This window comes from Kibdelosporangium aridum (genome assembly GCF_900176515.1).
In the GTDB taxonomy this organism is placed as follows: Bacteria; Actinomycetota; Actinomycetes; order Mycobacteriales; family Pseudonocardiaceae; genus Kibdelosporangium; species Kibdelosporangium aridum.
The window spans coordinates 573516-688858 of sequence record NZ_FWXV01000003.1; the positions used below are offsets into that span (position 1 = coordinate 573516).

Consider the following 115343-nt stretch of genomic DNA (forward strand, 5'->3'; position numbering starts at 1 on the left):
CCGTCCAGCAACGGCTCCTGCTTGTTGAGCGTCTCGGACAGCGTGCCCAGCAACCCGATGTCCTGTTTCAGCGGTGGCCTGGCTTGCTGAAGCAGACCCGCCGTGGTGTCGGTGAGCGAACCGAGCGCCGAGATCGCCTCGCCGATCGGCTGCCGGTCGCCGGACAGCCCGGACACGAGTTGCTGCAGGCTCAGGATGAGATCCGAGACCTGGTCGGTTCGGCCGTTCACCGTGGTCAGAACGGTGTTGAGGTTGTCGACAAGCTCGCCGATCACCTTGTCCCGGCCAGCGATCGTGGACGTCAACGTCGCGGTGTGCCGGAGGATCCCGTCGACCGTGCCCCCTTCACCCTGCAGTACCTGGACGATCTCGAACGCGAGCTTGTTGACGTCCTCCGGGCTCAACGCCTGGAACAGCGGCCGGAAACCGTTGAACAGCACGGTCAGGTTCAGCGCCGGTTTCGTGCGGTCGACCGGGATCGTCCCGCCCGGTGCCAGCAGTTCGGCGCTTCCCGTGCCCATTCCCAACGAAAGGTAACGCTGCCCGACCAGGTTGCGGTATTTGACGGTCGCGGTCGCCGAAGCGGGCAGCCTGCGCCCCGCGTCGATGTCGAACAGGACCTCGGCGTACTTGTCCTCGACGACCGAGAGCGCCTCGACCGTGCCCACCTTCACGCCGAGAATACGTACGTCGTCGCCGATCTTCAGGCCGGACGCGTCCACGAACCTGGCCCGATAGCTGGACGTGTCGCCGAAGTTGCTGTTCGCGATGGTCGCGCCGAGCAGTGCCGTCAGCGTGACCGTGATGACGGCGAATACGACCATTTTGATGATCGGACCGGTGACACTCCTCATTCGACAGTCACCTCCGCCCCGCGATACACCGGCGCCACCAGGAAACTGGTCCACGTCGGCACTTCCTCCGGCCGCAGGCCCAGCTTCGGCGCCAGCAGCACGGACACCAAGTCCAGTTCCTGCTTGGTGTTCTCGACACCCGCGGCTTGCGGCGACGTGGAGCCTGGGATGATCGACGTCGCGCCGGTGTTCTTCGGCGGCGGCGGTTTCACCGAACCGTCCTTGATCGGACCGCCCGGCGGGTACTGCGGGAACACCGCGGGCAGCTTGACCTGCTCGTAGCAGCGAGGTCCGCGCTTGTCGTCGAACCGCGGAGTGTCCACACCGGGCAGATACTTGCCACGGTTTCCGGTGAATTCCAACGTCACCCGCATCATGTTCGGGTGCGCCTGGCCCTTGCCGAAGGCTGCTTCGGCGGCCGGGACACGGTCGGCGATCTGCTCGAGCATGCACGGGTACTCGGGTGCGTACTTGGCCAGCACGTCCAGCGTCGGCTTCGACGTGACCACCAGGTTGATCAGGTTGTTCTTGTTGACCTGGATGAAGTTCCCGAGGTCGATCGAGGCGTTGGTCAAGGACCCGAACAGGTGCTGCAGGTTCGCCTGCTCCGCCACGATCGTCTTGGTCGTGGTAGTCAGGTCCGACAACGCCTGCAGCAGATCCGGCGCGGCCTGGTTCGCGGTCTCGGAGACCGAAGCAAGCAGTTGGATGTCCGCGGCCAGGTCGGGCAATGCCGGGTTGATCTGCTTGAGGTAGTCGTTCAGCTGCACCAGTGTCTCGCCGAGCTGCTCACCGCGGCCTTGCAACGCGGTGGAGATCGAGTTCAGCGTCATCGCCAGTTTCTCCGGCTGCACGGCTTGCAGGACCGGCATCACGTTGTTCAGCACGCGTTCCAGCTCGATCGCCGAGGAGCTGCGGTCCTGCGGGATGACCGATCCTTCGGTCAGGCGCTTGGTCTCCGGCTGGGGAGGAACCTGCAGCGCCACGTATCGCTCACCGAACAAGGTCTTGGGCAACAACCGGGCGGACACGTTGGCCGGGATCACGTCGACTTTGTCCGGCTGCAACGCCAGATCCAGCACGGCGTGGTCACCCATCGCCCGGATCGACCGCACCTCACCGACGATCATCCCGCGGACCTTGACGTCCGCGCCCTCGCGCATCTGGTTGCCGATCGTGTCGGTCTGCAGGCTGACCATCACCACTGGCGTGAACACCTTGCGGTACCCGGCGATCGTGACCACCAGGAACAGCGCGATGACCACAAGGAACGCCAGTCCCAGCAAGTGGTACTTCACCCGTGTCAATGGATTTTGGCTGATCATCCGGCTATCCGTACGGTCGTCGTGGAACCCCAGATCGCCAGGCTGAGGAAGAAGTCCAAGATGGACAGCATCACGATCGCCGCCCGCACCGCGCGGCCGACGGCCACGCCGACGCCCGCCGGCCCGCCGGTCGCGGTGTAGCCGTAGTAACAGTGGGTCAGGATCACGACCACGCTGAACACGATCACCTTGAGGAACGACCAGAGCACGTCCTCCGGCGGCAGGAACAGGTGGAAGTAGTGGTCGTACGTGCCCGCTGACTGGCCGTAGAAATAGACCGTGACAGCACGGGAAGCCAGATAGGACGAAAGCAGACCGACGGCGTACAACGGGATCACAGCCGCGATTCCCGCAAGGACCCGTGTTGTGACGAGATACGGCATGCTTGGGACAGCCATCGTCTCCAGGGCGTCGATCTCCTCGGAGATCCGCATCGCGCCGAGCTGCGCGGTGAAACCACAGCCGACCGTTGCTGAGAGCGCGAGCCCGGCGGAAAGCGGTGCGACCTCACGGGTGTTGAAGTACGCCGAGAGGAACCCGGTCAGTGCACCGGTCCCCAGCTGGTTGAGCGACGAATAGCCTTGCAGGCCCACGATCGTGCCGGTGAACATCGTCATCCCGATCATCACGCCGAGCGTGCCGCCGATGACCGCCAGCGCGCCGGTGCCGAAGCTGACCTCGGTCAGCAGGCGCATGACCTCCCTGGAATAGCGCCGGATCGTCCGCGGAGCCCACGCCAAAGCCCTGACGTAGAAGGACAACTGCTTGCCGAGGTGTTCAAGGCCGTTGAAGGGCCGCGCCGCGAGGTCCAGGATCGCACCCCGGGGCTCCTGCTCGCGTGGCTCCACTGCCGTCATCACAAGCCCTTCGACGGCACGATCCGCAGGTATATCCCGGTCAGCACGACGTTGATCAGGAACAGCAGCAGGAACGTGATCACCACGGCCTGGTTGACCGCGTCACCGACGCCTTTCGGCCCGGCCGCGGGGTTGAGCCCCCGGTAGGCCGCCACGACCCCGGCGACGAAACCGTACAGCAGCGCTTTGATCTCGCTGATCCACAGGTCCGGCAGTTGCGCGAGGGCGTTGAAGCTCGCCAGGTACGCGCCGGGCGTGCCGCCTTGCATGATCACGTTAAAGAAGTAGCCGCCCATCGTGCCGACCACGCTGACCAGGCCGTTGAGCAGAACGGCCACCACCATCGCAGCCAGCACTCTCGGCACGATGAGCCGCTGGATCGGCGACACGCCGAGCACTTCCATCGCGTCGATCTCTTCACGGATCTTGCGCGCGCCGATGTCCGCGCACACGGCCGATCCGCCCGCACCGGCCACCAGAAGCGCTGTGATCAGCGGACTCGCTTGCTGAACGATCGCCAGTGCGCTGGCGGCACCGGTGAACGACTGCGCGCCGATCTGTTGGGTCAGCGAACCGAGCTGCAGCGCGATCACCGCGCCGAACGGGATCGCGACCAGCGCCGTCGGCAGAATCGTGACGCTGGCGAAGAACCAGCACTGCTGGATGAACTCGCGGAACTGGAACGGGCGTTTCGGGATGGCCCGCAGCACTTCCCAAGCGAGCGTCGAGATCCGCCCCACCTGGCGCAGCGCGGCCACGCCAGGGGTTTTGGACCTCTTCGTGGTGGGATTCATAGGACGTTCAAAGTAGAGAGTGCGTGGCCGTCGCGCCACCGTCGGCCACGAATTCCGCTCCAGTGGAGTACGAACTTTCGTCGCTGGCCAGGAAAACCTGCAGGTTGGCGATTTCCTCCGGTTGTCCGCACCGGCGCAACGCTACTCGCTTGCCGACCCGTTTCATGTCCACTTCCGCGCCACCGGCCGCGTCACGGACCATCTGGGTGTCGATCACGCCCGGGTGAATCGAGTTTACTCGTATATTCAGGTGACCGAGTTCCATCGCGGCCGCCTTCGTCATCCCGCGCACGGCGAACTTGCTGGCGGTGTAGGCCATGAGGAACGCCATGCCGCCGAGGCCTTCCACGGACGAGACGTTGATGATCGAGCCACCCTTGGCCTCGGTCAGCGCCGGGATGGCCGCGCGCATGCCGAGGAACGTGCCGACCTGGTTGACCCTGATCACCCGTTCGTACTCGGCCAGTGTGGTGTCGACAATGGACTTCACGTGCACGATACCGGCGTTGTTCACCAGCACGTTCAACGCGCCGAACTCGGTCAGCGTCCGCTCGACAGCCGCTGTCCAGTCCTCTTCGGACGTGACGTCGAGGTGCTGGTACACGGCGGCCGCGCCGAGTTCGGCGGCGAGTTCCTTGCCCTGTTCGTCAAGGATGTCCGCGATGGTGACCTTCGCACCCTCCTCGACGAACCGCCGTGCCGCCGCCGCACCCTGTCCTCGTGCGGCCCCGGTGATCAGTGCGACCTTCCCGTCGAGGCGTGCCATCACATCATCTCCTCGGTCAGCGGCATCATCACGGACTTCAACTCCGTGTACGCCTCGTAAGCGGACCGCCCGCCCTCCCGGCCGATCCCGGATTGCCGATATCCGCCGAACGGCAGATGTGGCTCGACTTGGAAGCCGTTGATCCCGATAGAGCCTGCCCGCAACCGCTTGGCCACACGGAACGCCTGGCGGACGTCCTTCGTGTACACACCCGCGCCGAGGCCGTACTCGGTGTCGTTGGCCAGCCGGATCGCCTCGTCCTCATCGGAGAACGGCACGACAGCCAGCACTGGGCCGAAGATCTCTTCCTGCGCGATGGTCATCTTGTTGTCGACGTCCGCGAAGATCGCGGGTGCGACGAAGTTGCCGTTGCTGTAGTCGCCGTCGAGCCGGTTTCCACCTTGGACGAGTCGCGCGCCTTCCTCTAGTCCTTTTTGGATGTACCCGAGGACGCGGCCGAGTTGGCGCTCGTTGATCAACGGGCTGGCGAGCACACTCGGCTCGAACGGGTCGCCGTAGGACATGTACCCGGCGACACCTTGTGCCACAGTGATGAACTCGTCGTACACGTCACGGTGAACAAGCGCTCGGCTCTGCGCGATGCACGCCTGGCCGGACAGGCCCATGGTGACCATGCCCATCGCGGTCGCCGCGGCGAGGGCGACTTCGGCCTCCGGGAAGACAATCGCGGGGCTCTTGCCACCGAGTTCCATCGACACACGCTTCAGCGTGCCTGCCGAGGCCTCGACGATCCGCTTGCCGACCGCCCGGCTCCCGGTGAAACTGATCTTGTCCACGAGCGGGTGCGTGATCAGGGCTTCGCCGGTCGGGTCGCCGGGCCCGGTCACGACGTTCACCACCCCCTCGGGCAGCCCCGCTTCTTCGAGCAGTTCGACCATCCGCAACACGGAGAAGCTCGCGTACTCGGAAGGCTTGAGCACGACCGTGCAGCCGGCGGCCAGCGCCGGGCCGAGCTTCTGGGCGAAGAGCAGGAAGGGCGCGTTCCACGGCAGGATCGCGGCCACCACACCGATCGGTTCGCGGAAGGTCACCGCGAGTTTGTCGCCACCCTGATAACCGGGGAAGGTCTCACCGCCCGCCTTGTCGATCCAGCCCGCGTGGTGGTCGAAGACGTCCGCGGCCACGCCGACGCTGGCCGCGTAGATGTTGCCGAACGTCTTGGGCACGCCGTTGTCCAAGGCCAGCCGGGAAAGCAGGTCGTCATTGTGCTCACGCAGCAGAGCGCTGAACTTGTGCAGCACGCGGACCCGTGCACTGACCGTGGCACGCGGCCACGGGCCCTCGTCGAAGGCCTGCCTGGCGGCTTGCACCGCGGCGTCGACATCCTCGGCGGTGGCGATCGGGAACGAACCGATCTCCTCGTGGGTCGCCGGGTGCTTGTGAGTCCATGTCGCGCCGTCGCCGCTGGCCCGCCACTGTCCGCCGATCAGCAGCAGGCCGTCCTTGAGACCCACGTCGTCACGGTGGCCGAGCATGCTCAGCGTCATGGCTCTCCTTCTAGGACATTGTTGACTCAAGACGTGTTGAATCAAAAGCGGACATCGTTACAGCCTCATCGTTTCCATGCAGGCGAACGTCTTCTTCGGGTCGCGTTGCCCGAAGGTCGTGGTGAGCTCGTCGAAGCTGGTGAAGGTCTGCTCGACGACCGGCGCGCCCATCAGCGCGACCTTCCCGCCGTGCACCACGAACAGCTGACCGTTGATCTTGTCGGCCTCCGGCGATGCCAAGTAGGCCACGAACTTGCCGACGTGATCGGGTGACAGGGGGTCGTCGCCGTCGGGTGCCTCGCCGAAGACGTCGGCGGTCATGGAGGTCCGGGCGCGCGGGCAGATCGCGTTCGCCCGGACTCCGTACTTCGCCAGTGACCGGGCACTGGTCAAAGTCAACGCGGTGATCCCGCCCTTGGCCGCGGCGTAGTTCGGCTGACCGCCCGACCCCATCAGGAACGCCTCGGACGAAGTGTTCACGATCCGCGCGTACACCGGCCCACCGGACTGCTTGGACTCTTCGCGCCAGTACGCGGCAGCGTTGCGGGACAGCAGGAAATGCCCGCGCAGGTGGACCTTGACGACAAGGTCCCACTCCTCGTCGGACATGCTGAACAGCATCCGGTCCCTGAGCACACCCGCGTTGTTGACCAGGATGTGCAGGCCACCGAACCGTTCGATCGCCGTACCGGTCAACGCGTCCGCAGTGTCCCTTTCGGACACATCGCCCTGGACGAACGCCGCCTTGCCGCCGTGCTCCTCAATCTCCGCGAGCACGTCGGATTCGGCGAGATCACCGAGCACCACGTCGGCGCCCGCCTTGGCCAGCGCGACCGCCTCAGCGCGGCCGAGACCGGCGGCGGCACCGGTGACTACCGCGACTTTCCCTTCCAACGGCCTGGCCTTCACGGCTCACTCCTCGTCGAGCACGGCTGCGTCGCAGCTCACACTAGAATAGGTTCACAGAGGTGACAAGGCCATCGACCAGGCGAATCGCGATACGATCAGTAACAGGTTCTACATGGAATGCCGGTCGCGTTCACCCTGTTAACGAAAATCCGGCCACAAAGGTGACGGCCCACTGTCGATGACTCCCTTCCTCATTCGACGTTCTGACATATGCACCGACCACCAGCAAGGAGCAATGTCATGGGCAAGGTTGTCGCAGGCGCGAGCATGTCGTTGGACGGATACGTCGCCGGGCCGGACCAGACCGGGTTCGACCACCTCTTCACCTGGTACAACAACGGCGACGTGGAGATGCCAGTCGGTGGCGAGGGAACACGGCTTGACCTGAAGATGTCCGCGGTCAGCGCCAAGCTGTTCGCCGACATGATCGCCTCGACAGGCGCCCTGGTCGTCGGCCGGTTCCTGTACGACCAGACCAACGCGTGGAACGGGCAACACCCGATGCAGTGCCCGGTCGTCGTGCTCACCCACAACCCACCGGAGCAGCACTCGGAGCACTTCGTCTTCGTCACCGAGGGGATCGAAGCCGCGGTCGCCAAAGCGAAGGAGCTCGCGGGCGGCAAGGACGTCGGCCTCAACAGCGGCACCATCACCCGGCAAGCCCTGCAAGCTGGGCTCGTCGACGAGATCGAAGTGGATCTCGTTCCAGTCATCCTCGGCGGCGGGACACCGTTCTTCGGCGAGGTGACGAACGCGCCCGTCAAGCTGACCGGACCCGTGTCAGTCCGGGAAGGTATCGATGTCACCCACCTCCGCTACTTGGTCACGAAGGCCTAGCCGGTCTATGGTGAAACTAGAACGCGTTTCACTCCTGGAGGTCTTCTGGTGCGGATCACGTACACGCCCGAGCAGGAGGAACTGCGCCGTGAGCTGCGTGAGTACTTCTCGGCGCTGATGACGCCCGACCGCAGGCAGGCGCTGGCGGCCGAGGGAGGCGAATACGGCGACGGGGCCGCGTACAAGGAAGTCGTCCGGCAGATGGGCCAGGACGGCTGGCTGGCGCTGGGCTGGCCGTCGGAGTACGGCGGCCAGGACCGTTCCCCGATGGATCAGCTGATCTTCAACGATGAAGCGGCCATCGCGGGCGCGCCAGTGCCGTTCCTGACCATCAACACCGTCGGCCCCACGATCATGCGCTTCGGCACGCCCGAGCAGAAGGCTGCTTACCTGCCGGGGATCTCAGGCGGCGAGACGCACTTCTCGATCGGATACTCCGAACCGGAGGCGGGCACCGATCTGGCCTCGTTGCGGACACGCGCGGTCCGTGACGGGGACGACTACGTGATCAACGGCCAGAAGATGTGGACCAGTCTGATCCAGTACGCCGACTACGTGTGGCTGGCGTGCCGGACCGATCCGGAGGCGCCCAAGCACAAGGGCCTGTCGATGATCATCGTGCCGACCGGCTCGCCGGGCTTCTCGTGGACGCCCGTGCACACCGTGTCCGGCGTGATGACCAGCGCGACGTACTACCAGGATGTGCGCGTGCCGGTGACCAACCTGGTCGGCACGGAGAACCAGGGCTGGCCACTGATCACCAACCAGCTCAATCACGAACGAGTCGCCCTGACCTCGTCGGCGCCGGTCCGCAACGCGTTGCGGGACGTCATCGAGTGGGCGCAGAACACGAAGCTGCCCGACGGCAGGCGGGTGATCGACCAGGAATGGGTGCAGCTGCACCTCGCCCGGGTGCACGCCAAAGCCGAGTTCCTCAAGCTGATGAACTGGCGCATCGCCTGGGGCGTCGAGCATTCGCCCAAACCCGCGGACGCGTCGGCCACCAAGATCTTCGGCACCGAGTTCGCCACCGAGGCGTACCGGCTGCTGATGGAGGTTCTCGGGACCAACGCCTATGTGCGCACCGGCTCGCGCGGCGAACTGCTCGGCGGGCGCATCGAGCGACTGCACCGAAGCGCGCTGATCCTGACGTTCGGCGGCGGCACCAACGAGGTGCAACGCGACATCATCGCGGGTGTCGGCCTGAAACTGCCGCTGGCCAAACGCTGAAAGGGCATCTCTTCGATGGACTTCTCGTTCTCCGAGGCGCAGGTCGAACTCGCCGGGCTGACCCGTTCGATCATGGCTGACCTGACCGACTCGCGGCTGCGTGCGGCCGAGTCCGGCGACGACAGGTTCGACGCCGAGTTGTGGGATGCGTTGGCTCGCGCCGGGATCCTGTCGGTGACCGACTTCGGCTTGCTCGAGCACTGCAGTGTCCTGATCGAACTCGGCCGTGCGGTCGCGCCTGTCCCCTATCTGACGTCCATTGTGGCCGCCTCGGCGCTGGCCAAGTTCGGCTCATTGGAGGCACCGGACGCCATCCACACGGCGGCTTTGGCGGACGACGAGGTGTTCGCCTCGCCCACAGCGGACGGATGGAGTTTGTCCGGGACCAAGTCCTGTGTCCCTGCCGGAGCCATCACGTCGCTGATTCTCGTCCCTGCCTCGACTCCCGACGGCGTGAAGGTCTTTGTTGTCAAACCGTCCGAAGTAGCCATCACGCGGCAGCGGATCGTCGACAACGACAGCGAAGCCTTGCTTGAATTCGCTGACGTATCGCTGGATGCGTCTCGTGTGCTCGGTGGAGCCGAAGTGCTCGACTGGCTGCTCACCAGGATGACAGTCGGATTGTGCGCACTACAGCTCGGCGTGACGGAACGTGCACTGGAACTGACCGCGGAGCACGCGCGTACCCGGGTGCAGTTCGAGCGTCCAATCGGGTCGTTCCAAGCTGTTGCTCAGCGCTTGGCGGACGCCTATGTGGACGTCGAAGCGATCCGGTTGACGTTGTGGCAAGCGGCTTGGCGCGTCAGCGAAGGACTTCCGGCCGAGACCGAGGTCGCCAGCGCGAAGTTCTGGGCAGCCGACGCCGGTCACCGGGTCGTCCACACCGCGGTGCATGTGCACGGCGGTATGGGCATCGACACAGATCACCCGTTGCACCGGTATTTCGTTGCTGCCAAACGAAACGAGTTCACGCTCGGCGGCGCCACCGCGCAGCTGCGGAAAATCGGCGCCGCGCTCGCGTCAACCCCGGTTTGACCGCAGGTAGTCGCTGGTGGCCGAACCGAGGGCCATGATCAGACCGATCAACGGCATGATCGCGAAGATCACCGGAACCACCGCGAAAGCGGCTTTGATGTCCTGTACGAACTCAGGGAGGATCGCGTCGCTCGTGTCGATCGCGAGGATGCTGACCAGGTAGTAGGCGCTGATCGCCAGCTCGACCACGGCACCGGCGATGTACAGCACGCGGGACGTGCCGGACAGCAACTGCACCGAACCGAAGATCAGCAGAAGCAGGCCGAGGAGCTGGGCGACCGCGAGCCCCCACGCCATCGCCGCGCCGGAGTCCTGGAACGACGCCGAACTGAACAGGCCGAAGAAGACGATGCCGGTCGTGATCAGGGTGAGACCGGCCTGGATGAACCCGAGCACGGCGGCACCGGTGACCGATCCCGGCCGGACGTTCAGCGGCTGGCCGTAACCCATACCGTAGCCACCGGGTCCAGGCGGGTACCCCGGCTGCTGGTACATCGGCTGCCCGCCGGGCGGTGTCTGTGGGTAGCCGTACTGTTGCTGTGCCGGATACTGGGACGGATTGGGCGGCGGGCCGAATCCCGGGACTGGTGACTGGTTTGCCGGATACGGTTGCTGACCGTACTCATTGGACATGCGGACTCCTCGGGGCACCGGGGTGACGTCGCCGAGTATGTCGCCGGGTCACGCGAATTCGTGACGTTTTAGCGCAGATTGGCCCCGTTGGCGGCCAAACGGCCGCCGAACGTGCCCTTCTGGGCAGCTCACCGCCCTGGCGGCAGCCAGCGGCCGGTCGCCGGGACGAGCGCGAACACCACTCCGATCACCGGTCCCATCAGCATCACGGTCACCCATCCCGCCGATTCGGGCAAGACCAGGTATGTGCTCACCAAGACCAATTCGATGACCACGGCGGCGACATAGACCCAGCGTGTGATGCCGACGAACAGCAGCAACGAACCGATCGCCAGAAGCAGCGAACACGGCAGCAGGACCAGCGTGCCCAGCGCGCCGAACAGCTGGATACACGCCCAGCAGCAGCCGAACATGACGGCCGCGAGCACCGAGCCGGGCCTGGAGTAGTGGTCGACCATCAATCCCCCTCGGCTGACCACTATCGCATGAAGTACCACCGGCTGTCCGGCCTCGTGAGCAGGATGAAACCAATCAGCGGCAAGACAATCGCCCCAAGCCCGGCGCTGACGCCTGACCGGTAGAAGGCGATCGCGCACACAGCGACGACGATCTTGGTCGGACGTCCCATGCCGTCCACGATGGACTGCTCATCAGGAGCTTCGGCTTGGTTGCCCGGAAGTACGCCCGAACAGCATGGCGACCGGGATGAGCCCGAGCGGGAACCCGGACGGCTCCATCAGCAGCGAGCAGACGAGCACCCACGCGCCAAGGATCCACGGAACGAACCCGGGAACCGGTATCCCCTGCTTCGCCAACCAGCCCACAAGAAGACCCAGGATCAGTACGGGAACCGCGAAGCTGCCGACGCTCGCCCAGAACAGCCCTTCGACTTCCGGGATCGGCGTCAATCCCTTGAACCACAACACGCCACCGAGCCACTCCGGAATCGCGTCGAGCGAAGCCACCCCGAAGCCCACCAGATGCACCACGGCAATGATCACCATCAGCCGGCCAGCCCATAACGTCCGTCTAGAAACGGAACTCACAGTTTCGATACTCATAGTTCCGTATGATGGCCCGATGCGGACTTCGACACAAGCGGGCGGACGCCCCAGAGAAAGTCGCGTCGATCACGCCATCCAGACCACGGTCCGCGAACTGCTCGCCGAGGTCGGCTACGCCAACCTGACAATGGACCTGGTCGCGGCCAGAGCAGGGATCGGTAAAGCAGCGATCTACCGGCGGCACTCATCCAAAGCCGAAATGGTCTTCTCAGCTGTGGTGCACGGCATGGACCTGCAACCCGTCGCAGACACCGGCTCGCTGCGCACAGACCTGCGCGATACCGTTATCGACGTTCTCGGGCGGGTGGCCGAACCCAGCGTGCGTGCCGGAACGCCGACATTCCTCGCCGAACTCGCCGTCAACAAGGAGATGTCAGCTCGGTTCCAGTCGACGTTGGTGGCACGGGAAACCGCGTGCGTCGAGACAGTGCTCGATCGGGCGGTCGCTCGCGGCGAAATAAGCCACAAACCCGACCCTGCCGTCGTGCATGCCACGATCTTGGGCACAGTCACCGCATGGCTGCACATGCTCCAGCGGGACGACTATGCCGACCTTCCCGACCAGCTCGCCGACATCCTGACCAACGGGCTCACAGGTTCTTGAGCCGCGCCAGCGTTTCCTCGGTCTCCCGCAGCAAAGTCTCCATCACTTCCGCCACCGGGCGGACTTGCGACATCCGGCCGACGATCTGGCCGACGGGCATCGAGACCACGGCCGGGTCGTTGGCGTGCTGAATTCGGTTGTGTGCCTCCGCGACCAACAAGTTCTGCAGCGGCATCGGCAACGGGTCGGGCGCGTCTTCCTCCGCCCACGCGTCCGTCCACTTCGTCTTCAGCAGCCGGGCCGGTTTGCCGGTGTAGATCCGGGTTCGGACGGTGTCACTGGAACTGGCGCCCAGCAACGCCTCCTGCATCGCGGACTCGCCGAGGGACTCGGTGTACTCCGCTGTGGTCAGCCAGTACGAGCCCATCCACACGCCGTCCGCGCCCAGCGCCAACGCCGCGGCGACCTGCCGGCCGGTGCCGATTCCGCCTGCCGCGAGCACTGGAACGTCAACGGCGTCAACGATCTCCGGTACGAGCACCATCGTGGCGATCTCGCCTGTGTGCCCACCGGCCTCGTAGCCCTGCGCCACAACGATGTCGACGCCGTTGGCCACGTGGCTACGGGCGTGCTCGGCCTTGCCTGCCAACGCGGCCACCAGAACACCATGGTCGTGTGCACGTTCAATCACGTCCACAGGCGGTGACCCGAGTGCGTTGGCGATCAGTTTGACCGGGTGTTCCAGCGCAACGTCCACATGCGACCGGGCCACGGAGTGCAGCCAGCCAAGCACTCCGGCACGTCCCTCACCCGCGAGTGGCGGGACGCCGAGGCGTTGCAACGTCCGTTCGACGAAGTCCTTGTGCCCCGGCGGGATCATCTTGTCCAGGTCGAGCGCCGCGCCCTCGGTCGGGATCTTCGCGGGCATCACCACGTCGACGCCGTAGGGCTTGCCGTCGGTGTTCTCGTCCATCCAGTCGAGGACCTTGGCGAGCTCGGCTGCGTCGTTGAACCGGACGCAGCCGAGAACCCCGAGTCCGCCCGCCCGGCTGATCGCGGCGGCCACATGCTCGGATGGCGTGAAGCCGACGATCGGATACTCGATCCCCAGCGTGTCACACAGTGAAGTTCGCACTATTTCACCGCTACCGTCGTGTGTTCGGTGGCTTCATTCTCGTTCGCGTACGCGATGGCCCACCGGTAGTCCGGCTTTCCACTCGGCGATCGCTTGATCTCGTCGACGATCCACAGGCTGCGTGGCACCTTGTAGCCTGCGATGTCATTGCGAGCGTGGGCGTCCAGTTCGGACAGTGTCGGCTTCTTGCCTGGACGAGGTTGTACGACAGCCGCTACGCGTTGGCCGAACCGTTCGTCCGGGACGCCGATCACCAGTGCGTCGAACACGTCCGGGTGCGACTTCAAGGCGCCTTCCACCTCTTCGGGGAAGACCTTCTCGCCACCGGTGTTCACACACATGTTGCCGCGGCCAAGCAGCGTGACTGTGCCGTCTTCCTCGACCCGCGCGAAGTCGCCCGGTACAACGTAACGCTTTCCGTTGACCTCGGTGAACAGCGCCTTGGTCTTGGCTTCGTCCTTGTAGTACCCCAACGGGATGTTCCCGCCGCGCGCGAGCCTGCCCACGACGCCGGGCGGCACAGGCTTGTTGTCGTCGTCGATCACGGTGTTGTCCGCGTCGATCTTGACGCGCGGCCCGCCGCGGTGGTCGGCTCCCTTTTGGACGATGCTCAGTCCGGAGAACCCCGCCTCCGACGAGCCGATCGAGTCGGTGATCACCACGTTGGGCAACGTGGCCAGATACTGTTCCTTGACCGACGGCGAGAACAACGCCGCCGTGCTGGCGATCGCGACCACCGAGGACGTGTCGTACTCGCGCTCTTGCAGCGCTTCGATCATCGGCCGCGCCATCGCGTCACCGGTGATCAGGATGACCTGTGCCTTGTGCTGCTCGATCGTCCGCCAGACCTCGTGCGGGTCGAACTGAGGGATGAGAACGACTGTGCCACCGGAGAACAGGCTCTGGAACGTCGCCCACTGGGTAGCACCGTGGATCATCGGCGGAATGGGGAACCGGACCAGGCTGAACTGCAGACCGGTGTTGGCCTGTTGCCATTCGTCCTCGATCTTGGCGCCGGTCATGAAGTCGATGCCACCGCCGAGGACACGCCACACGTCCTCGTGCCGCCACACCACACCTTTGGGATTTCCCGTGGTGCCACCGGTGTAGAGGATGTATGTGTCGTCAGCGCTGCGCGGCTCGAAGTCCCGCTCAGGACTGCCCTGACTGAGGGCCTCTTCGTACTCGCAACCGGAGTAGTCCAGGCCTGAGTCATCATCAACAACAATAACGTGTTCCAGTTTGTTGGTTCTTGCCATCGCGACCTTGTCGGCGTAACACCGCTCGTGCACCAGTGCCACCAGGTCCGCGTCCTCGAAGATGTAGCGCAGTTCGCTTGCCACGTAGCGGTAGTTGACGTTCACCGCCACGGCCCGCAGTTTGTACGCGGCCAGCATGGTCTCGACCGCTTGAATGGAGTTTCGCGAGTACACACCCACGTGTGAACCCTTGCCGACGCCCTGCGCGGCCAGGTAGTGCGCGAGCCGGTTGACGCGGTGCTCCAACTGGGAGTAGGTGACCCGGCGTTCGCCGCAGATCGCGGCGATCCGCTCGGGCACGACATCAACGGCGTGCTCGACGAGATCGGCGATGTTGAACGTCACCGACCCAAAGTAGAACATGTTACTGTTCTGAACAATCCCCCGTTCCGTGCAGGAAGGAACTCGATGGACTGCCTGGTTGAGCAGCAGGGGCACGTACTCGTCGTGACCATGAACCGCCCGGAGGCACGCAACGCGTTGTCCGCGGAGATGATGGCGATCATGCGCTCGGCCTGGGACCAGGTGGACAACGATGAATCGATTCGGGCGTGCGTCCTGACCGGTGCGGGTGGGGCGTTCTGCGCGGGCGCGGACCTGAAGGCGATGACGTCGAGCCATCCCGGCGACACCGCGTCCGACTGGGATCTCTCGGTGATCGAGCCGTTGCTGAAAGGCCGCCGGCTGACCAAGCCGTTGATCGCGGCTGTGGAAGGCCCGGCGATCGCGGGCGGAACCGAGATCCTGCAAGCAACGGACATCCGCGTAGCCGGGGAGAGCGCCCGTTTCGGCGTCTCCGAACCGCGCTGGGGCCTGTTCCCGCTGGGCGGGTCGGCTGTTCGCTTGCCCAGGCAGATCCCGTACACCGTCGCGTGCGACCTCCTGCTGACCGGCCGCCACATCACCGCGGCGGAAGCGTTGCAGTTCGGCTTGATCGGTCACGTGGTGCCGGACGGCCAAGCCCTCACCAAGGCTCTCGAACTCGCCGAACTCATCGCCGCCAACGGCCCGCTGGCCGTACAGGCGATCCTGCGCACGATCCGGGAAACCGAAGGCATGGCGGAGAACGACGCCTTCAAGATCGACGCCCGCCTTGGCATGGAAGTGTTCCGCAGCGAGGACGCCAAGGAAGGCCCCCGCGCCTTCGCCGAGAAGCGCAAACCCGAGTTCCGCGGCCGCTGACGCGCTGGCACCGCTCCCAGCCGCCCCCAGCCCCCTGCCCGCCCGCAAGGGGGACCCCTGAATTTCACGTTACCAGCGGGGTACGACAGTTCCGGGGTGTCGACGGTTGTGGGCTTGAAGTTGGCACGCGGCCTTGCACCTAACCGTAGCGAGCTGCAGGGCACGAGGTTCGTGCGCAGCCTTGCACCCGACCGAGGTGTGCCGCCGGATTCGAGATTGGCGCGCAGCCTTCCACCCAACCGTGACGTGCCGCCGGGCTCCAGATTGGCGCGCAGCCTTCCACCCAACCGAGGCGAGTCACCGGGCACGAGATCGGCGCGCAGCCTCGTGCCGACGGTCTCGGGTTCGCGCAGCCCCGCGATGGCGCCCAGACATGCGCCATCACACCAAGAATTCCCCAGGGGGACCCCCTGATTTCAGGCTATGCCAAGGGGAACAGCGGGTGGAAGGGCGGCGAGATCGCGCCTGTGGACAACGACCGGATGTGGACAACTCGGCCCAGTCGATCTTGACTGGGCCGAGGTCTTGCGCACCACCCGGTAGCCTGCCCCAAGGGAGTTACTTCCTAGAGCAGGCTCTCCAGGGGAAAGTCACTTAGGACGAGGGCTACCACTTAGGCCAGATAGTTTGCGCGGAGCTTTCGCTTGTACAGCTTGCCGTTCGGGTCGCGCGGCATCTCCTCGATGTAGTCGATGCTGCGCGGCAGCTTGAACTTGGCCAGCCGCGACCGCGCGTACTCCAGCAACTCCTCGGTCAACGCTTCGTCCGGGGTGACGCCGGGAGCCGGTTGCACGACCGCCTTGATCTCCTCGCCCCAGTCCTCGTGTGGCAGGCCGAACACGGCGATGTCGGCGACCTTGGGGTGCACCGCGAGCTCGCCCTCGATTTCCGCCGGATAGATGTTCACACCACCGGAAATGATCATGTCGGCCTTGCGGTCGTGCAGGTACAGGTACCCGTCCTCGTCCAGATGCCCGACGTCGCCGAGCGTGAACAAGTCCCCGACCCGGGCGGCCAACGTCTTCGCCTTGTCCTTGTGGTACTCGAAAGTCGAAGCACCCATCTTCATGTACACCAGGCCGGGTTCACCGACGGGCATGTCGTTGCCGTTGTCGTCGAGGACGCGAACGACCGAGCCCGGCCACGCCTTGCCGACGGAACCCGGTTTCTTCAGCCATTCCTCGGCGGTGATCGACGTCCCGCCGCCTTCAGTCGCCGCGTAGTACTCGACGACAACCGGGCCCCACCACTCGAGCATCCGCCGCTTCGTCTCAAGTGGGCACGGCGCCGCACCGTGGATCATCACACGCAGCGAAGACACGTCGTAACGCGACCGCACGTCTTCAGGCAACGCCAGGAGCCGGTGGAACTGCGTCGGCACCATGTGGCTGTGGGTCACCCGGTGCTCCTGGATCAGCCGGAGCATCTCCTCGGGATCCCACTTCTCCATCAGCACGACCGTGTGTCCCATTTGGATGGAAATGCCCGCGAAGTTCAGCACGGCCGTGTGGTACAGCGGCGATCCGCAGATGTGCACGTGGTCGTCGAACGGTTTGATCCCGAAGATCCCGAAGAACCACATCGACGCCGGCGGGACGTCATCCGGATCCGCGCCGGTCAGCGGACGCCGCACGCCCTTCGGACGCCCTGTCGTCCCCGACGTGTAGACCATCGGCGCGCCGGAGGTCCGGTTCTCCGGACGCCCAGTTCCGGCGGAGGCACCGAGCTCCGACAAGGGCTGGAAGCCCGGAATGTCGCCGACCGAGTACTTCGCCTCGATTCCGCTTCCGGCCTCGACGGCCATATCGGCGAAGCGTGCGTGCGCGATGAAGACCTTGGCCCCGCTGTCCTCGATGATGTACGCGACCTCGGGCCCGACCAGGTGCCAGTTCACCGGCACGACGTACAGCCCGGTCTGCAGCACCGCGAAGTACAGCGCCAGCAGGTCGGCCGAGTTGGGCAGCGCCATCACGACTGTGTCGCCGGGTTGCAGCCCCAGCTCCTGCAGCCCGCGGCCGAACCGATTGGCTCGCGTTGCCAGCTCTTGGTAGGTCACCACGGCACCGTCCGGGTCGACGACGGCCGGATGATCGGGCAGGTCAGCGGCGATGTTCCAGAGCCCTATCGCGGTCATACCGCAAACTTAGAACGTGTTACAAGTCGAGACAAGGCCTGGGGCGGCGGAGGTTTGCCAGCCCAGCGATAACGTGTTTCACTTTCTGCGTGAGCCAGCTCAGCGCACCGCTCGACGTCGAATTCGACTACACCCGGTCGCTCGGCCCGGTCCTGGGCAGATTCATGACCGGCCTGCGGGACCGGCGGATCGAGGGCATCCGCGGCGACGACGGCCGCGTGCACGTCCCGCCGGTCGAATACGACCCGATCACCGCACGAAAACTCACCGAGTGGGTCGAGGTCGCGCCCGCCGGCACCGTCCAGACATGGGCGTGGGTCCCGGAACCCGACGACGGCCAGCCATTGGCGCACCCGTTCGCGTGGGCCTTGATCAAGCTCGACGGCGCCGACACCGCGATGCTGCACGCCGTCGACGTCCCGGGCCCTGAGCACATGAGCACCGGGATGCGTGTCCGGGTGCGGTGGGCGGCCGAACCGGTCGGCAGCATCCACGACATCGCGTGCTTCGAGCCCGGCGAGGCCGTGCAAACCGAGACCACGCAAGGCGAACCGGTCACGATGGTGACGACTCCTGTGCGTCTGCACTACATGCACTCCGCCTCGCCGGAGGAGACGCGATACCTCAACGGCTTGCTCGAAGGACGCCTGCTGGGGCAGCGATGTCCGAAGTGTCAGAAGGTCTACATTCCGCCGCGCGGCGCGTGCCCGACTGACGGCGTGCCCACAGTGGACGAGGTCGAGCTGCCGGATCGCGGCACGATCACGACCTTCTGCATCGTCAACCTCCCGTTCCTCGGTCAGCGCATCACGCCGCCTTACGTGACCGCGTACGTCTTGCTCGACGGCGCCGATATCGCCTTCCAGCACCTGATTCTGGGGTGCGAGGCCTCGGAGGTACGGATGGGCATGCGGGTGAAAGCGGTGTGGCGGCCCCGTGAGGAATGGCAGCCGTCGCTGGCCAACATCGACCACTTCGAACCGAGCGGTGAACCGGACGCGCCGTTCGAAACCTACTCCCAGCACCTGTGAGGCACCGGTGAGAGATGTCGCCGTAGTCGGCTTCGCCCAGGCACCCGCCGTCCGCCAGACACACGGCACCACCAACGGTGTCGAGATGCTCGTGCCGGTGTTCCATGAGGTGCTAGGCAACCTCGGCTTGTCCAAATCGGACATAGAGTTCTGGTGTTCCGGCTCGTCGGACTACATCGCGGGCCGTGCGTTCTCGTTCATCGCGGCCGTTGACGCGATCGGCGCGTTCCCGCCGATCAACGAGTCCCATGTGGAGGCGGACGCGGCGTGGGCGTTCTACGAGGCCTGGGTGAAGATCCAGACCGGTGAGGTGGACCTCGCGCTGGTGTACGGCTTCGGCAAGTCGTCAGCGGGCAAATTGCGGCGCGTGATGACCATGCAGCTCGACCCGTACACCGTCACTCCACTGTGGCCGGACTCGGTCAGCGTCGCCGGATTGCAGGCACGCGCCGGGCTCGACCAAGGCAAGTGGACCGAACAGCAGATGGCCGAGGTCGCGGTCCGCAGCCGTGCCGACGCGAAGTCGAACGCGTTGGCACAGCTCAAAGGCGACTACACGGTCGACGACCTGCTTGGCCAGCCGTATTTGGCGGATCCACTCCGCAAACACGACTGCGCGCCGATCACGGACGGCGCCGCCGCGATTGTCCTGGCAGCCGGAGACCGGGCGCGTGAACTGTCCGATCGCCCGGCCTGGGTCACGGGCATCGCGCATCGCGTCGATTCGGCGAACCTCGGCGGACGGGATCTGACCACGTCAGCGTCCACAGTGGGCGCTGCCAGGGACGCCGGCTTCGACAAGGTCGACGTCGCCGAGCTGCACGCGCCGTTCACCCACCAGGAACTCCTGCTCCGCCAGGAACTCGGGCTCAACGGGACGCGGATCAACCCGTCCGGCGGGGTGCTGTGCGGCAATCCCATGTTCGCGGCCGGGCTGATCAGGATCGGTGAGGCCGCCCGGCAAGTGAGCACCGGGCAGGCTGACCGCGCGTTGGCGCACGCCACCAGCGGTCCTGCGTTGCAACACAATCTGGTGTGCCTGATGGAGGGACGGGACTGATGGCCGGACAGCTGGCCGCGGTGATCGGGACCGGGCAGACGGACCACACCGCCAAACGGTTGGACGTCTCCATGGCCGGGCTGTGCCGTGAGGCGATCGACCGCGCTTTGGCCGATGCGAACGTCGAATGGGCGGACATCGACGCGGTCGTCCTGGGCAAGGCGCCGGACATGTTCGAGGGCGTGATGATGCCCGAACTGTTCCTCGCTGACTCGATAGGCGCCGTCGGCAAGCCGTTGCTCCGCGTGCACACCGCGGGATCGGTCGGCGGATCGACCGGGAACGTCGCGGCATCCCTGGTGCAAAGCGGGGTGCACCGCCGGGTACTCGCGGTGGCGTTCGAGAAGCAATCCGAGTCCAACGCCATGTGGGCGTTGTCCATCCCCACGCCGTTCACCATGCCGGTGCACGCGGGTGCAGGTGGTTACTTCGCTCCACACGTGCGCTCGTACATCCGTCGCTCCAACGCGCCGGAGCACATCGGTGCGATGGTCGCCGCCAAGGACCGGCGCAATGGCGCGTTGAACCCCCATTCACACCTGAAGCAGCCTGACATCACCGTCGAATCGGTCCGCGCGTCCAAGATGCTGTGGGACCCGATCCGCTACGACGAGACCTGCCCGTCGTCTGACGGCGCCTGCGCGATCGTCATCGCCGACGAGAAGACGGCAGGATCGAACGCCGCGTGGATCACCGCGACCGCCTTGCGCACGGAACCGACCACCTTCGCTGGCCGTGACCAGGTCAACCCGCGTGCCGGCCGGGACGCGGCGGCCGCGTTGTGGCGCCAGGCGGGCATTGACGACCCGCTCAACCAGGTCGACGCGGCCGAGATCTACGTACCGTTCTCCTGGTTCGAGCCGATGTGGCTGGAGAACCTCGGGTTCACCGCGATCGGTGAGGGCTGGAAGCTGACCGAGGCCGGTGAGACGGCGATCGGCGGCTTGCTGCCCGTCAACCCATCGGGTGGTGTCTTGTCGTCCAACCCGATCGGCGCCTCGGGCCTGATCCGCTTCGCCGAGGCCGCTATGCAGGTAATGGGCCGTGCCGGGGCCCATCAGGTGCCCGATGCAAGGGTGGCTATGGGTCACGCTTACGGCGGAGGTTCGCAATACTTCGCGATGTGGATAGTGAGCGCGAACAAGCCGACCTGACCCGTACGGTCATCGTCACCGGCGGAACAGGTGGTCTCGGCACCGCCGTGACCGCTCGATTCCTGCACGCCGGGTGGCGTGTGGTGGTGCCGTGGATCGCGCCAGGCGAGCTGCCCCGCCTACCCCGGCACGCGATGCTCGAACTGACCGAGACAGACCTGTTCGACGACCAAGCGGTCGCCGCCTGCGTCAAGCTCGCAACGAGTCGTGAGGACGCGCCGCTGGCGGCGGTGGTCAACCTCGTCGGCGGCTTCCACAAAGCGGGCCGCGTGCACGAGACGTCCATCGACGACTTCACGGCACAGCTGCGTCTCAACCTGCGCCCCACGTACCTCGCGTGTCACCACAGCATCCCTCACATGCTCAAGACAGGCGGGGCGATTGTGTGCGTGTCCAGCCGCGCCGCGCTGCGCCCGTTCTCCGGGGCAGCCGGTTACATCACCGCGAAGGCGGGCGTGCTGGCGTTGGTGGACACGCTGGCGGTCGAATACAAATCTGAAGGTATTCGCGTGAACGCGGTGCTGCCCAGCACGATCGATACAGCGGTGAACCGGGCGAGCATGCCGGACGCCGACTTCACCCGCTGGGTGCGCCCGGAGAAGATCGCCGACGTGATCCACTTCCTGTGCGGCGACGAGGCGAGCGCGATCACCGGGACCCACCTGGACGTTCCCGGTCGCGTCTGAGCGCATACGGTCCCGGACGTAGTCAGCGATACGCCTGTCCACCGACGACTCGCGACCCGAACGCCGGGATCTTATGCGTATGACTCTCAGAACGTTGACCATTCTCGCGGCGTTAGCCGTCGGACTTTCCGGCGGTACCGCAGTCGCGTCCGAAGTGGACACCCGCGTTCGAACCAGCGACGGGTGGCTGCAAGGAACTGCGACCGCCGACTACCGCAGTTTTCAAGGAATTCCTTACGCGGCACCACCAGTCGGAGACCTGCGTTTCCGTGCGCCGCGACCGGCACAGCCATGGCAAGGTGTTCGTGACGCCACCAAGCCAGGCCAACGATGCACCCAGTCGGATGGCGTTGCGGTTGTCGGCGGGGAAGACTGCCTGTTCCTGAACGTGACCACACCTCGCGCGGTGTCCGGCCGGTTGCCAGTACTGGTTTTCGTGCATGGCGGCGGACTCGTGACCGGGTTGGGCTCGGCCTGGAATCCACAGCGGATGGTCGGGCATGACGCCGTTGTCGTCACGCTGAACTACCGTCTCGGTGCGTTCGGGTTCCTCCACCATCCATCGCTGCACGACCCTTACGCGGGCAACTTCGGGCTCGCGGATCAGCAAGCCGCCTTGCGTTGGGTGCGGCAGAACATCGCCGCGTTCGGTGGTGACTCTCGTAACGTCACGCTTTGGGGGCAGTCCGGTGGTGGCGTCAGCGTCTGCTCGCAGCTGGCTGCTCCGGGCGCGCGGGGACTGTTCGACAAGGCGATCGTGCAGAGCGCTCCGTGTGGGAATTCAGTGCTTGACCGGGCGACCGCGACTGAGCGTGGACTGGACTTCGCTGCCTTTGCCGGATGCGCTTCCGAGGATTGCTTGCGCAACGCACCGGCCGAGCGCCTTGTCCGGCATTCCGACCGCGCCCAGACGTTCCGCGTACACCGCCACGCGTCCGACAAACCTTGGATGCCGGTAGCGGGGACTCCCTCACTGCCACTGCAACCGTTGACCGCACTGCGGTTGGGGATCGCGGCGGACGTGCCGTTGCTGCACGGCGGCACGAAGCATGAGATGCGCGCCCATGTCGCGGCCTCGTACGGCCCGGACGTCGACTACCCGACGGTCGTCCAGGACATGTTCGGCCAGGATGCTTCCAGGATCCTGGCGGCGTACCCGGCTAGCGACTATGCGACACCGGGCCTGGCACTGGCGACGGCCCTGACCGACTACGGCGCCATGGTCGGCGCCTGCAGTCAGCTACCCGCGCTCGACGCCGCAACCCGTGGTGCGCCGGTGTACGCCTTCGAGTTCGCCCAACCGAGCATTCGGTCGCTCCCGGGGTTCCCACCCAGTGCCGCCCACGGGGCCGACATGGACTACCTGCTCGACTTCCAGCCGCCGTCGTTCACCCCGGAACAGCAGGCGTTCGCGGAGCGGATGATCGGCCACTGGGTGGCTTTCGCCAAGACCGGTGATCCACAGTGGCCTGCCTACCAGCGTGGCACGTCGACCGCGCAGTCACTGGCGATCGCCGCGACAGGCCCGGTCGACCTGGCGACCGAACACCGCTGCGGATTCTGGCGATCCGTGCGCTGAAGTCGTTCCGGGGGCCGCCTCCGGCCCCCGGAATCCAGCCTATCGGCGGACACCGACAGTTCCACCGCCCACAAGATCCGCTGTTACCAGTTGTCCACACGCAACGGTTATGCACAGGCAAGCCGCTGCCACCCTTCCACCCCCGCCCTTCCCTGCAATAGCCTGAAATCAGGGGTCCCCCTGGATGGCGGGCGGGAGAAGGCGTGTGACTGGGAGCGGTGCCAGCGGCTCACGCGTAGGTGACGGGGAACTCCTTGATCCCGTTCAGCCATCCCGAGCGCAACCGGACCGGATCCGCGGCCATCCTGATGTTGGGCATGTGATCCGCGATCGCGTTGAAGATCAGGTCGATCTCCAGCCGGGCGAGGTTCGCGCCGATGCAGTAGTGCGCGCCCGTCCCGCCGAAGCCCAGATGCGGGTTCGGGTCACGGCCGATGTCGAAGGAGTGCGGGTTGTCGAAGACGTCGGGGTCGAAGTTGGCCGAGCTGTAGTACAGCCCGACGCGCTGGCCCGCCTTGATCTCGACACCGGCCAGTTCAGTGTCCACTTTGGCGGTTCGCTGGAAGACCATCACCGGGGTTGCCCACCGGACGATCTCGTCGGCCGTGGTGGCAGGGCGTTCGGCCTTGTACCGTTCCCATTGCTCAGGGTGCTGCAGGAACGCGTGCATCCCGTGCGTGATCGCGTTGCGCGTGGTTTCGTTGCCCGCCACGGCAAGCAGCAGCACGAAGAAGCCGAACTCCTCCGATGTCAGGCCTTCGCCGTCGATGTTGGCGTTCACCAACGTCGTCACGATGTCGTGCGCGGGACAGCGCTTCCTGTCCTCCGCCATGTGCCACGAGTAGCCCAGCAACTCGGCCGAGGCCAGTTCCGGTTGGGAGGCCGCCGGATCGTCGTACGAGATCATCCGGTTCGACCAGTCGAACAACTTGTGGCGATCGTCCTGCGGGACCCCCAGCAGCTCCGCGATCGCCTGTAAGGGCAGTTCACAGGCGACGTCGAGGACGAAGTCGCCGGTTCCCTCGGTGAGTGCGGTTTTCACGATTCGTTCGGCGCGATTCGCCAGCGCGTCGCGCAGGCTGTTGATCGCACGCGGGGTGAAGCCGCGCTGGACGATCGCGCGGGTCTTGGTGTGCTGCGGCGGGTCCATGTTGAGCATGATCAGCCGCTGCATCTCGATCTTCTCGCGGGTGATGTCGGGACCGAACCGGATGATCGCGGTGTTCTCCCACGTGGAGTACACATCCGAGTTTCGGGACACCTCTTTGACGTCACAGTGCCGGGTGACCACCCAGTAGCCGTCGTCGTCGAATCCGCAGTCCCGTTTCGGTGTCTCGTTCCACCAGACCGGGGCGGACCGGCGCAGTTCGGCGAACTCCTGGTGTGGTAGCCGCGTGGCATAAACGTCGGGATCGGTGAAGTCGAAGCCTTCGGGGATCCTGGGTTCGGCCACGATTGCCTCCTCGGGTCGCCCCCCACAACGGTGTGGAACACGTTCTACGACCGATTTAAGCATACACCGTTAACTCAATGAAAGACCTGCTGCGCCATCAGTATTGCTGATGGCGGGAACGTGTTCTATTTTTTGATCACGGACAGGCACAGGAGGTGCTCGGCGTGGGTCATCCGGTGATCGTCGAAGCGGTACGGACGCCGATCGGGAAACGCGGAGGTTGGCTGGCAGAGCTGCATGCGGCGGAACTGCTCGGCGCCGCGCAGCGGGCGGTGGTCGAGCGTGCCGGGATCGACCCGGTCTTGGTAGAACAGGTCGCCGGCGGCTGTGTCACCCAGGCGGGTGAGCAGTCCAACAACATCACCCGCACGGGTTGGTTGCACGCCGGCCTGCCGCACACCACGGGCTGCATGACCGTCGACTGCCAATGCGGCTCGGCGCAGCAGTCGGTTCATCTGATCGCAGGACTGATCGCGATGGGCACCATCGACATCGGCATCGGTTGCGGCGTCGAGGCGATGAGCCGCGTGCCGCTGCGATCGAACCTGGGTGTCGATGTCGGCAAGCCACGGCCGGACGACTGGGACATCGACCTGCCCAACCAGTACGAAGCCGCCGAACGGATCGCGGTGCGCCGGGGCTTCAGCCGCAAGGACGTCGACCAGTTCGGTGTCTGGTCGCAAGCCAAGGCGCGCAACGCCTGGGATTCCGGGCACTTCACTGCCGAAGTGGTTCCGGTCAAGGGCGTCACCCAGGACCAAGGCCTGCGCGACACGACACTCGAAGGCCTCGCGAATCTCAAGCCCGTCATGGAAGACGGCGTGCACACCGCGGGCACGTCGTCGCAGATCTCCGACGGCGCCGCCGCAGTGATGCTGATGGACGAGGACCGCGCTCGCGCCCTCGGCCTACGCCCACGTGCCCGCATCGTCGCGCAGACACTCGTTGGCGCCGAGCCGTACTACCACCTTGACGGCCCGGTTCAGGCAACCGCGCGCGTCCTTGAACGCAGCGGCATGAAGATCGGTGACCTCGACCTGTTCGAAGTCAACGAGGCCTTCGCCTCCGTGGTGATGTCCTGGACAAGTGTGCACAACCCAGACACTGACCGCGTGAACGTCAACGGCGGCGCCATCGCCCTCGGCCACCCCGTCGGCAGCACCGGCGCACGCCTGCTCACCACAGCCCTGCACGCGCTCGAGCGCCGCGACGAGACGTGTGCGCTCATCACCATGTGCGCGGGTGGCGCACTGGCGACCGCGACCATCATCGAGCGGATCTAACTCCCGTACACCGGCAGTGGTGCAGGGGCCTGCGCCAGCAGGTCCTTCACCACCGGGGTGAGTTCCCCCGGCGACCAGCGGGCGGGTTTGGTGGCGGTGGGGCCGGGAGTCCAGCCGGTGTTGAGGCAGATCCGGCCACCGTCCACTTCGAACACGCGGCCGGTCACCTCACGGGACTCCGTGCTGCCGAGCCAGACCACCAGCGGGGAGATGTTCTCGGGGGCCATGGCGTCGAAGCCCGCGTCGGGAGCGGCCATCGTCGAAGCAAACGTCTGCTCGGTCATCCGGGTCCGCGCAGCGGGCGCGATGGCATTCACGGTGACGCCGTAGCGCGCTAATTCCGCCGCCGCGACCAACGTCAGGGATGCAATGCCTGCCTTCGCAGCGCTGTAGTTGCCCTGGCCGACGCTGCCCAGCAATCCCGCGCCGGAACTGGTGTTGATCACACGGGCATCCGGCACAGTGCCGGACTTCGCCACCGAACGCCAATGCGCGGCCGCGTGCCGCAGAGGAGCGAAGTGGCCCTTGAGGTGCACGCGGACGACCGCGTCCCACTCCTCCTCGGCCATGTTCACCAGCATCCGGTCGCGCAGGAATCCCGCGTTGTTCACCAGGACATCGAGCCGGCCAAACGCTTGCAACGCTGTCTCGACCAACGCGGCGGCACCGTCCCACGAGGCCACGTCGTCGAAGTTGGCGACGGCCGAACCACCCGCGGCCTTGATCTCCTCGACCACCTCGGCAGCAGGGCCTGCAGACGCACCCGAGCCGTCCAGCCCGACACCGTAGTCGTTCACGACAACGGAAGCACCCTCAGCGGCGAACGCCAGAGCATGCGCACGGCCGATCCCTCGCGCCGCACCGGTGACGATGACAACGCGACCAGAACAGAGCTTGCTCAAGGCGTCTCCCTATTGAAGTAGACGGGCAGTTCACCCCCGCCGTGTACCAGAAGCGTCGCTCCGGTGACATAGGACGCCAGCGGAGAAGCCAGAAATACCGCGCACGCACCGACCTCCGACGGTTCGGCCAACCGTCCCAACGGGACAGCCGCCGTCGCCTCGTCCATGATCGGAGCGAACGCTTCTTCGGTGATGTCGGTTCGAACCATCCCGACACCGAGCGAGTTCACCCGGACCTTGGGCGCCCACTCCGCCGCCAGGCTCGCGGCGAGGTTGTTCACACCGGCCTTCGCCGCTCCATAGGCCACGGACTCCGGTGCCGGCCGAGATCCGTTGATACTGCTGATCATCACGATCGATCCGCCGGTGTCCTGCTCCTGCATGACCGCGTTCACGCGCTGCGACACCAGCAACGGCGCCACCAAGTTGAGCCGGATGACCGCTTCATGGAACCGGGGTGAAGCCGACGCGGTCTCGACGACCGGCGCGCCGCCCGCGTTGTTCACCAGGACATCCAGCCGCCCGTAGCGCTCGACTACCTGCGTCACCATGGCGTCGATCTGCGTGACATCCCGTATGTCACAGGCGATGAAGTCGGCGACCGGCTCAGCAGGTTCGGTACGGCCGCAGATCACCACGGTCGCACCGGCGGACTGAAACGCCCGTGTGATGCCAAGTCCGACCCCGCGCCCACCGCCGGTCACCAGGACGACCGACCCGTCGAGCGCGAGTTCCACTCCTGACTCCTTCTCTTGGGCACCAGGCCCTGATAAGTTACCAAGCAATCGCTAGGTTAGGAAGAAGGGTCCATGGGGATCACCAGCAGCCGGGCGGGTCCCGGCGTCACCCAGGTCACCATCGACTTCCCACCGGTGAACGCCCCGCCGGTGCAAGGGTGGTTCGACCTCGCCTCGGCGATCCTGGCCGCGGGCGACGATCCAGAGACACACGTGGTGATCCTTCGCGCCGAAGGCCGGGGCTTCTGCGCGGGCGTGGACATCAAGGAAATGCAGCGCACCGAAGGACATGGCGCCTTGATCGGCGCCAATCGTGGCTGCGCGGCGGCATTCGCGGCGGTGTACGACTGCGCGGTGCCCGTGATCGCCACTGTACAAGGATTCTGCCTCGGCGGAGGCGTCGGGCTGGTCGGCAACAGCGACATCGTGATCGCGTCCGACGACGCCTACTTTGGACTGCCGGAAGTGGACAGAGGTGCGCTCGGCGCGGCTACACATCTGGCGAGACTCGTCCCCCAGCATCTGATGCGAACGCTGTACTACACGGCTCGCACCATCGACGCGAAGCAACTGCACCACCATGGTTCGGTCTACGAGGTCGTGTCGCGCGAAGAACTCGACGATGCGGCGCTGAAACTCGCCGACGAGATCGCGGCCAAGGACACCAGGGTGATCCGGCGGGCCAAAGAGGCGATCAACGGGATCGATCCGCAGCCGGTGCACCGCAGTTACCGCTACGAGCAAGGGTTCACGTTCGAGCTGAACTTGACCGGCGCCTCGGACGAGGCACGCGACGCTTTCATCAACGGAGCGAAAGATGCGTGACAAGCGGATGACGCCAGCCGACGTGGTGGCGGAACTGTCCGACGGGATGACCATCGGCATCGGCGGCTGGGGCTCGCGCCGCAAACCGATGGCGCTCGTCCGGGCGATCCTTGACTCCCCGCTGAAGAACCTGACGATCGTGTCCTACGGCGGCCCGGACGTCGGATTGCTCGCCGCGGCGGGCAAGATCCGCAAACTCGTCTTCGGGTTCGTCTCGCTCGACACTGTCGCCTACGACCCGTACTTCCAGAAGCTGCGGCAAGAAGGTGACCTTGACGTCACCGAACTGGACGAGGGCATGTTCCAATGTGGACTTCTCGCCGCCGGCCACCGGCTGCCCTTCTTACCGATCCGGGCCGGGCTCGGCTCGGACGTGATGCGGACCAACCCCGAGCTGCGTACGGTCAAATCGCCCTATGACGGCGAAGAACTCGTGGCCATGCCCGCGTTGCACCTGGACGTCGCCCTGGTCCACATGAACCGGGCGGACCAGCACGGCAACGCCCAATACCTCGGCCCAGACCCCTACTTCGACGACCTGTTCTGCCTTGCGGCCAAGCGTCGGTACGTCTCCTGCGAGAAGATCGTGGACACGTTCGAAGGGCCCATGCAGACGTTGCTGCTGAACAGGATGATGGTCGACGGCGTGGTGGAGACGCCCAATGGCGCGCACTTCACCAGCTGCGTGCCGGACTATCCCCGTGACGAGCAGTTCCAGAAGCTCTACGCCGAGGCGAACTGGGATTCCTTCGCGGACCGGTTCCTCACCGGCGGCGAACGCGGCTACCAGGAGGCGGTGCAGGCATGGCGGTGACCCGAGCCGAAGTGTGCGTCGCGGCCTGCGCGGACCTGTTCGCGGGCGACGGCGAGATCCTGGCAAGTCCCATGGGTTTGGTCCCGAGTCTCGGTGCCCGGCTCGCCAGGCTGACCGCCGAGCCCGACCTGCTGCTCTCCGACGGCGAGGCGTATCTGCTGACGCCCGAAGGCAAAATCGAAGGCTGGCTGCCGTACCGCAAGGTGTTCGACGTGGTCGCGCACGGCACGAGGCACGTGGTGATGGGCGCGAACCAACTCGACAAGTTCGGCAACCAGAACATCTCCGCGATCGGTGACCACCGCAAACCGAGCAGGCAGTTGCTCGGCTTCCGCGGCGCACCGGGCAACACGGCGAACCACAAGACCAGCTACTGGATTCCGAGGCACAGCAAGCGAGTCCTGGTCGACGCCGTCGATGTCGTCTCGGGTGTGGGCTATGACAAGTACGCCGGCCCGTTCCACCACATCCACCGTGTGGTCACCAACCTCGCGGTGTTCGATTTCGACACGCCGGACCGCCGGATGCGCCTGGTGTCCGTCCACCCGGACGTCGACATCCAAGAGGTGTACGACCAGACCGGCTTCGAACTGCCCGAGTACGAAGAGCCCTCGATCACCCGGCAGCCGACCGAGCAAGAGCTTGATCTGATCCGGACCGTGCTGGATCCGGACGGCAAGCGGGAACGCGAGGTGCGGGTGTGAAAACCGCCCTCACGCGACTGGTCGGCGTCGAGCATCCGGTGGTGCAGACCGGAATGGGCTGGGTCGCCGGGCCCAGGCTGGTCGCGGCGAGCGCGCAAGCGGGCGGTCTCGGCATCCTCGCGTCGGCCACGATGACCTACGAGGAGCTGGAAAAGGCCATCGCCGAAACGAAAAGCCGCACGGACAAACCGTTCGGGGTGAATCTCCGATCGGACGCGGTCGACGCGGGTCAGCGGATCGACCTGCTGATCCGGGAGAACATCCGGGTCGCATCCTTCGCCAGGGCACCGAAAGCGGATCTGATCAAGAAGCTCAAGGACGCGGGCACGCTGGTCATCCCGTCGGTCGGAGCAGTAAGGCACGCCGAAAAGGTCGCGGCCTGGGGTGCCGACGCGGTGATCGCCCAGGGTGGCGAAGCGGGCGGCCACACGGGATCCGTGGCCACGACGTTGCTCATCCCGTCCGTTGTGGACGCCATCGACATCCCGGTGATCGCAGCGGGCGGCTTCTTCGACGGCCGAGGTCTTGCGGCGGCATTGTCGTACGGCGCTGCCGGAATCGCGATGGGCACGAGGTTCCTGCTGACCAAGGAAAGCACAGTACCCGACGAGGTCAAGCAGCTCTACCTCAGCAAGGGCCTTGACGGAACTGTGGTGACGAAACGGGTTGACGGCGTTCCGCATCGGGTGCTGAAGACGGAACTGGTCGAGAAACTGGAGAAGTCCGGCCGGGTGAGCAGCCTCTTGCACGCCATCCGGAACGCGGCGAAGTTCAAGAAGCTCAGCGGCTTGTCGTGGTCATCGATGGCCCGTGAAGGGTGGTCGATGCGCGGTGACATGTCGCTGGCCCAAGTCGTCATGGCGGCCAACACTCCGATGTTGCTGCGCGCGGGCCTCGTCGAAGGCCGGACGGACGCGGGCGTACTGGCCGCGGGACAAGTCGTGGGCAAGCTCGACGACCTGCCCGCGTGCGCCGATGTGATCGTCAAGACGGTGGCCGAGGCCGAACGGATCCTAGCCGAGCTCGGGCAGCCGGGCCTGGTGCAGCCAAGCAGTGAACAGGCTGTCAAGCGGGCGCGGTGAATGCCGCTGAGCGTGCTCCTTGAAGTCCTCAATGGTCACTGAGCCGTGCCGGTGCCGCGCGGTCCATTCGCGCAACATCTCGAAGAACGCCGCGTCGCCGAGCCGCAAACGCAAGGCGTGCACGGCAAGCGCGCCGCGCTTGTACAGCAGATCGTCGAACATCCGCTCGACACCGGGATCGGCGAGTACCAGATCCTGCGGCAGTTTGGCCAGCCTCGTCCAGGTCGCCCGCGCCAACGCGTCGGCGGACTGGCCGCCGGAAGCCTGCGACCACAGCCATTCCGAGTAGGCGGCGAAGCCTTCGTTCAGCCAGATCTGCCGCCAGTCGGCGATCGACACGCTGTTGCCGAACCATTGGTGCGCCAGTTCGTGTGCCACGAGACGTTCGAAGCCGCGGCGACCGTCGATGTGGTTGGCCCCGAAGATCGACATGCCTTGGGCCTCGATCGGGATGTCCAGCTCGTCGTCGGTCACCACAACGGTGTACGCGTTGAACGGATAGGGGCCGAACATCCGCTCGAACGCGACCACCATTTCGGACTGGCGCCCGAAGTCGTGTGCGTAGCCTTCGAGCAGGCGCAACGGAAAAGCAGCTCGCAACGGTACCTGGTCGTCGGCCCGCTCGATGTACTCGTACCGTCCAATTTGGATGGAGGCGAGATAGGTCGCCATCGGTTCGGGCTGGAGGTAGACCCACGTGGTGGTCGAAGCCCCGACCCGGCCGTCGATCAGGTCGCCGTTCGCGATCACGCGGTAGGGCGAGGCCGTGGTGACTGAGATCCGATATGTCGCTTTGTCGCTCGGGTGGTCGTTGCACGGAAACCATGACGGCGCACCAATTGGCTGGCTGGCCACCAGCACGCCGTCCTCGAGCTGGTCCCAGCCGAGCTCTCCCCAGTGCCTGGTGTTGATGGGCACCGGGTTGCCGACGTAGCGCACCTCGACGGTGAACTGCCTCCCGGCGGCGACCTTCGCCTGCACGGTCAGCTTGTGCCCGCGGTGCACGAACCGGGTCGGCTTGCCGTTCACCAGCACCCGGTTGACCTTGAACGAGCTGAGATCGAGCGCGAACCGCGTCAGCGCCGTGCGCGCGACCGCGGTGATCTTGGCTCTGCCCGACAGTCTGCCCGCGGCGACCCGGTAGTCCAGCTCAAGGTCGTAGTGCTCGACGTGATAGCTCGGGTCGCCGTGCTCGGGCAGGTACGGGTCGATCACGACCTGACAGTAGGCCACGCGGAGATCGGATTGCCAAGCCACCTGGTGTCGGCTGGGACACCTTCGCCGCGCATCACCAGTGACGCGGGGCCGACCGTGGTGCGCGCACCGACCTTGGCGCCGGGCAGGATGATGCCGTGCGGGCCGAGGGTCGAGCCGTCGTCCATGAGCACCTCGGACATGCTCATGATCCGGTCGTGGAACAGGTGTGTCTGCAGCACGCAACCGCGGTTCACGCTCACGCCGTCGCCCAGCGACACCAGGTCTGCCTCAGGCAGCCAGTACGTGTCGAGGTAGACGCCACGGCCGATCTTCGCGCCCATGGTCCGCAGCCAGCCGTTCAGCAGCGGCGTGCCGGTGGCCGACGAGATCAGCCACGGTCCGGCGACCACCTCGACGAATGTGTCCGCGAGCTCGTTGCGCCACACGAACGAGCTCCACAGCGGATGCTCGACCGCACGGAACCGCCCGACGAGCAACCACTTCGCGGCCGTGGTCACCGCGCACGCGACGAGCCCGGCGCCCAGCAGCACACCGCCAGACAGCAACGTGGCCACGGCCCAGCCGAACTGGCTGACGAGGCCCTCGAACGCGGCCAGGACAAGCACTGCCAACGCGACACCGGCCATGACCGGGATGACGCGGCACATCTCAACCAACGCCCTCGCCACAACGAGACGCTTGGCGGGTTCGAACGTCCGGCTGCTGTCTCCCTCGGCGACGGTCCGCCGTAGCTTCATCGGCGGCATACCGAGCCACGACGACCCCGCCTTGGCACGCTTGGGCGTCGCGGACAGCACGCCAACGAGACCACCGTTCGGCACAGCACGGCCCGGCGCGGTCATCCCCGAGTTACCGAGGAACGCCCGTTTGCCAACACGCGCTTCGCCGATCCGTATCCAACCGCCTGCGAGTTCGTATGTGGCGACCATGGTGTCGTCGGCCAGGAACGCGCCGTCGCGGATGGTCGTCATCTTCGGGATCGCGAGCACGGTCGACGCCTCGACCCGGCGCCCGACCTTCGCACCGAGCAGCCGCAGCCACACCGGGGTGAACAGGCTGGCGTACATCGGGAACAGCAGGATCCGGGACAGGTCCATCAGCCGCTCGGTCGCCCACGCCTGCCAGCCGATCCGGCTGTGCACGGGGTGATGACCGGCGCGTAGCCCGATGCCGAGCAGCCGCACGGACACCAGGATGAGCGCGGCGAAGCTGCCCATCGCGGCGAGCGTCGCGAGCGGTACGGCCGTCAGCACACCGGACAAGCCACCGTCGAGGAACGCCGACAAGACCAGAAGGCCAGGCACCGCACCGAGAACCGGGAACATCCCCATCACCAAGGACGTGATGCCGTAGGCAATGACCCAGCGCAGCTTGCGAGGCGCCCGAGCCGACGGCCACGACCGTCCAGGCTTACCCGACTTGACCGCCGGAGCACCGGCCCACCGCTGACCGGGCCGGACCGCGCCCATCACGGCCGAACCGGGCGCGATCTCGGCGCGCTTGCCGACACGGGCGCCCGGGAAGAGCGTGCTGCGCGCGCCGATCGTGGCACCGGCGCCGATGCGGATCTTGCCGATGTGCAGGCGGTCGCCGTCCATCCAGTAGCCGCTCAGGTCGACCTCGGGTTCGACCGCGCTGGCCTTGCCGAGTTTCAGCATCCCGGTGATCGGGGGCAGCGAGTGCAGGTCGGCGCCGCGGCCGATCTTGGCGCCGAGGGCGCGGGCGTAATAGGTGATCCACGGTGCGCCGGACAGGTTCGAGACGCCGGTCAGCGCGGCGATCCGCTCGGCCGTCCACAGTCGCAGGTGGACGCCGCTGCCACGCTTGTACTTCCCTGGCTTCAAACCACGCAGCAGCAACCGCGCACTGCCCGCCGCGATGCCCAGGCGGCCGAGCGGACTGACGAACGCGACCCAGCCGAGCGCCACCCACCACCAGGAAATCGTTGGTGCCCAGGTGAACCCGAGCATTGCCAGGACGTTGTTGATGGCGGCCAGAGCGACGATCCAGCGCGCGCCGACGACCGTCAGCAGCGGCACCATCAGCGCGGTCTGGGCCAGCGCGAAGCCGCGCGGCGTCGGCTCGACAGTCCGGCTCGTGGTCTCCGCGACGCCCAGTTCGTCCAGGCGCTTGGCCATCTGCCCCAGCTTCGAGTGCTGGTAGACGTCACTGACCGACAGGCCCGGGTACTGCTGGCGGACAAGGGAAACCAGCTGCGCGGCACCGAGGCTGCTGCCGCCGCGGGCGAAGAAGTCCTCGTCCTCGTTGTCCACGCCGATGCCGAGGATCTCGGTCCACTGCTCGGCCAGCCAGCCCGCCGTACCGGACAGCTCCGACGTGACGGTCTTCAGCGGCCACGGCAGCGCGTTGCGGTCGACTTTGCCGGACGTCCGCGTCGGCAGCGTGTCCACAACGGCAAGCAGCGGCACCAAAGCCGCAGGCAGCGCCGTACGCAGCCGCTCCAACGCATCGGCTTCGTCGAAGTCCTCGGCCACCACGTAGCCAACAAGCAGTTGGTTGCCCGCCTTTGTCTTGCGCACGGCCGCGGCGGCACCGGCGACGCCGGGCAGCGCCTGCAGAGCGGCGTCGACCTCGCCCAGCTCGATCCGCCGGCCACCCAGTTTGACCTGCTCGTCGGCGCGACCGACGAACAACAGGCCCTCGGGCTCGGCTTTGACCAGGTCACCGCTGCGGTACGCGCGGTCCCAGCCCAGCGAGTCCAGCGGGGCGAACTTCGCGGCGTCCTTCTCGGGGTCCAGGTAGCGGGCCAGGCCGACGCCGCCGATCACGAGCTCGCCGATCTCGCCCATCGGCACGGGCTTGCCGACCTGGTCGACGACGGCCAGGTCCCAGCCGTCCAGCGGCAGGCCGATCCGCACGGGGCCTTCACCCGTCAGCTGCGCGGCGCACGCGACGACCGTGGCCTCCGTCGGGCCGTATGTGTTCCATACTTCGCGGCCCTCGACGGCCAGGCGTTCGGCCAGTTCAGGCGGGCACGCCTCGCCACCGAAGATCAGCAGGCGGACCTCGTCGAGCGCCTCGACGGGCCACAACGCGGCGAGCGTCGGCACCGTCGACACGACGGTGATCTCGCGCTCCAACAGCCACGGGCCCAGGTCCATACCCGTACGCACGAGCGCGCGCGGCGCGGGAACGAGGCACGCGCCGTACCGCCATGCGAGCCACATCTCTTCACATGAGGCGTCGAACGCGACCGACAGACCTGCGAGGACACGGTCTTCCGGTCCGATCGGTTCTTCCTGCAAGAACAACCGGGCTTCGGCGTCGACGAACGCGGCGGCACTGCGGTGGCTTACGGCAACGCCCTTGGGTGTTCCAGTCGACCCGGAGGTGAAGATGATCCAGGCGTCGTCGTCGGGTCCGGGCCCGGTGCCGCAGCGCATGGGCGCACCGATCGGCCGGAACTCGCCCTGCGAGCCGATGACCGCGCAGACCTTGGCCTCGGCCCAGACCAGTTCAGCGCGCTCATCGGGGTCGTCCGCGTCGACCGGGACGTACGCGGCACCGGCCATGAGCACCGCGAGGATGGACAGGTACAGCTCTGCCGTGCCGGACTCGACGCGGATACCGATACGGTCCCCCACGCCGATGCCTGCGGCCGCGAGGATGTCGCGCCGCGCCTCGACCTCGGCCATGAGCTGGCGGTACGTCAGGACGGCCGTGCCGTCGTCGAGAGCCGCCGCGTTGGGGTGCTGCCGGGCCGTCGCGGCCAGGATGTCGACGAGGGTGCGCGTGGGCGGCGTTACTCCACCCGAGTACAGGATTGAGGGGTTCTCAACCGTTCCGGAATCAAGCAGTAGCTGACTTTCGTCCAGGACGGTCATCGAACTCCTGTCGTCAAGTAGTAGGCCGACCGAGAAGCATAACGAATCGGTGAACCAAAGGCCTGCGGATGTGGGCGCAATCTCGAGCGTGTCGAGAAGACGTCGGATCTTCCTCCTTTCGCATCTAGCCAGAACTCCCAGATGACGGTGTGATAATGGTGGTTTTTGTTTGATTCTGTTGGACATTCAACGGTGAGGTCCGATGACTCTGAAACGCGTGACCGTGGCAGCGGGCGTTGGCCTGCTGCTCGCCGCCTGCGTCGGCATCCCGCAGGCGTCCGCCGCCGTCACTCCGGGTGACGGACTCGCTCTGACGCCCCCGATGGGCTTCAACAACTGGAACTCGACCCACTGCCGGGCAGAGTTCAACGAGGCGATGATCAAGGGCATCGCCGACATCTTCGTGTCCAAAGGCCTGAAGGACGCGGGCTACCAGTACGTCAACCTCGACGACTGCTGGGCCCTGCCGCAACGAGGCCCGGACGGCAACCTCGTCCCCGATCCCGTGCGATTCCCCAACGGGATCAAGCACGTCGCCGACTACGTGCACAGCAAGGGCCTGAAGTTCGGCATCTACACCAGCGCGGGCACCATGACGTGCAACGAGAACGGCTTCCCCGGATCACTGGGCTACGAGCAGCAGGACGCCGACCTGTTCGCGTCCTACGGCGTGGACTACCTGAAGTACGACAACTGCAACAACCAAGGTGTCGACGCCAAGCAGCGCTACATCGCCATGCGCGACGCACTCGCCAAGACCGGCAGGAAGATCCTGTACTCGATCTGCGAGTGGGGCGAGAACAAGCCGTGGGAGTGGGCCGCGGATGTCGGGCACATGTGGCGCACCACGTACGACATCAGCGACAGCTACAGCAGCATGCTGGGCATCGCCAAACAGAACTGGGCACTGGCCGAGCACGCCGGGCCTGGCCGGTGGAACGACCCGGACATGCTCGAAGTCGGCAACGGCGGCATGTCGGGCATCGAGTACCGGTCGCACTTCAGCCTCTGGGCGATCATGGCGGCTCCGCTTCTGATCGGCAGCGACCTGCGCAAGGCGACCCCGGAGACGTTCGAGATCCTGAACAACCGCGAGGTCATCGCGGTCGACCAGGACCCGCTCGGCGTCCAGGGCAAGCCGATCAAGTCGGCGAACGGGCTGCACGTGTTCGTCAAGCCGTTGCGCAACGGCGACAAGGCGGTGTTGCTGTTCAACGAAGGCGAGCAGCAGAGCCGGATCTCGACGTCCGCCGCCGAGATCGGGCTGCCACGTGCGGCCGGGTACAAGGTGCGTGACCTGTGGGAACGGACTGACCGGCACACCGCGGGCGAGATTTCCGCGACCGTGCCGCCGCACGGCAGCGCGATGTTCCGGGTGAGCATGGACCCGCGCTGGGCCGCGTATCCGTCCTTTGTTGAGGCGTCCGTGGACACTGCGACCGTCTACCCCGGCGCCCTTCCACTTGTTCGCCCTGGCCACGACACCACGGTGACCACGGCCGTGGCCAACAACGGCCGCCTGCCTGCCGTGCAGGTCGACGCCTCATTGGCGGCACCGGCCGGGTGGAGTGTTCAGGCGGGTTCCCCGTCGTCTCGGCTCGTGCTGCGCACCGGGCAGTCACTGAGTACCAAGTGGACAGTGAAGGCACCGGCCTCGGCCAAGCCAGGGTCTTATTCGTTGCAGGTCAACGCCAAGTACCAACCTGGCGGGACTGCTTCGTACGCGTTGCAAGTCGTGGTGCCGCAACCCGCGCCCCGCACCGGCTTCTTGTCCGACTTCCCATGGTTGCGTACCACGAACGGCTGGGGCCCGGTCGAGATCGACAAGAGCAACCACGAAGCGCAGGGTGGCGACGGGAACCCGATCACCATCCAGGGTGTGCGGTACGAGAAGGGCTTCGGTGCGCACTCGCCCGGCGTCATCGAGTACTACGTCGACGGGAAGTGCACGTCAGTGACCACGGATGTCGGCATGGACGACGAGCAGGACCCGAAAGGCTCGGCGAACTTCGAGATCTGGGCCGACGGCCGCAAGGTCACCGAGAGCGGCGTGCTGACCAACCTGATGCCCGCCAAGTCGCTGTCGGCGGACATCACGGGTGCGATCCTTGTCCGGTTGATCGCCGCCGACGGCGGTGACGGCAACAGCAACGATCACGCCGACTGGGCGGATACTCGAATCACCTGTTCCTAAGACCCGATGTAATCGATTACATTCGGACCTCGCCGCCCGGATTGTCCTGGACGTTCTACCGGTGAGGTCCGATGTATATCCGAGTGCTCATCACCAGTCTCCTGGTCGCGGCCGGGGTCAGCGCCCCGGCCGCGTCCGCAGCCGTCACCCCGGGCGATGGGCTCGCCCTGACGCCGCCCATGGGCTTCAACAACTGGAACTCGACCCACTGCCGGGCCGACTTCAACGAGGCGATGGTCAAAGGCATCGCCGACATCTTCGTGTCGAAAGGCCTGAAGGACGCCGGCTACCAGTACGTCAACCTCGACGACTGCTGGGCCCTGCCGCAACGTGGTCCCGACGGCAACCTCGTCCCCGACCCGGTCCGATTCCCCAACGGCATCAAGCACGTCGCCGACTACGTGCACGATCGAGGCCTGAAGTTCGGCATCTACACCAGCGCGGGCACCAAGACCTGCAACTCGGCGGGCTTCCCCGGCGGCCTCGGCTTCGAGCAGCAGGACGCCAACCTGTTCGCGTCGTGGGGCGTGGACTACCTGAAGTACGACAACTGCAACAACCAAGGCGTCGACGCCCGGCTGCGCTACACGACCATGCGCGACGCCTTGCGCCGGACTGGCCGGCCGATCGTGTTCTCCATCTGCGAGTGGGGCCAGAACAAGCCGTGGGAATGGGCCGCCGACGTCGGCCACCTGTGGCGGACAACCGGCGACATCAGCGACAACTACAGCAGCATGCTGAACATCGCCAAGCGCAACTGGGAGCTGGCGGACTACGCGGGCCCGGGGCACTGGAACGACCCGGACATGCTCGAAGTCGGCAACGGCGGGATGACCGACACCGAGTACCGGTCGCACTTCGGGCTGTGGGCGATCATGGCCGCGCCCTTGCTGATCGGCGCCGACCTGCGCAAGGTCAGCCCGGCCACGTTCGACATCCTCGGCAACCGGGAAGTGATCGCGGTCGACCAGGATCCTCTTGGCGTCCAAGGAAAACTGACCAAGTCCGTCGGCGGCCTGCACGTACTGGTGAAGCCTTTGCGCAACGGCGACAAAGCGGTCCTGCTGTTCAACGAAGGCGAAACGACCGGGCAGATCGCCACTTCGGCAGCGGAACTCGGCCTGCCCCGCGCGCCCGCGTACCGGTTGCGCGACCTCTGGGCACACACCGATTCCCACACCGCTGGAACGATTTCCGCGACGCTGCCACCGCACGGCAGCGCGATGTTCCGCGTGAGCATGGATCGTTCATGGGCGCAGTACCCGCCCGCAGTCCACGCTGGCGCTTCCATCGAGACCGTGTATCCCGGCGCTTTGCCAATCGTCACACCAGGTACTACTACGACGGTCACGACCAGCATCACCAACAACGGCCGTGCTCCGGCGTTGTTCGCCTCCTCGACGTTGAGTGCGCCCTCCGGATGGACGGTCCGCGCGGACTCACCGACCTCAGCGGTCGTCCTGCGGACGGACCAGTCTTTTACGACAAAGTGGACCGTTGGCGTGCCTGCCGGACTCGCGCCTGGCACGTATGTGTTGCAGGGACAGGCTTCGTACCGGCCAGACGTGACGCTTCCCTACACCCTCGAGGTCGTCGTTCCAGGAGCGCCACCTTCGGGGACGTCCTTTGCCAGTGACGTCAAGTGGTTGCGGGTGACCAATGGCTTCGGCCCGGTTGAACTCGACCGCAGCAACGGTGAACGCCGTGCCGGTGACGGCAACGTCATCACCATCAACGGGGTTCAGTACGCCAAGGGACTCGGCACACACGCCCCCGGTGTCGTCGAGTACTACGTGGCGGGTCGCTGTACCGCGGTGACTGCCGACGTCGGCCTCGACGACGAAAAGGGCAACAACGGGACAGCCACGTTCGAAATCTGGGCCGACGGCCAGAAGGTCGCCGACAGTGGCGTGCTGACGAACCTGATGCCCGCCAAGCCTTTGCGTGCCGACATCACCGGCGCCACGCTGGTCCGGCTGATCAGCACGGACGCGGGCGACGGCAACAACAGCGACCACACCGACTGGGCCGACGCCAGGCTCATCTGCGGCTGAGCCTCAATCAACGAAAAGGGCAGGCCGCGTGGCCTGCCCCTTTCCTTGCTTCTCTAGTCCATCACCGGCGGCGGTCCTTGGTGGCACGCGCCGAGTTGGTGCAGACCTCGCCCACATCCACAGTCTGACCGCGGTCGGCGAACACGTCAGCGATGCCGACGAGCCTGCCGATCCGGTTGGTGCAGGTGAGGGTGTAGGCCTCCTTGGTGCCGTAGGTCGGCGGGATCGGGGGGGCGAACTCGATCCGGCCGTTGCCCCAGTCATCCGGGTTGGCCGGGTCGACCTGGTCGTAGTTGACCATCACCGCGGTGTAGTTGCCGGGCGGCGGGTCGAACAGGGTCGCCCGCTCCGACTTCGTACCGCCTGCCGCCGACGACGTGACCAGTTCACCGGCCGCGTTGTAGACGTACAGGTCCCAGTCGGTGTCCGTGGAAGCCCATTCCACGACCACGTCGAACCGGCCGTTGTCCACTTCGGGCAAGCCCTTGATGGTGAACGGCATGCTCTCGGCGACCGGGTTGCCCGGGTACTGCGTGTTCTCCGCGGGAACGCCAGCCGGGTTGGCCAACGGCAACGTCGCCTGCGGCGGCCCCTGCGGTTCACGGCCGTAGCGACCGGCCACGTACGGACGGGTCGACGGGTTGACCGACCACGCGAACCGGCCACCGGTCGACGAGTACGTCGAGTCGAGCGTGTCGGTGACGTAGATCGGCGGCTTGGTCGAGCCGTCCGGCTGCAGCACCGGCGAGGTCGGCGTCTGGAACGTCTTGTGCAGCTTGAGCTGGTAGCCGCGCGGCGCCGAACCGATCAGCGTCGCGTGCTGTGCCGGGTCGGCCGCACTGCCGAGCATGTCGAGGAACGCCGCCCGGTTGCCGCCCTTGCCCGCGCCTGCCGCCGGAGCCGTGCCGGTGTACTCGGCCACGACAGCGTTCTGGAACGGCGGGTGGAAGCCAGCGGTGTTGATCTCGAAGGTGTAGCCGAGGCCGCCGGTCGACCAGAACGACCAGTCTTCGGTCGTTCCGGTTGTGTCGTACAGGCCCCACGAAGGAATGCTGCGGTATCCGTTGCGGGACGCCATCTTGTCACCGAGTGCCTTGAGCACCGGCTCGTCCAACGGCGCGCGGGTGTCGGCGACGCCCGGCGGACGCAGGATCAGGTTGCCGTACGTGTGCAGCGTGATCAGGTTGGTGACCTGACGCTTGGACACGAGTTCACGGATGTTGCGGGTCTCCGGCTCGGAGAACGGCCCGGCGCCGCGGAACGTGTCGCTGTTCCAGTTCGGGCTGGCACCGTTGCCGCCCCAGAACGTGGCGTAGTTGCGGTTCGGGTCCGTGCCACGCTCCCGGCCGGCCGGGTTGGCCTTGCACACACCGGTACGGAACTGCGGCGGCGAGTCCGCGGCCTGGCAGTTCTTGCGCTTCATCTCGTAGTCGAACCGCGAGAAGTCGCCCTTGGGCTCGGCCTCACGCGAGATGGAGAAGCCGTCCGGGTTGACGATCGGCACGACGATGTTGCGGGTCTTGCCGACCAGCGACTTGATCGCCGGGTCCTTCTGATAGCCGTTGACGAGCTCGTACGCCCACTCGATGGCGTGCTCGGAAGCCGGCCACTCGCGCGCGTGGTGCACACCCATGGTGAAGTTGACCGGCTTGCCGTCGGCAATGTTGGCCACGTCGGTGGCGATCTCCACGCCGAGCACGTCCCGGCCCTCAACGGAGGGGTTGGGCAGGGTGAACGCCTTGACCAGCTTGGGGTTCTTGCGTGCCAGCTCCTTGAGTTCGAACTCGTACTCGTAGAGGTGCCGGTAGCTGGTGCGGCCGGACGGCAGGCCGGAAGCCTGGGTGGTCGCGGCGTACTCCCGGTCCCTGGCCGCGTCCTCGCGTGAGGTCTTCGACAGGTCGGGGTTGATCACGGTGGACCGCAATCCACTGTCCCGGAGGGTCTTGCGGTCGGCGTCGTCGGCCAGCACGACCTCGATGCCGGTCTCGTCACCCTTTTCGGTCACGTCGAGGCCCAGCGCGAGGAGCTTGCTCTTGTCTGTGCGCTCCGGCGTTTCCACGCGCACGACCTCCGCGCGCTGCGCCTGCTCGGCGACGCCGGTCGGAGTGCCTTGCGGGGTGAGCGCAAGGAAGTCGACGCCAACAGTGACAGTGCGGGCCGAGCCGGAGTACCGGCATGCCTGCACGATCAACTGCTGGTCCTTCTTGACGAAGCTCTCGGCGAGCTCACGGCTGCGCAACGCCGCCGAAGCGGCGACGACCTTCCCCGTCGCCTTGTCGAAAACGGCCAGGTCCCAGTCACCCTCGGCGCCGTCGCGGGGTGCGAGGCGTGCCTGGATCAGACCGTCGACGGTCGATGTCATTTCGCGTTGGTCGATGCCCGCCGCACGACGTGACTGCACGGACTCGTAGCACGCGCGGCCCGCCGATCCGTCGGCCCTCATGACGTTGTCGGCGGCAGTTGCGGACGGCACGGTGACCCCGAAGATCACCAGACCGGACGCCCCCAAAGCGATCGCCGTGCGTAACGCGACCGGCGATCTGCGTCTTGGCCCCATAGACTTCTGCCCTTCTCACCTCTCGACCAGCTAACCGACCGACCCTAAGTCACGCGACAGTGTTGCTGCGGGGGCCAAAAGTAGGCACTACCGAAAGTGGCAGGACGTCACTACAGGTCGGTGGCCCGCACTCGGACGCACGGCGGCGGCGCTAGAGTCCTTGGGCAAGGCGGTCACCTGCCGCCTGGCGATCCACGCCTGCCCGGTCGACGCGGGAGAACCTGGCAGGCGTGGACGACTAACGGAACCGGTCCACCATCACCCAGATGAACGCGACCACAGCAGCGACGGCGCCAAGGCCGCTGAAGAGGATCACCATGCTGAGCCCGCCGATCTCGCCTTCGGACAACTGCTCGACGCCTTCGACGTAGTGCGGGGAAAGCGAATCGGTCTGCTCGTCGTTGATGATGATCGTGTCGATCGCCCACCACGTCAGCCAGCCGAGTCCGACCGCGGCGACCGGTGTCGCCCACGGCAGGACGTCGTCCACCCACCCGACACCGAAATCAACCCGGCGAGCCTCCGGACAGTGGCTTTCGAGCGTTTCCGCGAGCTGCCTGGCGTCACGGGTCACGCCGGTGAAGATCAGCCGGGAACCACCGTGAAAGCTGACCGCACAACTGAAATCCCAGCCGTACCGGCGATTGCCGCCCTTCTCTCGCGGGTCCAGCCCGTAGACCTCGTCCCAGGTCCAGCTGCGCCGCCGCCCCCAGCGGACATGCGCGAAACCACGTTCATAGACCTCGTATGACTCCGCGAACCCGCCGTAGATCGCCTTGACCAGTTGGAAAAGCGCGACCGGCAGCACCACGATCACCGGGATCAGCAGGAACGCGCCCACTCTGCCGAAGCCCGGTCCCACGATGGAGAACACGATCAGCGCCGCGAACACGCCCGCAGGCACGGCCGCGCCGAGCAGGTAGACCAAGGCAGCGAGCCAACGCCGCCCGTTGGCGACCGGATGGACGCTGACGAGTCCGCCAAGTGGCTGCATGATCGAACAGTAAACCGGTCCACTACGCGGGCTGTGACCAGTTTCAGCCGAGCCGTTCGATGATCGTGACGTTCGCCTGGCCGCCTCCTTCACACATGGTCTGCAGGCCGAACCGGCCCGATGTGCGCTCCAGTTCGTGCAGCAACGTGGTGAACAGCCGGGTTCCGGTTGCGCCGATCGGATGGCCGAGTGCGATGGCACCGCCGTTGACGTTCACCCGGTCGAGGTCGACCTTGAGTTCCTTGGCCCAGGCCAGAACCACGCTCGCGAACGCTTCGTTGGCCTCGAACAGGTCGATGTCGGACACGCTCATGCCAGCACGTTCCAGTGCATGCCGGGTGGCGCGGATCGGCGCGGTCAGCATGTAGATCGGGTCAGCCCCACGAGCGGACATGTGGTGCACGCGAGCACGTGGAGTCAGCTTGTGCCGCAACACCATCCGTTCCGACGCCACGAGTACGGCACTCGCCCCGTCGGAGATCTGACTCGCCAACGCAGCTGTCACCCGACCGTCCGGGCGTAACGGCGCGAGCTTGGCCATCTTGGCCAGATCGGTGTCCCTGCGCGGGCCTTCGTCGTGTTCGAAGCCGTCCATTGGCACGATCTCGCGCGTGAAGCGCCCAGAATCCTGCGCCTCGATGGCTTTCCGGTGACTGGCGAGAGCGAACTCCTCCATCTCGGCCCTGGACAGATCCCACCGGGTGGCGATCATGTCCGCCGACCGGAACTGGGAAACCTCCTCCGAGCCGTATCTGTGGTCCCAGCCCTGTGAGCCGTGCACCGGGGTCGGGAACCCGAACTGCTCGCCGACCACCATCGCCGAGCCGATCGGGATCTGGCTCATGTTCTGCACGCCACCGGCCACGACCAGGTCCGAGCCGCTCATCACCGCCTGCGCGGCGAAGTGCAACGCCTGCTGGCTCGAACCGCACTGCCGGTCCACCGTCACCCCGGGGACCTCCTCGGGGAATCCCGCGGCCAGCCACGCGGTCCGCGCGATGTCCCCGGCCTGCGGGCCGAGTGTGTCCACGCAGCCGAAGATCACGTCGTCGACCTCGCCCGGGTCGACCGGGCTGTCGGTGAACAGCGCTTTGATCACGTGTGCTCCCAGGTCGGCCGGGTGCACGCCGGACAGCGCGCCGCCACGCCGTCCGACCGGAGTGCGTACGGCATCGATGATGTACGCCTCGGACACGGATGTTTCTCCCTTCAGGGACGGCGAACTGGCCGTCGGCGGGTCGAGATGCCGTCGAGCAGGATGCCGAGGTACTGCTCCGCCACGTCCTGCGCGGAAAGCTGGCCGCCTGGCCGGTACCAGTGCACGGCGACCCACACGGTGTCCCTGATGAACCGGTACACCAGCTCGACGTCGAGGTCCGGCCGGAACGCCCCGGCCCGCACGCCTTCCTCGAGCACGCCGACCCAGATCTTGCGGAACTCGACGCCACGCTCGGCGATGTAGCCGAACCGGTCGAACGTCGCCAGGTATTTGGCGTCGTTCTGGTAGATCGCGACCGCCGCGTGCTGCTTGTCGATGCTCTCCAGCGAGGCGACCACGATCGCCTCGAGCGTCGCCTTCGGCGGCAGGCCGGACTCGACGATCTGCCGGTACCGGCTGAACAGCTCGTCGAGAAAGCCGGTCAGTATCTCGTCCACCATGGACTCCTTGGAGTCGAAGTGGTGGTACAGACTGCCCGACAGGATGCCCGCGGCGTCCGCGATGTCCCGCACGGTGGTCGCGCGGAACCCGCGCTCGGCGAACATCTCGGCGGCCAGCCGCAACAGCTCGGCGCGACGCGCTGACACACCGACCGGCGCCCCTGACTCCTTCTTCACCTGCTACTCCTCATCAAGGGTGTTGACTGCTCACCGACACCACCTCGCCGGTCATGTACGAGGCGAGGTCGCTGGCCAGGAACACCATCACATTCGCGACCTCCCACGGCTGCGCGGCGCGCCCGAAAGCCTCCCGCTCGGCCAGTTCGGTCAGCAGTTCCTCGCTGGTCACCTTGGCGAGGAACGGATGCGCGGCCAGGCTCGGCGCCACCGCGTTGATCCTGATCCCGTACTCAGCCGCGTCCATCGCCGCACATCTGGTGAACGCCATGACACCGGCTTTGGCCGCGGCGTAGTGCGCCTGGCCGCGTTGTGCTCGCCAGCCGACCACCGACGCGTTGTTGACGATGGCACCACCGTCGCCTTGCTCCACCATCTGCTTCAACGCCGCCCGCGTGCACCGGAAGGTGCCGTTCAGCGTCACGTCCAGCACCCTTGCCCACTCGTCGTCGGTCATGTCCAGCACGGACTTCGTGCCGCCGAGACCGGCGTTGTTGATCATCACGTCGATCCGGCCGAAGGTGTTCGCCGCGCCGAGCACCAACGCCTGCACCTGCTCCTCGTCGGTCACGTCGCACGTCAGCGCGGCGACCCGGCCGTCGTGCTCGCCTTTCAGCGCGTCCAGTGTCTCGGCCAGCCTGCGCTCGTGGTGGTCGCTGATCACCACGGACGCGCCTTCTTCCAGGCAGCGTCGTGCGGTGGCCGAGCCGATCCCGGTGCCGGCGGCCGCCGTCACCACGACTGTCTTGCCTTCGAGAAGGTTGTGTCCCTCGGGATAGTTCATGCGCGAGGTTCCTTCGGCAGGCCGAGCACACGCTCGGCGATGATGGTGCGTTGGATCTCGTCCGAGCCGCCGTAGATGGTGTCCGCGCGGCTGAACAAGTACAACCGCTGCCACTCGTCCAGGTCACCGTCCACCGCGACCATCGACTCGGGGCCGCGAACCTGCATCGCGAGCTCGCCCAGCTCACGGTGCCACCGCGCCCACACCAGCTTCGACACTGACGCCTCGTAGCCGGGATCCTTGCGCGACAACGTCCGTAAGGCGTGCGCCCGCATCACCTCGAGACCGATCCACGACCGGGTCAGGCGCTCCTTGATAACCGGGTCATCGATTGCTCCGTTCCGCTTGGCCAGATCGATCAAGGCGTCCAGTTCCCGCCGGAAACCGACCTGTTGTCCCAATGTCGCCACGCCGCGCTCGAAGGCGAGCGTCGCCATGGCCACCCGCCAGCCGTCGCCGACCTCGCCGACGACCATGTCCTTGGCAGTCCTGGCGTTGTCGAAGAAGACCTCGTTGAACTCCGACGTCCCGGTGAGCTGCCGGATCGGCCGGACCTGCACACCCGGCTGACGCATCGGCACCAGCAGGTACGACAGGCCGTCCCGCCGACGTGACCCTGGTTCGGTACGGGCCAGCACGAAACACCAGTCCGCCTCGTGTGCCAACGACGTCCAGACCTTCTGCCCGGTGATCACCCAGTCGTCGCCGTCCACTGTGGCCGTTGTGGACACCGACGCCAGGTCGGATCCGGCACCCGGCTCGGAGTACCCCTGGCACCAGAGTTCTTCGACGGCAAGGATCTTCGGCAGGAACCGGCTTTGTTGCTCCGGCGTGCCGAACGCGATCAACGTCGGGCCGAGCAGCTCCTCCCCGATGTGGTTCACACGCGCAGGCGCGTTGGCCGCCGCGTACTCCTCGTAGAAGATCACTTGTTCCTGCGTGCTCACGCCACGGCCGCCGTGCTCCACCGGCCAGCCAAGGCAACTCCAGCCCGCCTTGGCCAGTTTTCGGTCCCACTCCCGGCGCAACTCGTACTGCTCGTGCTCACGGCCGGGACCACCGACACCACGCAGTTTCGCGAACTCGCCGCACAGATTGTCCGCGAGCCAGGCGCGCAGCTGTTGACGGAAGTCGCCGTTCACGTAGGCTAGCCTACCAAGCACTTGCTTGAGGAGGTGAGTGTGCGCCGAGAAACCATCCCCGCCGCGCTCCTCGAAGCGGCCGAGCGCTTCGGTGACGCCGAAGCAGTCGTCGATGGCCAGGTCAGGCTGAGTTTCCGCGAGTTACACAGCCGCGTGATGGCAGTCGCGTACGGCCTTTGGGCAAGCGGTATCACCCGGGGTGACCGGGTGGCGATCTTCGGGCCGAACACGCATCACTGGGTGACGTCAGCACTCGGTGTGCTCTACGCGGGCGCCACTCTGGTGCCCATCAACACCCGCTTCACCACGGCGGAGACCCTGGATGTGATCAACCGCAGCGGTGCTCGAGGGTTGTTCGTGGAAGGCGAATTCCTTGGCGTGGACCGGGAGGCCGACCTGCTGGAAGCCGATGTCACGCTGGCTTCCCGAGTTCGGATCTACCGGATGCCGATGCAGTGGCCGGAAGCCACGTTCGAATCGCCGGTCGAACCGGACGACGTGGCGGACATTCTCTATACGTCCGGCACCACGGGGCGCAGCAAAGGCGCTATGAGCGCCCACCGGCAGACACTGGCCGTCGCACGGGCCTGGGCGTCGAGAACAGAGCTGAGTTCGGCTGACCGATACCTCATCGTGAACCCTTTCTTCCACAGCTTTGGGTACAAGGCAGGGATTCTGACGTGCTTGCTGACCGGAGCGACGATCGTGCCGCAGGCCAAGTTCGATGTCGCCGAGACGATCCGGCTGACCACTCTCGAGCGTATCACCGTTCTGCCGGGCGCGCCGACGATCTATCAGTCCATTTTGGATCACCCCGCTGACTTTCCTCGAATACGGCTTGCGGTCACAGGTGCGGCAGTCGTGCCCGTCGCATTGGTCGAACGCATGCAGAAAGAACTGTGCGACACCGTACTCACCGGATACGGCCTGACCGAGTGTCCTGTTGTGACACTCTGCTCCCCCACGGACGACGCTTCCACTGTAGCGCACACCGCGGGCCACGCGGCGGCAGGCTGTGAAGTGCGTGTCGCGCCGAACGGTGAAATCCTTGTGCGAGGCCCGAATGTGATGCTGGGCTACCTCGACGACCCGGCCGCGACCGCCGAGGCGATCGACGAGGAAGGGTGGCTGCACACCGGCGACGCCGGAAGTCTCGACGCGGCAGGAAATCTGACGATCACCGACCGGTTGAAGGACATGTACATCTGCGGCGGGTTCAACGTGTACCCCGCGGAAGTCGAGCAGGCACTCGCCCGGTTGCCAGGGGTCGCGGAGGCGGCGGTGATCGGCGTCCCCGACGAGCGGCTCGGCGAGGTCGGCAAGGCCCACATAGTCCGAAAACCGGGCGCTGACCTGTCCGAAGAACAAGTCATCAGTTTTTGTCAGACCCTCATGGCAAACTTCAAAGTGCCCCGGCGAGTGGAGTTCCTGGCGGCACTGCCGCGCAACCCGTCGGGCAAGGTGCTGAAGCGAGTACTAAGGGGAGAGTCATGAGCGTCGTCCGCTACGACAAGCAAGGCCCGGTCGCGATCGTCACGATGAACCGGCCGGACTACCGCAACGCGCAGAACTCAGCGATGACATATGCGCTGGATTCGGCCTTCACGACGGCGGTGGACGACGCCGAAGTCAAGGTGGTCATCCTTGCCGGAGAAGGAAAGCACTTCTCGGCAGGACACGACATAGGAACGCCCGAGCGCGACGTCGACGTGTCCTTCGAGCGCAAAGCCGTGATGTGGTGGGACCACGTCGACCGACCCGGCGGAGACCAGCGCTACGCCCGGGAAATGGAGGTATACCTGGGAATGTGCCGCCGCTGGCGCGAGATTCCCAAGCCCACCATCGCGATGGTGCAGGGTGCGTGCATCGCGGGTGGCCTGATGCTGGCGTGGGTGTGCGACCTGATCGTCGCCTCGGAGGACGCGTTCTTCTCGGATCCCGTTGTGCGAATGGGGATCCCAGGCGTCGAGTACTTCGCGCACCCCTGGGTCCTCGGCCCACGCGCGGCGAAAGAGGTGCTCTTCACCGGAGATCGGTTCAGCGCACAGCAAGCCCTAGATTGGGGAATGGTCAACCGAGTCGTGCCCCGGGAATCATTGACCGAGGAGACGTTACGACTCGCCGGCCGGATCGCCGAGATGCCCCAGTTCGGCCTCGCACTGGCCAAACGCGCGGTGAACCAAGCAGAAGACCTGATGGGCCTGCGTACGGGGATGGACTCGGTGTTCGGACTGCACCACTTCGCCCACGCCCACAACGCCGAAGTCTCCAAGGACTCCCTCGCAGGTCTCGACGCCCGTTCCATGAAGGAACGGCAATGAGAGTGTCGAACGCCGTGGTTCGCGTCTGAGGCCCGCGCCTGGCGCGACCGCCGTTTTGGTTCGGCGATACCACTGCCATTCCGGCGGCAAGTCACCGTGACGAGCACCAATACCCATGGCGTGAGAGGGTTTGCAACCCCGCTCTCCTTCCCGAAATGAGAACCGATGGATCTCGACCTCGACCCCGCCACCCTGGACTTCCAAGCCGAAGTCCGGACCTGGCTCGCCACGAACGTCCCCGACACGCTGCCCTCAATGGACACACCCGAAGGCTTCAAAGCCCATCGCGCCTGGGAGAAGAAGCTCTTCGACGCACAACTGTCCGTGGTCTCGTGGCCCGAGGAGTTCGGCGGCAGGGACGCGTCCTTACTGCAGTGGGTCGTCTTCGAGGAGGAGTACTACGCTGCCGGTGCACCCGCGCGGGTGAGCCAGAACGGGATTTTCCTGTTGGCGCCTACGCTGTTCGCGCATGGAACGCCGGAGCAATGCGCGCGGCTGCTGCCCAAAATGGCCAGTGCCGAGGAGGTCTGGGCGCAGGCGTGGTCGGAACCTGAGGCAGGCAGTGATCTCGCGGCGATCCGGGCGTCGGCGACTCGGGCCGACGGTGGGTGGTTGCTCAGCGGGCAGAAGACGTGGAGTTCCCGTGCGACTTTCGCTGACCGTGGCTTCGGGTTGTTCCGGACATCCGGGGAAAGACACCGGGGCCTGACGTACTTCATGTTCTCGCTGAAGGCTCCCGGGGTGACCGTTCGGCCGATCAACCAGTTGGACGGTGAGCCGGGTTTTGCCGAGATCTTCCTCGACGACGTGTTCGTACCCGACGAGGACGTGATCGGGGACGTGGACAACGGCTGGAAGGTCGCGATGAGCACGGCCAGCAACGAGCGTGGGCTCTCGTTGCGCAGCCCTGGGCGGTTCCTGGCCACTGCGGGACGCCTGGTCGACCTATGGCACGCGTTGCCCGATCCAGCCTTACGCGATCGCGTAGTGGACGCGTGGATCGGTGCCCAGGCGTATCGCTTGTACACGTTTGGGACGGTCACCCGACTGATGGAAGGTGGCAGTCTCGGCGCGGAGTCCAGTGTGAACAAGTTGTTCTGGTCCGAGTTGGACATCGCCATGCACGAGACGGCCTTGGACTTGCTCGGCGGCGAAGGTGAGGCCGATGGGCCCTGGCTCGATGGTTACTTGTTCTCGCTCGCCGGACCGATCTACGCGGGCACCAACGAGATCCAACGCAACGTCGTAGCCGAACGGATACTGGGACTGCCACGATGAAATTCGCCCTCTCCCCCGAACAGACCCAGTTCGCGGACATGCTGGACGCGCTGCTGGCCAAATCCGATGTGGCCAGATCCTGGGCAGCGGGCGACCACGAACCCGGGCTCGCCGTCTGGCGTCACCTGGCGGACCTCGGGGTCACGAGCATCGCGCAGGACGGAGAGCTCATCGACCTCGTGGTCGCCATGGAGTCCATCGGCTACCATGCACTCCCCGGCCCAGCGATCGAGACCTTGGCCGTGCTGCCTGACCACCTGGACGGTGCGTTACTGGCCACAGTGGCCATTCCCCCTCATGTGCCGTACGCAGTGGACGCCGATGTCGCCGACCATGTGTTCGTGCTCCAGAACGGAACCCTCTTCACCGCAACCATGGGCAACCGGGTCAGCTCGGTGGATCCGTGCCGTACGTTGTTCGAAGTAACCGCCACGACCGAGGTCGGTCCGCTGCCTGATGCCTTCGAGCGAGGCGTGTTGGCGTGCTCAGCACAGCTGCTGGGTGCAGGCCGGGCACTGCTGGCGAAATCCGTCGAGTACGTCAAGCAACGCACTCAGTTCGGCAAGACCATCGGCTCGTTCCAAGCGGTGAAGCATCACCTGGCGTCAGTCCACGTCGCCCTCGAACTCGCCCGCCCCTTGGTGCACGGCGCCGCGCTCAACGCCGTGCCCGTGTCGGCGGCCAAAGTCGCGGCAGGTGATGCCGCCTATCGTGCGGCGCGCACCGCACTGCAGGTTCACGGTGCCATCGGCTATACCGTCGAGAACGACCTCAGCCTCTGGTTATCCAAGGTCCGCGCCCTGCACTCGGCCTGGGGGACCGGTTCGGTCCACCGTGCCAGGGTGATGGCCAGCCTGAGCTGAGTAACGGGTTGGCCGTGAACGGGCAACTACGTGTGTGAGCGAAACGATGGCTAAGGCCGGGCAACCGCCGGATGTGCAGCGCCGGGGTAAGCCGACTGGGCTGGCGGCGGAGTTCGAGCAGATCTATCGCGCGCACGTTCAGCACGTCACGGCGTACTTCGCCCGGCGCACCGCGGATCCGCAGACGGTCGCCGATTTGACCGCGGACACGTTTGTGCAGGCGATTACGTCCTTCACCGCGTTTGATCCGGCTCGGGGCAGCCCTCGCGGCTGGTTGTACGGCATCGCCCGGCGGGTGTTCGCTCAGCACTGCGAGCGGTTCAGGCGTGGGCAGGACGTGACCGCGCGATTGGCAGGGCGTCGCGAGCTTGACGTCGACGAGGCCGCGGAACTGGTGGCCCGGATCGACGCGGAACGTGCAGGACGAGCTTTGTTCGACGGTATGGCGGAGTTGACACCCGCCGACCGTGAAGCCGTCGAACTCGTTGACATTGTTGGACTCGAGCGCAAGGAAGCGGCCGCCGCACTCGGCATCTCCACGGGTGCGTTGCGGATCAGGCTGTTCCGGGCTCGGGGCAAATTGCGAAAGACCGTAGGTGAGAACCATGGGTAAGTTCGAAGAACAGCTGCTCAACGACCTTATGCGGGAACATGGGCCGGACCTGCTGGCGGCCGAGCGCGCAGAGCGGAGATCAAAGCGGCCGACGCGGGTCGCCATGGGTGTCGCCCTGGTTGGTGGGGTGGCAGCCGCGTTCCTCCTGGCGCCAACTGAGAACCCGGCGCCACCGCAACAGCCACTGGCAGCCCCGCCTGCTCAGCCGAAGGAAGCGGTAGGGCAAGCCGACAAGCCGACCTATGAGGTGATCGAGAACGCCGACGGCACCGTCACCATCGCTGTGGAGAACGTCAGTGCGGTGGACGCGCTCAACAAGGAACTGGCGGACAAGAACGTCCCCACCACCGGAGTCCGGTGTGTCCAGGTTGGCCGTATGAGCGAGCCACTGGGCAAGGGCACGGAAATGACCATCGAGGAGCTCATCCAGAAAATCAAGGCGACGCACGTCAAGGTCACCAGCGACGCCGACGGCCGGATCACCCTCTACGCGGTGAAGTGCGACTAGCGCAACGCCGCGAGCAGCATGGGGAACGATCGATGCAGCGCTCGTTCCCAATACGGCCAGGTGTGCCTGCCGGGACCATAGAAGTCCGTGATCACGCGAACGTGCTTGGCGCGCAAGCGATCCGCCACGGCAACAGTCTGCTCGCCGAGCAGCTGTTCCAGCCAGTCGAAACTTGAGCCGGGCGGGTCGAGCGGACCGGGTTCACCGTTGCCTGTGGACAGATAAACCGGGATGCCGCGAAGCCGGCTGGCAAGGTCATACGGGTTGTGGGCGGCCCAGATCTCGGGCTGTGTGGCGGGATCACCCCACAAGGCGAAGGGGTCACCGCTGGTCTGCCCGACAATTCCGGTCACAAGGTCAGTCGACCGTTTACCTTGGTAAGTCGTGTGCACGACGCCGCTGTAGGACGCCGCGGCTTTGAAGAAGCCAGGATGCCTTGCGGCGTAGGACAACGCGCCGAAACCACCCATGGACAGGCCTGCCACCACCCGGTCATGACCCGACCGGTATTTGCGCTCAAGCAGGCGCTTGAGCTCGCTGAGGTGGAAGGTCTCCCATGCGGGGCCCTTCAACCAGTCCGAATAGAACCCGGCCGGGCCCGCCTCGGGCATCACGATGAGGACATTCGTCCGAGCCGTGAAGGCCTCGACATCGGTCTTGTCCGTCCACGAGCGATAGCCAGTATCGCCGTCGCAACAACCGTGGAGGAGGTACAGCGTCGGCCATTTGCGGTACGGCGCGCGTCGCCAGTCCTTCGGGAGCAGCAACCGGACGCCGACTTCGCGGCCAACGGCTTCGGAACGCACGGTCAGCTCAAGCAGCCGTTCGCTGAGTTGTTGCTCCCGAACGACCGTCGCACCGCCGGTCCCCGCCGACGCAGGAACCCCAACGAGAACTCCCCATAAAAGCAACAGAGAAAACAACAGTCCCCGGACGTGCATTCGGACCTCCGCTGATGGCCGCAACGGTCAACAAGGTGGTGCACGAGTCCGATGCCGACCGCTAACGCGTGCACGTCACCGGCGTCTCCTCCCGGTGAGGGATCCGGACATGTTCGCGTCGGCTGCTGACACCGTGTTTCCAACTTGGCTGCCGGGCGGTTAGCTGTCAACCATGTTGTCGCTGCCGGACAGCACGACTTATTTCGATGTCGCACACACACTGGCCGAACGCCGACCCGGTTGACACAATCACCGGAATGTCCGGTTCAGGGAGTGTCCGATGACTTCGTCGTCCGTGGTGACCACGGTGTTCCTGCCGATCGCCCTCGGGGTGATCATGCTCGGCCTGGGGATGTCCCTGACCGTGCAGGACTTCAAGCGTGTCGCCCAGGTGCCCAAGGCCACCATCGTCGCGCTGGTGTGCCAGGTCCTGCTGCTGCCCGCGATCTGCCTTGGCTTGGTCGTGCTCTTCGACCTGTCGCCGACGCTCGCTGTCGGCATGATGCTGCTTGCCGCGTCCCCTGGTGGGACCACGGCGAACCTGTTCAGTCACCTCGCCGGCGGCGACGTGGCCCTGAACATCACGCTGACCGCCATCAACGCCGTGATCGCGGTGATCACGTTGCCGATCGTGGTCAACCTGTCGCTGTCCGGGTTCATGGACGGCGGCGAGGAACTGGGCCTGCAGTTCGACAAGATGCTCCAGGTCTTCGCCATCGTGCTGGTGCCGGTGGCGATCGGCATGCTGGTCCGGCGTCGTTTCACCGCGTTCGCCGACCGGATGCTGCGGCCGCTCAAGATCGCGGCGATCGTGTTCATGGTCGCCACGATCGCCGTCGCGGTGTTCCAGGAGCGCGCGAACATCGGCGGCTACCTGCAGGCGGTCGGCGCGATCTCCTTGCTGTTCTGCGTGATCAGCCTGTCCGTCGGGTACGCCATCCCGCGCTTGCTGAGGGTCAACCGACGCCAGGCCATCGCGTCGTCAATGGAAATCGGCATCCACAACAGCACCCTGGCCATCACGATCGCGCTCAGCCCAGCGCTGCTGAACAACCCGCAGATGGCCGTCCCGGCGGCCGTCTACGGCGTTGTCATGTTCATCCCCGCGGGCATCTTCGCCTACTGGGTGAGCAGGCGCCCGGTTCAGGCCGAAGTCACGACGACCTGAGCGACAAGCTCGACCGGGTGTTGCGCCTGCCGCGAAGTGCCGTGCCGGATCTGCTGGCGGCAGGACACTCCAGTGGCCGCGACCACGACGTCGGGAGACGATGACCGGATCGCCGGGAACAACCGGTCTTCGCCGACCTGCATCGAGACGTCGTAGTGCTCGGCCTCGAAGCCGAACGACCCGGCCATGCCGCAACACCCGGCGTCCAGTTCGGTCACTGTGACGCCGGGGATCCGCCGCAACAACTCCACGGTCGCGGCCGTGCCGACTTCGGCCTTCTGGTGGCAGTGCCCGTGGTACAGGATCTCTTTGCCTTCGAGCGCCGACGACAGCTTCAAGGCCCCCGAGTCGATGGCCTCCACCAGGAGTTCCTCGACTTGCCGAACTCGGGAAGCGACCGCTTTGACCGCCGGATTGTCCGGCAGCAATGACAAGTACTCGTCCTGCAACGTGTACAAGCAGGAAGGCTCGCAGCCCACGATCGGGCCCGACGACGTATCCAAAAGCGCCGTCAACGCGGTGGCCTTGCGCTTGGCGTCGTCCAGCAGGCCCTTGGAGATCCCGGCCCGGCCACAGCAGCCCGAAGACTCCAGCCGGACCTGCCAGCCTGCCTGTTCCAGCAAGGAGATCGCGGCACGGCCGACGCCTGGCTCGGTGAAGGTCGTGAACGAGTCAGCCAGGAACGTCACCGTCTGACCGGATGATGCGGGACGGCGACGGAACCACCGGATCAGGTTCTGCCGCTTGAACTCCGGCAACGGCCGTTTGGCCGCGATACCCAAGAACCGGCGGGCCAGAGGCAGGCGCGCGGCCAGGTTCGACACCGGCGCGGTGGCCGAACCGAGCCGGTTCAGCAGCCGGATCGAGCCGAAGACCCGGGACCGCAGCGGCACACCGGACTGGGCGTGCTTCTGGGCAAGGGTCTCGCTCTTCAACGCGGCCATGTCGACACCGAGCGGACACTCGCTCTTGCAGGCCTTGCACATCAAGCACAGGTCCAGGACCTCGTGCAGCCGGGAATCGCCCAACGCGGCAGCCGGGTCGGGTGAGGACAGTGCCTTGACCAGAGCGTTCGCCCGGCCACGAGTGGAGTCTTCCTCGTTGCGAGTGGCCATGTAGGACGGACACATCACGCCGGTCGCGCTCTTGCGGCACAGCCCGATGTTCATGCACCGGTCGGCCGCGCTGCGCATGTCACCGAGGAACGTCAGGTGCGTGGTCAGCGGCTTGGCCGGTGGCAGTGCGGGATCGCGCAGGTTGTCCGTCATCGCGGGCGAGTCGACGATCTTGCCCGGGTTCAGCACGTCGTCCGGGTCGAAGATCCGCTTCACCTGGCGCATGGCCTCGTACAACTCGGAGCCGAAAATCTTGCGGTTGAACTCGCTGCGGACCAGGCCGTCACCGTGTTCGCTGGAGTTGGCGCCGCCGAACTCGACCACGAGATCGCGGACTTCCTCGGCGACCGACCGCATGGCGGCGACCTCGTCGGGGTTCGTCAGATCGACGAACGGCCGGACGTGCAAGCATCCCACCGAGGCGTGGCCGTAGAACCCGGCCTTCATCCCGTGCCGCGTCAGGATTTCCCGGAACCGCGTGCTGTACTCGATCAACCGGGACGGATCGACGGCTGTGTCCTCGACGAATGCCTGCGGCCGTCGCGAACCGACGCTGGAGGCCATCAGCAGGCCGAGCCCGGCCTTGCGGACCTTCAGCAAAGCGCCTTGCTGCGCCGCAGTTTCGGCGCCCAGCGTGTGGTAGCCGTGGGAATGCTTCTGCCACAAGGCCGCCAGCCGATCCAGGCGAGCGCTTGCTTCGGCCTGGGTGTCCCCGGTGAACGTGACGAACAGCAGTCCTTCCGGGTCGCCGACGAGGAAGCTGCCGAGCCGCCGGTACTCCAGCTTCTGGCGCGACAGGTCAAGGATCGTCTTGTCGATGAGCTCGACCGCGGCCGGATCGCACGCCAGCGCGTCGTCGGTCGCGGCGATCGCGGCCTCGACCGACGTGAAGTGCCCGACCGCGATAACGGTGTGCTTGGGCTTGGGTACGAGCCCGACGACCGCGGAAGTCGCGACCACCAATGTCCCTTCCGAACCGACCACGAACTTGGCCAGGTCGAAAGGCCCGTCGGCCAACCGGTCCAGCCGGTAGCCGCCCGCGCGCCGCCAGAACTTGGGAAAGCCGTCGGCGATCGCGGATCTGTGAGCGGCCACCAGATCCGACAGCGCGGAGTCGAACTTCGTTGGTGTCCCAGGGGCGAATGTGGCCGTGGTCGCGTCGGACAACACCACATCCATGGACTGGACGTGGTCGATGGTCATGCCGTACCGGACCGATCCGCTGCCTGCCGAGTTGTTGCCCATCATCCCGCCGATCGTGGCGCGGTTGCTGGTCGACGTGTCCGGCCCGAACATCATCGCGTGCGGCAACGCGGCCCGGTTCAGGTCGTCTTGCACGACACCGGGCTGGACGTGCGCGATCCCCTCCGCGGGATCCAGCGACAGGATCCGGTTCATGTGCCGGGAGAAGTCCAGCACCACACCAGAACCCACGGTCTGACCGGCCAGACTCGTCCCACCACCACGAGCCAGGACCGGGACGCCGTACTCGCGGGCGATGGTCACCGCGGCAACGACGTCGTCCGCGTGCCGTGGGAACACCACGCCCACAGGCATGATCGAGTACATGCTGGCGTCCTGCGAGAACAGGTGCCGCGTGTACGAGTCGAACGCGACCTCACCTTCGAGCGCCCTGCGCAGCGCCTCCTCAAGGTCACTCATGCTTCCGCCAACACAGACAGTGCGGCCGAGACTCCGTCCTTGACCGGCACACCGGCGATCTGAAGTCCCATTTGGACGCCGGAGAGCGTGCCTGCCAGACTCAGATCGTTGAAATGACCGAGATGTCCGATCCGGAACACCTTGCCTGCGACCTTGCCCAGCCCGGCACCCAGCGACATGTCGAACCGGTCGAGGATCACCTCGCGTAGCCGGTCGGCGTCGTGCCCCTCGGGCATGAGGATCGCGGTCAGCGTGTTCGAGTAAGCCTCAGGATCCAGGCACAGCAACTCAAGTCCCCAGCCCTGCACGGCCGCACGCGTCGCGGCCGCGTGGCGCGCGTGCCTCGCGTACACCTGCGGCAGGCCCTCGGAGTGCAACATGTGCAACGCCTCGCGCAGGCCGTAAAGCAGGTTCGTCGGTGGCGTGTAGGGAAAAGCGCCTCGCTTGTTTGCCTCGATGATCGGCTGCCAGGCCCAGTACGACCGAGGCAACCGGGCGGACGCCGCGAGGGCCTTGGCGCTGACGGCGTTCAAGCCGAGCCCAGGCGGGAGCATGAGTCCCTTCTGGGAACAGGAAACCGTGACGTCCACACCCCACTCGTCGTGCCGGTAGTCGATGGATCCCAATGAGGACACGGTATCCACCATCAGCAGGGCGGGATGGTCGCCCATCGCCCGCCGGACGGCGGCGATATCGCTGGTCACACCGGTCGAAGTCTCGTTGTGCACCACGAGGACGGCCTTGGTCTGCGGCGTGAGCCGGGCCGGCACGTCGGCCGGATCGACCGCGTGCCGCCAGTCCCCCGGCACGAAGTCCACCTCCAGCCCCAGATCCCTGGCCATCCGCTGCCACAGCGTGGCGAAATGCCCGGTCTCGAAGCACAGCACGCGATCGCCCGGGCTCAACGTGTTGACCAGCGCGGCTTCCCATGCGCCAGTGCCGGAAGACGGATACAGCACCACGTCACCCGCGGTGCCGAACACCGGCTTCAACGCTTCGAGAAGCGGCGGCACCATGGCCGCGAACCGCGGCCCGCGGTGGTCGATGGTCGGCGCCGACATTGCCCTGAGCACCTGGTCCGGAACGTTGGTCGGGCCAGGGATCTGCAGAAAGTGACGTCCGCTGGCGAAACTCATACGCCTGTTTGCCTCTCGTGGTGTCAACTCTTGACGTGTTCCTGACCCTACGTCTAATTTCTATTGACGAACAGTATATTCCGAATTGCGGAATCCCCCGGAGCCGCGTATGTCGGTCGAGATCATCTCAATCCTGGTTCTCGTCGCCGTGTTCGTACTGGGAACCACGTTATCGATCAATATGGGGGTGCTGGCGTTCGTCGCCGCGTTCGCCGTCGGCACCCTGGTTGTGGACAAATCGACCGACGACATCGTCGGCGGTTTTCCCAGCAATCTCTTCGTGATCCTGGTCGGGGTCACGTACTTGTTCGCGATAGCCAAGCAGAACGGGACCGTCGACTGGCTGGTCAACATCGCCATCCGGGTCGTCGGCGGCCGGGTGGTGGCGATCCCGTGGATCATGTTCCTGATCACCGCCGTGCTGACCGCGTTCGGCGCGGTCGTGCCCGCCGCGGTGGCGATCATCGCGCCGATCGCGATGGGCTTCGCCACCCGCTACAAGATCAACCCGGTACTGATGGGCCTGCTGGTCATCAACGGCGCCAGCGCGGGCGGGTTCTCGCCACTGAGCATCTTCGGCGGGATCACCAACGGCGTGGTCGAACGCAGCAACCTGCCGGGCAGCCCGATGACCCTGTTCATCGCCTCGTTCGTCTTCAACCTGCTGCTCAGCGTGGCGGTGTTCGTGATCTTCGGCGGACGGCAGCTGCTGGGCCAGAAGGCACAGGACGAGCTCTCGCCCACTTCGGGCCCTGGCACGGTCCAGGCGCCGGTGCGCTTGGACCACAACCGGATCCTGACCCTGGTCGGCATCGTCGGACTCGCGGTCGGCGCGCTGTTCTTCGACCTCGACGTGGGCCTGCTCGCCTTGACCGTGGTCGCTGTGCTGACAGTGGTCTCGCCGTCGACCACGCGGGGTGCCGTCGACAAGGTCGCGTGGTCCACGGTGTTGCTGATCTGCGGCATCGTGACCTACGTCAGCCTGCTCGAGGACATCGGCACGGTCGACTACCTCGGCCGTGGCGTGGCCAGCATCGGTCTGCCGTTGCTGGGTGCGCTGCTGATCTGTTTCATCGGTGCGGCGGTGTCGGCGTTCGCGTCGACCACGGGAATCCTGGGTGCGTTGATCCCGCTGGCCGTGCCGTTTCTGCAAACCGGGCAAGTCGGCGCGATCGGCCTGATCACAGCGCTCGCGCTGTCCTCGTCGGTGGTGGATTCGAGCCCGTTCTCCACCAGCGGCGCGCTCACCGTGGCCAGTGCTCCGCCCGAGCAGCGTGAGCTGGTGTTCAAGCGGCTGATGGCGTGGGGATTCTCGATGATCGCTGTGGCGCCGCTCGTCACATGGCTGGTTCTCGTGGTTCCGGGTTGGCTGTAGGCATGCCATTGGACGGAATCACAGTGCTTGAGGTCGGCGTGTTCATGGCGGGCCCGTACGCCACCATGCAGCTCGCCGACCTCGGCGCGGAGGTGCTCAAGATCGAGAACCCGGCGGGCGGTGACCCGGTCCGGCAGGCTGGGCCGTTCGTGGACGGCGCCAGCTCGCCGTTCGCCCGGTTGAACCGGAACAAGAAATCCGTCGCACTCGACCTGAAGTCACCGGACGGCCGCGCGGCTTTCCGGCGGCTGGCCGACCACGCCGACGTGCTCGTGGAGAACCTCAGGCCAGGCGCGATGCGTGCGCTGCGACTGGACTACGAATCGCTGCGCGGGACCAACCCGCGGCTGATCTACGCCTCCGCGTCCGGCTGGGGCCAGGACGGTCCACTTGCGACGCTGCCCGGCCTGGACATCATGGCGCAGGCGCGCAGCGGGCTGATGAGCATTACCGGCGCGGCCGGAGGCGGGCCTGCGAAGGTCGGCGTGCCCGTGTGCGACCTGGTCTGCGGGTTGTACGTCGCCTTGGCCGTCACGGCCGCGCTGCGCGAACGAGACCGAAGCGGTGAAGGCCAGTACATCGACGTGAGCCTGCTCGAATCCGGAGTTTCGCTGGCGGTCTGGGAGGCCGGGAAGTACTTCGCGACCGGCGAGGTCGGCGGACCGCTCGGCACAGCCCACCAGAGCCAGGCGCCGTACCAGGCTGTGCGGTGTGCGGACGGGTGGCTCACAGTCGGAGCCATCACCCCGAAAACGTGGCTGGGCCTGTGTGAAGTCCTTGGCCTGCAGGCACTTGTGGACGATGAACGGTTCAGCGACGCGTACCGCCGCAAAGAGAACGTCACCGAGCTCATCCCCCTCATCGAGGAAGTCACGTCAAAGCAGGCGGTCGCCGAGTTGGTCGCGGCACTGGACCGCGCCGAGGTGCCGTGCGCCCCGATCTCCGACTACGGCGAGGTTTTCACCGCCGAGGCACTCACCGCGCGTGGCTTCCTCTGGGACACCACGGACGGCGTACGCCAACTGGGCTCGCCGATGCGGTTTTCCCGCACGCCCACGCAACGCAACGCCGCCGGACCAGCGCTTGGAGCGGATACGCGTGCGGCGCTGCGCGCGGTCGGGTACACCAATGATGAAGTCGACGAACTGGTCGGAGGACAGTCTTGAGCGTGGTTGTCGAGCAGGACGGTCCTGTCCTCACGATCATTTTCAACCGCCCGGACAAGCACAACGCGATGACGTTCGACATGTACAGCCGCCTGGCGGAGGCATGCGAACGGGCCGACAACGACGACACGATCCGCGCGTTGGTGCTGCGTGGCGCGGGCCGTCAGGCGTTCGTATCCGGCACGGACATCACGCAGTTCCGTGAGTTCGAGACAGGCGAGGACGGGATCGACTACGAGCGCCGGATCGCCGAAGTGCTCGACCGGCTGGAAGACGTGACCGTGCCGACGATCGCGGTCATCCACGGCTACTGCGTCGGCGCCGGCCTCGCCATCGCGGCGGTCTGTGACCTGCGGGTCGCGGGCACGTCCGCCCGGTTCGGCGTCCCGATCGCCCGCACCCTCGGCAACTGCCTGTCGATGAACTCGTATTCGCTGCTGGTCCACCACCTCGGGCCGGCACGCGCGATGGACATGCTGCTCAGAGCCAAGATGCTGACCGGTGGCGACGCCAAAGCGGCCGGGTTCGTACATGAACTCTGCGGAGACGACGACCTCGACCGCACCGCGAACGCCGTCGTGGGTACGGTGCTGCGGCACGCGCCGCTGAGCATGTGGGCGGCCAAACAAGCCATCGCCCGGCTGCGCCGCGCCGCGTTGCCCAACGGCGACGACTTCGTCAGCAAGGTCTTCGGCAGCGAGGACTTCCACAACGCGGTCGCCGCGTTCGGCACAAAACGGCAGATGAACTGGAGCGGCCGCTAGGGCGTGTCTGACGGGTCTGACACGCCCTTGGCCTTCCGGCCGACGCCGCACCAACCGAGGTAGTACGCGGACATGTCGCTGTCGATGGGGTTGTCCGGCCGCCAGTCCGGCGGGTGCACCACACCGGGCTCCTCCATCACCCAGCCGTCGAACAGCTTCTCCATCTCGGCTTTCGTGCGCGTGTACAGCCTCGTGGTGGTGTTCTCGTACGCCTTGACGAACGCCGCGACCTGGTCTTTCTGGTCCTGCGGGGCTTCGTCGGAACAGATGTGGGACAACGCGAGCAGGCTGCCGGGCGCCAGCTTCGAGCGGTAGTACGAGATCAGCTCGCCCGGCTTGTCCTCGTCCCCGACGAAGTGCAGCAACGCCACCATCAGCAGGCAGACCGGCTTGCTGAAGTCGATCAGTTCAAGGGTCCGCGGGTGGTTCAGGATGCCGTCCGGGTTGCGCAGGTCCTCCTGGATCATCGCGACCCGGTCGGTGACCTTCTGCTCTTCCAGCCTGATCGCGGAGCTCTGCACCGCGATGGTGTTCGAGTCCACGTACACGATGTGGGCAGCTGGATTGGCCTTCAACGCGATCTCGTGCACGTTGCCGACCGTCGGCGCGCCGGACCCGATGTCGATGAACTGGGTGATCCCCTTCGACGCCGCGAAGCTCACCGCGCGCCGCAGGAACGACCGGTTGCTGCGGGCAAGCGGCTTGATGGACGGCAGGATCTGCTCGACCTTCTCGACGAACGCCCGATCGACCGCCGTGTTGTGCGATCCGCCCAGGTAGGCGTCGTAGACACGGTCCGGTGACGGCAGCGTCGCATCGATGCCGGCGGCCTCAAGCCAGGAGATGACCGCCATGTCCTGGAACGGGGTGTCGTAGTCGGACATGTCGCGGCCGGCCGTCATCCGGTCCCCCTGTCACTGAAGTGGTCACGCTGGGTAACGCGATGCGGACAAGTCTATCGACCGGTCAAGGCGATCTTCTGGCTACTTGGCGTCCGAGTCGATCAGCAGTTTGCCGCCCTGGCTCACCACGCGAACGTTGCGGGACTCCTGCCTGCCGCCGTAGTTGACCTGGATGGTCAACCGCTGGCCGCCGTCAGCGTCCCCGGACACCCGCTGCGCTGTACGGCCGCTGACCTGCGGATACTGCGCCCAGTACGCCTCAAAGGCGGCGAAGTCGCCGAACACCTGCTGCGCGTTGGGGGTGAGCATCGCCCACATCCCCGCAGTCCCGCCGTTGCGGTTGTAGTAGGCGACGAGCAACTCGCCAGCAGCGCCCCACGCCACCGTGCCGTCGTTCCCGCTGGGATTCGACGGCGCGGACGGCGCTGAAGACGGCGGCTCAGGAGGCCCTGTCGTCACGGTGACCGTTTGCTGCGGTGGCGTGACGGGCGCCTGGCTGTTGGCGTTGTTGTTGTCGCCCGATCCGCGTGCGCTGAGCACAGTCGCGATCACACCGCCGAGCACAGCGGCCACGACGATGGCGCCGATGATCGCGGCGACCCGCTTGCTCGCGCCCTTCTTGGCAGGAGGCACGGGAGGTGGCGGGGCAGGCGGCGTGACGGGCTGCTGTGGCGGTGGCTTGGGCGGTGCCTGAACGGCAGTCGGCGCGCCTGGCGCTGGTGCGGGCGCGATCAGCGTGGCTTGCGCGGCGGGCACGGGAGCTTGCTGCTTCGGCGGCGCGGCGATCTTCGGCACGACGACGGTGGCACCGCCGGCGATGTCGCCAAGCGTGGTGACCAGCTCGGGCATGGTCGGCCGATCGGCCGGGTCCAGGCTCAGCAGCTGCATCAGGGTCTTGGACATCGACCCGGCCTGCTTGGGCTCGGGGACCTTGCCCATGGCGACCGCGTACAGCTGGGCCAACGGGTTGTCCTTGAAGCCGTACGGCGGCTGGCCCTCAATCGCGTGGTACAGCGTGGCGCCAAGCGAGAACACGTCCGACGCCCTGGTCGGGTCCTGGCCGCGGGCCACTTCCGGCGCCAGGTAGGCGGGCGTTCCGGCGAGCATGCCGACCGAGGACTGCGTCATCGTGCCGTCGTCGGTGGAGCGGGAGATACCGAAGTCGGTGATCTTCACCGTGCCGCTGTCGTCGATCAGGATGTTGCCCGGTTTGACGTCCCGGTGCACGATTCCGGCCGCGTGCGCGGCGGTCAGCGCGGTCGCGACCTGCACGCCGATCTGGGCCGTCTCCTCCGGCGAAAGCGTGCCACGCTCGGCCAGCAGCCCGGACAGGCTCAGCGACGGCAGGTATTCCATGATCAGGCAAGGATCGCCGTCGTGTTCGGCGACGTCGAACAAAGCGATGGCGTTGCGGTGCTGCAACCGCGCGGCGATCCGGCCTTCCCGCATCGCCCTGCGGCGCGCGTCGGCGGCCTGGCTCTCCGAGAGCCCAGCGCGCATCATCAGCTGCTTGATAGCAACCGTACGGTCAAGACGCTCGTCGCGCGCCTGCCAGACGATGCCCATCGCGCCACTGCCGATGGTGTCCAGCAGCCGGTAGCGACCGGCGACCAGCTGCCCCTTTTCGATGACGACTCTTCCTCGCGTGCGTGTACCTGACGGCGTCAACCTTATCGAACCGCACCCGCTACCGAGTGACGCGGCACAGGGTCAATCCGTAGCAAACCAAGCGATTGTTTGGTTTGATGAGCGTATGCTGAGCGCGGAACACGAGGATCTGAGAGACGCCGTGCGGGCAATGCTCAGCCGCGGCAACGCCTCGTGGTCTGGCCTGTGCCAACAGATCGGCGTCGCCGGGCTTGCCGTACCCGAGGAGTACGGCGGGGCGGGCGCGACATTGCTCGAAGCCCATGTCGTGCTTGAGGAAACCGGTCGCGTACTGGCACCTGTCCCCATGCTGTCGGCCACTGTGGCTGCTCACGCCCTTCTGCTCAGCGGTGACAAGTCCGTGTGCGCGGATCTGCTGCCGGGGATCGTGGAAGGAACCACTATCGCGACCGTGATGTGGGCGGATTCGCTTACTGAAACGGTTCGGTACGTCCTTGATGGGGATACGGCCGATGTGCTGATCGTCTCAACACCCGACGGTCTTTTTCTCGGCGATTCCAGGCATCGCGTGCATACGCCCACCATGGACGAAAGCAGGCGACTGGCGACCGTGCGTCTTTCGGGCGGAACCCGAATCGGACCACCCGCACCGCAGTTGCGTGACATCGCGTTGGTCGCACAGACCGCCGAACAAGTCGGGGCCGCGCAACAATGCCTGGACATGACCGTGGAATACACCAAAACCCGAGTGCAATTCGGCCGTCCGATCGGGAGTTTCCAGGCGTTGAAACACCGGATGGCGGATATGCACGTACTCGTGGAGACCGCGCGGTCGATCTCGTACGCGGCCGTCGAGAAGCTCGACCTCGCGGCGGCCGCCGCGGTCAGCTGCGGCGAGACACTGTCCTTTGTGGCCGGTGAGATGATCCAGCTGCACGGCGGGATCGCGATAACCTGGGAGCACGACGCGCACCGGTATTTCAAGCGGGCGCACAACAGCGTGCATTTGTTCGGCCAGCCACACGAGCACGTGGCCAGAATGTCCCGGACGATCTAGAGGTACGTCCCTAGATCCAGTCGTTGTGCTTTGACCACGTGAAAAGGTGGTCCAGCATGGCGTTCGGCTTGCGTTCGGCTTTCGCGTCGGTCGCCGTGTAGCGGCCTCGGTAGAACAGCAGCGGCTGGGCGTCCCGGCAGGCACCCAGTTGTCGCACCCGGCCGATCACGACGTAGTGGTCGCCCGCGTCACGGACTTCCTCGACGTCACAATCGACCCAGGTCAGCACGCCGTCCAGGATGGGCGCGCCGCTCGGCGCCGGACTCCACCCGGTCTCCGCGAACTTGTCCGCACCCGCCCGGCCGAACACCGACGAGACGTCCTGCTGGTCCTCGGCCAGCACGTTCACGCAGAACTTTCCGGTCTGCGAAATCGCCTGCCAGGTACGGGAAGTACGCCCCGGGCAGAACAGCACGAGCGGCGGGTCCAGCGACAACGCGGCGAACGCCTGGCAGGCGAACCCGACCGGGCCTTCGCCGGTGATCACTGTGACGCCCGTGCAGAAGTGGCCGAGCACCTTGCGGAAGTCAGCGGTCGGCATGGTTGTCACATCGGCTGTCACAGTGGCGGCCGGCTTGGTGTTCACTGTTTCGCGCCCACGCTGAAGTCGTGGCCCCACAGGCTGACCGCGGTGCTTTCCCGCGCGATCCACGATTCGTCGTCGACCTGCCGTCCCTCACACCCGAATTCCACGTCGAACCCGCCGGGTGTCTTCATGTAGAACGACAACATCAGGTCGTTGACGTGCCTGCCCAGCGTCGCGGACATCGGGACCTTGCGGCGCAGCGCGCGGTCCAGCGTCAGCCCGACGTCGTCGCTGTTCTCGACCTCGACCATCAGGTGCACGATCCCGCTCGGCGTCGGCATCGGCAGGAAAGCCAGGCTGTGGTGACGCGGGTTGCAGCCGAAGAACCGCAACCACGCGGGCGGTCCGTCCGCGGGGCGGCCGACAAGTTGCGGTGGCAAGCGCATGGAGTCGCGGAGTTTGAACCCGAGCACATCGCGGTAGAACCGAAGCGCCGCTTCGTCGTCGTGTGTGGACAGCACAACGTGCCCAAGTCCTTGTTCGGCGGTCACGAACTTGTGGCCGTAGGGGCTGACCACGCGGCGGTGTTCCAGCGCCGCGCCGTGGAAGACCTCGAGGGTGTTGCCGGACGGGTCGTCGAACCTGATCAGCTCGACCACACGGCGATCCGCGAGCTCAGCCGGGGTCCCTTCCTTGTAGGGCACACCGGCCGAGTCGAGACTCTTGCGGACCTCGTCCAGTTCGGCCGCGTTCGCGGTCTCCCAGCCCGACTGCGCGAGCCGGTCGGTCTCGCCCGGGAAGATCACCAGTCGTGCCGGGAAGTCGTCCATCCGCAGGTACAACGCGTTGGGATCGCTGCCTTTGCCTTCGACCATGCCGAGCACCTTGAGGCCGTACTCACGCCACTTCGGCATGTCGGTGGCCTCGATCCGCAGGTAGCCCAGCTGCCGGATACCCATCACGCACTCCTCAGGAAGTCGAGGGTGAGCCGGTTGAACTCGGCGAACTTCTCCAGCTGCGCCCAGTGTCCACATCGGCCGAACACGTGCAACTGCGCCCGCGGAATGAGTTTCAGCGCGAGCAGGGCGCCGTCGAGCGGGTTGACCCGGTCCTCACGGCCCCACACCAGCAGGACACGTTGCCGCAGCTTGTACGCCTCACGCCAGAGCATGCCCTCTTCGAACGTCTCCGGGCTGGTGAACGACTTTCCCATGGATGCCATGGCGCGCAACGACTCCGGATCCGCGGCCACCCGATAGCGTTCTTCGATCAGCTCGTCGGTGACCAGGGACTGGTCGTACACGAGGGTCTTCAGGAAGTCGCCCAGCTTTTCCTTGGACGGCCCGGGTGGCGCGGCGAAGGCGTAGAGCCGTTTGATCCCTTCGGTCGGGTCGGGCGCGAATACGTTGACACCCAGGCCACCCGGCGCCATCAGGACAAGACGTCCGGCGCGGTCGGGGTGCCTCAGCGCGAATCGCACCGCGGTCCCACCGCCAAGCGAGTTGCCGACGAGGTGAACCTTTTCAATGCCAAGGGAGTCGAGCAGACCCACGAGCGCGTCGGCGCTGAAGGTGAAGAACTGGCCGGTGATCTCCGGCTTGTCCGAATGCCCGAAACCCGGTTGGTCGACGAGCAATGTCCGGTGGTGCTCGGCGAAAACCTCGAGGTTGCGGCCGAAGTTGCTCCACGCCGACGCGCCCGGCCCGCCACCGTGCAGCATCACGACCGGCTCGCCTTCACCAGCCTCGTGAAAATGCAGCTTCAGGTCAGGTCCTGCCTGCGCGGTACGAGAAGTGGATTCGAACGTCGCCGCGTTGTTTGTCACAGCCATGCGTCCTGCACCTTCAAACCCAGTTCGGCCTTGCCGTACATGGCAAGCGCGCGTTCGGGGTCGTTGATCGCGTGCACTCGCCCGGCGTGCGCGTCCCGCCAGAACCGCTGGATCGGGGTGCCCGCGTTCAGGGCCTTGCCGCCGGAGTTCTCGAAAAGCCGGTCCACCGCGCCGATTGCCCGTGACGTCGCTTTGACTTGATCACGCCTGATCCGCATGCGCAGATCGAACGGCACCTTTTCACCGGCGACCACATGCTTGTACGCGGTCCCGATGTTGTGTTCCAGCTGCAGCCACGCGGCGTCGATGTCGCTTGCCGCTTCGGCGACTCGAACCTGCGAGTACGGGTCCTCCGCGGCTTTGTTGCCGTATGAAGCACGGACTCGTTCCTGCATATAGGAAACGTGCGATTCGTACGCACCCGTCGCCATTCCCACGACCGGAGCGGCGATCGAATAGGAGAACACCGACGCGAACGGGAGCTTGTACAGCGGGCCTGTGTTCACTTCCTGGCCGGGGCACACGCACTTGCCGGTGTCCATGAAGCTCAAGGTCCGGTATTCGGGCACGAACACGTCGTCGACCAGGATGTCGTTGCTTCCCGTGCCGCGCAGGCCGACGGTGTCCCAGACGTCTTCGATCTTGTAGTCGGAGATGGGCAGCAGGAAAGTCCGGAAGTCCACCGGATTGCCGTCGTCGCCGAGCACCAGGCCGCCGAGGAAGACCCAGGACGCGTGGTCACAGCCGGACGAGAAGCTCCACCGCCCGGAGAACCGGAACCCGCCGTCGACCGGTGTGGCCCGCCCCATCGGCGCGTACGACGAGGAGATCCGGGTGTCCTGGTCCTCGCCCCACACGTCCTGCTGCGCCTGCGCCGGGAACAACCCGAGTTGCCACGGATGACAGCCCAGCACCGACGAGACCCAGCCGGTGGAACCGCACGCACTGGAGATCAGGCGGACGGATCGGTAGAAGTCGAGTGGGTCGGACTCGAGGCCGCCGTGCCTGGCCGGCTGCAGGAGCCGGAAGAACCCGGTCTGCCGGAGCGACTCAATCGATTCCGCCGGGACCTTGCGCAGATCCTCGGTCTCCTGGGCGCGTTCCCGCAGTACCGGCAGGAGTTCCCGGACCGCGTCGACGACCTCGCTCATCAGCAGCTCCCGAACTGGAACGTGTTCTCCCTACCGCCACAGACTAGAACACGTTCCAGTTTCTGTCGATGCGCGGGCATGCGCGACGCGAGGTTCACGCCGCCATCCCGTGCAGCCACAAGGAAAAGAAGGCCAGGCTTGCCTAACCTTGCCGAACCATCGCTAACCCGAACGGGTGGTACCCGTTGGTAAAGAATCGTGAGTAGCCTCCGGAGAGATAGTGGCGCCGGTCACAGGGAGGCTCACGGATGCGACACGGCTTGGCACAGTGCCTGACGTGTGGCTCCCGGTGTGCGTACTGCGATCTGCCGGTCTTGCTCACGAGCGAACGCGAGCATCCCGGCTACGGCGTGGTCGAGCAGGTCAGCGACCTTGGCGGACTGCCAGGGCTGGGCCTGCTGCACTCGTTCTGCCGGGACTCGGCGCGGTCACGCAGCGCGGCCCGGCGTGGGCTTGTTGTCAGAAGGGCGTATCTCGGACGCGCCACCGAGCGTTATGAAGCGCATCTGCCACAGCGGCCTTACGATCGCCTCGGGGTTTGTCCGGGTGACGGGCAGCGGTGGCGGATTGCGAAGATGCGGTACGCGTGCAAGGCGTGCCGTTACTACACAAGCTCACACTGACAGTCCTAATTGACGGGGTTGGGTCTACGTGCTGGTCGTTCGTCTCGTTCTAGGTCTATTGATGACCGTTGTCGGGCTTGGGTTCGCCGTGCAGCGGATCCTGTGGTTGAACAAGCTGATCCGGTCGGGTCAGCCCGACCAGGACCGATCCGACAACCTGGGCAAACGCGTCGCCGCGCACCTCGCCGAGGTGTTCGCCCAGCGCAAGCTGCTGAAGTGGTCCGTGCCCGGCCTGGCGCACCTGTTCACGTTCTGGGGCTTCGTGATCCTGGCGTCGGTGTACCTCGAGGCGTACGGCGCGCTGTTCGACGAGAAGTTCGCGATCCCCTTCATCGGGCACTGGTCCGTGCTGGGCTTCCTGCAGGACTTCATCGCGGTGATGGTCGCGGTGTCCCTCGTGGTCTTCGCGATCCTGCGGATCAGGCAGTCACCGGAGCGCAACCAGCGCAAGTCCCGCTTCTACGGCTCGCACACCGGTGGCGCGTGGCTCATCCTCTTCATGATCTTCAACGTCGTCTGGACGATGTTCCTGTTCCGCGGCGCGTCCGCGGCGGCGGGCAACTTGCCGTACGAGAGCGGCGCGTTCGTCTCGCTCGGTGTCGGCAACCTGCTCGAACCGCTCGGTCACAGCGCGAACGAGGTCATCGAGACGATCGGGCTGCTGCTGCACATCGGCGTGATGCTGAGCTTCCTGATCATCGTGCTGCACTCCAAGCACCTGCACATCTTCCTCGCGCCGATCAACGTCACCGCCAAGCGGCTGCCGGACGGCCTCGGCCCGTTGCTGCCGATGAAGTCGCACGGCAAGCCGATCGACTTCGAGGACCCGGGCGAGGACGACGTGTTCGGCCGGGGCAAGATCGAGGACTTCACCTGGAAGGGCATGCTGGACTTCGCCACGTGCACGGAGTGCGGCCGCTGCCAGTCCCAGTGCCCGGCGTGGAACACCGGCAAGCCGTTGTCCCCCAAGCTGGTGATCATGGACCTGCGCGACCACATGTTCGCGAAGGCGCCGTACATGATCGGCGGTAAGCAAGAGCCCGAGGGCGGTGTCGTCGAGAAGGCCGTCGACGAAGGCGAACACCACCACAACGTGCCCGAGGCCGGCTTCCCGCGCGTGCCGGGTGATCAGGCGGGACGGCCGCTCGTCGGAACCGCGGAACAAGGCGGCGTGATCGACCCCGACGTGCTGTGGTCGTGCACCACCTGCGGGGCGTGCGTCGAGCAGTGCCCGGTGGACATCGAACACGTCGACCACATCGTCGACATGCGGCGTTACCAGGTGATGATCGAATCGGAGTTCCCGACCGAGCTCGGCACGCTGTTCCGCAACCTGGAGACCAAGGGCAACCCCTGGGGCCAGAACAACAACGAGCGGATGGACTGGGCGAAGGGCCTGGACTTCGAGGTGCCGGTGTTCGACGGCGAGCTGGCGTCCGATGTGGAGTACGTGTACTGGATCGGCTGTGCGGGTGCGTTCGACGACAACGCCCGCCGGACCGTCCGGGCGACCGCGGAGCTGCTGCACCTGGCAGGCGTGAAGTACGTCGTGCTGGGCAAGGAGGAAAGCTGCACCGGCGACCCGGCGCGGCGCTCGGGCAACGAGTTCCTCTTCCAGATGATGGCCCAGCAGACGGTGGAGATGCTGAACGCCGTCTTCGAGGGCCGCGAGCCACTGCAGCGCAAGATCGTGACGACCTGCCCGCACTGCATGAACACCCTCGGCCGGGAATACCCGCAGCTGGAAGGGCACTACGAGGTCGTGCACCACACGCAGCTGCTGAACCGCCTGGTGCAGGCCGGAAAGCTCACTCCAGTGGCTCCTGCCGACCCGGCTGGGCCTGGCGTGACGTACCACGACCCGTGCTATCTCGGCCGCCACAACAAGGTCTACACGCCGCCGCGTGAGCTGATCGGCGCGGCGGGCGCTTCCCTCACCGAAATGCCGCGGCACGCTGACCGTTCGCTGTGCTGTGGCGCGGGCGGTGCTCGGATGTGGATGGAGGAGCGGATCGGCAAGCGCGTCAACGAGGAACGTGTCGATGAAGCGCTGACGACCGGCACCGACACCGTCGTCACGGGCTGCCCGTTCTGCCGCGTGATGATCAACGACGGGTTGACCGCGCGGCAAAGCGAAGGCAAGGGCGAAGGCGTTGCGGTGAAGGACGTTTCCCAGCTCCTGCTGGAATCGGTCAAGCGGTCCGAGAAGAACATCCCCGCGGCGGACTGACGGTCAGCCTCCCTCTCGAGGGCCCCGGGGACCGGTCCCCGGGGCCCTCCGCGACTGTGTGGTCGCAATGCATGACTGAGGGAGGTCACTATGGGCACGAGCCGGGGCCGACCGCTGATGCCGACATTGCTGATGACAGCGCTTTTGACACTGTCGTCGGTATCGGTGTCGTCAGCGGAACAGGCATCAGGCGAGACCGACGAAAGCCAGGCAGCGGTCCGGTACGGCTGGGGCACGCCGCTGTCGATCTCCGACGAGTTCGACTACACCGGGCCGGTGAACCCAGACAAGTGGGCCGTACCGAGTGGCAATGAAGGCGGCACGGCCGGATGCTGGCCGGGGCACGCGGGCAACGGCCGACGGTGCGCGAAGAACAGCACGGTGGCCGACGGCATCATGACGATGCGTGGTGAGGCCAACGGTGACACCGGGTGGCTGCGGCAGAAGCTGGACCGTCAGTACGGCCGATGGGAAATCCGGTCGCGCTCCCGCAACATCGGCGCCTCCGGCGGTCTTTACCACGTGCTGCACCTGATCTGGCCCACATCCGGCAAACGGCTGCAGGACGGTGAGTACGACTGGGTGGAGTACTCCAACCCGGACGCGCAGTGCCTGCAGGCTTTCCTGCACTACCCGAAGAGCCCGTCGGACAAGAAGGAACGCCGCGAACAGTGTCCGGTCGACATGACCCAGTGGCACAACTTCGCGTTCGAGTGGACCTCGGCCGGTCTGGCCGGCTACGTCGACGGCGTGGAGTGGTTCCGCCTGTCCGGCGGCGCCAACGCCGACCGGGGTGACATCCAGGCGATGCCGTCCGGTCACCTCAACATCCAGCTCGACAACTTCACCGGCGAGAGCGGCCTGCGTCCTGCGGTGTTCGAGGTCGACTGGGTCCGCGTCTACGCCTGACCCGCTTCACCGGGAAACAAAACTGGGGAAACAAGAAGCGAGGAGCAATGAAAAGACTTTGCCATGCGGTTCTGGCCGCGGTGCTCGCGGCCGGGATGGTGGGTGCCTCCGGCACGGAAGCGCTCGCGGCGGGGTCGCCGCTGCCCATCAAGGCTGTGGTGGCCAGCGCCGACGACGGCAACGTCCCGGCCAACACCCTCGACAACAACCTGGACACCCGCTGGTCGGCCGAGGGCGACGGGGTGTGGATCCAGTACGACCTCGGCTCGGCACAGACCGTTGGTTCGGTCTCGATCGCCTGGCACAAGGGCGACACCAGGCGGGACACGTTCGACGTGGAGCTGTCCGGCGACGGATCGTCGTGGACGCCCGTACTGACCAGGAAGGCCAGCAGCGGCAGCACGCTTGGGCTGCAGAACTACGACTTCTCGGACAGTTCCGGCCGCTACGTGCGCATTGTCGGCCACGGCAACACGGTCAACAACTGGACCAGTATCACCGAGGCGACCGTCAACGGGGCCGACGGCGGCGGTGGCGGTACGTGTGACTATCCGGCTGACGTGCTGGACCTGAAGAACTGGTACATCGGGTTGCCGATCGGCGAACCTGAGAAGCCGAAGAACGTCGAACAGCCGCAACTGGCCACGTATTCGATCGACCCCTGGTTCCGCGCGACCGAGGACTGCACCGCGGTCCAGTTCCGTGCCGCGGTCAACGGGGTCACCACCAGCGGATCCAGCTACCCGCGCTCGGAACTGCGGGAGATGTCCGGATCCGCGAAAGCCAGCTGGTCCTCCACCTCGGGCACGCACACCATGGTCATCGACCAGGCGATCACCGCGCTGCCCAAGGAAAAGCCGGACATCGTGGCCGGGCAGATCCACGGCGGCAGCGATGACCTCTCGGTCTTCCGGCTGGAAGGCAGCAAGCTCTACGTCACCGACGAAGACGAGAAGCACACGCTGCTGACCGACAAGTACGTGCTGGGCACCAGGTTCCAGGCGAAGTTCGAAGTCAGCGACGGGAAGATCAGGGCGTACTACAACGGCGCGCTGAAGGCCACGATCTCGAAGAACTTCTCGACTGGCTACTTCAAGGCGGGCGCCTACACCCAGGCAAACTGCAGCAAGTCCTCGCCCTGCAACGAAAGCAACTACGGCGAGGTGAAGATCTACGGGCTGACCGTGACCCACACCGGCAACCAGGCTCCCGGTCGCACGGTGAACGTCGCGAACTCGACCCAGCTGCAGAACGCGTTCAGCGGCGCGCAGGCCGGTGACCGCATCGTGCTGGCCGACGGTCAGTACAAGATCGGCAAGCTGAGCGGCAAGAACGGAACAGCGAGCCAGCCGATCACCGTCGTCGCGGCCAACCGCGGCAAGGCAGTGATCAACGACGGGCAGCTGGAGGTGGCGAACTCCTCGTACGTCACCTTCGAAGGTCTGAAGTGGACGAACAAGACCACACTGAAGATCACCAGCTCGAACAACGTCCGGCTGACCCGCAACCACTTCCGGCTGGCCGAGGAGTCCTCGCTGAAGTGGGTGCTCATCGGCGGGGCGAACAGCCACCACAACCGGATCGACCACAACCTGTTCGAGGAGAAGCACCAGCTGGGCAACTTCATCACGATCGACGGGTCGGACACGCAGCAGTCCCAGCACGACCTGATCGACCACAACCACTTCCGCAACATCGGTCCCCGCGCGCAGAACGAGATGGAGGCCATCCGCGTCGGCTGGAGCGAGATCTCCCAGTCGAGCGGGTTCACCGTGATCGAGTCGAACCTGTTCGAGAACTGCGACGGTGACCCGGAGATCATCTCCGTGAAGAGCAACGACAACACCGTCCGGTACAACACGTTCCGCACCTCACAGGGCACGTTGTCGCACCGGCACGGCAACCGCGGCACGCTCAACGGCAACTTCTTCCTCGGCGAGGGGAAGGCGGGAACCGGCGGGATCCGGATCTACGGCCAGGACCACAAGATCTACAACAACTACTTCGAGGGCCTGACCGGCACCGGCCACGACGCCGCGCTGCAAGTCGACGGCGGAGACGTGGACACCTCGGGCGCGCTCAACGCCCACTGGCGGGTGTACCGGGCGACGGTCGTGAACAACACCTTCGTCAACAACGTGTCGAACATCGAGGTCGGCGCCAACTACAACCTCGCCCCGGTCGACTCGACCATCGCCGACAACGTGGTCACCGGCAGCCAGGGCAAGCTGTTCAACGAACGCAAGGTGCCCGTGAACATGACCTACGCCGGAAACATCGGCTGGCCGACCGGGTCGGCCACCGTCGGCGTCACCAATGGTGTGCGGACGGTTGACCCGCTGCTTGCCCGCGACGGTTCCGTGCACCGTCTCGGCGCAGGGAGCCCGGCGATCGACGCCGGCAGCGGCGGCCACCCGTTCGTGACCGATGACATGGACGGTCAGGCACGCGTCGGCAGCGTCGATGCCGGTGCGGATGAGCACTCGTCGTCGGGGGTCACCCGAGGCCCGTTGACCGCGGCGGACGTCGGCCCAGACGCAGCCTGAGCCATCACGGCATCCTGGTATCAGCGAGAACGTCGGCGACCAGCTGGTCGTCGACGTTTTTGCTGCTCAGCCCCTTCATCAGGATGGTCATCATGCGTTCGACCGCGCTCTCGCGCATCTCGTCGGGCAAGTCGCGCATGGGGCCGTCGATGAGGAGCATGGAGAACCCGTGCACCGAGCACCACGGGGTCAGTTCGGCCATGGGGCGATCCGCCGGGTTGAGGTGACCGACTTCCACCAACTTGTCCAAGCCTCGGACGAGCAACTGGAATGCTTCGTCGACTTTGGACAGTGCGTTGCCGTCCACCATGGACCCGCCTTGCTCGAAGGCCGTCCGGAACAACCCGGGTTCACTTGTGGCGAAACGGATGTAGCCACGGCCGATCGCGCACAACGTTCCCATCGCCTGGCGAACCGGGTCAGTGGTGGGCCGCAGCGCGTCGATCCGCGCTTGCATGGTCGCGGCCAAGCCGTCCAGCGCGTAGTCCTTGGCGGCTTGAAGCAGCTGGTCGTGGTTCTCGAAGTGGCGGTACGCGGCGGTCGGGGTGACGCCCGCGGCCTTCGCAGCGGCCCGCACGGTCACGGCCTTGGGTCCGCCTTGCTCCGCCAACTGTCCGGCGGCCTTGATCAACGCGTTGCGCAGATCTCCGTGGTGGTAGCCACGTTTCGCCTGGCCTGAGGATCCCATGGGGCCGATGTTGACAGCCGTACACATTCCATGGCAAGTTAACGCCTGCCAAGTTTACGGGTGTACACATCGTTGGGGAGTGCTCATGTTCGGACGGATCGGCCGGTTCGTCACCGGTCACGCCAAGGCGATCCTGGTCGTCACCGTGTTTGTGCTCGCTGGTGCGGGGGCGTTCGGCTTCACCGCGTTCGGCAAGCTGGAGAGCCAGGGCTTCGACGACCCTGCGTCGGAGTCGACGCAGGCCGCTGAGCTGGTCAAAACGCATTTCGGCGGTACGGACAGCCTGGTTGTCCTGATCAAGGGCCGCCTCGACGAACCCGCGGTCCGGCAGGCCGGTGGTGAGCTGACCGGCCAGCTGACCCAAGATCCGGATTTACGCGAGGTCGTCTCGTACTTCAACACCAACGCCCCACCGATGCGGTCGGACGACGGGCAGTACGCGATCGCTGTCGCGAAGGTGAATGACGGAGTCGAGATCGAGAACCTCCGCGAACGCTACGACGGTGTGCGGGGTCCGATCGAAGTGACGCTCGGCGGTGCCGCCGCGGTCAGCACCGACATCACCAACCAGGTCGGCCAGGACTTGCTCGTCGCAGAGGCCATCGCCGTCCCGCTGATCCTGATCCTGCTCGTCATCGCGTTCGGCAGTGTCGTCGCTGCCCTGCTTCCCTTGGCCATCGGCGGAATCGCGATCCTCGGGACGTTCGCGGAACTCGCCGTGCTCGGCTCGATCACCGACGTCTCGGTCTTCGCGATCAACCTGACCACCGCGTTGGGCATGGGTCTCGCGATCGACTACGCGCTGCTGATGGTCAGCCGGTTCCGTGAAGAGCTAGCGCAGGGCGCGAGCATCGACGACGCCACAACGAGAACAGTCCAGACGGCCGGGCGCACGATCTTCTTCAGTGGTCTCGCTGTGATGGCGGCACTGGCCGTGTTGCTGATCTTCCCGATGTACTTCCTGCGTTCGTTCGCCTACGCGGGCGTCGGCGTGGTCGCGATCGCGATGATCGCCGCGATGTTCGTGCTGCCGGCGCTGCTGAAGGCGTTGGGTTACCGGATCAACGCAGGCCGGGTGCTTCGGCGTACGCCCAGCGTCGAGTCGAAGTTCTGGGGCAAGGTCGCCGGCAGCACCATGCGCCGCCCGGCCCGTGCCGCCATCCCAGTCGTCATCGGGCTCGTGCTCGCCGCGATTCCGTTGCTGCACGTGCAGTTCGGGTCGCCCGACGATCGCGTGCTGACCACATCGGCCGATACCAGGATCGTCGGCGACGCTTTGCGCGATCACTTCCCCAACGACGATTCCCGTGCCATCCGGGCGATCGCCACGACCCCGGTCGACGTCAACGCCTACACTCAGCAGCTGTCCGCGTTCCCCGGCGCTGCCAGGGTGACGGCCACGCCCGGCGAGAACGCCACGATGTTCTCGATCGTCCCGCAGTCCGACCCACGCTCGGCCCAGGCCGAAGAACTCGTGTCCTCGATCCGGGCAAGTGGAATGGACCTCAAGGTCGGCGGCGACACCGCGGTCCTGATGGACACCCAGGACGCCATCGGCAGCAGGCTTCCGTTGGCGATCCTGCTGATCGCGTTGACCACGTTCGTCCTGCTGTTCCTGTTCACCGGCAGCATCCTGCAGCCACTGCGTGCCTTGTTGTTCAACGTGCTCGGCCTGTCCGCCACGCTCGGCCTGATGGTCCTGGTGTTCCAGGACGGCTGGCTGTCCGGCTTCCTCGGCTTCACACCGTTGCCGTTGGACACGAGCATGCTCGTACTGCTGTTCTGCATCACCTTCGGACTGTCCATGGACTACGAAGTGTTCGTGCTCAGCCGGATCAAGGAACTCCGCGACCATGGTGCGTCGGCTCATGACGCCGTGGTCACCGGGCTTTCCAGGACAGGCAGGCTCGTCTCCACCGCCGCGGTGCTGCTTGCCGTGAGCCTGCTCGCGTTCGGCACGAGCGGCGTCAGCTTCATCCAGCTCTTCGGTATCGGCAGCGGCCTGGCCATCCTGATCGACGCCACGCTGATCCGTGGCGTGCTCGTCCCGGCAGGCATGCGCCTGCTCGGCAAGGCCGCCTGGTGGTCGCCCGGCTTCCTGCGACGCGTGCACAACCGCGTCGGCATCCAGGAAACCGAGCGAGTGCCCGCGTCGGTCTGATTCGAGGGGTACCGAGGGCTGCCACCGCTGTGGCAGCCCTCGGTTCACTTCCCAGGGGCGAAGGCTCCCGCGAAGAGCAAGACACCGATCAACGTGAGCACGAACAGCAGCGCGAACAGGTAGTGGCGAACGCGTGGTTTGCCTGGCAGCCAACGCAACCCGACCGCCGAGACGACCAGAACGGTGACACCGATCGGAAGCAGCGCACGCCACGCGGCATCGAACGAGTTCAACGGCAAGAACGTATCCGCGCCGTACAACGAGATGATCAGCGCGGGCAGACCCAGTCCGGCCGCGGCGACCGCCGCGAGCAGGTTGAAGCGTTCCTGGGCTTCGGAGTCCGCGGCGACCGCGAACGCCGAGATCCCGGTGAGCAACGAATGCAGCCTGGCGATCTCTTCGGCCAACTGCTCGTCCAACGCCGCGCAGTGCTTCAACGCGTTGCGGTACTGCCGTACCCACTCGGCTTCGCCGGGTTCCGGCGGGAGTTCGTCGCGCACCCGGCGGTAGGTCTCGTCATCCCACATCCAGATCCACAGCCCGTCCCGGATCGCCTTTTGCGCCTGGTCGCGGGCGCGCCCCAAGGCCGTCGACAACTCAATGGTGTCGGCGAGCAGCGGCCGGAGCGATCCACGCCTGCGTTTGGTGAGCAACTGCGCGATCTCACGCTCGAGCTCGTAACGCAAGCTTCGCAACCGAAGCACCTCGTTACGGGACGACTCGGCCAATGCCTTCGTCAGCGTGACAGCCTGCGCGACCGCGTCGCCCTCCATCGGGTACGCAGACGGCAACGGCAGCCCGGAGATCCGTTCAAGCTCGGTCTCACCAGGCACAGCCACATCCTCTGACCAGCCCTTATCCTCGGCACGGGCGGTCTGGCGGACCAACGTCAACTCGACCCCGCCGTCCGGCGTGGCAATCACGCGCCCCTGCCCAATGACCAGCCGACGCTTACCCGGCTCCCCAGATAATCGCAGGTACGGGACAGCGAGGAACGCCTTGGCCGATGTGGCGGTGAATGCTTCCTGCTCGCCGTCGTCATACCCGCCATCACTGGCGCCGTTGACGACTGTGGCCACAACGGTCCGCGAATCCATAAGGCAAGCATATGGCTTAGCGCGACAGCGGATGAGCGGTTTTGGGTAGATGCGCCGCCAGGCAGGCGGCGCATCTACGCTCTCCCAGAGGTCACTTGGCCGCGAGGTTGATGGCGATGTCGGCCAACTGGTCCTCCTGGCCACCGACGAGTTTGCGTTTTCCTGCCTGGACAAGGATTTCCGCGCCCGAAACGCCGTAGCGCTCGGCCTGCCGGTACGCGTGCTTGAGGAAACTCGAGTAGACGCCTGCGTAGCCCATCAGCAGGGCCATCCGGTCGAGTTTGCACTCCTCAGGCATCGCGGGCAGGACCACGTCCTCGGCTGCGTCGACGATCTTGAAGAAGTCGATGCCGGTCTCGATCCCGAGTTTGTCACATACGCCTACGAGCGCCTCGGTTGCCGTATTGCCCGCGCCCGCGCCGAATCGACGCGCGCTGCCGTCGATCTGTTGTGCGCCGGCGCGGATGGCGGCGATGGAGTTGGCGACCGAAAGGCCTAGGTTCTCGTGGCCGTGGAAGCCGACTGTGGCGTCGGATCCCAGCTCGGCGATCAACGCCGACACCCGATCGCTGACCTCTTCGAGTACCAACGCACCCGCCGAGTCCACCACATAGACGCACTGGCAGCCTGCGTCAGCCATGATCCGGCCCTGGCGAGCGATCACCTCGGGCGGTTGGGAATGCGCCATCATCAGGAAGCCCACCGTTTCCAGGCCACGCTCCCGCGCCAGACCGAAGTGCTGCACCGCGATGTCCGCTTCGGTGCAGTGGGTTGCGATCCGGCAGATGGACGCACCGTTGTCTTGTGCTATCAGGATGTCGTCCTTCACGCCGACACCGGGCAGCATCAGGAACGCGATCTTGGCGCGCGTGGCCGTCTCGACCGCTACGGAAATAAGCTCTTGTTCCGGGGTCTTGCTGAAGCCATAGGTGAAGGACGAGCCGCCGAGGCCATCGCCGTGGGTCACCTCGATGACCGGGACGCCCGCGTCGTCCAACGCGGCCACAATGGACCGGACCTCGTCCGAAGTGAACTGGTGACGCTTATGGTGCGAGCCGTCCCGCAGCGACGTGTCCGTGATCCTGATCATTGGCAATCCTTTCGCCGACCCGTACGGCAGCAGCGGTCATGATGTCCAGGTTTCCGGCATACGGCGGCAGGAAGTCCCCTGCCCCTTCGACTTCGATGAACACCGTCACCCTTGCCGGGGCAACGCCTTCGGCCGGGTCGAACTGCGGCTCGTTCAGCAAGCGGTAGCCGGGTACGTACGACGACACCTCCTCGACCATGGCGGACACGGACGCGGCGATCGCGGCATGGTCGGCATCGTCCGGGATCGCGCAGATGATGGTGTCGCGCATGATCATCGGCGGATCGGCCGGGTTCAGCACGATGATCGCCTTGCCTTGCTGCGCGCCGCCCATCACCTCGATGCCCCGGCTCGTGGTCCGGGTGAACTCGTCGATGTTCGCCCGCGTCCCCGGTCCCGCTGACACCGAAGCGACCGACGCCACGATCTCCGCGTACGAGACCGGAACGACACGAGAAACCGACGCCACGATCGGGATCGTCGCCTGGCCACCACAGGTGATCAGGTTGACGTTCGACGCACCCAGGTGTTCGTCGAGGTTCACGGGCGGCACGACGTAAGGCCCGATCGCCGCCGGAGTCAGGTCGATCGCCCGGATCCCGGCTTCCTCGTACCGCGGCGCGTTCGCCCTGTGCACGTAGGCCGAGGTCGCCTCGAACACCAGCTGTGGCGGGTTCGCCGTGGACAGCAACACGTCCACACCGTCCGATGTGGTCTCCAAGCCGAGCGACGCCGCCCGCTTGAGCCCTTCGCTGTCCGGATCGATCCCGACCATCCACACCGGATCGATCACGGAACTGCGCTGGAGCTTGTACAACAGGTCGGTCCCGATGTTGCCGGAACCGACGATCGCAGCCGGAACACCCATCAGCCACCCCCGAACGTCAACGAGACATCACCAAGACCAGAGAACTCAGCCCGGAACGAGTCACCTGGCCGCGCGTCGATCGCCCGCGTGCACGATCCGGGCAACACGATGTGCCCGGCCTTCAACCGGACCCCGAAACTCGCCACCTTGCCTGCCAGCCAGGCGACCGCGGTCACCGGATTGCCGAGCACAGCGTCGGATCTTCCCTTGGCCACTTCCGAGCCGTTGCGCCACAGGACCGCGTCTATGCCGCGGATATCCACATCGGACGGCCGCACCCGCGCGGCGCCCAGCACGAACCCTGCCGAGGAGGCGTTGTCGGCGATGGTGTCCGGCAGCTTGATGTTCCAGTCCACGATCCGGCTGTCGATCAACTCGATCGCCGGGGCCAAGAACGACGTCGCCGCAAGGACATCCTCCTCAGTGCAGCCTTCGCCAGGCAGGTCGGCGCCGAGGATGAACCCGACTTCGACCTCGACGCGGGGATAGCAGTACCTCCCCGCGTCCACCGGCACGTCCTCGGACAAGGCCATGTCGTCGAGCAGGTGGCCGTAGTCCGGTTCGTTCACGCCCATCATCTGCTGCATCGCCTCGGACGACAGGCCGACTTTGTGGCCGAGCACCGGCCGGGCCCGGCGCCGGATGTTGTGCAGCTGGATCTCGTAGGAATCCACCGCGTCGATCCCGGGATAGTCCTGGATCAGCGGTGCGATCGGTGACCGGTCACGCTCGGCCGCGTACAGCCGGTCCGCCGCATCGATGCGTTGGTCAGCCGTGAGCACTTGTCCTCCTCACACTCGCGCTGATGCCCGCTCTCCGACCGGAGAACACGCAATCGGCCAGCGACAACCCGCTGACGTAGGAGTTCGAGCAGATCCCGACGGCAGTGCGGCCGGCCGCGTACAGGCCGTCGACCACCGTGCCGTCGTCCCGGCGGACCGCGCCGGTCTGCTCGTCGACCACAAGCCCGCCGAGCGTGAGCATCGGGCACGGATAGCCCAGGCTCGGCTTGATCGAGATATCCACCAGTGAGTACGGCGGAGCGTCCAGCACCCGCACGAACTCCGCTGGTTTGCCTGCCGGATCGGGGTCTCCGGAGATCGCCGCGACGTTGTGCGCCTCGACGGTCGCGGCCAGGCCGTCCGGATCGATGCCCGCCTTGCGAGCCACCTCCTCCACTGTGGACCCACTGACCCGTTCACGGCCAAGCAGGAACCGGGTCTGCAACCGGTGGAACCACACGGCCTGCGAGCGCAACTGCTTGCGCACGTCTGCGACAAGCGCACTGTCCACGAACAACCAGCCGCGAGCGCCGTGCTTCGTGACCATGTCGTGGCCGAGAGCAGCGCCGTAGCGGGACTCGTCACCGATCCGCTGCCCGTCTGAGGAAACGGCGATGCTGCCCAGGAACGCGCTGGGCGGACTGATGAACCGCCACGCTGACACCCGATCCAGGTACGCGGTGGCGCCTCCGGCCTCAGTCCCCATCAGGATCCCTGCGCCATCGTCGGCCACGGTGCCCAACGCCAGGCCCTTGCGGTAGTCCGGGGCGTGCTCGCGCATCATCTCCCGGTTCGCGACGAACCCGCCCGCAGCCAGGATCACGCCGTTGCGGGCCTGGATGCGGACAGGCTTCCCATAACGCCGTTCCAGTTTCTTGACCCGCCGGTTCAGGGCCTTACGCAGGAACGGTACGTACAAGCCAGGCTTGGCCGCGTACTTCGCGTACACGCGGTGCCTGCGCGCGGCCCAACCGCCGAGCACCGAGCACTCGACGCCGATCACCCGGCCGTTCTCGCTGATCAGGCGCTGCGCAAAGGTTTGCGTGCGGACCCGAGCCGCGGCGCGAGCCGTCTCGGCCAGCCGAGCGAAGAAGACCTTGCCCGAGGTTCCTTTGCCTTTGGTGCGGTGGCCACGGGCAGCGGGTTGCGCGGCGTCACGGAACCCGCCCGCGGACTCGCTGCCCGAGTAGTAGAGGTAATGCTTGTTGCTCGGATAGGACGTCTTGTACGGGCACAAGCTGGCGTCGAACGGCACACCCTGCTTCTCCAGCCAGGCGATCATGTCCACGCTGGAGTCCACGAACTTGCGCAACGTCTCGTCGGACACCACGTCCCCGACTTCCATCCGCAGGTACCGCAGCATCGCGTCCGGTGTGTCCGTAATGCCCGCTGCGGCCTGCTGGGGCGTGCCGCCGCCCGCGTAGACCACACCGCCGGACATCGCGGTCGCGCCGCCGCCACCGAACCGATCCAGCACGAGCACATCCGCTCCTGCCGCGCTCGCCTCGATGGCCGCGCAGGCACCGGCCGCCCCGAAGCCGACGATGACGACATCGGCGCTGTCAGCCCACTCATGTGAAACACGTTTCTGCACTCTCAGACCCGCCTCACAGTGTGTAAATCTGCAGACACCATAGCGCTTGCGGCGACCAAGACTATAACCTGTTCTAGTATTGGCCACGGAGGTGCTGATGACGGAGCCAGCCGAGTTCGACCTCGTTGTCGTAGGCAGCGGGGCCGCCGGGATGACCGCCGCGCTCGCCGCTGCCCACAACGGGCTGAGCGCTGTGGTGCTGGAGAAGGCGCCGACGTACGGCGGCTCGACGGCCCGCTCCGGCGGTGGGGTCTGGGTGCCCAACAACCGGGTGATCCTGCGCTCGGGCGTGCCCGACACACCCGAGGCGGCCAGCGCCTACCTCGACCACATCATCGGTGACGTGGTGCCGGCCGAGCTGAAGAAAACCGTACTGGACCACGGCCCGGAGATGCTCGACTTCGTACTGGCCAACACCCCGCTGGAGTTCGCGTGGGTGAAGGGCTACTCCGACTACTACCCGGAGGCTCCCGGCGGCATGCCGTGCGGCCGGTCGATCGAGCCAAAGCCGATGCCCGCCAGCCTGATCGGGTCCCACCTGGCGACGCTGACCAGGCCTTATCTGGCTTCGCCGATGGATGTGGCGGTCACCCAGGCCGACTACCGCTGGCTGAACCTTGTCCGCAGGCATCCTCGCGGCTTGCTGCGTGCACTTCGTGTCGGCGCACGCGGTTTCATGGCCAGGGTGCGCAAACGCAGGCAGCTGGCGATGGGCCAAGCGCTTGCCGGCGGCATGCGGGCCGGGCTCGCCAAGGCAGGCGTTCCGGTCTGGCTGGAAACCGCCTTGGTCGACCTGGAAACACAGGGCGACCGGGTGACCGGCGTGCGAGTCACCAGGGACGGCAAGGAATTCGTCGTGTCGGCTCGATATGGCGTGCTGCTGGCGTCGGGCGGCTTCGAGCGCAACGAGGAACTGCGCAAGAAGTACCAGCGTGAGCCGATCGGCACACAGTGGACGGTCGGTGCCCAGGAGAACACCGGCGACGGCATCGAAGCCGGGCTGCGGCTCGGTGCGGCCGTCGACCTGATGGACGACGCCTGGTGGGGTCCCTCCATTGTGCTCAGCGGCGGCCCGTACTTCTGTCTGGCTGAACGGACTCTGCCCGGCTGCATCATGGTCAACGCGGAAGGCAAGCGCTTTGTCAACGAAGCCGCGCCCTACGTGGACGCGGTGCACGCCATGTACGGCGAAGGAGACGGCCCAGCCAAGAACTTCCCGACCTGGCTGATCGCCGATCAGCGCTACCGCAACAGGTATGTGTTCGCCGGGCTGTACCCGGGTCAGCCGTTCCCAGGCCGCTGGTACAAGGCAGGCGCGGTCGTCAAAGCCTCGACGTTGCGAGAACTCGCCGAGCAGATCGACGTCTCCCCCGAAGGCCTCACGGAGACTGTCGAGAAGTTCAACGGCTTCGCGAAGTCCGGGAAGGACGAGGACTTCCGTCGTGGCGAGTCCGCGTACGACAAGTACTACGGGGATCCACGCAACCGCCCCAACCCTTGCCTTGCACCGCTGGAGGTCGCACCGTTCTACGCGGTCCGGATCGTCCCCGGAGACCTGGGAACCAAGGGCGGGCTGCGGACGGACTCGGCGGCACGGGTCCTCAGGGAAGACGGTTCGATCATCGAAGGTCTGTACGCGGCCGGGAACGCCAGTGCGGCCGTGATGGGTCGCACCTATGCGGGACCTGGTGCGACAATCGGGCCAGCGATGACGTTTGGTTACTTGGCCGCGCTCAACATGGCTGCGCTAGCGAAGGGAAGCAAGCAGTGACTCGCGACGAGATCCGGACCATCGACGTCGGCACGCCACCGACCAGGTTCGCCCGAGGCTGGCACTGCATCGGTCTTGCCAAGAACTTCAAGGACGGCAAGCCGCACGCGATCGAGGCCTTCGGCACCAAACTCGTGGTGTTCCAAGGCCAGGACGGCAAGCTCAACGTGCTCGACGCGTACTGCAGGCACATGGGCGGCGACCTGAGCCAAGGCAGCGTCAAGGGCGACAACATCGCGTGCCCGTTCCACGACTGGCGATGGTCCGGCAGCGGCAAGTGCGTCGAGATCCCTTACGCCAAGCGAGTTCCGCTCCGGGCCCGGACCAGGGCGTGGACCACGTTGGAGCAGAACGGGCAGCTGCTGATCTGGCACGACCCGCAGGGCAACCCGCCGCCGGAGAACGTGGCGATCCCGCGTGTCGCGGGTGCGTACGAAGAGGGCTGGAGCAACTGGACCTGGGACACCATCCGGATCGAGGGCTCGAACTGCCGCGAGATCATCGACAACATGGTCGACATGGCCCACTTCTACTACATCCACTTCGCGTTCCCGACCTACTTCAAGAACATCTTCGAGGGCCACGTCGCCACCCAGTACCTCAACTCACGCGGCAGGCCGGACGTGACCGCGACCGGTAGCAAGAACACCGGGAACTACGCCGGTGAGGACAATCTGCTGCGCTCGGAGGCGTCGTACTACGGCCCGTCGTACATGATCAACTACCTGTGGAACGACTACAAGGGCATCGAAGTCGAGACAGTCCTGGTCAACTGCCACTACCCGATCACGCACAACTCGTTCATGCTGCAGTACGGCCTGATCGTGAAGAAGCTGCCCGGCCTCGACGACGAGATGGCCGACAAGGTGGCGGGCAAGTTCGCCAAGAGCTTCAAGGTCGGCTTCCTGCAGGACGTGGAGATCTGGAAGAACAAGACCCGGATCGACAACCCGCTGCTGTGCGAGGAAGACGGCCCGGTATACCAGCTGCGCCGGTGGTACGAGCAGTTCTATGTGGACGTCGAAGAGGTCACCGACGACATGACAAGGCGCTTCGAGTTCGAAGTGGACACGACCAAGGCGAACGAGGCCTGGGAGCGGGAAGTCGCGGAGAACCTGGCGCGCCGCAAGGAAGCCGGTGTGTGATGTGGGCGAAGGCTCCTGTCACTGATGTGTCCGCGCAGACCGCGGTCGACCGGCGGGGATTCCTTGCCGACGGGCTGCGGCCGGTGGAGTGCACCGCGTGCGGGACCTGTGTGCTGGTGAAGAAGAGCAGCCAGCACCACACGAGCATCCAGTGGCAGACCTCGACCGACAACTGCGCGGAGTACGCCGCCCAGAACAAGCCCGCTGCCCTGATGGACACGTGTTCCAAGCTGCGGGCGAGCATCGAGTCGCTGGTCGCCGAAGGTCTGCTCGAGGTCCCCGATGGTTGAGTACCAGCAGGTCAAGGTCGCCGAGGTGATCCAGGAGACGGCCGAGGCGGTGTCGATCGTGTTCGACGCCACGATGGACTACCGGCCGGGTCAATTCCTGACGCTCCGGTGCGGCCCGGTGGCCAGATGCTACTCGCTGTCCAGTTCCCCGCACGTCGACGATCGTCCACAAGTGACGGTCAAGCGGATCCCGGACGGCTACGGATCGGCCTGGGTGTGCGACAACGTCCGCGCGGGCACAGTTCTGGACATCCTGCCGCCCGCGGGGATCTTCTCGCCGAGTTCGCTGGACGACAACCTGCTGTTGTTCGCTGGCGGCAGCGGGATCACCCCGGTGATCTCCATCATCAAGTCCGCCTTGACTCAAGGCAGTGGCAGAGTCGTCCTGCTGTACGCCAACCGGGACGAGTCGTCGGTGATCTTCGCTTCTCGGCTGCGTGAGCTCGCCGACCAGTACCCGGACCGGTTCATGGTGATCCACTGGCTGGAGTCGTTGCAGGGACTACCGACGCCACGGCATCTCACCGCGCTGAAGCCGTTCACCGGGTTCCAGTCGTTCCTATGTGGACCGGCACCGTTCATGGACGTGGTCTCGCAGTTCTTGAAGTCGATGGGTGTGCCGCGCGACCGTATCCACGTCGAACGGTTCATCTCCTTGTCCGGCAACCCGTTCGAGGAGACCGTCGAAGAACCAGCCGAAGGCGACGAGGCGACAGTCGAGGTGGATCTGGACGGCGAAGAATACACCTTCCCGTGGCCCCGCAACAAGAAGTTGTTGGACCTGCTGTTGGAGAAGGGTGTCCAGGCGCCTTACTCCTGCCGGGAAGGCGCATGCAGTGCGTGCGCGTGCCGGATCGAGCAGGGTGAAGTCAAGATGCTGCAGAACGAGATCCTCGACCAAGAGGACATCGACGACGGGATTGTGCTGGCCTGCCAGTCGCTGCCGGTCACCGACACGGTCAAGATCACGTACACCTGAGGAGTTCCATGCCTATCGACCCGTCGGTCGCTGTCGGTGCGTCGCTCGGCGAGGCCACGTTCTCGTGGACGCCGTCCGACGTGCTGCTGTACCACCTGGCGCTGGGCGCGGGCGCGGATCCGATGTCCGAAGTGGAACTGCGGTACGCCACCGAGTCTGATCTCCAAGTCCTGCCGACGTTCGGGGTCGTCGCGCCGAACTTCAAGCAGACCAAGCCTCCCGCGGTGTCGTGGCCCGGCGTGGAGATCGACTTGGCGAAGGTGTTGCACGGCCAGCAAGAGATCACTGTGCACCGGCCACTGCCCACGGAAGCGACCGCGACCATCACCACACGGATCACCGATGTGTTCGACAAAGGCAAAGCAGCCGTGATCGTGCAGAAGGCAACGGCCGTCGACTCTTCGGGCGAACCGTTGTACACCACCAGGTCGAGCATTTTCGCGCGCGGCGAAGGTGGTTTCGGCGGCTCGCGTGGCCCGTCGGCCTCGGTCGAAATGCCGGACCGGGTGCCGGATTTCGTGCTGGAGACACCGACACTGCCCCAACAGGCGTTGCTCTACCGCTTGTGTGGCGACCGCAATCCCCTGCACTCCGATCCGCGGTTCGCGGCTGCGGCCGGTTTCCCGAAGCCGATCCTGCATGGCTTGTGCACGTACGGAATCGTGTGCAAAGCCGTGATCGACGGCGTGCTCGGCGGCGATGTCAGCCAGGCGTCCGGGTTCGCCACGCGGTTCGCCGGCGTCGTCTATCCCGGCGAGACACTTCGCAGCCAGGTCTGGCAGGAGGACAAGCGCTTGCTCGTGACGTGTTCGGTGGACGACCGGCCGGTGCTCACCGACACCGTGCTCACCCTATGTTGATCGCCGGTTTCTTGGCCGGGTCCAGCCACCGCATCACCGCGTCGAGGTCGTTCTCGGCGACGGACACGCACCCCGCAGTCGGCCTGCCGTTGCTGACGTGCAGGAAAAACGCGGACCCCGCACCGGGCGTGACCGGGTTGCGGTTGTAGTCGATCACAACCGCGTGGTTGTAAACGGCCCCAGCGGTGATCAACCGCTCGCCCGCGCGTTCGTTGAACGGACACTGTCCCGGCGGGCACCGGAAACGCTTGTTGTACTCAGGTGAACTGACGTCGCTGACCCACCAGTCCTGCTCGTCCACCTTGAAGTACGGCAACCGGGTGCCGTTGTTCTCCGCGATACCGAACGCCTCGGTCAGCCCGAAAACACCGATCGGCGTGCGGGAAAGGCCTTCCTTGGCCTCTCCTATCCCCTCGGCGCCGACGAAGGCGCTGACCGGGCCGATGTCCCGGTGCCACTTTCCGTTGGTACGTGACCACGCACTCAACTTCGCCGTCGGCGCGGACGGATCCGGCACGGACACCGTGACCATCTGTTCGATCGGGCCGTTGTGCGGCAGCACGATCCCGCGTGGTTTGCGCTGCCCGCTCGGGGTGACCGCGGCGATCAGCGCCATCTCGTGTTCGTCCACTACCTGCTCATCTGTCGTCCCGACCGTGGGCGCGAGGGCTGGGAAGGCAGCCCCGCCAAGCAAGGCTAAAACGAACACCAGTGGAATGGCGATGCGACGCACCGCGACAGCCTAGTGGATCGCCTCATCCGCTGACTATGAGTCCGCTGGTAGGGACGCCGGTACCGGCAGTGACGAGGACCGGCCCGCCGACCTGGTTGCACGATGAGCCACGGATCTGCCGTACGGCTTCGGCGATTCCGTTCATTCCATGGATGTACGCCTCACCGAGTTGGCCACCGTGTGTGTTGATCGGTAGCCTGCCGCCCATTTCTATAGCACCGTCAGCAATGAACTCACGTGCCTCGCCCGGGCCGCAAAAACCCAGTTCCTCCAGTTGAACGAGCACGAACGGAGTGAAGTGGTCGTACAACACGGCGACCGTGATGTCGTCGGGCCGCAGCCCGGACTGCGCCCACAGTTGATCACCGACCACACGCATCTCGGGCAGGCCGAGCAGATCGTCCCGGTAGTACGACGTCATCACGAACTGGTCCGAACCACTACCCTGTGCCGCCGCGGCGATCACCGCGGGTCGATGCGGCAAGTCACGGGCACGTTCGACACTTGTCACGACCAACGCGACGCCGCCGTCGCTTTCCTGGCAGCAGTCCAGCAGGTGCAACGGCTCGACGACCCAGCGTGAAGCCTGATGATCTTCCAGGGTGATCGGCTTGCCGTAGAACCACGCGTTCGGGTTCACCGCCGCGTGTTTGCGGTCGGCCACAGCCACCCGCCCGAAATCCTCCGAGGTTGCTCCGTAAACGTGCTGGTAGCGCCGCGCGAACATGGCGACGTCCGCAGCGGGAGTGCCCAGTCCCATGGGGTACGACCAGGATGCGTCGATCCCGTTGGATGTCGGGGCGGTCGCGGCTGCCGTGGACACCCGTCCGAAGCGATATCCCGAGCGTTCGTTGAAGGCGCGGTAGCAGACAACGACTTCGGCGACACCGGTCGCCACGGCCATCGCTGCCTGCTGAACTGTCGCGCACGCCGCGCCACCGCCGAAGTTGATCCGGCTGAAGAAGCTCAGCTGCGGGATGCCGAGTTCCCTGGCGACCGCGATCTCCGAGTTCGTGTCCATGGTGAACGTCACCAGACCGTCCACATCGGAAGGTGTGAGGCCGGCGTCGGCGAGTGCGGCCTTGACCGCTTCGACCGCGAGCCGCAGCTCGGTCCGGCCGGAGGCCTTGGAGAACTCCGTTGCCCCGATCCCGGCGATCGCGGCCTTTCCTGACAAGGTCATGGTGTCGTCACCCGAACGGTTCCGGTTACGTGGTCACCGAGGGAGCATTTGCCCACCACGTCGACCACAGTGTCTTTGCCGTCCGGCGTCGCCGTGCCCGAGAAGACCAGCGTGTCGCCCGCGTAGCACGGCACACCGAGCCGGATGGAGATGTTGCGGACCAGGACGTCCGGCCCGGCCCAGTCCGTGACGAACCGCTGCACCAGGCCAGTCGTGGTGAGGATGTTGAGGAAGATGTCCTTGGAGCCACGGGCGATGGCCGCGTCCTTGTCGTGGTGCACGTCCTGGAAGTCACGGGTGGCCAACGCGGTGCTGACCACGAACGTGGTCGTCGTGTCGATCCTCAATTCCGGCAGTTCGGTCATGGCCGTGCCCGCCAGACCGGGATGGTGAGGTCGCCGTCCACACGGGACCAGCCGACCACGACCTGCTGGCCGATCCGGACCTCGTCGGCCGGGACGTCGAGCAACTCGCCCAGCATGCGTACGCCTTCCTCGAGTTCGACCAGCGCGATGACGATGGGCAAACGCTTGCCCGGCACCGGCGGGTGGTGGTGCACCACGTAGCTGAAGACCGATCCACGCCCGGACGCGAGCACGTACTCCGGCGTCCCGCTGCCGCACCGCGGGCAGAACGGCCCTGGTGGGTGCCGCAGCTGCTGGCAGTCAGGACACCGCTGGATCCGCAGCTCCCGCTTGCTGGTGCCTTCCCAGAAGAACTCGGTGTCCTGGTTGACCAACGGCCGGATCACTGAGCCAGCGGCCTGCTCGGGTGGCTTGAACTTCAGCACCCGGAACATCATCTCGGCCACCGGTTCGTCGTCCACGTACCAGGTGCTGAGCGTGGTCACGAACCAGCCCTCGCCGAGCGCGGTCCGTTTAGGACCAACCACGTCGGACAACTTCGTGGTCACCGCGAGTTGCTCGCCCGGCCGGAGATAACGGTGGTACGTCTGCTCGCAGTTGGTTGCCACGACTGAGGTGTACCCGGCCGCGTCGAGCACATTGGACATCGCGCCAAGCGGGTCGTCCGGGTCTCTGACTCCGTTGAGGCCGTACATCGTCCAGACCTGGACCATCGCGGGCGGGGCGAACTTCGGGTACGCCGGGTTGCGGTCACCCATCGCCTCGACCCAGGTGTTGATCATCGGTTCGTTGACCGGATCCCTGGCCAGCCTGGGCCTGCTCTCGCCCAAGGCTTTCAGCCGCGCTGCTTCCACTTCGATAGCGTTCATCCGTGTCGACGTCATCTGGGCACCCTGGGAAGTTTGAGTCCGGCAGAAGCGATCAGCTCGCGTTGGATCTCGTTCACGCCACCGCCGAACGTCAGCACCAGATTGCGTTTCGCCTGGACGTCGAGCCAGCGCACCAGATCGGCCGTCTCCGGATCGGCCGGATCGCCGTAACGGCCGACGACCTCCTCCATCAGACGGCCGATTCGCTGCGCGCGATCGGAGGAGAAGATCTTGGTGGCCGACGCGTCCGCGACGTCCAGTCCGGACGACGCGACCTGGCCGTTGAGCAGCTCGTTGACCTCGATCGCCGCCATCGTCTCGGCCAGCGCGCGGCGGACATCGGCGTTGCCGAGGAGGTCTCGTTTCGCGGCCCAGTCGTGCACGCGGTCGTACAGCCCGACCAAGCGACCGGCCGGGCCGAGCATGATCCGTTCGTGGTTGAGCTGGGTGGTGATCAGCCGCCATCCACCGTTCTCCTCGCCGACCACCATGTCGGCTGGGACACGAACGTCGCTGTAGTACGTCGCGTTCACGTGATGAGCGCCGTCGCAGGTGATGATCGGCGTCCAGGAGAACCCTGGGGACTTGGTGTCCAGGATCAGGATCGAGATCCCCTTGTGCCGTGGCGCATCGGGGTTGGTCCGGCAGGCCAGCCAGATGTAGTCGGCGTCATGCGCGCCGGTCGTGAAGATCTTCTGTCCGTTGACCACGTACTCGTCGCCGTCGCGGACTGCGGTGGTGCGCAGCGACGCGAGGTCGGTGCCCGACTCCGGCTCGGTGTAGCCGATCGCGAAATGTATCTCCCCGGCCTCGATTTTCGGTAAGAAGTAGTCCTTCTGGGCTTGTGAGCCGAAGGTTTTCAACGTCGGGCCGACGGTTTGCAGTGTCACGTAAGGCAACGGGATGTCGGCACGGGAGGCCTCGTTGACGAAGATCTGCCGTTCCACATCCGTCGTGTCACGGAACCACCCGTCGGAACCCATCCGCCGCACCAGGTCCCGGTAGACCGTGCCGTGCCGGTCGGTGAGCATGTCGAGCCGTTGCCCGGGCGTCAGCAGGTTTGCGAAGTACGTGCGCAGCCTGCGGCGCAGTGCGTGCTGTTCTTCGGTCAGGTCTACGAACACCGCGCCCCCAACTGATCAAGCCTTTGCTCGGCGCCGCCGACGAACCGCACGAGGTCCTTGCCCAGTGAGTAGTAGCGGTGCATCGGATACGTGATGTCGACGCCGATTCCGCCGTGCAGGTGGTGACACGTGTGCATCGCCTTCGGCAGTTCCTCGGCCAACCAGTAGGCCGCGACGTCGATCGCTTTGCCCGCGTCGAGGTTCGCGTGCAGGCGCCAGATCGCCGACCACGCCGCCAGGTGCAGAGTCCGCGCGGCCACGTAGACGTCGGCGATCTGCTGCGACACGGCTTGGAACGTCGCCAACGGCTTGCCGAACTGCTCCCGGGTCCTGATGTGCTCTGACGTCAGCGCAAGCGCTCCGGCGAGCAGCCCGTCCCCGGTCGCGGCGGCTCCGGCGAGCGCAAACGCTTGCAGGGTAGCGGCTTCGCCTAGCCGCTCACCCTTTGCGCCGTCCAGGCGAATGGAATACTCAGGCGTCCCGCTCGAACTGTACGTCCGGGTCATCGTCACGTCGGCGGGATCGACGACGTACACGTCATCCCCAGCTACAACGAGGATGTGCCTCGCGTCCTCGGCGTAGAGCACGTGCGTTTTAGTACCGGTCAGGCGGCCTTCGGATGCATCGGCTTGGCCATCGAGCGCCGCCGTGACGACCCCCGGTTCAGCGAGAAGGCGATCCTGTTGTTCGGCCGTTCCCATGTGGACGATCGGCAGCACGCCAAGCGCCAGCGTGGCCATGGCCGGAGTGACGACCCCGGCACGGCCTACTTCGGCGAGAACGGCACAGGTTTCGATCACGCCGAGGCCGTCACCGCCAAGGCGTTCGGGGATGGACAACGTCAGCAGGCCGGCTTGCCCCAGCGCTTTCCATGCCTGGTCGGGGTCGCGGCGCAGCACCGCCGCGGTCAGGTCGGCGATTTCCCGTTGTGTGTCGTCGAACGTGAAGTCCACGCCACCTCCTACGTCCTCGGCAAGCCGAGAACTCGTTCCGCGGCAAGGGTCGACAGGATCTGCGTGGTGCCACCCGCAATGCTCAGGCACCTGGTCACCAGGAAGGAATGGATCGCGTCGGCAGCCACATCGGCCAACGCGCCTTCCGCGCCGTACGAGTCGAGCACGGCCTCGGCGACGGCTTGCCGATGCCGGACACCAACCAGTTTGCGGACACTCGGATCGGTGCCGAACTGGTCCATCAACGAGACCACCAGGCCACCGGCGACCAACGCGCCAAGCTTCTCCGGGTCGGCGCCGGCCGCTTTCGACAGGAGGTTCTCCACTTCGGCACCGAAGGAAGAAGAACTGCCCATCGCGACGCGTTCGTTGGCGAGCGTCGTGCGGGTCAGTTTCCAGCCGTCGCCGGGCTGGCCGACCACGCAGTCGTCCGGCACGAACACGCCGTCCAGAAAGACCTCGTTGAACATGGCATCACCGGTGATCTCCCGCAACGGCCGGATGGTGATGCCTTCGGACCGCATGTCGACCAGGAAGTACGTAATGCCTTTGTGCTTGGGCACATCCGGGTCGGTGCGGGCGAGGCAGATCGCCCAGTCGGCCTCGGCCGCCCTGGAAGTCCACACTTTCTGGCCGTGCAGCCGGTAGCCGCCATCCTCTTTGACCGCACGGGTTCGCAGCGAGGCCAAATCCGAACCGGCTTCAGGTTCGCTGAACAGCTGGCACCAGACGATGTCGCCGCGCAGTGTCGGCCAGACAAAGCGGTCCCGCTGCTCGTCGGTGCCGTACCGCAGGATCGTCGGCGCCGCCCACGCCCCGATCACCAGATCAGGCCTTGTCACGCCTTGGCGGCGCAGTTCGTCCGTGATCATCAGCTGTTGCTCCGCAGACGCGTCGAGCCCGTACGGCTTGGGCCATTCCGGCACCAGCAGGCCGGTTTCGGCCAGTTTGACCCGCCGCTGGTCCTGCGGCAACCGCGCGACGTCCGCAACCAGGCGCTTGGTCTGAGCGTCCGGTTCGGACACGGCGCGCACTTGCCGCCTGGCGCCGTTTCGCGCGAGCTCGGCGACCCTTTCGCGCCAGTGGGCCGTGCCGCCGAACAAAGCCCTGAGCGCGAGGGCGCGGCGCAGGTAGAGATGGGCGTCGTGCTCCCAGGTGAACCCGATGCCGCCGAGCACTTGGATGCAGTCCTTCGCGGTTTCCACGGCGGCCTCCAAGGCCACCGCACCCGCGACTGCCGCTGCCAGCGGATGCTCGTCGGGCGCCTCATCGGCAGCCCGCGCGGCATCCCAGGCCGCCGCTCGCGCCTCTTCCACCCGGCACAACATGCCCGCACACAGGTGTTTCACGGCCTGGAACGAGCCGATCGGCTTGCCGAACTGCTCACGGACTTTCGCGTACTCCACGGCAGTGTGCAGGCACCAGCCCGCGACTCCGACGGCCTCGGCTGCGGCCAATGTCACGGCCAGATCTTCGACACCCTCGACATCGAGCAGCCGGGTCTCGTGCAGGTGCTTGACCTCGGACAAAGGGCGTGAGAAGTCAAGGGCGTCTCGCTCTGCGAGCTCCGCGTCGGCCAGCGCCCACCCACCGTCCAACCGGGTCAACAGATACGGTGCGTGACCAATGATGGGCCCGCCCAGTTCAATCGGGCGCAGTCCAACCGCGACCGGTATGCCACCCTCGGTCAGTCCTGGCAGGAGTTCCTTGGCAGCCGGGGACTCTGGCGTACGCGCGAGTAACAACCCGGCGAGCACCGTCGGCAGAACCGGGCCCGGCACCAACGCCTTCGCAGCGTGTTCGAGTGCCACCGCCACGTCCGAAACCGTGCCCTCGACCATCTGGAACAGCCCGAAATGGGCGAGATCCGCCCAATGCTCGCGCCAGTGCCTGGCACCCTCCACGCCGCGGACGGTCGGCAGGATGCCGGCACCGGCGGCCCATGCGGTGATCGACTCGCCGATGGCCCGCTGCTCGTCGGTGATAGACACTCCGTCATTATAGAACGTGTTTCAGTTCTGAACTCAACCCTGCGAGTCAGTACAATTGCCCCCCGCGAGGTACACTGCTACCCGAAGTGGAACAGGTTTCAGCAAGGGGACCCATCGATGACAGCCACGCCTTCCGGTGCCATCAGCGCCCTCGGCGATGACGAGCTCGGCTCAGCCGCGCAGCGTGACAGGCGCAAGCGCATCCTGGACGCGACTATCGCGCTCGCCACCAAAGGCGGGTACGACGCGGTCCAGATGCGTGCCGTCGCCGAGCGCGCAGAGGTCGCCCTCGGCACGCTGTACCGCTACTTCCCTTCGAAAATCCACCTGCTCGTGTCCGGCCTGGCCCGTGAGTTCGAACGTAACCAGGAACGCATCGAAAAGGGAACGGTCCCCGGCGACACCCAGTACGACCGGGTCCTGTTCGTGCTCGGCCGGGTGACGCGGGCGATGCAGCGTGAACCCCACCTGACCGAAGCGATGACCCGGGCCTTCATGTTCGCCGACACATCGGCGGCGGCGGAGGTCGACCACGTCGGCAAGCTGATGGAGCGGATGTTCACCCGCGCCATGCACGAAGGCGAACCGACCGACGAGGACAAAGCGATCGCCCGGGTGGTCGGCGACGTCTGGCTGTCCAATTTGGTCGCCTGGGTGACCAGGCGGGCGTCGGCAACCGATGTGGCGACTCGGCTTGAGTTGACAGTTCGGTTGCTGCTGAAGGACTAACGGTAGGTCTCTTCGTCGACCACTCGCCTGACTTCGGTCAGCGTCTGGCGTAGTTCCGGCAGGCCGATCGAGCCGAGGGCCAGTCGAAGTGCCTGCGGCACATGGGCAGTCGTGGCGAACGGCTCCGCTGTGGACACTGCGATGTGCTGGCGTGCCAGCGATGCCGCGATGCGGTCTGCTCGCGCACTCTCCGGCAAGGGCAGCCAGAGGAAGTAGGACGACGGGTGCGCTTCGAAGGGCAGTCCGTCGAACACGTCCCGGGCGATGGCCTGCCGCATCCGGGCGTCGGTGCGCTTCTGTGCTTCGAGACGGTCCACGGTGCCGTCGTCGAGCCAGCGGCAGGCGATCGCGGTGTTGAGAGCGGGCGTGTTCCAGGTCGTTGCGCGGATCGCGCGCTCGATCGGCTGCGTGTCGGTGGCCGCGACGAAGCCGATCCGCAAGCCGGTGGCGACACTCTTGGACAGACTCGAGACGTAGATCGTGCTTTCGGGTGCCAGCTTCATCAGCGGTGGTGGAGCATCCTCGACCAGATAGGCGTACGAGCCGTCTTCGATGATGAGCAGTTCGTGGCGGCGCGCGATCGCCACCAGCCGATCGCGGGCAGCACGAGACAACACCCGGCTCAGCGGGTTGTGCATCGTCGGCATGGTGTAGATCGCGCGGACCGCTCGCTTGGCACAGATTTGTTCCAGGGCATCGAGATCGGCGAACGGCAGCAGTTCAAGGCCCAGTGAGTTGGCGAGCACCTTGAAGCCCGGATAAGTGAGCGGGTCGACCGCCACGACGTCGCCGTGGTTGAGCTTGGCCATGACTGTCGTGGCGAGTCCGTGCTGGGATCCGCTGACGATGAGGACTTGCTCGGCGGTCACGGTCAACCCACGACGTCCGAGATGGCTGGCGACGGCGGCTCTGTCCTTGGCCCGTCCCCGGTGGGGTTGGTAGTGCAGGAAGGCATCGAGGTCGCCCGCGGTCGCCAGCTCTCGCAAGGCTTGCCGCAACATGTCGGCCTGCCCTGGAATCGTGGGGTAGTTGAAACTGAGGTCCACCGCGTCGGCCGCCACCGACCGCTGGTCGATCCCTTGCGGCTGAACCACGTCGCGAACGAACGTGCCGCGGCCCTGTTCCCCGGTCACCAGGCCCATCATTGCCAGTTCCGCGTACACACGGGATGCGGTCACCAGCGCGATGCCCTCACGGGCGGCAAGCTCCCGATGCGTGGGCAGACGCGTCCCGACGGCCCACCGCCCCGCACGGATGTCCGCGGCGAGTGCGTCGACCACACGCTTGTACCTCGGGATCCGCATGGGCGCGATTGTATCCATGACAATTTTTAGACTGTCATGGAACGTGCCTTTACGCTGCGGATATGCATATCGCGATCCTGACTTTTGAGGCCTACAACGAGCTCGATTCGCTCATTGCCCTTGGCATCCTCAACCGGGTCAAGCGGCCCGGCTGGCGCGTGTCGATCGCCAGTCCGACGTCCACAGTGCGCTCGATGAACGGCGTGGTGATCGAGTCCACGGCGACATTGGAAGAGGCCTGTGCGGCGGATGCCGTCATCGTGGGCAGCGGCGCACAGACTCGTGAGGTGGTCGAAGACCCCGCGATCATGGGTGTGTTGCAGGGCCTCGACCCGGGCAGGCAACTGCTTGCCGCGCAGTGCTCAGGAACGCTCCTTGTCGCCAAACTCGGCTTGCTGCAAGGTGTTCCCGCGTGCACCGACCTCACGACCAAGCCGTGGGTCGTCGCAGCCGGGGTCGAGGTCCTGAACCAGCCCTTCTACGCAAGGGGAAACGTGGCAACCGCAGGCGGTTGCCTCGCTTCGCACTATCTGGCCACGTGGGTCATCGCACGGCTGGTCAGCCTCAAAGCCGCCGAGGCTGCCGTGCACTACGTTGCTCCGGTCGGCGAGAAGGAGGACTACATCGCGCGGGCACTGCGCAACGTGACTCCGTATCTAGCCGAGGACACCGGAGACCGAGGCGTGTCCTTTGAGGAGGTTCCGGGCGATCGTCCGGCGTTGGATCTCGTCGGTTCCCTCGTAGATCCTCAGTAGACGCAGCTCCCGGTACCAACGCTCGACCGGCAGTTCGCGCGTGTAACCCATTCCGCCGTGGATCTGCAGGACTCGGTCGACGATCTCGTTCGCTTTGACACCACCGTAAAGCTTGGCCATCGACTGGGCTTGGCGGGAGTCCATCTTCTGGTCGACCTGCCAGGCCGCGTGCAGCACGAGCCAGCGCAGCGCCTCGATCTCCACCGCCGAGTCCGCGATCATCCACTGGATCGCCTGGCGCTCGGCGATGGGCAGGCCGAACGTCTCGCGAGTGCGGGCGTAGTCGATGCCCATCTCGAGTAGACGTTCACATGCCCCGATCGCCCTGGCGGGCAACAGGTACCGGCCCTGGCCGATCCAGCGCATGGCCAGTTCGAAGCCACGGCCTTCCTCGCCGAGGATGTTGCGGTGCGGGACGCGCACGTTGTCGAACGTCAGCGCGGCGGGGCCCCATTCGCCCATGGTCGCGATGGGCTGCGACTTCCAGCCCATCTCACGGTCGACAAGGAAGCACGTGACCGCGCCGTTCTCCTTGTCCGTCACGGCGAAGACCATGGTGAAGTCGGCTTCGTTGCCGCCGGTGATGAATGTCTTCTCACCGTTGATGACCCAGTCGTCGCCGTCCCTGCGGGCGGTGGCGCGGATCGCGCGAGCGTCGGAGCCCGCTCCCGGTTCGGTGATCGCGAAGCACGACTTGCGGTCGCCCGCGATCGTCGGCTTGAGGTACGTCTCCTTCTGCTCATCGTTGGCGTAGAACAGAATGTTGTCCGCCGAGCCGCCGAACCGGAACGGCACGAACGACCGGCCGAGCTCCGACTCCAGCAACGCCGCCATGACCGCACCGAGGTTCATGCCGCCGTATTCCTCGGGCGTGAGCACGCCCCAGAAGCCGGACTCCTTGGCCTTCAACTGCAGTTCACGCATCTCGGACGGCTCGATGCCGGGCTGGCCGGAGCGTTCACGGCGCAGCACCTCGGGTTCGAGCGGCATGATCTCCTTGCGCACGAACGTCCGCACCCAGTCGCGGACCTCACGCTGCTCTTCGGTGAGGGAGAAGTCCACCATGATCACTGCTCTCCTAGAGCCGACGACCGCCGTCGACGTAGATGGTCTGGCCGGTGATGAAGGATGACTCGTCGCTGACGAGGAACGCGATGGTGTTGGCGATGTCAGCGGGCTGCCCGACCCGGCGCACCGGGGTGATCTCGGCGCTGCGCGCGGCCAGTTCCTCTGGCGTGATACCGAGGCGCTCGGCCGTCGCACCGGTCATCTCGGTGACGATGAAGCCGGGCGCGACCGCGTTGACGTTGATACCGAAGGGACCGAGTTCGATCGCGAGCGTACGGGTGAAGCCCTGCAGACCCATTTTCGCCGCCGAGTAGTTGGCCTGGCCGCGGTTGCCGAGCGCGGACACGCTGGACAGGTTGACGATCTTGCCGTACTTCTTGGCGACCATGTGTTTCTGCGCCGCCTTGCTCGCCAGGAAGGCACCCTTGAGGTGTACCCCGATCACCGTGTCCCAGTCCTGCTCGCTCAGCTTGAACAGCAAGTTGTCCCTGGTGACCCCGGCGTTGTTGACCAGGATGTCCAGCGAGCCGAACTCCTCGGCCGCCTGGTCGGCCGCCGCGGTGATCTGCTCGGCGTTCGTGACGTCCGCGCCGATGGCGATCGCCCGGCCGCCCGCGGCCTCGATCGCGTCGACGGTCGCTTTGCCAGACGCCTCATCGAGATCCAGGACGACCACAGCCGCGCCGTCCGCCGCGAGCCGCCCGGCAACCGCCGCGCCGATGCCGCGGGCCGCCCCGGTGACCAGGGCTACGCGTCCGTCCAGTGCCGCCATCGTGAAGCCTCCAGAAAACCATACAGCGTTAGGTATAGTGGGAGCATAACTCCGAAAGGACACCAATGCCACGGCCGAGCACGCCGATCCTGAGCCGGGATCGCATTCGGGCCGCCGCGCTGGAGATCATCGACCGCGACGGCCTTCCCGGGCTGTCCATGCGCAGGCTGGCGAGTGAACTCGGAGTCCAAGCACCCTCGCTGTACAGCCATTTCCCGACCAAGGACGCACTGCTCGACGACGTCTGCGACGAGATGATGGCGACCGTCGACGTGAGCGACTTCGAGAAGTCCGACTGGCAGACCGGCATCCGCACGTGGGCAAGGTCATACCGGGCGGCATTGGCCGCGCACCCGAACATCGTCCCGTTCCTCGCCGGCGGACCCGCCCGCCGCGACTCCGCATTGCGCGTCGCCGACGCCGTGCACGGCGGGCTTGTCCGCGCGGGCTGGCCGCCGAAACTGGCGACCATGATCGGCGCCTCCACCAAGTACTTGGTTCTCGGCGCGGCAATCGGATCGTTCTCGCGCGGGTTCGAAGACGATGCCCGCGTCTACAACGACCGCTACCCCAACCTCAGCCAGGCGCACCGGCTCGCGGAGCACGCCGACGAGATCGACCAAGGCTCGTTCGAGCTGGCCCTCGATTCCTTCCTGGAAGGCCTTGGCGTGCGGTACAAGTCCATCGTCGCCTGACTGATGAACCCGGCCGACTTCTACGACTCGCTCGCCGAGCACTACCACAAGATCTTCGCAGGCGACTGGTGGAGCATCGCGGAATGGCAAGGCCGGACGATCACGGCACTGCTCGCCCGGCACGGGATCGAGCCACCTCAGTCCCTTTTGGACTGCACCTGTGGGATCGGGACACAAGCACGGCCGCCGGTTTCCAGGACATCGAGTGGCAGGACCCGGAAACCAGCGGCTTCTACCAGCCCGTCGTCACTGCGCGGGGTGCCACTCCTTGAGCCGGTCTGCCTCGGCAGACTTCTCAGTCGCGGCAAGCCAATGCGGGTAGGTCACGTACACCAGCTCGGTGTCCTCGGGAGCTGAGTACACCAGGTCCGTGCCCTTGCGCAGGTAGATCACCTCACCGACGCCTGCGGTCACTGGGCCGTCCGGGCCTTCGACGGTGAACTTGCCCTTGGTGATGATCAAAGCCTCGTCGTAGGTCATCTTCCACGGGTTGCTCTCGCCTTTGCCGTACCGGGCGAAGCCGACGCTCATCGCCGCGCCGCTCTGCCCGTCAACTACGTCAGCGAGGTGAAGCTGCTGGTCAAGGCGCTGAAACCAGGTTTCGACCGCGTCGCTCGTGAACTTCTGCACGTCCATCCCCAGGACCCCTTCCAAGTGGAATTTCTTCCACTTAGTTAACTGGAATCTTTTCCACTTGTCTACTGGGTAGGCTTCGGCTCGTGCTTCCGATTGCCGGGTCCGGGCCGGTCGAGCGAGCCGACGCGGCCCGTAACCGGCAGAAGATCCTCCGCGCCGCGGCGAAACTCGTTGCCACACGCGGAGTTGAGAGCCTGGCTCTTGACGAAGTCGCCGCGGCGGCCGGGGTCGGCGTCGGCACGGTCTATCGGCGATACCCCGACCGTGGCGCGCTGGCGCAGGCGTTGCTCGACGAGCAAGAGCGCGAATTCCAGCAGGCCTTCATCAGCGGCCCGCCACCGCTCGGCCCGGGCGCGCCCGCGGAGGAACGCATCCGTGCGTTTCTGCACGCCTTTGTTGATCGCTTGGAGACACAGGGAAAGCTGCTGATGGTCGCCGAGACCGAGACGCCGATGGCACGCTTCACCACCGGCGCGTACCGGCTACACCACAGCCACCTCGTCGGCCTGATCAGCGAGGCCGAACCGGACATCGACGCGCACTTCCGCGCGGACGCGCTGCTTGCGCCGCTGGCGGCGGCGCAGTACGTCTACCAGCGCGAGAACGGGATGAGCGTCGAACAGATCAAGGCAGGCTTCGATCAGCTGCTGAGCTGATCGGCGATCGCCAGGATCCGGCGGGCGTTGTCCACGTGCATGTTCTCGATCATCCGGCCGTCCACAGTGACCACACCGCGGCCCGCGGCCTCGAACGCCTCGATGACCCGGCGGGAGTAGTCGATCTCTTCCTCAGTCGGCGAGAAGATCCGGTTGCACGGCTCGATCTGCCCAGGGTGGATCAACGTCTTGCCGTCGAACCCGAACTGCTTGCCCTGCAAGCACTCCGCTTCGAACCCGGCGAGATCCTTGACGTCGTTGTAGACGCCGTCGAGGATCTCTTTGCCTGCCGCGCGGGCCGCCAGCAGGCACAGCGACAGTCCCGTCAGCAGCGGCGCCCGGCCGGAGACGTGATCGGCGCGCAGCTCCTTCGCCAGGTCGTTGGTGCCCATCACCAGTACTGACAAGCGATCGCTCGCGCTGGCGATGTCGTGGGCGTGCAGCATCGCGATCGGGGTCTCGACCATCGCCCAGATCGTCGTCTTGTCCGGTGCGCCGCCACTTTCCAGGGCACGCTCGATCGCGTGCACCTCGGCCACCGAGTTGACCTTCGGAACGACGACCGCGTCCGGCCCGGCTTCGGCAGCCGCACGCAGGTCGTCGGCGTGCCATTGGGTGCCGAATCCGTTGACCCGGATGGTGATCTCACGCTTGCCGTACTCGCCCGACGCGGCAGCTTCGCAGACGCGCTTGCGTGCCTCCACTTTGGCGTCCGGGTGGACCGCGTCCTCTAGGTCGAGGATCACCGCGTCCGCGGGCAACGTCTTGGCTTTCTCCAGCGCGCGTTCATTCGCGCCGGGCATGTAGAGCACAGATCGACGCATGGCTCAGTCCTTCTGGGCTTGGGCGTAAGCCTCGGCAAGCTCGGGGTCGCGGGCGGCGAGCTGATCGGCGAGCTCAGCGACCACGCGACACTGCTTCACCGTAGCGTCATCCTGCATCTTGCCGTCGATCATGACCGTTCCAGTGCCGTCGCCCATCTCCCTGATCACGCGGCGTGCCCACGCGACGTCCTCGGGTGAGGGCGAGAAGACCTTCTTGGCGATCTTGATCTGCGCCGGGTGCAGGCTCCACGCACCCACGCAGCCCAGGAGGAACGCGTTGCGGAACTGGTCCTCACAGCCGACCGTGTCCCGAATGTCCCCGAACGGCCCGTAGTACGGAAGGATCCCGTTCGCCGCGCACGCATCGACCATTCGCGCGACGGTATAGTGCCACAGATCCTGCTGATAGGTCTGCCTGCCGGCAGTGATGTCCTCCCCGACCGGGTCCGTCCGCACCAGGTAGCCGGGGTGCCCGCCGCCGACGCGGGTCGTCTTCATCCGCCTGCTGGCCGCGAGATCCGCCGGGCCGAGCGAAATGCCCTGCATACGCGGGGAAGCACCGGCGATTTCCTCCACATTGGCCACACCGGTCGCGGTCTCCAGGATGGCGTGCACCAGGATCGGCCGCTCCAGCCCGGCCTTGGCCTCCAACTGGGCCAGCAGCCGGTCGACGTAGTGGATGTCCTGAGCGCCCTCGACCTTCGGCACGATCACCACGTCCAGCTTGTGCCCGATCGCGGGAACCAGCGTCAGCAGGTCGTCCAGCGCCCACGGCGAGTCAAGGCTGTTCATCCGGGTCCACAGCTGCGCGTCGCCGAAGTCGGTGTTCTTGCCGATCTCGACAAGGCCTTCGCGGGCGACCTCCTTGCGATCGGCCGGGATCGCGTCCTCCAGGTTGCCGACCAGCACGTCCACCTGGGTGACCAGGTCAGGGACCTTCGCGGCCATCTTGGGGTTGCCGGGGTCGAAGAAGTGCAGCGCACGCGAAGGGCGGAACGGGATCTCCCGCACCGGCTGCGGCGCCCCCAGCGCCAACGGCCGGAAGAAGTCCTTCGGCGAACGCATCATGACCTCCACTCGCTCGGGTTTACCGGAGGGTAACCCGAGCAGCGGGGTCGTGCCCGCGAGCCGCGTCACAGTAAATCGGTTGCCCAGCTCAGGCGGCTCTGCTGCACTTCCGGCACGCGAAACCTCGACCAAGGAGAGCAGTAGTGCGACTCGCTGCCATGTCCACCCAGACAGGAATTCACCCCTCTCTCAAGGACATGAAGCTTGGTACGCACGCTCAACTTGGGGATCCTCGCGCACGTCGACGCCGGTAAGACCAGCCTGACCGAGCGGCTGCTGCAGCTCGGCGGCGTGATCGACCAGATCGGCCGGGTCGATCACGGCAACACGCAGACCGACTCCATGGCGTTGGAGCGGCAACGCGGGATCACCATCAAATCCGCTGTGGTGTCGTTCGTCGTCGACGACGTCACCGTCAATCTGATCGACACACCTGGCCACCCGGACTTCATTGCCGAGGTCGAGCGCTCGTTGAGCGTGCTCGACGGCGCTGTTCTGGTCATCTCCGCTGTGGAGGGTGTGCAGGCGCAGACTCGCGTGCTGATGCGTGCGTTGCAGCGCTTGAAAATCCCCACGCTCATCTTCGTGAACAAGATCGACCGCATGGGTGCGCGGCATGACAGTCTGCTCACCGAGATCGCTGAACGGCTGACTCCGGCGATCGTCCCGGTCGACAGCGACCCCACGGATGTCCTGGCCACGCTGGACGATTCCGTCCTCGTCGGCTACGTCAACGGGTCGCTTACCGCCGATCATCTGCACAAGTCCTTTGTTTCCCAAGCGAAGCAGGCACGGGCTTATCCGGTGTTCTTCGGCTCGGCCATCACCGGCGCCGGCGTCAAGGAGCTGATGACCGCGCTGCCCACGTTCCTGCCCTGCGCGCAGGGAGACACCGAAGGCTCCGGAGCGGGTCTGGTGTTCAAAGTGGAACGTGGCGAGCGCGGCGAGAAGATCGCTTACGTCCGGATGTTCGACGGCACGCTGTGTGTCCGGGATCGAGTCCGGTTCGGCGACCGGGACGGGAAAGTCACCGCGATCAGCGTGTTCGACCGAGGGCCTGCCATGCCGAGCCCGGCCGTCCGCGCCGGGCAGATCGCGAAGCTCTGGGGACTGGCCGACATCCGGATCGGTGACCAGATCGGCGAGCAGCACGCTCGTACGGAGCACCACTTCTCGCCGCCGACGCTGGAAACCGTTGTGGTTCCGGCGAATCAGACGCAGCGAGGTGCCATGTACCTCGCTCTGAGTCAGCTCGCCGAACAGGATCCGTTGATCAACCTGCGGCAGGACGGCGTGATCTCGTTGTACGGCGAGGTGCAGAAGGAAGTCATCCAAGCGACCCTGCTCAACGACTACGGCATCGCTGTGTCGTTCGAGGAGACCACGACGATCTGCATCGAGCGAGTCGCGGGGACGGGCGAGGCGTTCGAGATCATCAACGAGGGCGACAACCCTTACCTGGCAACGGTAGGTCTGCGGGTCGAGCCAGGAACGGGGGTGACGTTCCAGTTGGAGGTCGAGCTCGGGTCGATGCCGTCGGCGTTCTTCAACGCCGTCGAGGAAAGCGTGCACAAGACATTGCGGCACGGACTGCACGGCTGGGAGGTCACCGATGTCGCCGTCACCATGACGCATTCTGGTTACTGGGCACGGCAAAGCCACTCCCACGGCACGTTCGACAAGTCGATGTCCAGCACAGCCGGGGATTTCCGGAACTTGACCGCGCTCGTGTTGACCAACGCGCTCAAGCAAGCAGGAACCGTTGTGTACGAACCCATGCACTCCTACCAGCTGGAAATCCCCGGCGACACGCTTTCCCTGGTACAGCCGGTATTGGTCCGGCTGCGGGCGTTCCCGCTCAGTTCCACGCCACGGAATTCGTCATACCTCCTGGAAGGCGACATTCCCGCGGCGAAGGTCCATGAGCTGGAACGCCTGCTGCCGTCATTGACGCGGGGCGAAGGCGTGTTCGAATGCGCCTTCGACCATTACTCGGTCAGCTGTTAGACGGTGTCTCGTCCACGAAGACCTTCGTGACGATCTTGCCGTCGGCCGTGAGATAGCCGTGCAGCATGCCTGGCGTGCTGTGCGGCGCGTCGAAAGTCCCTTGGCGGTCAAGGGCGATCACGCCGCCCGTGCCGCCAAGGGCAGGCAGGCGCTTGACGATCACCTCGAACGCGGCGTCGGCAAGGCTCTTGCGACCGAACTCGATCATGTTGGAGATCGTGCTTGCCGCGGCGCCGCGGATGAACACCTCGCCCTGGCCGGTCGCGCTGATCGCCGCCGTCTCGTTCTTCGCGTACGTGCCCGCGCCGATCACCGGCGAGTCACCGACCCTGCCGATCATCTTGTTGGTCAGCCCGCCCGTGGACGTCGCGGCGGAGAGATTGCGACCCTGGTCGACCGCGACCGCGCCGACCGTGCTGTATTCAGCCACCTTGGGGGCTTGCGGGTTCTTGGCGTTCATCAGCTGGTCCCAGCGCCGCTGAGTCCAGAAGTAGTCCTGGGTCACGGTCTTCAGGCCGTTGCGGGCCGCGAAGTCGTCCGCGCCTTCACCGGCCAGCAGCACGTGCGGGGACTTCTCCATCACCAGGCGCGCGGCGGAAATCGGGTTCTTGACGCTCTTCACGCCGGCGACCGCACCGGCACGAAGATCGTCCCCGCGCATGATCGACGCGTCCAGCTCGTGCCCGGCGTCCTCGGTGAAGACCGCGCCCTTGCCCGCGTTGAACAACTCGTTGTCTTCGAGGACCTTCACCGCGGCCTCGACGGCGTCCAAGCTCGCGCCGCCGCCACGCAGCACCTGCTCCCCTGCGCGCAACGCCGCAGCGAGCCCGTCCCGATAGGCTTTCTCCAGCTCAGGCGGCGTGTCCTTGCGAATCAGCCCGGTGCCCGCGCCGCCGTGCACCGCGAGGATGACGTTGCGGGCATCGGGCTTGGGGTGTGCGTTGGTTTCCACTTGACCAGTGTGAACAGGTTCGGCACCACTGTGCTGGACGGCCAGGAGCAGCCCGGCCGTCGTGATGAAGGCCAGCAGGAATCTCATCGTTCACCTCGTGAGCAGAATCGAGGGTAAGTACCCGACGATTCACTCACGAGGTGACAATCCGGCGGCAGAGCAAAGCGTCGGGTGTTCGGCTGGACCCGATCCGTCCGGTGTACGCGACGCCCGCGATGTACTCGTCCGCGGCACACTGGCCCTTGTAGTGGCCGTGCGCGAACTCCCCGCCGCCGGGAGCGCGGTTGTCGTGGCGGTCGAACCACAGTGTTCGACTCGTCTTGCCCAACGCCTGGGGCGATCGCCCGCAGAGCACCGATGAGAGGGCCGCTCCTCGCACGCTGTAGCCCACGACATAGTGGTCCGTCGGGCATTGCAGCTTGGTGTACCCGCTGGCCCAGTCAGTGTCCACGTAGGACTCGTTGCGAACGGCTTGATATCCGGTCGCCCTGCTGGATTCGACGCACAGGCCCCGGTTCCCGGTGTGGCTCAGGCCGGTGAGGCGTTGCCCGTCCGGACACACGCCTTTCCGTGCACCGGAATCCCAGTCCGGTTGGGCGCGGACCGTCCGGGATTGCTGGAAGTCCGCGTGGTCCAGGGTCAGCATGGACCAGCGCTTGCTCGGTTGCGCGGCCTTCGCAGGTGCGTTGACCAGCCGCGACCATGCTCCGGCACGCCAGTCGTCGCCGTCGTACAGACCTATGCGTTGACCTGCGGCGTCCCAGTGCAGCAGGCCCCAGCCGTTGCCCTGCTTGTTGGTGTGGAACCCGACGAGCGGCCAGTACGCGAAGTCCGCGTCGGTCTCGACCAGGTAGTCCACGAACCGCTCGAACCAGGCCCGGGACTTGGGATCGGTGTTGCCCCTGCCGCCGACACCGAACTCGCTGATCCACACAGGCGCGGTGAAGTGGTTTCCTGTCTCGGCGGCGACGTAGAACGCTTGCCGGTACAGGACTTCCCTGAGTTGCTCGGGGCTGAGGTCCTGATAACGCGGATCGCTCGTCTCGCCGGTCCCGGTCGCGCCGGTGTGGTTCGGCCCGGTGTAACCGTAGAAATGCGCTGAATAGACCAGCTTCCCGGAGTCGACGAGGGTGTGCGACAAGGTGCGCGCGGGTTCCAGCGTCGGCCTGCCGTGCGGGAAGCCGTCGACCGGGATGCCCGTCCAGTTGATGCCTTCGACGATGATCAGCAGGTCCGGGTTGGCCTCGGTGAGGATCCGGTCACCGACGATCTGGCTGGCCCGCTGCCAGTCGTGCTGGTTGCCCCAGCCCCAGTTCGGGTCGTCCCACACGGTCCGGCGGACCTCGTTGTACAGGTCCGCACCAACCACGCGTTTGTTCGAGGCGTACCGGCGGGCCATGAACAGCCAGTCCTCTTCCCACTGCTGGGCTGTCTGACTGGTGTTCCAGCGCTCATTGCCGTCGACCCCGCAGCACCACCGGGAGGTCGTCGTGTGGTTGTTGAGGATCACCGCGAACCCGCGCTCAGTCAGCCGCTGCACCACGGCGTCGTAGATCTGCAGCGGTGTCTTGCCTTTGAGGTTCGCGTCGACCGGGCTGGTGACCGGGGTCTGGTCGTGGATCATCTGGTTGGCGAACGGCAGCCTGATGCTGTTCAGGCCGAGTTCGACGAACCCGTCGATGATCGTGTCCAGCTTGGCGCGGGTCAGGCCGAGCGGGATCTGGTCGGCTTTCTCGCCGGCGTGGTGGTTGGCGGGATCGTTGATGTCGCCCGACCCGTTCCACGTCCCGCTCGCACCGTGCCAGTTGCCGGACTTGAGCTTGAACCGCTTGCCCTGCGCGTCGACGATGTAGCGCCCTTGCGTGCTGAGCGGACCAACCCAGGTCGGACCAACCCAGTCGAGTTGTGCCGCCCTCCCAGACGGCACAACCACAAGCCCGGCCAGCAGCGTCGCCACCAGAACCTGAACGATCCTCACAATCGTCACCGTAGTGGTCTAGTCCACCACGAAGAAGAACGGAATGGTTACGACGAGTCGTGAACTAATGCACAGGCACGTGTCCACCGTTCCAGCACCCCGTGTCCACCACTGCGACACCCTGAGATGCACTTTCCGGCACGTCGAGTTGCAGGCAAAGGGAATTTCATGGTGCCGGAATGGTCGACACACCGTGCCGGAATGGTGGACACGCGAGGGCTAGTGCGCCGGAACCCCGTTAGCCGTGATCCACCGCTCGACCGAGTACTCGACCAGGGTGATCAGGGTTTGCTTGGTCGACTCGCGATCCCTTGCGTCACAACGGACGATCGGCACGCGTGGGTCGATCGCCATGGCTTCGCGGACGTCGTCGACCTTGTGGTGCAGTTCGCCGTCGAAGCAGTTGAGGCCCACGATGTACGGCAGGCCGCGCTCTTCGAAGAAGTCGACCGGGGAGAACGAATCCGCGAGCCTGCGGGTGTCGGCGAGCACCACCGCACCGATCGCGCCACGGACCAGGTCGTCCCACATGAACCAGAACCGTTGCTGCCCAGGGGTTCCGAACAGGTAGAGGATCAGGTCGGTATCGAGCGACACCCGGCCGAAGTCCATCGCCACGGTCGTTGTGGTCTTGTCGGGGGTCGATTCCAGATCGTCGACGCCGATGCTCGCCTCGGTCATCACCGCTTCGGTGGTCAGCGGCATGATCTCGGAGACCGAGCCGACGAAGGTCGTCTTGCCGGCCCCGAAACCGCCGGCTACCACGATCTTCACCGACGTCATGGTCGGCACGATTGCTTGCTGCGCGGTTCTATAGCCGGCGGAGTCCACCCAAAACCCTTTCCATCAGCGCGAGATGTGATGAACCGCCGGACAGGCCGGTCGTCCGGTGGACGACGACCAATCCGGTCGCGACCATGTCCCCGAGCACGATCTTGGTTACTTGCAACGGCATGTCCAGTTCCGCGGAGACCTCCGCGACCGACTTGGGCGTACGGCACAACCGGGCGATCGAGCGGTGCTCGATCTCGGTCAGCCCGTCCTCGGCCAGCCCCGCGGGTGTCGTGGAGATCATCGCCTCCACCCGCAGGTCCCCTTCCGCTTTCGTGCGACCACCGGTCACGGCGTACGGCCGGACCATCGCTGGGTCGTCGTCAGGCATCTCCACCAGCACAGGTTGTGGCGGGCCCAGTGGCGCACGGGGCTCTGGTGTCGGTTTCGCGTCGGCGTGCTCGCCCGCTCGCTTGCCGAATGTCAACTCGTTCAACACGTCGGCGAAGGTCGGGCCGGGTGGCGCGTCCTCGTGGATCGTCATGGAACCCTCACACCGCTGCCCCGGTCATTCCCCTCGCACCCTGCAGGGCCGCACGCAGTTCGGGGGTGAGCATCTGGCCGCCCCGGTCGACCAGCATCGTCATCTCGTACGCGATCTGGCCGATGTCGCAGGTCGGCGCGGCGAGCACGGCGAGGGACGACCCGTCGCTGATCGACATCAGCAGCAGGATCCCGCGTTCCATCTCCACCACGGTCTCCTTGACCGGGCCTGCCTCGAAGCACCGTGACGCGCCGTGGGTCAGGCTGACCAGGCCGGAGGCCACCGCGGCGAGCTGGTCGGCGCGGTCGATGGGCAGCCGGGCGGACGCGGTCAGCAGCAGTCCGTCGGCGGACACCACGACCGCGTGCGCCACGCCTGCGACTCGCTCGGCGAAGTCGTTGACCAGCCAGCCGAACTGGTGCGGCTGGGATTGGGGCGAAGTCATGGACTTGTCTCCTGTTGTCCGTTCTGGTTGCCGGCCAGGCTGCGCCTGCCGTTACTCAGTCCGCGCTGAAGCTCATCCAGCCGGCCCCGAACCTCCTGTGCCCCTCGTTCACCCCGCACCAGTCCCTCGCCGAATCCCGGCGGCGAGGTGATGCTCCCGGGTACGAGCTTCTCCCGGGGGACGCGCTGCGGCAAGCCCGCGGGCGTGACACCTTCGGGGGACTTCGTGGCGGATTCCGCTGCCTTGAAGCCGTTGTCCGCCTGGGTGTACACGCGCGACTTGCCTGCGTCTGTGTGGCCTCGGGCCCTGGACAGCCCGCTCTGCAAACCACCGAGCCTGTCCCGCAACGCCTCGGCTTCCTTGCGGCCACGGATCTCCGGCGCGTGCGTGGTCTCCGCGATGCTTCCCGGCACCAGCTTCTCGCGCGGGACTCGTTGCGGCAGACCGGCTTTGGTGACCCCCATGGGCGGTTCGGTGACGGCCTGCGCGGTCTGGAAACCCTTGTCCGCGGCGAACTTCCACGTCTCGGTCGGCGCGTCGGGGGCCGGTTCGTCCTGATCGGACCCGGTGAACCAAGCCGAGATCATCTCGTCGAAGATCGGGGTGGTCTCGTGGATTCCCCGCTCGGCCGGTGGCGAGGACGGCATGATCGGGTCCCACCAGCCCGTGGTCACGGCCGACTGTTCCGCCGTGCTCGCGGGCTGCTCGGCGGTGGCGAACAGGTCGCCCTTGACCGGCCCGTCCAGCTCAACGGCGGACTTGTGCACGGGCGCGGCGCCGGTCGCCAGCCGGGACACGATGTCCGAAGTAGACGCCTTGTGCCCGTTGGTGTACGGCTTGGCCGGCGGCACTTCCTCATGCTCGCCAGGGGACAGCAGGTCGGCAGGGATGGTCATGGTCGCCCTGATGCCCTGGATGTCCTTGCCGCCGTGCAGTTCCACCTTGACGTTGTGCCTGCTGGCCAGCCGCCCGACGACGAAGAGGCCCATCCGGCGCGACGCCGACGCGTCCAGCTGGCCACCGTCCGCCAGCCGGGTGTTCACCTCGGCGATCTCCTCGTCCCGCATGCCGATGCCGCTGTCGAGGACGTCGACCGACACGGTGCCGTCGTCCGCGAGCCTGCTGGCGATCGTCACCTTGGTCTCCGGCGCGGAGAACGCGGTCGCGTTGTCCAGCAGCTCGGCCGTGAGCCTGACCAGGTCACGGGCCGCGTAGCCGACGACCGTCAGCGGTGGCGGCGGCTGGACGACAACTCGTTGGTACTGCTCGATCTCCGACACAGCGGCGCGCAGCAGGTCGGCCAGCTGGACCGGCGGCCCGGCGCGGCGGGCCAGTTCGCTGCCCGACGAGAGCACCATCAGGTTCTCGTTGTTGCGGCGCATCCGGGTGGCCAGGTGGTCCAGCTGGAACAGCGTGGCCAGCTGGTCGGGGTCTTCCTCGTCCCGCTCGAGCCGGTCGAGCAGGTGCAACTGCCGTTGCACCAGACCTTGGCTGCGCCGGGAGAGGTTGACGAACACGTCGCCGTAGCTCGCCCGCAGATGAGCCTGTTCGGCGGCCAGTCGCAACGCCTGGTCCTGCACGGCGTCGAACGCACGGGCCACCTGGCCGAGCTCGTCCTTTGTGGTCACCGGAACCGGCGCGACCAACGGCGGCAACAACGCGCCCGCCCGCAGCCCGGCGACTGCCTCGGGCAGCTTGTGGTCCGCGACCGACAACGCGCTGCGCCGCAGAATCCGAAGCGAGCCAACAAGTTGGCGGCCGACGATGACCACGACCGCCGCCGCGAGCAGCATCGCCGAGAACAGCACGACCGATACGAGCCCGGCGGCGTCGCTCGCCGCGTTCTGCAAGCGAAGCGACTCCGCGCGCATCCCCCGGGCGAGTACGCCCGCGACGGTCGCGTACGCACCCGTCGTCAGCTGGGAACTTGTCTGCCAGTCGGACGAGTTGACCGCGAGCGGGCCGCCCGGCCTCGTCTCCTGCTGGTCGAGAATCTGGTTCACCAGCCGCATCCGGGTGGTGACTCCGGCGCCGCTGGCGGTCTTGTTGAACTCCTGCCGCTGCGCCTGGGTCGCCGTCGCGTTGAAGTCGGCGATCCGCGCGCCGAGCCGAGACTGTGACGTACGCAGCGTGCTGAGCTCGACGGTGGACAGCGCGCCGCGGACTATGCCGGTGGAGACCACCGCTTGCTGCAGGTATACCTCTTCGGTAGCCAGCTGCAGGTTGTGCAGCGCGGCCGCCGTGCCCGACAGGGCCGGGTCGGTGATCTCGCCTGCCAGTGCCCGGTCGAACCGGAGCAGCGTGGCGATCAGGTCGTTGTACTGGATCAGCGCCGAACGCGGGTCGAGCGCCGACTGGCTGACCTGTTCGCGCACCGTGCTCAGCGAGCCGGGCATGGCGGCGACTTCCTGCCCGGCGTCCTGCGCGACCGGCGTGACGAACTGGACCACAGCGGCCGCCCGGCTCATCGCGTCCCAGTTCACGTCGGTCGCCTGGTACTCCTGGCGGAGTTCAGGACCGGGCTGCTCGGTCTTGGCCACGAGCAGGCGCGTCGACTCGGCCCGTTCCAGTTGCAGGCCGCCGATCGTCTTGCCGACCTGATCGGACAGTGCCACCAGCCGGTCCACCCGGCGGTAGGAGTCGGCCCTCGCCACCTGGTCGTGGATCTGCACCGCGCCGAGCGCGACGACGAAGACCAGCGGGACCAGGGTGACCGCGGCGAGCTTGGTGCGCAGGTGCCAGTCCCGCCAGCGCAGCATCCGTGCTCGTCCTGTGCTGGTCACTGTCAAAACACTCCCAATGCGCGCAGTCGCTTACTGCATTGCCTCATCAAAGACGGGGATCAATTACTCGCACCGTACGGTTTCGCAGGGTGTCGGCACCCCCATCAGGAAGTGCCGGAACCCAGATGCTACATGAGAAGAATGATCAATCAATGGCCCAATCGGGGCGGCTCCGCAATTCGCTACACCGAGCACGTGTTAATAGCGACTTTATGCCCCGATCGGGGGAAATTTCGCCTAGGGCAACCGTCCTGGATGGACGCTTGCGCGGTCCGAGGACCACCGACAGCAGTCCGAACGGCACTCCTGTGAGGGACATCGGGCCTGTTCAGGGCACGAACACGCTACGAAACCGTAAGATTCACCCGGAAGTGTGAGCGTCGCCCCTCAGGTACCGCCCCGGCGCGGCCGATGTAGTGATCGGACCGCCCGGTGACCTATTGGACAACCCGAAACTCGTGGTTAGTATGGCCCGCGCCTGATAGGCGTACCGGGAAGGTACATATGACGCACTGGTCCG

At 66.0% G+C, this 115343-nt stretch carries 103 protein-coding genes (2 of these 103 cut by a window edge); 44 read left to right on the top strand and 59 right to left on the bottom strand.

Annotation, left to right across the window (positions count from 1 at the left end):
- The 7 genes in view from B9C43_RS21645 to B9C43_RS21675 are tightly spaced (at most 57 nt apart) and all read right to left on the bottom strand, a layout consistent with a single transcriptional unit that may run on beyond the window.
- Window positions 1–854, bottom strand: partial view of an MCE family protein gene (locus B9C43_RS21645; protein ID WP_033381398.1) — the 5' portion only. It extends 178 nt beyond the left edge of the window; the window shows 854 of its 1032 coding nt (coding positions 1–854); it begins with the start codon at window positions 852–854; the stop codon falls past the left edge of the window.
- Window positions 851–2179, bottom strand: a complete 1329-nt coding sequence (locus B9C43_RS21650; protein WP_084428683.1) for an MCE family protein — start codon at window positions 2177–2179, stop codon at window positions 851–853. The genes B9C43_RS21645 and B9C43_RS21650 overlap by 4 nt, the downstream gene beginning before the upstream one ends.
- Window positions 2176–3036 (bottom strand): MlaE family ABC transporter permease, encoded by an 861-nt coding sequence (locus tag B9C43_RS21655; protein WP_033381400.1) that lies wholly within the window; start codon window positions 3034–3036, stop codon window positions 2176–2178. Before B9C43_RS21655 ends, B9C43_RS21650 begins: the two co-directional genes overlap by 4 nt.
- Entirely contained in the window at window positions 3036–3830 is a 795-nt protein-coding gene (locus B9C43_RS21660; protein WP_033381401.1) for an MlaE family ABC transporter permease, read from the bottom strand. The genes B9C43_RS21655 and B9C43_RS21660 overlap by 1 nt, the downstream gene beginning before the upstream one ends.
- Before the next feature lie 7 nt (window positions 3831–3837).
- Complete coding sequence (locus tag B9C43_RS21665) at window positions 3838–4596, bottom strand: glucose 1-dehydrogenase (protein WP_084428684.1); 759 nt, start codon at window positions 4594–4596, stop codon at window positions 3838–3840.
- Window positions 4596–6104, bottom strand: a complete 1509-nt coding sequence (locus tag B9C43_RS21670; protein WP_084428685.1) for an aldehyde dehydrogenase family protein — start codon at window positions 6102–6104, stop codon at window positions 4596–4598. Before B9C43_RS21670 ends, B9C43_RS21665 begins: the two co-directional genes overlap by 1 nt.
- Window positions 6105–6161: 57 nt before the next feature.
- On the bottom strand, window positions 6162–7013 hold the full coding sequence (locus B9C43_RS21675; protein WP_235038753.1) for a 3-oxoacyl-ACP reductase: 852 nt from the start codon (window positions 7011–7013) through the stop codon (window positions 6162–6164).
- A gap of 240 nt (window positions 7014–7253) precedes the next feature.
- Here B9C43_RS21675 and B9C43_RS21680 point away from each other — a divergent pair, with 240 nt between their 5' ends.
- Genes B9C43_RS21680 through B9C43_RS21690 form a run of 3 tightly spaced genes read left to right on the top strand, consistent with a single transcriptional unit; the run spans window position 7254 to window position 10115 of the window.
- Window positions 7254–7850, top strand: coding sequence for a dihydrofolate reductase family protein (locus B9C43_RS21680; RefSeq protein WP_084428686.1), 597 nt, complete (start codon window positions 7254–7256; stop codon window positions 7848–7850).
- 48 nt (window positions 7851–7898) lie between these two features.
- A complete protein-coding gene (locus tag B9C43_RS21685) occupies window positions 7899–9080 on the top strand; it encodes an acyl-CoA dehydrogenase family protein (protein ID WP_084428687.1) in 1182 nt (393 codons plus the stop codon).
- Window positions 9081–9095: 15 nt separating this feature from the next.
- Window positions 9096–10115: an acyl-CoA dehydrogenase family protein gene (locus B9C43_RS21690; protein WP_084428688.1), complete on the top strand. Its 1020-nt coding sequence runs from the start codon at window positions 9096–9098 to the stop codon at window positions 10113–10115.
- Here B9C43_RS21690 and B9C43_RS21695 read toward each other — a convergent pair.
- The 4 genes from B9C43_RS21695 to B9C43_RS56785 all read right to left on the bottom strand — a co-directional run bounded on the left by B9C43_RS21695 (window position 10101) and on the right by B9C43_RS56785 (window position 11809).
- The gene (locus B9C43_RS21695; RefSeq protein ID WP_084428689.1) at window positions 10101–10748 is read right to left on the bottom strand and encodes a hypothetical protein; all 648 of its coding nucleotides are present in this window, start codon (window positions 10746–10748) and stop codon (window positions 10101–10103) included. The genes B9C43_RS21690 and B9C43_RS21695 overlap by 15 nt on opposite strands.
- A 128-nt stretch (window positions 10749–10876) precedes the next feature.
- A complete protein-coding gene (locus B9C43_RS21700) occupies window positions 10877–11206 on the bottom strand; it encodes a hypothetical protein (protein ID WP_084428690.1) in 330 nt (109 codons plus the stop codon).
- A gap of 20 nt (window positions 11207–11226) precedes the next feature.
- The gene (locus B9C43_RS56780) at window positions 11227–11376 is read right to left on the bottom strand and encodes a hypothetical protein (RefSeq protein ID WP_160096627.1); all 150 of its coding nucleotides are present in this window, start codon (window positions 11374–11376) and stop codon (window positions 11227–11229) included.
- Between the two features lie 22 nt (window positions 11377–11398).
- Window positions 11399–11809: a DUF6463 family protein gene (locus B9C43_RS56785; RefSeq protein ID WP_160096629.1), complete on the bottom strand. Its 411-nt coding sequence runs from the start codon at window positions 11807–11809 to the stop codon at window positions 11399–11401.
- Between the two features lie 19 nt (window positions 11810–11828).
- On the opposite strand from B9C43_RS56785, the gene B9C43_RS56790 reads away from it, so the two are divergent.
- Window positions 11829–12416: a TetR/AcrR family transcriptional regulator gene (locus B9C43_RS56790; RefSeq protein WP_051895032.1), complete on the top strand. Its 588-nt coding sequence runs from the start codon at window positions 11829–11831 to the stop codon at window positions 12414–12416.
- Here the strand turns inward: B9C43_RS56790 and B9C43_RS21710 are convergent.
- Both B9C43_RS21710 and B9C43_RS21715 read right to left on the bottom strand, forming a co-directional pair.
- Window positions 12403–13491 carry an NAD(P)H-dependent flavin oxidoreductase gene (locus B9C43_RS21710; RefSeq protein WP_033381412.1) on the bottom strand — a complete coding sequence of 363 codons (1089 nt, stop codon included), beginning with the start codon at window positions 13489–13491 and terminating at the stop codon, window positions 12403–12405. The genes B9C43_RS56790 and B9C43_RS21710 overlap by 14 nt on opposite strands.
- Window positions 13491–15095, bottom strand: a complete 1605-nt coding sequence (locus B9C43_RS21715) for an acyl-CoA synthetase (protein WP_200825633.1) — start codon at window positions 15093–15095, stop codon at window positions 13491–13493. The genes B9C43_RS21710 and B9C43_RS21715 overlap by 1 nt, the downstream gene beginning before the upstream one ends.
- Window positions 15096–15158: 63 nt before the next feature.
- Between B9C43_RS21715 and B9C43_RS21720 the strand changes: the two genes are divergently transcribed.
- Window positions 15159–15932, top strand: a complete 774-nt coding sequence (locus tag B9C43_RS21720) for a crotonase/enoyl-CoA hydratase family protein (protein WP_084428693.1) — start codon at window positions 15159–15161, stop codon at window positions 15930–15932.
- A gap of 613 nt (window positions 15933–16545) precedes the next feature.
- On the opposite strand, the gene B9C43_RS21725 is transcribed toward B9C43_RS21720, so the two are convergent.
- On the bottom strand, window positions 16546–18066 hold the full coding sequence (locus B9C43_RS21725) for an acyl-CoA synthetase (RefSeq protein ID WP_084428694.1): 1521 nt from the start codon (window positions 18064–18066) through the stop codon (window positions 16546–16548).
- A gap of 89 nt (window positions 18067–18155) precedes the next feature.
- On the opposite strand from B9C43_RS21725, the gene B9C43_RS21730 reads away from it, so the two are divergent.
- From B9C43_RS21730 to B9C43_RS21750, 5 genes are all read left to right on the top strand, one after another.
- Window positions 18156–19097 carry a Zn-ribbon domain-containing OB-fold protein gene (locus B9C43_RS21730; protein WP_235038754.1) on the top strand — a complete coding sequence of 314 codons (942 nt, stop codon included), beginning with the start codon at window positions 18156–18158 and terminating at the stop codon, window positions 19095–19097.
- Window positions 19098–19104: 7 nt separating this feature from the next.
- Window positions 19105–20157: a thiolase domain-containing protein gene (locus tag B9C43_RS21735; RefSeq protein ID WP_084428695.1), complete on the top strand. Its 1053-nt coding sequence runs from the start codon at window positions 19105–19107 to the stop codon at window positions 20155–20157.
- Complete coding sequence (locus tag B9C43_RS21740) at window positions 20157–21311, top strand: thiolase domain-containing protein (protein WP_033381418.1); 1155 nt, start codon at window positions 20157–20159, stop codon at window positions 21309–21311. The genes B9C43_RS21735 and B9C43_RS21740 overlap by 1 nt, the downstream gene beginning before the upstream one ends.
- Window positions 21281–21997 (top strand): SDR family oxidoreductase, encoded by a 717-nt coding sequence (locus B9C43_RS21745; protein WP_235038755.1) that lies wholly within the window; start codon window positions 21281–21283, stop codon window positions 21995–21997. Before B9C43_RS21740 ends, B9C43_RS21745 begins: the two co-directional genes overlap by 31 nt.
- A 79-nt stretch (window positions 21998–22076) precedes the next feature.
- Window positions 22077–23576 (top strand): carboxylesterase/lipase family protein, encoded by a 1500-nt coding sequence (locus B9C43_RS21750; RefSeq protein WP_160096631.1) that lies wholly within the window; start codon window positions 22077–22079, stop codon window positions 23574–23576.
- Between the two features lie 229 nt (window positions 23577–23805).
- Here B9C43_RS21750 and B9C43_RS21755 read toward each other — a convergent pair whose 3' ends face one another.
- Complete coding sequence (locus B9C43_RS21755) at window positions 23806–25029, bottom strand: cytochrome P450 (protein WP_033381420.1); 1224 nt, start codon at window positions 25027–25029, stop codon at window positions 23806–23808.
- 164 nt (window positions 25030–25193) lie between these two features.
- Between B9C43_RS21755 and B9C43_RS21760 the strand changes: the two genes are divergently transcribed.
- Window positions 25194–26312: a steroid 3-ketoacyl-CoA thiolase gene (locus B9C43_RS21760; protein WP_033381429.1), complete on the top strand. Its 1119-nt coding sequence runs from the start codon at window positions 25194–25196 to the stop codon at window positions 26310–26312.
- On the opposite strand, the gene B9C43_RS21765 is transcribed toward B9C43_RS21760, so the two are convergent.
- Window positions 26309–27214, bottom strand: coding sequence for an SDR family oxidoreductase (locus B9C43_RS21765; protein ID WP_084428697.1), 906 nt, complete (start codon window positions 27212–27214; stop codon window positions 26309–26311). The two genes, B9C43_RS21760 and B9C43_RS21765, sit on opposite strands and share 4 nt — an antisense overlap.
- Window positions 27211–27951 (bottom strand): SDR family oxidoreductase, encoded by a 741-nt coding sequence (locus B9C43_RS21770; RefSeq protein ID WP_084428698.1) that lies wholly within the window; start codon window positions 27949–27951, stop codon window positions 27211–27213. Before B9C43_RS21770 ends, B9C43_RS21765 begins: the two co-directional genes overlap by 4 nt.
- Before the next feature lie 72 nt (window positions 27952–28023).
- Between B9C43_RS21770 and B9C43_RS21775 the strand changes: the two genes are divergently transcribed.
- The 4 genes from B9C43_RS21775 to B9C43_RS21790 are packed head-to-tail and all read left to right on the top strand — an operon-like array spanning window position 28024 to window position 31376.
- The gene (locus tag B9C43_RS21775) at window positions 28024–28776 is read left to right on the top strand and encodes an enoyl-CoA hydratase family protein (RefSeq protein ID WP_084428699.1); all 753 of its coding nucleotides are present in this window, start codon (window positions 28024–28026) and stop codon (window positions 28774–28776) included.
- Entirely contained in the window at window positions 28769–29590 is an 822-nt protein-coding gene (locus B9C43_RS21780) for a CoA transferase subunit A (RefSeq protein WP_084428700.1), read from the top strand. The genes B9C43_RS21775 and B9C43_RS21780 overlap by 8 nt, the downstream gene beginning before the upstream one ends.
- A complete protein-coding gene (locus B9C43_RS21785) occupies window positions 29581–30294 on the top strand; it encodes a CoA-transferase subunit beta (protein ID WP_084428701.1) in 714 nt (237 codons plus the stop codon). Before B9C43_RS21780 ends, B9C43_RS21785 begins: the two co-directional genes overlap by 10 nt.
- Window positions 30291–31376, top strand: coding sequence for an NAD(P)H-dependent flavin oxidoreductase (locus B9C43_RS21790; protein WP_084428702.1), 1086 nt, complete (start codon window positions 30291–30293; stop codon window positions 31374–31376). Before B9C43_RS21785 ends, B9C43_RS21790 begins: the two co-directional genes overlap by 4 nt.
- Here the strand turns inward: B9C43_RS21790 and B9C43_RS21795 are convergent.
- Window positions 31308–32591, bottom strand: coding sequence for a M1 family metallopeptidase (locus B9C43_RS21795; protein ID WP_380141902.1), 1284 nt, complete (start codon window positions 32589–32591; stop codon window positions 31308–31310). The genes B9C43_RS21790 and B9C43_RS21795 overlap by 69 nt on opposite strands.
- Complete coding sequence (locus B9C43_RS21800; protein WP_084428703.1) at window positions 32588–36439, bottom strand: Pls/PosA family non-ribosomal peptide synthetase; 3852 nt, start codon at window positions 36437–36439, stop codon at window positions 32588–32590. The genes B9C43_RS21795 and B9C43_RS21800 overlap by 4 nt, the downstream gene beginning before the upstream one ends.
- Before the next feature lie 202 nt (window positions 36440–36641).
- Between B9C43_RS21800 and B9C43_RS21805 the strand changes: the two genes are divergently transcribed.
- Together B9C43_RS21805 and B9C43_RS21810 are read left to right on the top strand one after the other, a co-directional pair.
- Window positions 36642–38633 carry an NPCBM/NEW2 domain-containing protein gene (locus tag B9C43_RS21805; protein WP_084428704.1) on the top strand — a complete coding sequence of 664 codons (1992 nt, stop codon included), beginning with the start codon at window positions 36642–36644 and terminating at the stop codon, window positions 38631–38633.
- Window positions 38634–38704: 71 nt separating this feature from the next.
- Window positions 38705–40687: an NPCBM/NEW2 domain-containing protein gene (locus B9C43_RS21810; protein WP_084428705.1), complete on the top strand. Its 1983-nt coding sequence runs from the start codon at window positions 38705–38707 to the stop codon at window positions 40685–40687.
- A 61-nt stretch (window positions 40688–40748) separates the two neighbouring features.
- Here the strand turns inward: B9C43_RS21810 and B9C43_RS21815 are convergent, their stop codons facing one another.
- From B9C43_RS21815 to B9C43_RS21840, 6 genes are all read right to left on the bottom strand, one after another.
- The gene (locus tag B9C43_RS21815) at window positions 40749–43130 is read right to left on the bottom strand and encodes a M14 family zinc carboxypeptidase (protein WP_235038793.1); all 2382 of its coding nucleotides are present in this window, start codon (window positions 43128–43130) and stop codon (window positions 40749–40751) included.
- 352 nt (window positions 43131–43482) lie between these two features.
- Window positions 43483–44238, bottom strand: a complete 756-nt coding sequence (locus tag B9C43_RS21820) for a hypothetical protein (RefSeq protein ID WP_084428707.1) — start codon at window positions 44236–44238, stop codon at window positions 43483–43485.
- A gap of 43 nt (window positions 44239–44281) precedes the next feature.
- Window positions 44282–45433 (bottom strand): acetyl-CoA C-acetyltransferase, encoded by a 1152-nt coding sequence (locus B9C43_RS21825; RefSeq protein ID WP_084428708.1) that lies wholly within the window; start codon window positions 45431–45433, stop codon window positions 44282–44284.
- A 14-nt stretch (window positions 45434–45447) separates the two neighbouring features.
- On the bottom strand, window positions 45448–46074 hold the full coding sequence (locus tag B9C43_RS21830) for a TetR/AcrR family transcriptional regulator (protein ID WP_268811577.1): 627 nt from the start codon (window positions 46072–46074) through the stop codon (window positions 45448–45450).
- A 13-nt stretch (window positions 46075–46087) separates the two neighbouring features.
- A complete protein-coding gene (locus B9C43_RS21835) occupies window positions 46088–46858 on the bottom strand; it encodes an SDR family oxidoreductase (protein ID WP_084428709.1) in 771 nt (256 codons plus the stop codon).
- A complete protein-coding gene (locus B9C43_RS21840) occupies window positions 46855–48000 on the bottom strand; it encodes an acyl-CoA dehydrogenase family protein (protein WP_084428710.1) in 1146 nt (381 codons plus the stop codon). Before B9C43_RS21840 ends, B9C43_RS21835 begins: the two co-directional genes overlap by 4 nt.
- 39 nt (window positions 48001–48039) lie before the next feature.
- Here B9C43_RS21840 and B9C43_RS21845 point away from each other — a divergent pair, with 39 nt between their 5' ends.
- The 6 genes from B9C43_RS21845 (at window position 48040) to B9C43_RS21870 (ending at window position 53583) form a co-directional block, all read left to right on the top strand.
- Entirely contained in the window at window positions 48040–49494 is a 1455-nt protein-coding gene (locus B9C43_RS21845; RefSeq protein ID WP_084428711.1) for a FadD3 family acyl-CoA ligase, read from the top strand.
- Window positions 49491–50321: an enoyl-CoA hydratase gene (locus B9C43_RS21850; protein ID WP_084428712.1), complete on the top strand. Its 831-nt coding sequence runs from the start codon at window positions 49491–49493 to the stop codon at window positions 50319–50321. Before B9C43_RS21845 ends, B9C43_RS21850 begins: the two co-directional genes overlap by 4 nt.
- 165 nt (window positions 50322–50486) lie before the next feature.
- Complete coding sequence (locus tag B9C43_RS21855) at window positions 50487–51599, top strand: acyl-CoA dehydrogenase family protein (RefSeq protein ID WP_084428713.1); 1113 nt, start codon at window positions 50487–50489, stop codon at window positions 51597–51599.
- Window positions 51596–52462, top strand: coding sequence for an acyl-CoA dehydrogenase family protein (locus tag B9C43_RS21860; RefSeq protein ID WP_084428714.1), 867 nt, complete (start codon window positions 51596–51598; stop codon window positions 52460–52462). Before B9C43_RS21855 ends, B9C43_RS21860 begins: the two co-directional genes overlap by 4 nt.
- 46 nt (window positions 52463–52508) lie before the next feature.
- On the top strand, window positions 52509–53075 hold the full coding sequence (locus B9C43_RS21865) for an RNA polymerase sigma factor (protein WP_143446493.1): 567 nt from the start codon (window positions 52509–52511) through the stop codon (window positions 53073–53075).
- Entirely contained in the window at window positions 53068–53583 is a 516-nt protein-coding gene (locus tag B9C43_RS21870) for a hypothetical protein (protein ID WP_084428716.1), read from the top strand. The genes B9C43_RS21865 and B9C43_RS21870 overlap by 8 nt, the downstream gene beginning before the upstream one ends.
- Here the strand turns inward: B9C43_RS21870 and B9C43_RS21875 are convergent.
- Window positions 53580–54524: an alpha/beta hydrolase gene (locus B9C43_RS21875; protein ID WP_084428717.1), complete on the bottom strand. Its 945-nt coding sequence runs from the start codon at window positions 54522–54524 to the stop codon at window positions 53580–53582. The genes B9C43_RS21870 and B9C43_RS21875 overlap by 4 nt on opposite strands.
- Window positions 54525–54804: 280 nt before the next feature.
- On the opposite strand from B9C43_RS21875, the gene B9C43_RS21880 reads away from it, so the two are divergent.
- A complete protein-coding gene (locus B9C43_RS21880; protein ID WP_084428718.1) occupies window positions 54805–55692 on the top strand; it encodes a bile acid:sodium symporter family protein in 888 nt (295 codons plus the stop codon).
- Here the strand turns inward: B9C43_RS21880 and B9C43_RS21885 are convergent.
- Together B9C43_RS21885 and B9C43_RS21890 are read right to left on the bottom strand one after the other, a co-directional pair.
- Entirely contained in the window at window positions 55668–58469 is a 2802-nt protein-coding gene (locus tag B9C43_RS21885; RefSeq protein ID WP_084428719.1) for an FAD-binding and (Fe-S)-binding domain-containing protein, read from the bottom strand. The genes B9C43_RS21880 and B9C43_RS21885 overlap by 25 nt on opposite strands.
- Complete coding sequence (locus tag B9C43_RS21890; protein ID WP_084428720.1) at window positions 58466–59605, bottom strand: pyridoxal-phosphate-dependent aminotransferase family protein; 1140 nt, start codon at window positions 59603–59605, stop codon at window positions 58466–58468. Before B9C43_RS21890 ends, B9C43_RS21885 begins: the two co-directional genes overlap by 4 nt.
- Window positions 59606–59714: 109 nt before the next feature.
- Here B9C43_RS21890 and B9C43_RS21895 point away from each other — a divergent pair, with 109 nt between their 5' ends.
- The 3 genes from B9C43_RS21895 to B9C43_RS21905 are packed head-to-tail and all read left to right on the top strand — an operon-like array spanning window position 59715 to window position 62910.
- Window positions 59715–60980, top strand: a complete 1266-nt coding sequence (locus B9C43_RS21895; protein ID WP_084428721.1) for an SLC13 family permease — start codon at window positions 59715–59717, stop codon at window positions 60978–60980.
- Between the two features lie 2 nt (window positions 60981–60982).
- On the top strand, window positions 60983–62146 hold the full coding sequence (locus tag B9C43_RS21900) for a CaiB/BaiF CoA transferase family protein (RefSeq protein WP_200825635.1): 1164 nt from the start codon (window positions 60983–60985) through the stop codon (window positions 62144–62146).
- Between the two features lie 2 nt (window positions 62147–62148).
- Complete coding sequence (locus tag B9C43_RS21905; RefSeq protein WP_235038756.1) at window positions 62149–62910, top strand: enoyl-CoA hydratase/isomerase family protein; 762 nt, start codon at window positions 62149–62151, stop codon at window positions 62908–62910.
- Here the strand turns inward: B9C43_RS21905 and B9C43_RS21910 are convergent.
- Both B9C43_RS21910 and B9C43_RS21915 read right to left on the bottom strand, forming a co-directional pair.
- Window positions 62907–63812 carry an SAM-dependent methyltransferase gene (locus B9C43_RS21910; protein WP_051895037.1) on the bottom strand — a complete coding sequence of 302 codons (906 nt, stop codon included), beginning with the start codon at window positions 63810–63812 and terminating at the stop codon, window positions 62907–62909. The two genes, B9C43_RS21905 and B9C43_RS21910, sit on opposite strands and share 4 nt — an antisense overlap.
- An 81-nt stretch (window positions 63813–63893) precedes the next feature.
- Window positions 63894–65480 (bottom strand): serine/threonine-protein kinase, encoded by a 1587-nt coding sequence (locus B9C43_RS21915; RefSeq protein WP_268811578.1) that lies wholly within the window; start codon window positions 65478–65480, stop codon window positions 63894–63896.
- 85 nt (window positions 65481–65565) lie between these two features.
- On the opposite strand from B9C43_RS21915, the gene B9C43_RS21920 reads away from it, so the two are divergent.
- Entirely contained in the window at window positions 65566–66477 is a 912-nt protein-coding gene (locus B9C43_RS21920; RefSeq protein ID WP_084428724.1) for an acyl-CoA dehydrogenase family protein, read from the top strand.
- Between the two features lie 10 nt (window positions 66478–66487).
- On the opposite strand, the gene hsaB is transcribed toward B9C43_RS21920, so the two are convergent.
- Genes hsaB through hsaA form a run of 4 tightly spaced genes read right to left on the bottom strand, consistent with a single transcriptional unit; the run spans window position 66488 to window position 69985 of the window.
- The gene (hsaB, locus tag B9C43_RS21925; RefSeq protein ID WP_084429144.1) at window positions 66488–67018 is read right to left on the bottom strand and encodes a 3-hydroxy-9,10-secoandrosta-1,3,5(10)-triene-9,17-dione monooxygenase reductase subunit; all 531 of its coding nucleotides are present in this window, start codon (window positions 67016–67018) and stop codon (window positions 66488–66490) included.
- A gap of 41 nt (window positions 67019–67059) precedes the next feature.
- The gene (hsaC, locus tag B9C43_RS21930; RefSeq protein ID WP_033381451.1) at window positions 67060–67962 is read right to left on the bottom strand and encodes an iron-dependent extradiol dioxygenase HsaC; all 903 of its coding nucleotides are present in this window, start codon (window positions 67960–67962) and stop codon (window positions 67060–67062) included.
- Window positions 67962–68834 (bottom strand): 4,5:9,10-diseco-3-hydroxy-5,9,17-trioxoandrosta-1(10),2-diene-4-oate hydrolase, encoded by an 873-nt coding sequence (gene hsaD / locus B9C43_RS21935; RefSeq protein ID WP_084428725.1) that lies wholly within the window; start codon window positions 68832–68834, stop codon window positions 67962–67964. The genes hsaC and hsaD overlap by 1 nt, the downstream gene beginning before the upstream one ends.
- On the bottom strand, window positions 68825–69985 hold the full coding sequence (gene hsaA, locus B9C43_RS21940) for a 3-hydroxy-9,10-secoandrosta-1,3,5(10)-triene-9,17-dione monooxygenase oxygenase subunit (protein ID WP_033381453.1): 1161 nt from the start codon (window positions 69983–69985) through the stop codon (window positions 68825–68827). The genes hsaD and hsaA overlap by 10 nt, the downstream gene beginning before the upstream one ends.
- Before the next feature lie 248 nt (window positions 69986–70233).
- Between hsaA and B9C43_RS21945 the strand changes: the two genes are divergently transcribed.
- The 4 genes from B9C43_RS21945 to B9C43_RS21960 all read left to right on the top strand — a co-directional run bounded on the left by B9C43_RS21945 (window position 70234) and on the right by B9C43_RS21960 (window position 76293).
- Complete coding sequence (locus B9C43_RS21945; protein ID WP_084428726.1) at window positions 70234–70608, top strand: hypothetical protein; 375 nt, start codon at window positions 70234–70236, stop codon at window positions 70606–70608.
- A 31-nt stretch (window positions 70609–70639) separates the two neighbouring features.
- On the top strand, window positions 70640–72838 hold the full coding sequence (locus B9C43_RS21950) for a (Fe-S)-binding protein (RefSeq protein WP_200825659.1): 2199 nt from the start codon (window positions 70640–70642) through the stop codon (window positions 72836–72838).
- A gap of 90 nt (window positions 72839–72928) precedes the next feature.
- Complete coding sequence (locus B9C43_RS21955; protein ID WP_084428728.1) at window positions 72929–73747, top strand: glycoside hydrolase family 16 protein; 819 nt, start codon at window positions 72929–72931, stop codon at window positions 73745–73747.
- A gap of 47 nt (window positions 73748–73794) precedes the next feature.
- The gene (locus B9C43_RS21960; RefSeq protein WP_084428729.1) at window positions 73795–76293 is read left to right on the top strand and encodes a chondroitinase-B domain-containing protein; all 2499 of its coding nucleotides are present in this window, start codon (window positions 73795–73797) and stop codon (window positions 76291–76293) included.
- A 4-nt stretch (window positions 76294–76297) separates the two neighbouring features.
- On the opposite strand, the gene B9C43_RS21965 is transcribed toward B9C43_RS21960, so the two are convergent.
- Window positions 76298–76981 (bottom strand): TetR/AcrR family transcriptional regulator, encoded by a 684-nt coding sequence (locus B9C43_RS21965; protein WP_084428730.1) that lies wholly within the window; start codon window positions 76979–76981, stop codon window positions 76298–76300.
- Between the two features lie 85 nt (window positions 76982–77066).
- Here B9C43_RS21965 and B9C43_RS21970 point away from each other — a divergent pair, with 85 nt between their 5' ends.
- Window positions 77067–79142, top strand: a complete 2076-nt coding sequence (locus B9C43_RS21970) for an MMPL family transporter (protein ID WP_084428731.1) — start codon at window positions 77067–77069, stop codon at window positions 79140–79142.
- Between the two features lie 44 nt (window positions 79143–79186).
- Here the strand turns inward: B9C43_RS21970 and B9C43_RS21975 are convergent, their stop codons facing one another.
- The 5 genes from B9C43_RS21975 to B9C43_RS21995 form a co-directional block, all read right to left on the bottom strand.
- Window positions 79187–80239 (bottom strand): hypothetical protein, encoded by a 1053-nt coding sequence (locus tag B9C43_RS21975; RefSeq protein WP_051895042.1) that lies wholly within the window; start codon window positions 80237–80239, stop codon window positions 79187–79189.
- 91 nt (window positions 80240–80330) lie between these two features.
- Window positions 80331–81329, bottom strand: a complete 999-nt coding sequence (gene dmpG, locus B9C43_RS21980; protein ID WP_084428733.1) for a 4-hydroxy-2-oxovalerate aldolase — start codon at window positions 81327–81329, stop codon at window positions 80331–80333.
- On the bottom strand, window positions 81283–82197 hold the full coding sequence (locus tag B9C43_RS21985) for an acetaldehyde dehydrogenase (acetylating) (protein WP_084428734.1): 915 nt from the start codon (window positions 82195–82197) through the stop codon (window positions 81283–81285). Before B9C43_RS21985 ends, dmpG begins: the two co-directional genes overlap by 47 nt.
- Window positions 82197–82979, bottom strand: coding sequence for a 2-keto-4-pentenoate hydratase (locus tag B9C43_RS21990; protein ID WP_033381463.1), 783 nt, complete (start codon window positions 82977–82979; stop codon window positions 82197–82199). Before B9C43_RS21990 ends, B9C43_RS21985 begins: the two co-directional genes overlap by 1 nt.
- Window positions 82966–84573: an FAD-binding protein gene (locus tag B9C43_RS21995; RefSeq protein ID WP_235038757.1), complete on the bottom strand. Its 1608-nt coding sequence runs from the start codon at window positions 84571–84573 to the stop codon at window positions 82966–82968. Before B9C43_RS21995 ends, B9C43_RS21990 begins: the two co-directional genes overlap by 14 nt.
- 97 nt (window positions 84574–84670) lie before the next feature.
- Between B9C43_RS21995 and kstD the strand changes: the two genes are divergently transcribed.
- Genes kstD through B9C43_RS22020 form a run of 5 tightly spaced genes read left to right on the top strand, consistent with a single transcriptional unit; the run spans window position 84671 to window position 89618 of the window.
- Complete coding sequence (gene kstD / locus B9C43_RS22000) at window positions 84671–86344, top strand: 3-oxosteroid 1-dehydrogenase (protein ID WP_084428735.1); 1674 nt, start codon at window positions 84671–84673, stop codon at window positions 86342–86344.
- Window positions 86341–87489 (top strand): 3-ketosteroid-9-alpha-monooxygenase, oxygenase component, encoded by a 1149-nt coding sequence (locus B9C43_RS22005; RefSeq protein WP_084428736.1) that lies wholly within the window; start codon window positions 86341–86343, stop codon window positions 87487–87489. Before kstD ends, B9C43_RS22005 begins: the two co-directional genes overlap by 4 nt.
- Window positions 87489–87779 carry a hypothetical protein gene (locus B9C43_RS22010; protein ID WP_084428737.1) on the top strand — a complete coding sequence of 97 codons (291 nt, stop codon included), beginning with the start codon at window positions 87489–87491 and terminating at the stop codon, window positions 87777–87779. The genes B9C43_RS22005 and B9C43_RS22010 overlap by 1 nt, the downstream gene beginning before the upstream one ends.
- The gene (locus B9C43_RS22015) at window positions 87772–88758 is read left to right on the top strand and encodes a ferredoxin--NADP reductase (RefSeq protein WP_084428738.1); all 987 of its coding nucleotides are present in this window, start codon (window positions 87772–87774) and stop codon (window positions 88756–88758) included. Before B9C43_RS22010 ends, B9C43_RS22015 begins: the two co-directional genes overlap by 8 nt.
- An 8-nt stretch (window positions 88759–88766) precedes the next feature.
- Window positions 88767–89618, top strand: a complete 852-nt coding sequence (locus B9C43_RS22020; RefSeq protein ID WP_084428739.1) for a MaoC/PaaZ C-terminal domain-containing protein — start codon at window positions 88767–88769, stop codon at window positions 89616–89618.
- Here B9C43_RS22020 and B9C43_RS22025 read toward each other — a convergent pair.
- The 7 genes from B9C43_RS22025 to B9C43_RS22055 are packed head-to-tail and all read right to left on the bottom strand — an operon-like array spanning window position 89605 to window position 96836.
- Entirely contained in the window at window positions 89605–90351 is a 747-nt protein-coding gene (locus B9C43_RS22025; protein ID WP_235038758.1) for a L,D-transpeptidase family protein, read from the bottom strand. The genes B9C43_RS22020 and B9C43_RS22025 overlap by 14 nt on opposite strands.
- 22 nt (window positions 90352–90373) lie before the next feature.
- A complete protein-coding gene (locus tag B9C43_RS22030) occupies window positions 90374–91534 on the bottom strand; it encodes a lipid-transfer protein (protein WP_084428740.1) in 1161 nt (386 codons plus the stop codon).
- On the bottom strand, window positions 91531–91899 hold the full coding sequence (locus tag B9C43_RS22035; RefSeq protein ID WP_033381468.1) for a MaoC family dehydratase: 369 nt from the start codon (window positions 91897–91899) through the stop codon (window positions 91531–91533). Before B9C43_RS22035 ends, B9C43_RS22030 begins: the two co-directional genes overlap by 4 nt.
- Window positions 91896–92783 carry a bifunctional MaoC family dehydratase N-terminal/OB-fold nucleic acid binding domain-containing protein gene (locus tag B9C43_RS22040; protein ID WP_084428741.1) on the bottom strand — a complete coding sequence of 296 codons (888 nt, stop codon included), beginning with the start codon at window positions 92781–92783 and terminating at the stop codon, window positions 91896–91898. Before B9C43_RS22040 ends, B9C43_RS22035 begins: the two co-directional genes overlap by 4 nt.
- Window positions 92780–93892, bottom strand: coding sequence for an acyl-CoA dehydrogenase family protein (locus B9C43_RS22045; RefSeq protein WP_084428742.1), 1113 nt, complete (start codon window positions 93890–93892; stop codon window positions 92780–92782). Before B9C43_RS22045 ends, B9C43_RS22040 begins: the two co-directional genes overlap by 4 nt.
- On the bottom strand, window positions 93883–94845 hold the full coding sequence (locus tag B9C43_RS22050; RefSeq protein WP_084428743.1) for an acyl-CoA dehydrogenase family protein: 963 nt from the start codon (window positions 94843–94845) through the stop codon (window positions 93883–93885). The genes B9C43_RS22045 and B9C43_RS22050 overlap by 10 nt, the downstream gene beginning before the upstream one ends.
- A gap of 8 nt (window positions 94846–94853) precedes the next feature.
- A complete protein-coding gene (locus B9C43_RS22055) occupies window positions 94854–96836 on the bottom strand; it encodes an acyl-CoA dehydrogenase family protein (RefSeq protein WP_084428744.1) in 1983 nt (660 codons plus the stop codon).
- A gap of 117 nt (window positions 96837–96953) precedes the next feature.
- Here B9C43_RS22055 and kstR point away from each other — a divergent pair, with 117 nt between their 5' ends.
- A complete protein-coding gene (gene kstR, locus B9C43_RS22060; RefSeq protein WP_033381483.1) occupies window positions 96954–97565 on the top strand; it encodes a cholesterol catabolism transcriptional regulator KstR in 612 nt (203 codons plus the stop codon).
- Here the strand turns inward: kstR and B9C43_RS22065 are convergent.
- Window positions 97562–98869 carry an aminotransferase-like domain-containing protein gene (locus B9C43_RS22065; protein ID WP_084428745.1) on the bottom strand — a complete coding sequence of 436 codons (1308 nt, stop codon included), beginning with the start codon at window positions 98867–98869 and terminating at the stop codon, window positions 97562–97564. The genes kstR and B9C43_RS22065 overlap by 4 nt on opposite strands.
- A gap of 62 nt (window positions 98870–98931) precedes the next feature.
- Here B9C43_RS22065 and B9C43_RS22070 point away from each other — a divergent pair, with 62 nt between their 5' ends.
- Entirely contained in the window at window positions 98932–99624 is a 693-nt protein-coding gene (locus B9C43_RS22070; protein ID WP_084428746.1) for a DJ-1/PfpI family protein, read from the top strand.
- On the opposite strand, the gene B9C43_RS22075 is transcribed toward B9C43_RS22070, so the two are convergent.
- Window positions 99526–100686, bottom strand: a complete 1161-nt coding sequence (locus B9C43_RS22075) for an acyl-CoA dehydrogenase family protein (protein ID WP_033381504.1) — start codon at window positions 100684–100686, stop codon at window positions 99526–99528. The two genes, B9C43_RS22070 and B9C43_RS22075, sit on opposite strands and share 99 nt — an antisense overlap.
- A 16-nt stretch (window positions 100687–100702) precedes the next feature.
- Window positions 100703–101464, bottom strand: a complete 762-nt coding sequence (gene fabG / locus B9C43_RS22080; RefSeq protein ID WP_084428747.1) for a 3-oxoacyl-ACP reductase FabG — start codon at window positions 101462–101464, stop codon at window positions 100703–100705.
- A gap of 65 nt (window positions 101465–101529) precedes the next feature.
- On the opposite strand from fabG, the gene B9C43_RS22085 reads away from it, so the two are divergent.
- Complete coding sequence (locus B9C43_RS22085; RefSeq protein WP_033381487.1) at window positions 101530–102159, top strand: TetR/AcrR family transcriptional regulator; 630 nt, start codon at window positions 101530–101532, stop codon at window positions 102157–102159.
- 246 nt (window positions 102160–102405) lie between these two features.
- Here B9C43_RS22085 and B9C43_RS22090 read toward each other — a convergent pair whose 3' ends face one another.
- The gene (locus tag B9C43_RS22090; protein WP_084428748.1) at window positions 102406–102795 is read right to left on the bottom strand and encodes a cupin; all 390 of its coding nucleotides are present in this window, start codon (window positions 102793–102795) and stop codon (window positions 102406–102408) included.
- 83 nt (window positions 102796–102878) lie between these two features.
- Between B9C43_RS22090 and B9C43_RS22095 the strand changes: the two genes are divergently transcribed.
- A complete protein-coding gene (locus B9C43_RS22095) occupies window positions 102879–103451 on the top strand; it encodes a TetR/AcrR family transcriptional regulator (RefSeq protein WP_084428749.1) in 573 nt (190 codons plus the stop codon).
- Here B9C43_RS22095 and B9C43_RS22100 read toward each other — a convergent pair.
- A complete protein-coding gene (locus tag B9C43_RS22100; RefSeq protein ID WP_084428750.1) occupies window positions 103436–104275 on the bottom strand; it encodes an HpcH/HpaI aldolase/citrate lyase family protein in 840 nt (279 codons plus the stop codon). The two genes, B9C43_RS22095 and B9C43_RS22100, sit on opposite strands and share 16 nt — an antisense overlap.
- 3 nt (window positions 104276–104278) lie before the next feature.
- Window positions 104279–105340, bottom strand: a complete 1062-nt coding sequence (locus B9C43_RS22105; RefSeq protein ID WP_084429150.1) for an HpcH/HpaI aldolase/citrate lyase family protein — start codon at window positions 105338–105340, stop codon at window positions 104279–104281.
- 207 nt (window positions 105341–105547) lie between these two features.
- Between B9C43_RS22105 and B9C43_RS22110 the strand changes: the two genes are divergently transcribed.
- Window positions 105548–107350, top strand: a complete 1803-nt coding sequence (locus tag B9C43_RS22110) for an elongation factor G (RefSeq protein ID WP_084428751.1) — start codon at window positions 105548–105550, stop codon at window positions 107348–107350.
- Here B9C43_RS22110 and B9C43_RS22115 read toward each other — a convergent pair.
- The 6 genes from B9C43_RS22115 to B9C43_RS22140 form a co-directional block, all read right to left on the bottom strand.
- Window positions 107340–108389, bottom strand: coding sequence for an isoaspartyl peptidase/L-asparaginase family protein (locus tag B9C43_RS22115; protein ID WP_084428752.1), 1050 nt, complete (start codon window positions 108387–108389; stop codon window positions 107340–107342). The two genes, B9C43_RS22110 and B9C43_RS22115, sit on opposite strands and share 11 nt — an antisense overlap.
- Before the next feature lie 46 nt (window positions 108390–108435).
- Entirely contained in the window at window positions 108436–110280 is a 1845-nt protein-coding gene (locus tag B9C43_RS22120) for a glycoside hydrolase family 5 protein (protein ID WP_084429152.1), read from the bottom strand.
- Window positions 110281–110499: 219 nt separating this feature from the next.
- Complete coding sequence (locus B9C43_RS22125; RefSeq protein WP_084429153.1) at window positions 110500–111063, bottom strand: GTP-binding protein; 564 nt, start codon at window positions 111061–111063, stop codon at window positions 110500–110502.
- Window positions 111064–111091: 28 nt separating this feature from the next.
- Entirely contained in the window at window positions 111092–111595 is a 504-nt protein-coding gene (locus tag B9C43_RS22130) for a DUF742 domain-containing protein (protein WP_051895050.1), read from the bottom strand.
- Between the two features lie 7 nt (window positions 111596–111602).
- The gene (locus B9C43_RS22135; protein WP_084428753.1) at window positions 111603–112040 is read right to left on the bottom strand and encodes a roadblock/LC7 domain-containing protein; all 438 of its coding nucleotides are present in this window, start codon (window positions 112038–112040) and stop codon (window positions 111603–111605) included.
- Window positions 112037–114823 carry a sensor histidine kinase gene (locus B9C43_RS22140; protein ID WP_235038759.1) on the bottom strand — a complete coding sequence of 929 codons (2787 nt, stop codon included), beginning with the start codon at window positions 114821–114823 and terminating at the stop codon, window positions 112037–112039. Before B9C43_RS22140 ends, B9C43_RS22135 begins: the two co-directional genes overlap by 4 nt.
- A gap of 504 nt (window positions 114824–115327) precedes the next feature.
- Here B9C43_RS22140 and B9C43_RS59625 point away from each other — a divergent pair.
- Window positions 115328–115343 carry the 5' portion of a DUF485 domain-containing protein gene (locus tag B9C43_RS59625; RefSeq protein ID WP_033381494.1) on the top strand. It continues 359 nt past the right edge of the window, so 16 of the gene's 375 nt are visible here — the first part of the coding sequence; the start codon lies at window positions 115328–115330; its stop codon lies off the right edge, out of view.

Bases quoted from the DNA above. Each gene is read 5' to 3' on its own strand.
- B9C43_RS21650 (WP_084428683.1), bottom strand. From the start codon at position 2,179: ATGATCAGCCAAAATCCATTGACACGGGTGAAGTACCACTTGCTGGGA.
- B9C43_RS21655 (WP_033381400.1), bottom strand. From the start codon at position 3,036: ATGACGGCAGTGGAGCCACGCGAGCAGGAGCCCCGGGGTGCGATCCTG.
- B9C43_RS21660 (WP_033381401.1), bottom strand. From the start codon at position 3,830: ATGAATCCCACCACGAAGAGGTCCAAAACCCCTGGCGTGGCCGCGCTG.
- B9C43_RS21665 (WP_084428684.1), bottom strand. From the start codon at position 4,596: ATGGCACGCCTCGACGGGAAGGTCGCACTGATCACCGGGGCCGCACGA.
- B9C43_RS21670 (WP_084428685.1), bottom strand. From the start codon at position 6,104: ATGACGCTGAGCATGCTCGGCCACCGTGACGACGTGGGTCTCAAGGAC.
- B9C43_RS21680 (WP_084428686.1), top strand. From the start codon at position 7,254: ATGGGCAAGGTTGTCGCAGGCGCGAGCATGTCGTTGGACGGATACGTC.
- B9C43_RS21690 (WP_084428688.1), top strand. From the start codon at position 9,096: ATGGACTTCTCGTTCTCCGAGGCGCAGGTCGAACTCGCCGGGCTGACC.
- B9C43_RS21695 (WP_084428689.1), bottom strand. From the start codon at position 10,748: ATGTCCAATGAGTACGGTCAGCAACCGTATCCGGCAAACCAGTCACCA.
- B9C43_RS21700 (WP_084428690.1), bottom strand. From the start codon at position 11,206: ATGGTCGACCACTACTCCAGGCCCGGCTCGGTGCTCGCGGCCGTCATG.
- B9C43_RS56780 (WP_160096627.1), bottom strand. From the start codon at position 11,376: ATGGGACGTCCGACCAAGATCGTCGTCGCTGTGTGCGCGATCGCCTTC.
- B9C43_RS56785 (WP_160096629.1), bottom strand. From the start codon at position 11,809: ATGAGTATCGAAACTGTGAGTTCCGTTTCTAGACGGACGTTATGGGCT.
- B9C43_RS56790 (WP_051895032.1), top strand. From the start codon at position 11,829: ATGCGGACTTCGACACAAGCGGGCGGACGCCCCAGAGAAAGTCGCGTC.
- B9C43_RS21720 (WP_084428693.1), top strand. From the start codon at position 15,159: ATGGACTGCCTGGTTGAGCAGCAGGGGCACGTACTCGTCGTGACCATG.
- B9C43_RS21725 (WP_084428694.1), bottom strand. From the start codon at position 18,066: ATGACCGCGATAGGGCTCTGGAACATCGCCGCTGACCTGCCCGATCAT.
- B9C43_RS21740 (WP_033381418.1), top strand. From the start codon at position 20,157: ATGGCCGGACAGCTGGCCGCGGTGATCGGGACCGGGCAGACGGACCAC.
- B9C43_RS21750 (WP_160096631.1), top strand. From the start codon at position 22,077: ATGACTCTCAGAACGTTGACCATTCTCGCGGCGTTAGCCGTCGGACTT.
- B9C43_RS21775 (WP_084428699.1), top strand. From the start codon at position 28,024: ATGGGGATCACCAGCAGCCGGGCGGGTCCCGGCGTCACCCAGGTCACC.
- B9C43_RS21780 (WP_084428700.1), top strand. From the start codon at position 28,769: ATGCGTGACAAGCGGATGACGCCAGCCGACGTGGTGGCGGAACTGTCC.
- B9C43_RS21785 (WP_084428701.1), top strand. From the start codon at position 29,581: ATGGCGGTGACCCGAGCCGAAGTGTGCGTCGCGGCCTGCGCGGACCTG.
- B9C43_RS21800 (WP_084428703.1), bottom strand. From the start codon at position 36,439: ATGACCGTCCTGGACGAAAGTCAGCTACTGCTTGATTCCGGAACGGTT.
- B9C43_RS21805 (WP_084428704.1), top strand. From the start codon at position 36,642: ATGACTCTGAAACGCGTGACCGTGGCAGCGGGCGTTGGCCTGCTGCTC.
- B9C43_RS21810 (WP_084428705.1), top strand. From the start codon at position 38,705: ATGTATATCCGAGTGCTCATCACCAGTCTCCTGGTCGCGGCCGGGGTC.
- B9C43_RS21815 (WP_235038793.1), bottom strand. From the start codon at position 43,130: ATGAGGGCCGACGGATCGGCGGGCCGCGCGTGCTACGAGTCCGTGCAG.
- B9C43_RS21820 (WP_084428707.1), bottom strand. From the start codon at position 44,238: ATGCAGCCACTTGGCGGACTCGTCAGCGTCCATCCGGTCGCCAACGGG.
- B9C43_RS21835 (WP_084428709.1), bottom strand. From the start codon at position 46,858: ATGAACTATCCCGAGGGACACAACCTTCTCGAAGGCAAGACAGTCGTG.
- B9C43_RS21850 (WP_084428712.1), top strand. From the start codon at position 49,491: ATGAGCGTCGTCCGCTACGACAAGCAAGGCCCGGTCGCGATCGTCACG.
- B9C43_RS21855 (WP_084428713.1), top strand. From the start codon at position 50,487: ATGGATCTCGACCTCGACCCCGCCACCCTGGACTTCCAAGCCGAAGTC.
- B9C43_RS21860 (WP_084428714.1), top strand. From the start codon at position 51,596: ATGAAATTCGCCCTCTCCCCCGAACAGACCCAGTTCGCGGACATGCTG.
- B9C43_RS21865 (WP_143446493.1), top strand. From the start codon at position 52,509: ATGGCTAAGGCCGGGCAACCGCCGGATGTGCAGCGCCGGGGTAAGCCG.
- B9C43_RS21870 (WP_084428716.1), top strand. From the start codon at position 53,068: ATGGGTAAGTTCGAAGAACAGCTGCTCAACGACCTTATGCGGGAACAT.
- B9C43_RS21875 (WP_084428717.1), bottom strand. From the start codon at position 54,524: ATGCACGTCCGGGGACTGTTGTTTTCTCTGTTGCTTTTATGGGGAGTT.
- B9C43_RS21880 (WP_084428718.1), top strand. From the start codon at position 54,805: ATGACTTCGTCGTCCGTGGTGACCACGGTGTTCCTGCCGATCGCCCTC.
- B9C43_RS21885 (WP_084428719.1), bottom strand. From the start codon at position 58,469: ATGAGTGACCTTGAGGAGGCGCTGCGCAGGGCGCTCGAAGGTGAGGTC.
- B9C43_RS21890 (WP_084428720.1), bottom strand. From the start codon at position 59,605: ATGAGTTTCGCCAGCGGACGTCACTTTCTGCAGATCCCTGGCCCGACC.
- B9C43_RS21895 (WP_084428721.1), top strand. From the start codon at position 59,715: ATGTCGGTCGAGATCATCTCAATCCTGGTTCTCGTCGCCGTGTTCGTA.
- B9C43_RS21900 (WP_200825635.1), top strand. From the start codon at position 60,983: ATGCCATTGGACGGAATCACAGTGCTTGAGGTCGGCGTGTTCATGGCG.
- B9C43_RS21910 (WP_051895037.1), bottom strand. From the start codon at position 63,812: ATGACGGCCGGCCGCGACATGTCCGACTACGACACCCCGTTCCAGGAC.
- B9C43_RS21920 (WP_084428724.1), top strand. From the start codon at position 65,566: ATGCTGAGCGCGGAACACGAGGATCTGAGAGACGCCGTGCGGGCAATG.
- hsaB (WP_084429144.1), bottom strand. From the start codon at position 67,018: ATGCCGACCGCTGACTTCCGCAAGGTGCTCGGCCACTTCTGCACGGGC.
- hsaC (WP_033381451.1), bottom strand. From the start codon at position 67,962: ATGGGTATCCGGCAGCTGGGCTACCTGCGGATCGAGGCCACCGACATG.
- hsaD (WP_084428725.1), bottom strand. From the start codon at position 68,834: ATGGCTGTGACAAACAACGCGGCGACGTTCGAATCCACTTCTCGTACC.
- hsaA (WP_033381453.1), bottom strand. From the start codon at position 69,985: ATGAGCGAGGTCGTCGACGCGGTCCGGGAACTCCTGCCGGTACTGCGG.
- B9C43_RS21945 (WP_084428726.1), top strand. From the start codon at position 70,234: ATGCGACACGGCTTGGCACAGTGCCTGACGTGTGGCTCCCGGTGTGCG.
- B9C43_RS21955 (WP_084428728.1), top strand. From the start codon at position 72,929: ATGGGCACGAGCCGGGGCCGACCGCTGATGCCGACATTGCTGATGACA.
- B9C43_RS21960 (WP_084428729.1), top strand. From the start codon at position 73,795: ATGAAAAGACTTTGCCATGCGGTTCTGGCCGCGGTGCTCGCGGCCGGG.
- B9C43_RS21965 (WP_084428730.1), bottom strand. From the start codon at position 76,981: ATGGGATCCTCAGGCCAGGCGAAACGTGGCTACCACCACGGAGATCTG.
- B9C43_RS21970 (WP_084428731.1), top strand. From the start codon at position 77,067: ATGTTCGGACGGATCGGCCGGTTCGTCACCGGTCACGCCAAGGCGATC.
- B9C43_RS21975 (WP_051895042.1), bottom strand. From the start codon at position 80,239: ATGGATTCGCGGACCGTTGTGGCCACAGTCGTCAACGGCGCCAGTGAT.
- dmpG (WP_084428733.1), bottom strand. From the start codon at position 81,329: ATGATCAGGATCACGGACACGTCGCTGCGGGACGGCTCGCACCATAAG.
- B9C43_RS21985 (WP_084428734.1), bottom strand. From the start codon at position 82,197: ATGGGTGTTCCGGCTGCGATCGTCGGTTCCGGCAACATCGGGACCGAC.
- kstD (WP_084428735.1), top strand. From the start codon at position 84,671: ATGACGGAGCCAGCCGAGTTCGACCTCGTTGTCGTAGGCAGCGGGGCC.
- B9C43_RS22010 (WP_084428737.1), top strand. From the start codon at position 87,489: ATGTGGGCGAAGGCTCCTGTCACTGATGTGTCCGCGCAGACCGCGGTC.
- B9C43_RS22015 (WP_084428738.1), top strand. From the start codon at position 87,772: ATGGTTGAGTACCAGCAGGTCAAGGTCGCCGAGGTGATCCAGGAGACG.
- B9C43_RS22020 (WP_084428739.1), top strand. From the start codon at position 88,767: ATGCCTATCGACCCGTCGGTCGCTGTCGGTGCGTCGCTCGGCGAGGCC.
- B9C43_RS22030 (WP_084428740.1), bottom strand. From the start codon at position 91,534: ATGACCTTGTCAGGAAAGGCCGCGATCGCCGGGATCGGGGCAACGGAG.
- B9C43_RS22035 (WP_033381468.1), bottom strand. From the start codon at position 91,899: ATGACCGAACTGCCGGAATTGAGGATCGACACGACGACCACGTTCGTG.
- B9C43_RS22040 (WP_084428741.1), bottom strand. From the start codon at position 92,783: ATGACGTCGACACGGATGAACGCTATCGAAGTGGAAGCAGCGCGGCTG.
- kstR (WP_033381483.1), top strand. From the start codon at position 96,954: ATGACAGCCACGCCTTCCGGTGCCATCAGCGCCCTCGGCGATGACGAG.
- B9C43_RS22065 (WP_084428745.1), bottom strand. From the start codon at position 98,869: ATGCGGATCCCGAGGTACAAGCGTGTGGTCGACGCACTCGCCGCGGAC.
- B9C43_RS22070 (WP_084428746.1), top strand. From the start codon at position 98,932: ATGCATATCGCGATCCTGACTTTTGAGGCCTACAACGAGCTCGATTCG.
- fabG (WP_084428747.1), bottom strand. From the start codon at position 101,464: ATGGCGGCACTGGACGGACGCGTAGCCCTGGTCACCGGGGCGGCCCGC.
- B9C43_RS22085 (WP_033381487.1), top strand. From the start codon at position 101,530: ATGCCACGGCCGAGCACGCCGATCCTGAGCCGGGATCGCATTCGGGCC.
- B9C43_RS22090 (WP_084428748.1), bottom strand. From the start codon at position 102,795: ATGGACGTGCAGAAGTTCACGAGCGACGCGGTCGAAACCTGGTTTCAG.
- B9C43_RS22100 (WP_084428750.1), bottom strand. From the start codon at position 104,275: ATGCGTCGATCTGTGCTCTACATGCCCGGCGCGAATGAACGCGCGCTG.
- B9C43_RS22105 (WP_084429150.1), bottom strand. From the start codon at position 105,340: ATGCGTTCGCCGAAGGACTTCTTCCGGCCGTTGGCGCTGGGGGCGCCG.
- B9C43_RS22115 (WP_084428752.1), bottom strand. From the start codon at position 108,389: ATGAGATTCCTGCTGGCCTTCATCACGACGGCCGGGCTGCTCCTGGCC.
- B9C43_RS22125 (WP_084429153.1), bottom strand. From the start codon at position 111,063: ATGACGTCGGTGAAGATCGTGGTAGCCGGCGGTTTCGGGGCCGGCAAG.
- B9C43_RS22130 (WP_051895050.1), bottom strand. From the start codon at position 111,595: ATGACGATCCACGAGGACGCGCCACCCGGCCCGACCTTCGCCGACGTG.
- B9C43_RS22135 (WP_084428753.1), bottom strand. From the start codon at position 112,040: ATGACTTCGCCCCAATCCCAGCCGCACCAGTTCGGCTGGCTGGTCAAC.